The organism is Catenovulum sp. SX2, assembly GCF_052056295.1.
GTDB lineage: Bacteria > Pseudomonadota > Gammaproteobacteria > Enterobacterales > Alteromonadaceae > Catenovulum.
The window spans coordinates 3,979,331-4,094,673 of sequence record NZ_CP182493.1 but is presented as its reverse complement, the minus strand read 5'-3'; the positions used below and the strand labels follow the sequence as shown (position 1 = coordinate 4,094,673).

Genomic DNA, 115,343 nt, shown 5'->3' with positions numbered 1-115,343 from the left:
ACCACGGAAGTATTCGATATGCGCGTGATCAAGCTGACGCGTGCGCTCACCAATCCAAACCATATGTGCTGAACAGTCGTACCATAATCCTGTTAGCGTATCTTTACGCGTTAATGCTTCTTCATAGTTAAGCAATAAAGCTTCATGCGAGGTATATAATTCAGTTTCTTTAATTACCGGAGTGTTCTGTGCGTTAATGCCACAAACCTCCATAAAACCAAGGGCTTCTTGAATTCTATGTGCTAAATCGTGATATTTATCCGCCACAGGCGAATTCTGCACAAAGTCCATATTCCAGCGGTTGACTTCATGTAAATCAGCCAAACCACCTTGAGCAAAAGCACGCAATAAATTTAACGTTGCTGATGAATGGTGATAAGCGGTAAGCAAATTTTCTGGATTTGGAATACGCGCAGCTTCGGTAAATTCAAAACCGTTAATAATGTCACCACGGTAAGTAGGCAGAGTTACACCATCGCGCGTTTCTGTATCTTCCGAGCGAGGTTTTGCGTACTGCCCAGCCATACGTGCAACTTTAACAATTGGGCAGTTGCCACTAAAAGTTAATACCACTGCCATTTGCAACAAGGTTTTAAAAGTATCGCGAATTTTCGGTGCATTAAAATCGGCAAATGATTCTGCACAATCACCACCTTGCAACAAAAATGCTTGTCCGCTAGAAACTTTAGCTAGGTGATCATGTAACTGGCGTGCTTCAGCCGCAAAAACCAAAGGTGGAAAAGTTTTAAGCTGAGATTCAACTTGTTTTACTTTGGCTAAATCTGGATATGTTGGCTGCTGTAAAATTGGAAAATTGCGCCACGAACTCGGAGACCACTGTGCCATATTGATACCTACTTATTTTAGATTTAATTGAATTTAGCTTAGCTGTATTGCACGTACATGAATAATAGAAAAAACAGGTTAACTCAATCGTTTAACTTAAACGCTTGAGCAAGCCGTTGGATGCGTCTTCGACTAAGTCTAGTACATATTCAAAACCTTTGGCACCACCATAATATGGATCTGGCACTTCATCCACATCAGGGTAACTATCCGCAAAGTCTAAAAACATTTTAACTTTGTGTTGGTATTCAGCTGGGCATTCATCTAACAAATCGTGATAGTTGGCTCTGTCCATCGCTAAAATTAAATCATAGTGTTCAAAATCAGCCTGCACAACTGGACGTGCGGCTAAACCTTTAAAGTCATACCCACGGGCTTCACCAGCTTTACGTGCCCTTTGGTCTGGTTTTGCACCTTTGTGATAACCAGCAGTACCAGCCGAATCAATTTCAATTGGAAGTTTACTTTCTTTTAATTTTTGACGAAAAACCGCATGCGCCGTTGGTGAGCGGCAAATATTGCCAAGGCAGACGAATAATAAAGAACGCGCATTTAATTTGTTGTTATCAGACATGATATTTCCAAGAATGTATTAAGGTCAGTTTCAAGATCAGTTAACTGCATCCGCTATTTGTTGGCAGATTTTACTGGCATTACGCCAGCGCACTGTTTGCTCGATATCATTAAAGCTATATGGTTTAGTGTTAATTAATTCAAGCACAGCTTGTTGGTATTTTTCTGACGCTTGAGTTTGATTAGTTTTAAATTGTTGCCACGCATCTAATATGCTTACCGCGCCATCTCGGTTGTTACAAGCTAATGCAACTGTGCAACCAGCATCGAAAGCTGCTTGCGCTTTATCAACATAATTACCAGCAACATTAGCAGCTTGCATAGACAAATCATCGCTAAAGATCACGCCATTAAACCCTAGCTGTTTACGTAAAATAGTTTGTAACCAGTATTTTGAAAAACCGGCTGGTTTTTCATCGATATCTGGGTAAATTACATGCGCTGGCATTACCGCTTGTAATAGGTTTTGTTCAATTAAGTTTTTGAATGGCAATATATCTAAATTAAAAATTTCTTCTTTACTACGCTTATCAATTGCTGCTGCATGATGGGTGTCTGCTTGCACACTACCGTGCCCGGGGAAGTGTTTACCACAAGCGGCCATACCAGCTTGTTGCATGCCTATAATAAATTGCTTAGCGTTTGTTTCAACATCGCTTGGGTTGTCTGCAAAAGCTCGTTTGCCGATAACATCGGATACGCCGTTTAAATCCAACACAGGCGCAAAACTTAAATCAACACCACTGGCAGTCACTTCGCTTGCCATTAACCAACCTAGCTCTTGCAATATATTTATTTCAGAGTGTTGCTTTTCGGGTTGTAGGGCGTACTGTTTTGAATACAGCGCGGCATCGGACATAGCTGGAATTTTATTGTAGCCATTAATAAAACGTTGTACGCGCCCACCTTCTTGGTCGACTGCTATCAATATTGGCCGTTTGGCCGCTTGGCGAATAGCTTCAGTCAAAGCGCAAATTTGTTGTTTGTCGTAAAAGTTACGAGCAAATAGAATGACCGATGAAACAAACGGATGTTGTAATAATTCTTTTTCTTCAGCGTCTAATTCAAAGGCTGAAACATCTATCATTAAAGACATAGTACGTACTGTTGGCTCTTGATGTTGGCAAAGTAAAAACCGCCTTACTCTATCACTTGTTGAGTTTTAAAGTAAGGCTTGTGGTTAACCTGAAATCAGGATAACAACTTGCCTGCAAGGGGCTCTTTATCCTTATAACTGCGTTGAATTCGCTAGTCATAGCCTGCTATTACGTACGCAAATTCGCCTTGTTCTAAGAATAAATTTCTCCCTAGAAGATTAATAAATAAACATTGTTAATTACAATAAATTAGCTAACTTGTTATCCAGATTTCAGGTTAGTTGGATAAAGACTTATTAGCGTAAAACTGCCTAGCAGTGTCAATTTTATCGCACAGCACTTGCATTTCTTCGACCACGCGTGGGGTCATTCTGTGCAATTTATCGCTGTTAACAAGATAAATTTGTTTGTTTTTTACCGCTGGAATACTGCTGAACTTTTGCCAATATTCGATTTCGCCATTTGGCTCTGATACTGATGTTGGAATAATAATTACATCAGGATTCGCCACCAGCACATTTTCAATGCTGACATGCGGATAATCACCAACTAAATCAACAAAAGGATTTTGCGCTTTACACACATCGAGAATTTTTTGCGGCCAAGCTTGATTCGCAACTGTGGTTAACGGCGCGGACCATAACTGATAAAACACTGTTATTGGCTTCTTGTCAGCGTTGTCCTCTTTAATCTTTTTTAGCTTTTGCAAATAATTATCCGCTACCTGCTGCGCTTGCTGCTGGTTACCTGTGAGTTCACCAAATTTTATTAATTCTTCGGCAACGCCTTCAAGTTCACGAGGTTTGGAATACACAACTGGAATACCAAGTTTTTCAACTCGAACTAAATCTTCTGGTGGATTGCCTGTTGGCCAAGCAACTAAATAGTCTGGTTTTAATTGCAGTATTTTTTCTATTTGCAGCACAGCGTAGTTGCCAATGCGCGGTACTTGTTTGGCCGCTTCTGGATAATCTGAATGCTCAGTTGTACCAATAACCTGCTCGCCTGCCCCTACTGCAAATAAGTTTTCGATTATATGCGGAGCTAATGCAATAACTGTTGGTTTATGTTTTTGAGCTTGTGTTTGCAATTGTTTTTGTGCTTGTTTTGGCACTTGGCCAGCATCGGCTAACACAACAAAGCTAAACAAACTGGCAAACATTGAGCCCGCAGCTACAACTGAAGTCAACGACTTAGCACGCTTTGATAAGAACTTGATTGGCATTACCAATCCACTCCTTTTTGCGCTTTAACTCCAGCTTCAAATGCGTGTTTAACTGATTGCACTTCACTAACTGTATCGGCAATTTCTAACAGCTTTTTGTGTGCACCTCGACCTGTCACCACAATATGCTGGTTAATTGGTCGATTTACAATTGCGTCTAACACTTCGTCCAAGTCTAAATAGTCGTAACTCAACATATAAGTTAGCTCGTCTAATAAAACTAGGTTAATGCTTTCATCTTGCAGCAATTTTTTTGCTTCTACCCAAACCTTTTGTGCAGCAGCAATATCCGCTTCACGGTTTTGTGTTTCCCAAGTAAAACCTGTTGCCATTACGTGAAATTGGCAGCCGTGTTGTTCTAACAAATTACGCTCGCCACAAGCCCAAGTGCCTTTAATAAATTGCACAACAGCGGCAGTTAAACCATGGCCAATTGCGCGGGCAACCGTACCAAAACCTGAAGTTGATTTACCTTTACCATTACCGGTGATAACAATTACGATGCCGCGTTCTTCTGATGCAGCATTAATTTTTGCATCTACTTTATCTTTTAAACGCTGCATTCTTGCTTGGTGTCGTTCGTTTTTACGTTCTAAATCTGCCATTTTACTGCCTAAGATATGTTTATATTTTTGAATAATAATTCGAGGTCTAAATGCTGCTCACACGCATCGGCTAGTTTATCTATCGCTTGTTGCTGTAAACTTTGATAATCAAGTTGCCGAGTTAACTCTATGCCGCACCATTTAGCGAGTGCGGGAATAACTGCTGGGGTGTCAAAAATACCGTGTAAATAACAGCCAGCGACTTGTTCATCAGCATTGATAAAGCCGTTGTCCGCGCCGTTTGTGCTTAATAATTCTCGACCTTGTGTTCTATCTAACACATGTGAAATGCCACAATGAATTTCATAACCGCTAAGTTCTACCACTTCATCAGAAAACTTTAGTTGAGCTTGGGTGTGTTTAAGTTCTTTGTTGTCTGTTAGCTCTGTGCTAATCGGTAAATAACCTAAACCTTGTGATGTACCCGCAATATCTTCAATACCATTAGGGTCGTTTATTTCAGAGCCTAACATCTGGTAACCACCACAAATGCCAAATACTTTGCCGCCATAACGCAGGTGTTTTTCAATGGATTTGTCCCAGCTAACTTTTTGCATATGAGCTAAATCTGCTCGAACGTTTTTACTGCCAGGTAAAATAACTAGATCAACACTCGGAATAGCCTGCTCAGGGCCGACATAGATTAATTCTACGTTTGGATGCAAACGCAATATGTCAAAGTCGGTATGGTTACTAATGCGTGGAAAAACTGGAATGGCGACTTTAAACTTAACCTCTTCTAACACCTGCTGCGTGGTAATTGCATCTTCTGCGGCAATTTCTAAACCCCGAATATATGGCAATACACCAATAACAGGTTGGTTGGTTTTGTTTTCGAGCCAAGTTAAACCAGATTCAAGTAATTTTATATCACCACGAAATTTATTGATGATAAAACCTTTTACTCTATTTCGTTCAGACTCAGATAACAATTCTAGAGTGCCAACTAACTGGGCAAATACGCCACCTTTGTCAATATCCGCCACTAAAATAACCGGGCAATCAACAGCTTCGGCAAACCCCATATTGGCGATATCACCTTCACGCAAATTAATTTCAGCGGGAGATCCAGCGCCCTCAACCACAATTGCTTGATACTTTTGTTTAAGGCGTTGATGCGAGACTAGCACAGCATCCATAGCAACTTTTTTATAGTCGTGATATTGCTGCGCCTGCATTTGTGAAATGGCTTTACCGTGAATAATTACCTGTGCGCCGGTGTCTGAGCTTGGTTTTAATAAAATTGGATTAAAATCAACATCTAATTCGACACCGGCAGCCAAAGCTTGCACCGCTTGCGCCCGCCCAATTTCACCACCATCAGGCGTAACTGCACTATTAAGTGCCATATTTTGTGGTTTAAAAGGTGCAGTATGGACACCTCGACGTTTTAAAATTCGACAAATAGCCGCTACAACAGTGCTTTTTCCTGCGTCCGAGGCTGTGCCTTGGATCATCAAAGTTTTATTGGTTTTATCCATTTTTAATTCAATATTTTAACTAGCTTGTTATCCCGAGCTCAGGTTAAATAACAAAACTCGGATTAAAATCAGCTTTTGGTGAGCATTGTGGTTTACAACCTATGGTTTTAATTACAGGCATAGCTTTTTGATAAGCAGCCAGTTCAACTCGTGTAAAACTTGCGTAATCAATTTTTAATTGGCTAAACCAAAGTGCGTTACGCCAATCTATATCCAGCATAATGGCCAACATCATTTTTATAACGCCTGCATGGCACACCAATAAATAGTGTTGTCCTTGGTTATGTTCAGCTAATTCACCCCATAAACTTTTTACCCGTTTACCAAATTGTTTAAGGGTTTCACCTTGAGGTGGTGTATTGCGATATGGGTTTTCCCAAAAAGCTTCTAGCTTAGACCAATGGGCGCGGAGGCGGTCAAACGGAATGCCGTCCCAACGGCCAAAATCCATCTCGGATAAACGCGAATCTAAAATAATCTCTTTGCCCGTCGTTTCGGCATAATCTTCAGCAAACATAGCGCAGCGCAAAAGTGGTGATGAAACAATTTTATCAATTGGTTCACATTTATTGATGTAATCCACACTTGCTTGCATGTCGGCTAAACCTTGTTCAGACAAGGTTACATTAGAATGTCCGTACAAGGCTGGGCGTCCTGCCACTGCGCCATGACGCAATAAGGTAAATTTCGCAGCGGTTTTATTTTCAGTCATGTGTACTCCTTAATCGCTTTGCGAGTTTAGTGCAGGATTAGCATAGTTAAACATTGGCAAACCTGCTGCCATAAAAGTTACTTTATGCGCGATTTGTGCCAAGGTTTGATTTAAGCGCCCCGCCTCATCAACAAATTCACGGCAAATCGCCGTTGCGGGTACCACTCCTAATCCTACTTCGTTTGCCACTACAATAATATCTACCTTGAGTGACTGTATAGTTGCAGCTAAATGGTCGAATTCTTTCTGCCAATTAACCGGCTGTTTTTCAAACATTAGATTATTAATCCATAAGGTTAAACAATCTAGCAAAATAACATCTGCTTGTTGTTCAGCTTGCTTTAGAGCTTTAGCTAACTCAATTGGTTCTTCAACTAATGACCAATTTTTTGGTCTTCTGTCTTGATGGTGTTGAATACGGTTGTCCATTTCACCATCAAAGCGAGTTGCGGTGGCAATATAACAGACTTGGTTATAAGGCATTGCCAACTGCTCAGCAAATTTTGATTTTCCTGAACGCGCACCACCAATAACAAAATGAAAGTTAGCCAATGAAATCATCTAAAATAGGTAAGTTGTTATGCACAAATGCAACAACTACTAAATAAATTAACACTTCAGATATTTGCTGCGCGCCACCTAATGTATCGCCTGTAAATCCACCAATTTGTTTGATTAAAAAACGATGATAAACAACAAGAAAGATACCTAAAAAAATCACCAGTGCTAGCGTTAATCGCCAATGCAAAATTAAGCTGATAGGCAAGATAAAGATAAAATTAATCAGGCTTTCTTTACGAGTTTGGTTTTCAGCTAAAGGTTTAGATTTACTCCCTTCAGCTTCAACATAAGGTGTTAACGTCAGTAAAAATGCCGCGGTTGCGCGTGATAGCGCATAACTAATAGGTACAAGCCAAATTAGCCATACAGCCAAATGCGTCCATAACAACAGCTTGGCGATTAATGCGAGTATTAACGCAGCTGAGCCATAAGTACCTAAGCGGCTGTCTTTCATAATGCGGAGTTTGTCGGCTTTTGTAAAACCACCACCAAAACCGTCGGCCATATCGGCTAAACCATCTTCGTGAAAAACACCAGTTAATAACAGGCTTGATACTAACAAACACCAAACAGCAACATCTGTTGGAAACAATTGGCTCAAGCCAATAAAACCCAAAGATAAAATGCCACCAACAAACCAACCGACCAAACTAAAATATCTATTACTTTTGTTGAGGTTTTGTTGGCTATACTCCACCCAATTTGCCACCGGCAAACGGGTAAAAAAGCTCAGCGCCAGTAAAAATAAGTTTAGCTGTACACGCAAAGGATTAAACAACCTTAGTTACCTCTGCATCGGCAAAACTGGCCATATTGTTGTAAAAATGCGCAGCACTGCGAATAAGCGGAATTGACAAAGCCGCCCCCGTACCTTCGCCCAAGCGCATATTTATATCTAACAAAGGTTTAGCACTCAGTTCGGCTAACAATAACTTATGACCATATTCTTCACTCTTATGCGCAAATACCATGTAGTCGCGACAATTTTCATTAATGCGACAAGCCAATAAAGCTGCAGCAGTTGAGATAAAACCATCGACCACAATAATCTTTTTCGCTTCAGAACACGCCAGCATAGCGCCAGCCATTTGGCCTATTTCAAACCCACCTACTTCGGCTAAACAATCTAACGGTTGTAAATTTTTGTCAGCAAACTTTTGTTTAACTCGACTGACACTTTGTTTTATTAAGTTAAGCTTCAAGCGATATTGTTCGTCGCTAATGCCTGTACCGCGCCCGACTGTTAATTCAGCGCCTTGTTCGGTTAATAAACAAGTTAATGCCGATGCGCTTGAAGTATTGCCAATACCCATCTCACCAAAACCAATTACAGAATATTGGTTAAAATAAGCTTTGATTAACTCAGCGCCTTGATTGATACAAGCTTGTGCCTGCTCAGTTGTCATCGCACTAGTTTGCGAAAAGTCTTGAGTGCCGGCTGCAATACGCGATTCAATAAAACTGCCGTTTTGTAAATAAGCTGATTTATTGGGATGTTGTAGTGGCGTTAAAACACCTGTATCCACCACATGTAATTGCACTTGATTCGCAGCACAAAAACAGTTGATTGCCGCACCACCATTTAAAAAATTAGCCACCATTTGCTGAGTTACTTCGCTTGGCGCAATGCTAATACCTTGTGCCGCAATACCATGGTCGCCAGCAAAGACAAAAACTGCTGCTTTGGCTACATCTAGTTTTTGCTGAATATTTTGCTGCTGTTGAATTAATGCCATTTGAAATGCTAGGTCTTCAAGCTGGCCTAATGCGCCCAAAGGTTTGGTTTTACCATCTATTTTGTCTTTTACTTGTTCGATAAATTCTGGTGTATTAATTTGCGCCAAATTCTCAATATTAAACTGCATGGTTAAACCTTTTTATGCATTAAAGTTAAAAAGAATAAACTACCGATTATTGACGTTATCACGCCAATTGGAATTTCTTGTCCATCTACTGCTGTGCGTGCAAGCACATCGACCCACAACATAAAAATTGCGCCAACGAGCGCACTGCCGCAAACTAAAATTAAACTGGTTGAAGCAAATAAGCGCCGCACTATATGTGGGATCATCAAACCAACAAAACCTATACCACCACAATATGCCACTATGGTTGCGGTAATCGCAGCACAAACCATTAATAAAATAACCCGCACTAAAGTGACATTTATACCCAAAGTAGCGGCACTTTCATCACCTAATAAAATGGCATCAAGCTGGCGATGTAATAAAACAACTATAGCCAAACCTATTAACAGTACAGGAACAATCCAATACAAATGCGGCATTTCCACCCGCGCCAATGAGCCCATCAACCAAAACATCACGCGGTTAGCTGCAAACGGATCGCCCATATATAAAACAAATTGGCTAAGCGCACTCAACATAAAAGACACAGCGACACCAGCTAATAATAAAGACTCGATTTTACGCGCATGTTTACCGGCAACCGACACGGCCATCACAATAACAATAGCGAGAATTGCGCCTAAAAATGCTGCTATCGGCAAATAGTTCGCACTCGCCTCTTTAAACGCAACAGTAATGATAGTAGCGCCTAAACCTGCGCCGGAAACGACCCCAAATAAATAAGGCTCTGCCAATGGATTTCGAGTGGTGTTTTGTAATACCGCACCTGCAACAGCTAAACCGGCCCCACACAAAGCGCCAATAATCACTCTCGGTAAACGTATTTGCCAAACTAAGGTTTGCGTTAGCGGATCAGCGCAAGTTGCAAATAAACAGCTATACACAGAACTTAAAGTTAAATCAGCCGCGCCCATCAGAATAACAGTAAAAAAACTGACAATTAGCAGCATTGAACAAAAAGCAAACTTAAGCCAGATTTTTGAATCTGTATTGTAGTTATTCATCATGGTTAACCTGCTGCGGCCAGTGATAAAACATATGCACACTGTTATCTAACGGATTCAGCCCTTTTTGCACTGGAAGCTTAAAAATATCGCTGATAGATTCTTCATCTAAAACATCAGCAGGTTTGCCACTTTTTACAATATGTCCTTTATCCATCACCAATAAATTATCACTGTATTGCGCAGCTAAATTTAAATCGTGCACTGTCATTAACACTGTAATTCCAAGCCCCGCCAGTAACGCTAATATCTGATGTTGAAAGTGCACATCTAGATGGTTTGTTGGTTCGTCCAAAATCAACAACTGAGGTTTTTGCACTAAAGCTTTGGCAATTAACACCCGCTGCTGCTCACCACCAGATAGTTGATCAAAATATTTATTTAATAATGGAGATAAATCGAACTGCTGAATAATTTTATCTAAATGCTCTGTTTGATTTTTAGCACTAAAACCAAACCAGTTTAAATGCGGCAATAAACCAAGCTTGATTAAATCTATTACTTTTAAATGACACACAGCATCATTTTGTTGCGTAACCACAGCAATTTGTTGGGCTATTTGCCGACGATTTAATAGCGATAAACAAGTTTGGTTGAGTTTTATCTGCCCTGTTTGATTGGTAAGCCCCAGATAAATACTGCGCAGCAAAGATGTTTTGCCAGCACCATTTGGGCCAACAATAGCAGTAACCGAATTCGCCACCAACTCAAAGTTAATGTCGATTAGTATTTGCTGTTGTTCTGTTGCCCAATTTAAATTAGATACTTGTAAACTTGCTGCCATTCAAAACCTAAAGTGCATTCCGATAAACTTTCGATGAAACACTTATAGCCGATTGAGCATTAAAGCAATAATTTAGAGCAAAACCTCTTTTTCAGGGATGAAAAAGCGGAGCGTACAAGGACGTATTTACAGCGTTTTTGCGATAATTATGCTTTAGTGCTCCATCCACAGACTAGAAGGTTCACGTGCCACCCAAACTTCAGCGGAAAAACGCTCAGCAGCAAATAACAAAAGCCACGCAAAAACCTGCATGGAAGGAAGAGAAGAAATTTAGCTACTTTCGTGTTTTCCCGCACGAAACTTAAAAATTGGTATCTGACTTATTGCTTGCCAATACATAGTAAACAAACAACATACAGTTGCGGGTACAGTTGCAGACTCTCACTGCATTCCCAATAGCGGCGCATTGTAACAGTATCGAAATGGAATTCAATTTATAAAAAAACAGCCAATCGTTAAATTGGCTGTTTCAATTATTCTAAATAAACTTTTCTAAAAGTTACAAAAACTAAATTAACAATTGTCCTTCTGACGCTAATACTGCGCTACCACCAATATTCACGGTTAATTCGTTGTCTTTGTTCGATACCATATCTACATGTAAGAAACTGCGGCGGCCTTGGTGTGCGCCACGCTCTGCAACAAAGTTAGATGGTAATTCAGAATACACAGGGAACTGATTTAAATAGCCTGCAAATGCTGGGATGGACGCACCAATTGGTGGATCTTCATGAATACCAAATACAGGACCAACTAAACGACAGTGGAAGTCAGAGGTTGAAAACGCACTCTTACCGCTAAACAACAAGATCGCATTCGCGCATGTTGCTGGTGCAGCCGAACGCGCCCATGCATCATAATTAAAGCGCGCGGCTTTAAGTGACTCAAAACTATCAACTGGCACAATCAAATACGGAATATGGGTTGCCACTAATAATGGGGTAAAACCATTGACGTTAAAGTGATAACTTTCAATCGATAACATATCACCCAGCTCTTCAGCACTTGGGGTGAAACGGTCAAATTCCAGATTGGCTGTAGTCGTAAATTGATTAAATACAGGTTCACCGTTTTCCATAATCACTTTACAACTAACACAACCATGGGTTTCTTCTAAACTGAATTGATTTTCACCATCTTTTAATTCAATTTCACCTGTTTTGGCTAATGCATAAATTGCCGCGATAGTTGGATGTCCACCAAATTCGAATTCTCTTTTACCATTAAAAATGCGAATTTTCTTTTGCGCTTTGTCACTAGGTAAAATAAATACTGTGCGCCATAAGTTAAACTCAGCTGCAATTGCTAACATTTGCTCGTCTGACAATGCTTGAGCATCTGGCACGACTGCGATTTGCGCCCCTTCAAAACGTTTTTTGGTAAACACGTCAACCGTATAAAATTTAATAGCCATAGATACTCCGTCAAATTTGTGTTTGTGCGCTATTTTTTATAATAGTCTTATTAGCAGGAATTGCCTTTAAAATTAATACCTTTTTAATCAATCATCAAGTACTTATGCATTTGCACTGACAATCGCCAGTTATTTTTTATACATTCTGCAATCGCAAGTTCAGTTGCGCGCTTTTTTTGGCTGATTGGCTGCAAACAGACTTCAACAAAATTATCATGGGTCACTTGTGCAAGCAAAGCATGTAAATCTTCAATGTGTTGTTCAGTTGCGACTGGATGTTTAATCTCGTTGGCGCGGTTTAATGCCGACTCAAGCACTTTGTAGCCACCTTTCATACCCACTTTTGGTGATACAGTTACATAAGTATCTTTATGGGTATAAATTTCAAATGTACCACTGGTTTCTATTTGGGTAGTAAAACTATTGTTGTGCAATAATTCAGTTAACGGGCGCAAATCATACATACAAGGCTCACCGCCGGTGATCACTATGTGTTTGGCCGAGTAATTTTGTAAACGAGCCAACAACATCTGCTCATCTAAATCAGCCCAACAATCAGAGGTGTTTGACACATTTATAATGTTTTCAACATCCGTTAGTTTAGTTTTATCAACTTCCCATGTGTGTTTAGTATCACACCAAGAACAGCCCACAGGGCAACCTTGCAAACGCAAAAATATCGATGGCACGCCTGTTTTTGCGCCTTCACCTTGTATGGTTTCAAATATTTCATTAACCGGATAATTCATATTAGGCTTGTAACCTGCCTTTTACTGAGTACACTTATCGCCGCATTATAAGCTGAATTGAGAGGAAAGTATGTCTGAAAAAGTAGTTGTTATATATTCTGGTGGTATGGACTCATTCACTGTACTCAATTTGGCTATTCAGCAAGGCTTTGATGTATACGCCTTATCTTTTAATTATGGTCAGCGCCATGTAAAAGAATTAGAGTACGCAAAATCTGTCTGCCAAGGTTTAAATATTCCACATAAGATTGTTGATATTTCAGCAATTAATCAGCTTTTGGCAGGTAGCTCATTAACCGATGATATAGACATTCCCGAAGGCCACTACGAAGAAGAAAATATGAAATCGACTGTGGTACCAAACCGCAATATGATTTTATTATCACTCGCTGTTGGTTATGCGGTTTCGATAAAAGCCAATAAGGTATTTTATGGTGCACACGCAGGCGATCATGCCATTTACCCTGACTGCCGCCCTGAATTTGTTGAAAAGATGAAAGCGGTTTGCGCAATAGCCGATTACCAACCTATTAGCATTGAAACGCCATTTTTAAACGACAGCAAAATAGACATTTTAACCCAAGGTTTAAACATGGGTTTAGACTATAGCCAGACATGGACATGTTATAACGGCCGTGAGCAGGCTTGTGGTAAATGTGGTGCCTGCACTGAACGTTTAGAAGCATTTAAACTTAACAATGCAGTTGACCCACTCACGTACGAAAATTAATTATTAAGTTAGTCACTATAAACGTACTTAAACATTAACTTAGCGTTAATTTCTCCAACTTTAAGTTCCGCGATTGGTTGATAGTCTGCTTGTTCAAAAAAGCCTATGTAACTGTCAACCGTTACTAACACACCTGCCCCTTGGCTGTTTTTATCTTCGGCTAACATAGTGTCAATTGCATCTAACAAATAATGTCCGACACCATGGTGTTGATGATTTGGGTGTACCGCAATAAAAGCAATTAAATGGTATTGTTCTGCGGGAATGGCTTCACGTACCTTCTGTTCTTTTTCTATCATGGCTTTGGTTGATACCATTCCAGCGGTTAACATCATTTTTAACCGCCAGTGCCAAAAGCGTTTTGAGCCAAAGTTACTATTAGGCTCAATTAAACAAGCCACAGCCAACAAGTGATCATCGTCGTCATAAATGCCAATCATCGGCTGGTTTTGTTCCCAAAAGACCAACAATTCTTCACGAATAGCGGCACGGAGTTTTTGTTCGTAACCTTGCTCTTTGCTGTTAAAACAATCCATAAAAAATGGATCATCATGGTAAGCCTTATATAACAAAGAACTTGCGATATTGATGTCCTCACCCGACAGGTAAGCAGCGTTTAATATTGGCGTTGCACTTTCCATAAGTTTTATATTTATTTTGCTGAACACAAAATAAATATCGCCTATTTTGCTGTTTTTTCAACCTGCTTGGGTAATTTTTCTAGCAATTTATTTAAGGCGCGAATAAGTTGATATTTATATAGGCCTATTAGCGCTAAAACCAACACAAGCCATAAAGCGAAGTTGCTTGAAGGCTGTACTTGAGTTTTATTTATTAAATGCACAGTTAATCTATTTTCTATTAACTTTGTTTGGTCAACTATCAGAACACTTTGTTGTTTAAGCTTTTCTAATTGATTGGCAAAATCTAACCTAGCTATCAGTTTGTCCGCTAAATTAGTAACATCATCTAAGGTATCAATATTGTTCTTTTGCCAAATTTTCAGCGCCATTTTTGTTGGTATATCGGCAAAATCATGGACAACTTGTTTAAAGTGTTGTGCCGAATTTGGGTAGCTTGAAATCAATGCATTTAGCTCTTGGACAGTTTGAGCGTAAAATATAGATTCGTAATTTTGTAATAACCTATCAGCCGCGAGTTGTAAGTTTTCCAGCTTTTCTTCCGCTTGTTTGTAGTTTAGTGCATTAAATAAGTCGGTTTGATTGGCATTAGCCGTTAATTGCTCAAATTTAGCTTCATTCTTGTAACTACGCATACGCTCTAACGTCGGCTCTATTGCTCTACGATAGTTATTTTTACTCTCATCTATTTGCTTGAGTGACGACAACACAATTTCTTGGCTTTGTTTATATTGCTCAGCTTGTGCAATTAACACATCCATTTTGTTAACTAGTTCGGCAATGTCGGTTAGCACGCTTGAAAAGTTGCTTTCGGCCATAGGGTGAATCAAAGATCCGTTAATAGCCGCTTGTATAGCCAGTAAATTCTGTTTAATTTCGGTCGTTTCAACTTGTACATCTTTGCTTGTACTCGGCTGCTGTGCTGCAACTACATCTCTAATTTTTTGGCTTTGAATTAAATAATCACTGGTTTGATTATGCTGAAACAAGCCAAATATTATGGCTAAAACCGCAGTTACTATAATTGTGATAAATAAGCTTTTACTAGAACTAAAATTATATTTGTGATGTAAAGAAACTAATTTATCTTTTAGTGAAGGGCTCGCTTTTCCCTCTTCACTTAAAACTTCACTTGCAACCTCATTTACCTCGCAAGACTCAGAAGTTTGTGGTGTTTCTGTGTTTTTTGACTGCGGCTGGCTGACATCCAACTCTAAGTTTTCTTGTTTCATATCTTTTAACTTTTAATTAGCGCAGCAACAATTTAGCGTTAAAACATAGCAATTGGCAAATTTAACTTGAATATACTCGGTCTAGTACCAATATCTTGAAAAGTTATTTCAGTTCTCAAAAATTTGGTAAGCATATGAGTTTAAAAATTGGCATTGTGATGGATCCCATCCAAAGTATAAATATTAAGAAAGATTCAAGTTTTGCAATGTTGCTTGAAGCACAAGCACGTGGCTATGAAATTTATTACATGGAAATGCAAGACTTGTATTTAATCGATGGTGAAAGTTATGCCAACACCCGTAAACTAAAGGTAGAACAGAATCCCGACCAATGGTTTGAGTTTTTATCAGAAAGCGAAGCTTTACCACTTGCTGAGCTAGACGCCATTTTAATGCGTAAAGATCCACCTTTTGATACTGAATATATTTACGCAACTTATATGCTAGAGCGCGCCGAAGAAAAAGGCACTTTGATTGTAAATAAACCACAAAGTTTACGTGATGCTAACGAAAAGCTTTTTACCGCTTGGTTTAGTGATTTAACTCCAACAACTTTAGTATCGCGCGATAAAAACCAAATAAAAGCGTTTCATGCCCAACACAAAGACATCATCTTAAAACCGCTTGATGGTATGGGTGGCGCATCAATTTTTCGTGTAACTGAAAACGATAAAAACCTTGGGGTGATTATTGAAACCCTAACTGAGCATCAAACTCGTTATGCTATGGCCCAAACATATATTCGAGAGATTACCGAAGGCGATAAACGCATTTTGGTAGTAGATGGTGAACCGGTTGAATATTGTTTAGCGCGTATTCCGGCGCAAGGCGAAACCCGTGGTAACTTAGCCGCAGGTGGTCGTGGAGAAGCAAGACCACTTTCAGACAGCGATTGGCAAATAGCTAAAACTGTAGCACCTAAATTAAAAGAAAAAGGTCTGATTTTTGTTGGTTTAGACGTTATTGGTAACAAGTTAACGGAAATTAATGTAACTAGCCCAACTTGTATTCGTGAAATTGAAGCTGCATTTGGCATTAATATTTGTGCACGTTTATTTGATGCAATTGAAAAGCGCTGCCAGCAATAATACCAGTACCTGTAAATTTGTGGCTAACGCTCGTTAGCCACAAACTTTTAAAGCCAAATTGAAACTATTCTGATTATTTTGTGCTTTTTCCTTCTGCATATTTAAGCTGTAAACCCATTAAAAAACGGCGTAAAACTTGGTCTTTGCATTCGCGATAATGGCTGTGATTGTTTCTTCTAAAAAACGCACTGAGCTCATGTTTGCTTAAATCGAACTCAGCTAACTTTAAAATAGCCAATATATCTTCAGCTTGTAAATTAAGTGCAATTTTCAGCTTCATAAAAATAATATTGTTGTTTAAATGGTCTTCTGGTTTAGGTGTTGGCCCTTCACGTTTACCGCGTTTTAAATTTATAAAACCATTTAAAAAGGTAGAAAACTCTCTGTCACTGCAGCGCACGTAATAAGCGTCGTCATCTTTTTTTAACCACTGCGCAATTAAATCTGGCGCGGCTGCAGTACCAGCCGTTTCCATCATTTGTGACATTTGCGCTTCGTTCAAGTTAAAGGTGTAACGCAAGCGGCGTAGAATATCGTTATTCGTCATTAAAACTTTCTCGCTTTAGGTTTGTTGCTACTGCGTTTTTTCGGCATGGCACGTTGTTTAGCTCTGCGTTTTTCTGCAGCCCGGCTGTTTTTGCGGCTATTAGTGTTTTTAGTTGGATCAGGTTCATACCCTGCCAACCATTGTGGCGCGAGCCTTTGGTCTAACAAAGCTTCAATATCTTCTAATAGATAATTTTCATCTTCACAGACTAAAGTAATCGCTGTGCCAGTATTGCCCGCACGGCCTGTGCGACCAATGCGATGGATATAATCTTCAGCCGCATACGGCAATTCATAATTAATTACATATTGTAGTTGCTGAATGTCAATTCCGCGTGCGGCGACATCTGTTGCAACTAACGCCCTAACCTCGCCAGATTTAAAATCAGCGAGCGCAGCATCGCGCCTGCTTTGGGTTTTATCACCGTGGATCACTTGGGTTTTAATGCCATCTTTAATCATTTCTTTGGCAAGATTATCTGCACCTTGTTTGGTGCGGGTAAATATCAATACTTGCTGCCAATTTTTTGAGCCGATTAAATAAGAGGTTAATTCTCGTTTTCTATCCGCATCTACCTGATAGACAATTTGTTCAACACTGGTTGCGGCGGTATTTCTATCGTCCACCTCAATTAAAGTTGGATCCTTGAGTATACTTTTACTCAGCTTAAAAATGCTTTGGTCGAAAGTTGCTGAAAATAACATGGTCTGCCGCTGCTCAGGCACGCGTTTTAATATGCGTTCAATATCATTAATAAAACCCATATCTAGCATGCGGTCGGCTTCATCAAAGACCAAAAATTTCAAATGGCTTAAATCAACCACCCCTTTAAACATTAAATCAATTAATCGCCCTGGGGTTGCCACCAATACATCAGCCCCATCTTTTAAGCGATTAATCTGTGGGGTTAAACTGGCACCGCCATAAGCAATTTCAATTTTAAGCTCAGTGCTCTCAGCGTATTGGCAAAAATTGTTGTGCACCTGCTGCGCAAGCTCTCGGGTTGGTGTTAACACTAGAGCAGCAAGTTGTGTTGAGTCTGATGTACTAACTGGTTTTGCTAATAACTTATCAATTATCGGCAATGCAAATGCAGCGGTTTTACCCGTACCTGTTTGTGCGCCAGCCATAATGTCTTTGCCTTGCAAAACCACTGGAATAGCTTGCGCTTGAATGGGCGTTGGTTGCTCATAACCTAATTGGTTGAGCGTTTGTAAAAGCGTGGAATTTAACCCAAGGGCAGCAAAAGACATAAATCACCAGTAACATTGAAAATCGGCGGCGATTATAGCTACAATCGACAGCTGTTGCGAACCAAATAAAACAAAGGACTGTTGGAATTATTATGCATTCTCAAACACAATTACCAGCCGAAGTACAAAACACCCTAGAACAAACTTTTGGTTTTAGCCAATTGCGCAGCGGCCAAGCAGAGGTAATAAATAACCTACTTGCTGGCAATTCTTCATTAGCGGTTTTTCCTACGGGTTCAGGTAAATCTTTGTGTTACCAGTTGACTGCCCTGCACTTGCCTTATTTAACTTTAGTAGTTTCGCCACTCCTTGCATTGATGAAAGATCAATTAGATTTTTTAACTAGCAAAGGCATAGCAGCAGCAAGTTTAGATTCAAGTTTAAGTTATGAAGAATACCAACAAGTTTGCGCTGACATTAAACAAAACAAACTTAAAATACTAATGGTGTCAGTCGAGCGTTTTAAAAATGAAAGGTTTCGCCAGCTAATTGATTCTGTACCCATTTCAATCTTGGTGGTAGACGAAGCGCACTGTATATCTGAATGGGGACATAATTTTCGTCCCGATTATTTAAAGCTACCAGCCTATAAAAACGAGCTGAACATCCCACAAGTATTGTTATTAACCGCCACAGCAACCAATAAAGTAAAACTAGATATGGCAAATAAATTTGCTATAGATAAACAACATATAGTGCAAACCGGCTTCTATCGCCCCAATTTACACTTAGATATTGAAGCTGTTACTGAGCAAGCCAAAAACAACACATTGCTTAATATTGTTCAGCGCAAAGTAGCCAACCAACAAGCTGGTATTGTTTATGTAACGCTGCAAAACACCGCAGAGCAAGTTGCTGAGTTTTTAACAGCAAATAATATAAACGCTAAAGCCTATCATGCGGGTTTAGACAACCAGCTGCGCCAGACTATTCAGCTCGATTTTATGAATAATCAAGTTGACGTTGTGGTTGCTACCATAGCCTTTGGCATGGGCGTTGATAAAAATAACATTCGTTTTGTAATTCATTACGACTTACCAAAATCGATAGAAAACTACAGCCAAGAAATTGGGCGCGCTGGGCGTGACGGGCAAAATGCACACTGCATAACGCTGGCTAATTTAGACAGCTTAACCACGTTAGAAAACTTTGTTTATGGTGACACACCTGAGCTTGCTGGCATTCAGATATTACTTGAACAGATAGCAGAACAAAGTTATCAAGGGAACGCAAATTCCAACCAATGGGATTTATTAATTCACGATTTATCAAATCAAACTAATATTCGTCAACTACCGCTAAAAACCTTGTTAGTTCAACTTGAACTTATGGGCGTGCTAAAACCCATGTATAGTTATTTTGCCGAATACAAAATTAAACCACTAACCGAACAACAAAAGATTCTGGCTAAATTTGATAACCAACGTCAAAGCTTTTTACAGCAAATATTTGCAAACACAGATTTTAAACGCACTTGGGGAACAGTAAATTTTGATGCTTTGCAGCAAGCACTACCAAACGAGCGCGGACGCATTATAACCGCACTAGAGTATTTAGCGGAGCAAGGCTTAATTGAATTACAAAACAGGCTAATGACAGAGGTTTACCAAGTAAACATGCAAGTTTTAAACAATGGAAACTTAGCCAATGAGTTGCATGGTTATTTTACTGATAAAGAAAACAAAGAGATAAACCGAATAGCAACTTTGGTACGATTTTTTGAACTAAATAAATGCTTGAGCTACAACCTTGCCGCATATTTTGGTGACAAAAACGCGCCTGAACATTGTGGCCATTGTTCGGTTTGCCAAGGTAAAGTTGCCAAACTGACCTACTCCACTGCAGCTAATTGGCCAGATAGTCAGCAAATTGAGCAAGTGGTATCGAACCTTAAAACTTATCTTGAAAGTAAAGATGAAACTCCATCAAACACCACAATCACCCGCTTTTTAACTGGCATCAGCACACCTATGTTTGCAAGGCACAAAGTAAAAGCGAATGTTAAAGGCTTTGGGATATGTGAGCAGTTAAGGTATGCAGAAGTTAAGCAAAAAGCTGCGGAGCTATCAGAATAAACTTATGTGTTGCTGCTAACTATGCAACAACACATTTTTAATGTAAGACATAACCAAACATTAAGCAGTCGGAAAAGTTGCCTTCACCAACTCAACTTCATCATGTTGTTGTTTTGCGGCAATAAGTGCTGGGAAGTCGCTAAAGTCGTATAACTGGCGGAATTCAGCCCAGTCGATTAAACCGATTAAACACATGGTTGGGTAGTTTAATTGGTTAAACGCGCCAAGTTTGGCTTGTTCTTCTAACCACATTAAACAGGTTGGAACGCGGTCCATTTGCAGTGAGAAAATTAGTCGCTCATTCGATACTTCAAGTTCAGAGCGCATCCCCATAAATAAAATTACTAATGAGTCGGTTACTGCATCAATTGCGCTGATTAAATTAAGTTCACCTAAAGTCAGTGCCGGTAGTTTTTTTAATTCAAACAAATATTGGGCGATTACGTGCGAGTCGAAAATTGATTGATCGTCTACTACTAAAGTCGGTAATTTTTTAATTGGGGTAATGCTGGTATAAATTTTTCTAAATTCTGGATCGTACACATTAACGTTGTGAAAAGTGTAATCTAAACCGTCTAGTAACATGCGAATGCGACGAACATAAGGAGACGGATTTGAGCCGTATAATTCTAAAGCCATTGATATTTTCCTACTAAAGCTGAATAACTGCTTCAAATCATAAGCGCAAAGTCCATTCCTGTCAGGTGTTTAACTTATTAATTTTTAGTAAAAGTATCTATTTTTTCTGCTACTTGGCTCGCCCAAGGTTCGAACAACCAAAAGGTGTGCGGTATATTATCAAAATGGAACTCGCTTGCTCTTTTACCAAGTTTATTCAGTTTAGTTTTTGCTAATTCAAAACCAACCGAAAACCTTGCTTGACCACTACCAATTAACAACAAGTTAGCAGATTCAGAGTTAATATGTTCTACAGGCGAAACGGCTTGCCACAACCTTGGATTTTCTTCAAAAGTTAAACCGCTTAGCCAAAGAGCCATTGCCGAGTTTTTCCCTTTTTTATTTTCGTATTTGAGTGCGGCTTCATCAGTTAGGTTTAACACCCCATCCATATCAATAATATGTTTGAATTTAATGCCTGATGGATTGTTGTTTTTTAGGCCAATTAGAGCTGCTATATGGCCACCGGATGAACCACCACCTATGCTGATATTGTTTAAATCGACCAATAATTTTGGCTGTTGTTGTGCTATCCAGCTAAAGGCTAATTGTAAATCAGTTAAACTTGCTGGGTAAGGAGCTTCAGCTGATAACGTATATTCAGGTACAAATACTAAATAACCTTTTTGTACCAACAAACTAGCCAGATAATGCATATGCGATTTATTGCCAGAGCGCCAGCCACCACCGTGAATAAGTACCACACTGCTATAGTTTTTTTGAACTTTAGAAGCTGACTCCCCATTTAAGCAAGTCGGATGACTGTTAGGATAGAAAATATCTAAATGTAAACTACGCGGCCTGTCTGTTTTTTTATGCTCAAAATAAGCGATATCAAACTGTGAGCAAGCACCATGCGCTAACGCTATGGTTGGAAATTGCATGCTTGGCTGTTTTTTCGAGTAGCGTGCGTATCGCTCGTACACAGTATAACCATCATCTACCAAGTAACTATCGGCTTTTACCTTGGCCATAGTTGTCATATATGTTGCAATTAAACTCAGTCCAATAAGGGCTTTGATTATCTTATTCATGCTAATTTCTTTATTTTATCCCGCCAAAACAACGTGCCACCGGTAGCATTACTCATTTATTTAATATATCATTTACATAACAAATATAAAACAATATCGGCATAATATGAAAAAACAACTTTCAACTCTGTTTATTTCTCTAGCTTTAACTTTTAGTGCAAACATTAATGCACAAACTCTGGTTATGGCAGGTGACTCAACCATGCAAGATGTTGACCCCGAGCGCGGCCCTGATTTTGGTTGGGGGCAATTACTGCCAACCTTGAAGAATGCAGACTCTAGTTTAAAAATTTCAAACCATGCCAAAGGTGGTCGAAGCACGCGCACCTTTATTGAAGAGCAAAGATGGCAAGCCGTAATTGACGAAGCTCAAGCCGGTGACTGGGTAGTTATTCAGTTTGGTCATAACGATGCCTCATATCAGAAACAAGACAGATATACTGCGCCTGTTGACTATAAAGTTAACCTAGAGCGAATGGTGTTAGAAGTTAGGCAAAAACATGCATTTCCAGTGTTAATCACTCCGGTAATGCGCCGATACTTTGATGGTGAAAATAAACTAAAAGATGCACATGGCATCTACCCAAGCCTAGTTCGTGAAGTCTCACGTGAGCAAAACGTACCTATGATTGATTTGATGAAATCAAGTGGTGAGCTATTAACCTGTTTGGGCCCAGAACAGTCGAAATCTTTATTTATGAGTGTTGAACCGGGTGAACATCCGCGTTACCCAGAAGGCAAACAAGACAACACCCATTTTTCAAAATTTGGTGCGGTTGAAATTGGCAAATTAGTTATCCGTGAAGCGCAAGCGAAGTGGATCCAACTATTCACATACAACTTCAAACAACCTGAAGAAACTATTTCACAGCAATGCGCAAGTATTCAAAAAGCATTGAATAAAGGTTAAATACCCTTTTTATTAAACGCCCTAACCATAAATTATGCATGTCGTTAGGAATTAGTTAGGGCGTTCTTTTTTGTTACAAGTAACAGTTTAAAACTTATAACTAACACTCAACCTAGCACTAAATGGTAACGCTGGGTGATAATGAATGTCTTCAACGCCCTCGTCAGCTTCGCCGGTTAAACGCGATGGATAAAAATATTCAATATCACGTGCACTTGAATTGGTTAAGTTAATTAGATCTAAGTGATATTGCCAATGCTCTGTTTCATAACCTAAACGCATGTTTAATGTTGTGCTTGCATCCGCATTTACTTCGCCCTGCTCTTCTAACGGTCGTTTGCCAAAATAGCGCACACGCAAACTACCAAACCAACCTTGCTCAGTTTTCGCGGTTATACCCGTTTGTGCTACATGTTTAATTGCGCCCGGCACATAGTCGTTTGAAGCTTGGTAACGCGCATCTGTATAGGCATATTCGAAGTCAAACTGCCAGTTAGGATTAATTTGATAATAACTGGTTAACTCAAAACCTTGGCGCTCGCTTGCATCACTGACTTCAGTATTACCTGCATCACCAACAAACAGGAGTTCACTGTCTAACTCTAACGCCCATAACGCCGCCGACACGTGCCAGCCAGATAATTGCTCTGGTAATAAAAAGCCACTAAAGCCAGCTTCCCAACCAAGTGAACGCACCAGAGGATCGACTTTATCTATGGCTTCGCCCGATTGGGGATCAATACTTATGCTTGTGCCACGTGCATCATTTGAATGAAAACCTTGGCCTATGGCAAAGTGCCAATTTAAATGTTCAGACTGTTGGAAGTTCAAACTGGTTTTAAACGACCATAAATCATCTGAGTTTGAACCTGAGTTGGCAGATAAATCATAACCAAATCTATTCACGCCAGCTAAATCAGTTACTTCAAAATCATGGTTATCGTAACGCACAGCAAAATGGCTAGTTAGCCTATCAGTCCACGCGAGTTTGTTTTTCCAATATGCACTAATGCTTGATTGCTTAACTTTGTCACTGCGGGTTACACCCAAACGTTGACGCTGTTTGGTATGGTATAAACCAACTTCGTCGATATCATCGAATCGCCACTGTGCACCAAAGGTTTGCTCGCTCGCAAAGCCAAACAGGTTAAACTGCTCTGTGTAGGTTAAGTTACCACCGAATATATCGCGTTTATCAACCTGCTCAAATTGGTCACCATTAATTGGATCATCTAAAAAGTAAGTAAAGTTTGACCACAAATTTAGTTCAGAGCTGATCCAATATTGGTTAAAACTGATGTGATCATTTTGCCAAGCTAAATTTAAGCTCACACGCTCACTTTGGCCACCAACACTTGTATCAATTGACCCGTATTTATCAATTAAACCACTAGTTACAGCTCGGCTAGGAATTTGGTCTGCACTATTCCAACTGTTATCGTAATACATAAAACTGATATCGAGCTGGCTATCGCTTAATTGGCTGGTTAATTTGGCAAAAAAGTTAGTTTTTTGCGTATCTTCATCAACATCTGTCCAAGGACCTGTAAATTTTTGGTGCTCAGCAGCTGTTACTAAGGTTGAATCTTCGGTAACTTTGCCGCTATAAATTGCCAAAAATCTTTGATATTGATCATCGCCTAAAGTTGCTTCGACTTCTGATTTCGCTTGATTGACGGTAACAAACTCACCTGAGCCAGCGCCACTAAAATCCCCTACTTCGCCATAATAACCACCTTTTTTATAGGTCATAGTGGCAATGGTTTCAGGAATGATAAAGTTTAAGTCGGTGTAACCTTGGCCATGGCCATGCGTGACCATATTAACTGGCATACCATCGATAGAAGTCGCAAAATCAGTACCGTGATCAAGGTTAAACCCACGTAAAAAATACTGATTTGCTTTACCTGAGCCTGAATGCTGAGTTACCACCATGCCCGGGACAAACTCTAAAATATCACCGGTGCGTGATAAAGGTCGTAATTCAAACTCTTGTTGGCTGACAACACCTTGTGACGATGAGATATTGTCTGGTGACAATACAACTTGGCGACCAACAACTTCGATTGATTCAATTTTGTCTTTTTGTTCAGTGCCTTCATGGGCAAAAACAAAGTTAGGGAAACCGAGTGCAAGTGCAATTGATGCAGCTAAATAGTTCACTTATTTATTCCTGTTTTTGTATAATAAAGAACTTACAATTGACTAGTTCTTTGCTTTGTGGAGAATTGATTCAATCATTATCAATCAAATATGGAAAACCGATAAGCACTCGGTGTTAACAAATGTTTTTTACTAAAAGTTTGTCAAATTGGCTCAATCAACATAGAAGTAAACCGAGTTTACCCGCACTTGGCGCTAGAGAAATTCAAGTATTAAAGTTGTTTTGGGCGACTAAATCAGCCAATGCGCAACAAATATTCGAAGCTGTTGGCCAAGACGACACTAGCTTGTCGACTATTCAGAGTACGCTTGAGCGTTTATATCGAAAAGAGTTACTCAGCCGCGAAAAAGTTGGTCGCAGTTATTTGTACTCAGCTAAAATATCTCAGCAGCAGGTTGTTCACCAATTATTGAATGATATTTCACAAGAAATTAGCGATGGTAATTTAGCCCCTATGATTTCAGGTTTTATGGACTTTATTGCCGAACAAGAAAACCAACAAAAACCTGACGATAAATAATGCCAGCCATTGCTGTTTCAATTGGCCAAATAATTTTATTATTTTCCCTGATATTTTACGCAAGCTCAGTAATACAAGCTGTTGTCTACAATAGTGTTTTCAGCAAGCTTATCAAATTAACAAGCAATTGGCGCAACCTCTCATCAAGCATGTATTTGCTCTACGCGCTTGTGCCGGTTTTTATTGCAGCTCTTGCGACCGTTATTTTATTTAATCCGAATTTAATTCCAAATTTAATAACCCCTCACTGCCACGCACAAAATTGCCAACCGCACACAATTGTTAGCTCAAATACACACGCGCCTGTCGATTATTTAATTGTTTTTATTACTGCGATTGTTGTAACTGTAGCTGTGTTAATGCTTAGGCAAATTAAGCTGGCAAAAACTTACTTCAATACACTGGATAGCTTTGCAAAAAATAGCCAACAAGGGTACAAAATCATCCAATCGGACCAAGCTATTGCTTGGTGTGCGGGGCTGCTAAACCCACAGGTTTTTATATCTAACCAACTGTTAAATACGCTTAATCAAGAACAACTTACTTTGGTATTGGCACATGAGTTATCACATAAACTACACAAAGATAACCTCAAAAAGTGGCTAGTAAGTTGGTTAGTTAAAGTGTGGCCATCCTCTATCGCAAACAAATTTTATGTTCAATTAACCAACACTATTGAGATTGAAGCCGATATGCGTGCGTTGAAGCAGCTAGAAGCAATTGATTTTGATACATACCAACAAACGATAGAAAACTTTTGCCAGTGTTCGCATCATCAACAAAGACACTTGGCAACAAGCGCACAGTTAAAAGCATCTAACAAAGGCAAAGCTATATTTTTTAGTTCTGCCTCAGCCATAATTGTTTCCGGTTACGCCTGTATATTAGTGCTGTACTTTCCAAAAGTTCTCCACCCAATAATAGAATGGCTAAGTTAAGCTGAATCTTAAGTAATAACTAACTTTCGAAGGGCATTTTATCCCCATTAATGCGTTGAATTCGCTTGTAATAGCCAGCTATTAGGCACGCAAATTCCCCTTGTTCTAACAATAAATATCTCCTTAGAAGGGTTATAGGGAAATTATATTAATAGTTACAACCTATTTGCTAACTTACTATCCAGAGTTTAGGTTAAATAGTTAAACTTGATTAGCGAATCAGAAACAAAAAAGCTGGATATTACTTGCGTAACATCCAGCTTTTAGTAAGTAATTTAACTTAGAGTTAAATTATAAAGTACCACGTAAGCCAATTAAGAATTGACGGCCATGTACTAAGTATTCAGTTGGAACATTGTTGTCAAAGTTTGTCCACTGTTTCTTAGCTTCATTAGTCAAGTTAATTGCTTCAAACGATAAAGCCATATCTTCAGTTAAGCTATATTTAGCTGAGAATTTCCAAGTACCTTTGTCTGCATAACCACGACCGTATGTACCTTCATCTTTGTATTCGTTATCTAACTCTTTGTTATAGCCGTCACGGTAACCATAAGAGATACGAGCACTCCAATCTTCAACTTCATAGTATAAAGTCGCATTGAAAGTATTTTCTGAAGTTTCGATAGCCACTAACTCACGTACTTGATCTGTGAATGGGTCTTCGTCTTCAAACGTGTAATCAATATAGGTGTAGTTAGTTTGAACACCAAAGTTATTAAATGGTTCTGGTAAGAAAGTTAATGGTTGCTGATAGATAAACTCAGCTCCCCACATACTAGTAGCTTCTGTATTGACTAACTGTTCTACTGACCATATATAATTTGGGAATTCACTATTAATACGAGCAACTTCATCGCTTGAAAGCTTGATACTATCGGTCAAATATTCATCAGATAAAGTTGAGTCTACAGATTTCTTACGCAAATCGGTAATATCTTTCATAAAGACTGTAGCTGCCAACAAACCTTCATCCGAGAAGTACCACTCAAGACCTAAATCCATTTGTGTTGATTCATATGGTTTAAGTGATGGACCAGCACCACGCTTGATCTTGCCCGGAGTGTTGTCTTCATCAACAACATCAGGATCCGCCAATTTAGGTGTAGTAACAACAATGTTTGATCTTAAATCTGACAATTTAGGACGCGTAATTGCTTTACCAATACTAAAACGGCCAACTAAGTCATCAGTTAAATCGACTGCTAAATTTAAAGACGGTAATAAATCAGTACCTGAGCTCTGCTCGTCAGTCCAAACGTGACCGCCTTCATAATAATAATTGCCATCTTCATCAGTCGCTGGTAACAATACATCTTTATTTCGACTGTTTTCCAAAATTATACCGGCTGAGTTTTTGTTATCTAAATAACGTAAACCAATGTTACCACGTACTGGCAAACCAAGGTCTAAGTTAAAGTCTAACTGTGCGTATGCTGCGAATACATCTTCTTTAATTCTATATATACGCTCAGCATCCAGACGAGTTTGGAAATAATCTTTGTTGCCAAACGCTGCCATCATCTTGTTGTAATCCGGCGTTAACCAAGAAGCACCTGTAAGTGTTGACGTACCAGGCACATCAGCTGCATTGCCAAACTCAACACCTAAATCAGACAAAGTTGTAGCATATTGAGCGCCAGCAATTACGGAAGCATCTTCTTCAACAACGCGAGTTTCACCACTTTTACCAGTAGTATCACCACTTTTTTGTTTTACTTTTTTCTCATGTTTTGAATTTTTCCAGTCGTTTCGGTATTCCATTTTAGCGGTTTCGAACTCCCGCTTATTTACACCAAAACGTAGAGTTAATTCATCAGATAATTCATAGCTGAAATCAAGTTTAATCGAACTATTATCGCTATCGATTGTTTGAGAGCGGTTTCTGACAAGACCTACGGTATAGTTGTCACCGTCTTGCATGCGCTCCATTAATTGCTCACGAGTATAATTGCCACCAGTATATGAATTATTTTCATCTGTACCCGAAATAACATGAGGTGCAAACGCCCAAGACATCATATCTTGGTTCATTGTGCCACCAGTTTGTAAAGGTGCAGGATTATTTAACAAGTCTAATGGATCAACATTGCTATCAAAGCTATACGCAACAGCTGATCCTGTAGAATCAAGTGCAAATGTGCGTTGATGCGGAACGTCTAATTCTGATTTACCAGAACCTACTAAAAACTCCATTTTTAGTTTGTCAGTTATATACCAATCTGCGTTAAATGAAATCTGTGTAAACGTTGATTCTGATTTATCTTGTCTCGCTTCTGAGCGAATAAAGGCATTAGAAAAAGAGCCTGCGACAATTCGACCAAAGTCATCACGAACAATAGCTTCAGGGAATTGTTGTGGATTCGAACCTTTATTATCACGGAATAGAACTGAATACTGATATTCATTCATGGTAGTAGATAACGAAGCGTGTAATACATCTAAACTTAAGGTTAAATCATCTGTTGGCGCAAACTGGAATGCAGTTGTTACACCTAGACGCTCTTGATTTTGTTCAAAAATAGAATAACGAGGTATACGAGGTAAATATAACCCATCTAAATTCTCATTAGTGTAAGTACCTTTAGGGTCTAAAGTAGTTACAGGCGCAGCCGTTAAACGATCTGCTGATCCATCTTCACCAGTGCCATACAGCGGATTTAACACAGCCCAGCGAACCGTAGTTGCACCTTCAGATTGAACAACACCTTCGTTGTAAGCTACAGATGCTAACACACCAAATTTATTGTCCCAGTTATGGCTTGCCATAAAAGATACGCGAGGTGTAGTTTCACCTGCAATATCGTTGTAACGGGCATTTAAGTTATACGCTACTTTCGTGCCTTGATATTGGAATGGTCTTGCTGATTGCAAATTAACATTACCACCGATACCACCATCTTCTAGAGCTGCAGAAGTAGATTTGTCTACTTCAACTTGCGTAAACAGCTCAGAAGCGAATGTATTAAAATCGAATGCACGAGAAGTGTTAGAACCACCACCAGCATCTGTACCAGCACCAGCTGAAGCTGATTCCATATCATTGATAGTTGTTTTTACAAAACGTGAACCTAAACCACGGATAGTGATTTGACGGCCTTCACCACCATCTTCTTCAACAGAGATACCTGGAACGCGGCTTAAAGAATCTGCTACGTTTAAGTCTGGGAACTTACCAATATCTTCCGCTAAAATTACATCTTTTGAACCAACAGCGTCACGTTTTGTCATAAGCGCTGCGTTCAAACTGCTTCTGAAGCCAGTAACCTTAATTACTTCGGCTTCTTCCTCTGCCCCTGCGTCAGCTGCAATAGCGCCTAATGGCATTAAAGCGCCGGTTAATAACATGCTTGAAAAAATTTTACTGTAGCTAAATGCTTTAGTATCTCTCATAGTTTATACCTTTTAGTTAAAGTGCTTTATTTAGTTGGACAGCTTCATAACTGCTTCTTACTAAATGCTTCCTTTATAATTTTACTTCCCATTAACGTGCCACCGGTAGCATAGTAACATATCAGACAAGCTAGACAACCCTAAAAACCAACATTTTTTAAACAAATCGGTTATAAAAATAAATTTAATAATTCAACTTGTTATAAAAACAAAGATAAACAACTGATATTTATTATTTTTAATAAACGAACGGGAAGGGCAACGAAAGGAATGTGAAACAAAAGTTTAAAAATAAAAAAGCCCTTGCATGCGCAAGGGCTTTTAACACCTATTAACATTTAACGAACAATTTACTATTTAGGCGTGATAACTAAATCGTCAATTGTCACAGTTAAATTACTTTCTGTGCGTAGTTGCAAGAATGATGTAGTTGTACCAGCAGGAATATCTACCGACACTGTTTGACCAATCTGCGGCGTTAAGTCTGCTAACTTACCTATGGTAATTTTAGAGCTACCACCGTGTAACGACTTACTGCTGCTAGAAGTGTTGTTGTCTAAGTACACAAAGAAACCTTTTTCGTCACCTTGTGCGTCAACAAGTTTAAATGAAACTGTTGCGCCGTTAGACAAATCTAACGTACCTTTAGGGTCAACATTTTCAGCACTTTCTTCGGTACCAGTGTCACCTATAGTAAAGCGACCACCACTTGAACCACCCAGTACAAGTTCACCGTTAACAATTTCTACTCCACCACCAGTTCTAATGTACATAGGTGCACTAGCATCTGTTGATAGCGCTTTGTATGCTGCGCTCAAAAACTCAGCTTGGTCAGCGGCAGAAAAGTCTTCCGTAATAGATTTAGTTTTAGGTGTAATCACTAAGTCATCAATAGTTACAAGTACGTTACTTTCAGCACGTAGTTGAATAAATGATGCCGCAGTACCTAAATCAGTCTCAATTGATATAGTTTGACCTATTTGACCTACTAGCTCAGACACTTTACCAACGGTAATTTTTGAGCTACCACCATGAAGTGACTTAGAGCTACTAGAAGTATTGTTATCTACGTAAACAATAAAGGATTTGTCATCAGCCAAGGCTTGAATATCAACCAGTTTAAAGCTCACTACAACACCTGCAGACAAGTCTAGTACACCGTTTGGAGCAACTGTGTCAGCAGTATCCACACTACCAGCGTCTAAATCACCGATAGTGAAACGACCACCGCTTGAACCACCAATTACCAATTCACCATTTACAGGGTCTACACCACCACCCGTTCTAACATAAAACGGTAAGTTGCTGTCTGTTGGCATTGCTTTGTAGGTTGCACTGAAGAACTCAGCACGGTCAGCCGCTGCAAATTCTTCTATTATGCTGCCTGCTGGCGCAGTTGGTGTACCACCATTGCCGCCGTTACCACCATTTCCGCCATTGTCTACAATGTCTGGAATTGTGTCGCCCGATTGGTCAATTTTGCCAATACCTGCGTTTGCAAGAACATAATCTTTAACGTCTGCAGCATCCATTAAGTGGTCTGCATAGTCATAAGTAACTTCGTACGTTGACGTTGACTGCCCTTCAATCTCAAAGGTTGTCTCCTCAGCTAAGTTTAGGTTACCTGCTGGTGAATAAGTTACATTAATAAACTCATTCCCACGTACGTTCCATAAACCTTTCTGCGATGAATCAAGTGAAACAATTGGGTTTTTAACGTTTTCAAATACGTTATTTTCAACCAATAGTTCTGCACCCATACGCGAGTTGATTGCTGAACCCGTGATGTTGTGGAAGTAGTTATTATATAAGTGGCCAAAACCGTATCGGAACAATGGAGTACGCGACTCTACGTTAGCAATATAGTTGTGATGCCATGTAATAAAACGGTCACCCTGCTCACTTGCGTCATCACTTGAACCATTCAACATAGTTTTATAGTGATCATGAATATAGTTGTACGAGATAGTAATGTTTTTCGCATTAAATCTGGTATCAAGCAGACCATCGTAATCGTCTTTTCCGACATTTAACGAACCGTGTAATTCGTTGTGGTCAATCCAAATTCTCGAAGTATCATCTTGTCCTTGATCACTTTGAATGCCAATGGCATCGCCAAAACTTGCAGGTACATCGTGAATTTTCAAGTTACGAATAATAATGTTATTCGCTCGCTCAATTTGGATGCCTATTCCATCGAATTCACCGGCGGCGCCAACACCAATAATAGATACATCATTCATATCTTTGATGTTAATACTACGAGTTGCGTTGTCAGTATTAGCCGGAGTAATAGTACCGTTTACATATACTGTAATCGGCGTACCAGCAGACTTAGCAGCAGCTAGAGCTTCTACAAGCGCCTTACCTGTGTCGACAGTTATAACAGTACCACCTACACCGCCAGTTACATCGCCATTTTCACCGGCGAAACCACCGTCGCCTTGCGCTGTTGGTTGATCGACAATTACTGGAGCATCAATTGGTTGAGGATTCCAACCATTGCCACTATCGTAAGACGCAAATACTTCAGCACGCGTTGCATAAGGTGCATTGGCTACACTTGAATCAGCAATTGCTGTACCAGTACGACCAGTTAAATCTAATGCATTACCAGCTAAATCCATGCTGCCGTATTCACGCCAACCTGTCGCATTATCGGCCATAGTTGGATTTGGATCAGGCTGTTTGCCAGCTGAGCTTGTATTATCAGCCCAACCATCAGTATTGATATGTGCGCCCAACTTATTGTTAATAAGAACAATGTTATCGAACACATTACCGTCACCAGAGCTACGTGCTATGTAAGTTGAATCGTCAAGTACACCATTTCCTAACGGACCTGGGCCTGAAGTAAACTCATTGTTCATAAATACAAAACCTGGGTCGGTTGCATTTTGAACACGGGCTTGAAGCACATAACCGCCGCTAGAATCATTCGGTGCATTTTTAGAATCACCTATGGTTCTAATTTCACTATCTTCAAATAAGGTAGCTACGCTGTAACCCCAAATGAAGTCAACGTTACCTGCAATTAAACAGTTATAGAACCAGTTATAACCTTTCATTAATAACGTATCTTGCTCACTAATGAAGTTCATATTGTTGGCAATTAAACGATACGGGCTATTAAAATAAATAGTTTCAGCTTGGTCACCTGACCCCGTTCTAACGTGAGTATTTTTCAGAGTGAAGTTGTTCAATACTAAATTGTCTGCACTTTCAACTAAAAATACACCACGAGAACTTGAACCACCGTTAAAGCCTTCAGAGTTATCGTATTGAACGATTGTATTATCTCGGCTTTCACCTTGAATGGTTAGGTTATTTTTATTGCGAAGGTATAACAACTCATTGTAAATACCATCTCTGATGGTAATTGTCATTGCAGTGTTTTTGTCTTCCATTGCGTAGTTTAGAGCACCTTGCAATGTTCTGAAATCAGCAAAGCCGTCATCATCCACAACCAAATCAGTACCTGACGGAGCTCCAGCTTTTGTTGTAAACGACCAACCAGCTGCTTTGCCGATACCATCGAAGTCAATGCCATTGATTTGTGCACCAGTAACTACATCATTGCCAACAATTACGTAGTACTCTTTACCGTACTCTAAAATGTTGTTGTGAGGTTTTATGGTAAGCGTGTTGCCATCAATCATAAATGGACGATAGTTGACATCACGAGTACGCCCACTCAGAGCTGCTACATTGTAAGCTAGCTTATCCATATCGCCGGATACTTTAATTTCGTCAACTTGAGTATCGGTTGCCTTGTCAAAAATGCGCACAACACCGGAAGCTCCTAATGTAGGAGTAGCATCAAACTCAATGGTTAAGCTACCATCAATATATTGAGCATTGTCACCTGGTAATGGCGTAACTTTAGCAGCTAAATTGCCATAATCAGTAGTCGAGTCAGTAAATGCTGGACCAATCATGACTGGTAACTGACGAATTACTGACGAATCAGACCCAGAAGTTAGGTATATAATCGCATCACCTTCAGCCAATGGGGTAACAGTAACGACACCGCCATCCATAGTCACAGATGCAACAGCTGGATTGGATGACTCTACAGTAAAGGTATCTGCATTACCGTCTTTTTGAGTTGCGGTAACGTTAAGAACTAATTCATCACCTAAAGCACTACCTGTCCAACTAACATCTGAAAAATCAGTGCTTAACAAAACAGGTTTAACGCTCGCGTCACCAATTTTAACATCATCAAGTTCAAATGAACGGTTGTTTGTGAATAGGCCGACTAAACCTTTAGCGGTAATTTGATCAGCAGAAACTGTGTGTGAACCAATCTCTTGACCGTCAACATATTGAGTAATGGTGTCGCCAATAACTTCGAAACGAACTGTGTAGAAAGTCCCATCTTCAGTTTCATTTTTAGCGCCCATATCAAACGCATATGGTACTTGGCTAGGGCGTTCTTGCTTGCCGTTCAACATAGTCGAAATTTCAGCTTTACGAGAACTTATGGCTGTTTGCATATTTAAGCCAGCACCATACCAGTTGTTTTCGTCTTGATAACGGCCCAAAATATACAGTTGTTTGTTAGCGGTATTACTGTTATCACGTGGACGAATCTTCATTTCCACAAAATAATCAGTAGAAGGTACATTAGCCATTACGCTGTCTTTAAGCGTGGCGATTACCCCGCCTGTAGTACCAACACTAAAGCGCATTACTTTATTGCCGTTTTTAAGAGTTATAACATCAAATGTACCGTCATCAGAACCAGCGCTAGTATCCCAATCGTCCAAGCTACCGTCCGAGAAGTCACTACAGTAGTATACTTCAGAGGCTGCATCAGCACAGTCAAACACTGGAGCAACAAAGGAGTTTTGGTATTCAATTTTGAAGTTATCTACTTCAATTACTGCACCGCCCTCAGTACGCAACTGAATGAATGAATTTTCAGTACCGATATCGCCCGGTATTTTCAACTCACCTAACGGAATGCTACCAACAGCTTCATTATAGATACGCGACGAACCACCGTGCATAGAGTTACTGCTACCAGAGGTATTATTGTCGATATAAACCTGGAATTTTTTACCCGCGGTTTCTTCAAGTACACTCTTAACGTCCATTACTATGTAGTAAGGTTCGCTTAAATCAAATACACCTAAATTAACAGTATCTGATGCACTAGAGCTAAAGCTGGTATCTGAATGACCAATAGTGAAACGACCACCATCTAACTTAACACCTTTAGAGGTAAGCTCAACTGTACCACCAGTTTTGTAGAACATTGGGTCTTTCGCACCTGATGAATCAACAGTGCCGTCAATTGCTTGAGTAGCTGAGCTGAATAAATCACCGGTAAATGTACTAAATGGCGCACTAAATGGTAAGAATACGTTAAAGTCAGGCTCAACTGGACCAACTGGCTCAGTTGGAGTTTCTTCGCCGTCAAATGTTTTCGCCACTGTATCGATTTGTAAATTATCGATAACGATACGAGTGCCACCAGCTGCACGCAACTGTAAAAACGATTTTTTAGTTGCATTGAAGTCACTACCCGCATATGTATATGATACACGTTGACCAACTTCCAATTTAGGCAAAGTTGCACCTAAAGCGAATAACCCGCCTTCTGTAGTATCACCGGTCGCTAAATCAACTTGTATAAGTTTAGAAATATCACCGTGAATTGATAAACCTTGAGATGCACTGTTATTGTCGGCATAGATGTAGAAAGTACCAGAGTCGGAAGCTTCTACAACATCAAATGAAATGGTAAAACCTTCACTTAGGTTATAAATACCAGAACCAACACTATCTTGAGCAGATGTTGCTTTTTCAGGTGTGGTATTACCGATAGAAATGCGGTCACCATCTAGTACTAATTTATTATCAACGATTTCAGGTGAACCACCTGTCACGGCGTACAAAGCACCACTACCAATATCTTTAGTAAGTCGTTTGTGATTTGAAGTAAAGAAGGTTGCATTGTCGGTATTAAAATCTTCAATTAATTCAATCGCTAGGTTAGTAGCCGCTTCTGCAAGTTTAACTACTTGCACATCGTTCTGTTCTTGACTAAATGCGATTTTATTGATGTTTCGAGCATCTTCTGCATCACAATTGGCAACTAAAGTTGCAATACCTTCATCACCTGATGCGGCACATACGCTATATACATTTGCTTCTGTGTCATAGCCTAATGATACGAGGTAATTCGTTTTAGTTGTTTCCCCCTCTGTGTGACTCATAGCCAAAACACGGCGACCAAAAACAAATTCGTAACTGCCAGTTTGTACTTCAGTATCACCTTGCATAACAGAGTAAGTGCCTTTCTTGGCATTACCCTCAGTGACAGATTCTGGCGTAAATACAATTTTTTGTTCTACAACATTTGGAGCATCAACAAATGGGTTGAAAACTTCACCAGAAAACTTAGATAAATCAAATGCATTGCCCGAAATTGAGCCAAAATCGTCTTCAAGTGTTTTAACGAAATGCGCTACTGCTTGATCGTAAGATACAAGCTGCGTTAGCGAAGCATTTTCTGGAACCGCATCTTTTAACCAGGGCTCAATAGCAGCGGCAAAATCTTCTGCAGATCGGTTAAAAAAGTCTTCAACAGACTCGCCTTCCGCTTCATTTAGATCCATTTTCGCATATGCTGCAGCTTGTGAGCTAATGGTGATGCCGTTTTCTGGGTTTCCATCTGTATCAAGCGATTGCAATAAACGAGCTAAATTTGCAACTTGCGGCGCCACTGGGTTGTCTGTTTTGAAAAAACTTAACGGCGTTACAAAGTTTTTAGGAGGAATTGGTGGTAATTTAAAATCACCTATATGAAAAACAATTGAGTCTCCTCGAAAATACTCAAACTCACCATTTTCGTTAGTAACACCAGTTGTTGTTTTGCCGTTTACATCAGTTCTAATATAAGACATGCCACCAACAGCGCTATCTATAAGCTTACCTGTTAGTGCAGGAGCTGGTGGCTCAACAACATTGATTTCTTGTTCAAATCCACATCCAGACAACAGCGTTGCGCCAATGACGCTGCTAAGTGTGGTTAATTTATAATTAAATTTCATAATTCACCTCTTCGGGTGCCAACACATATGATGTGTAAGCACCTTCTTTGTGCTTAAATTCTGTACGATTAATAAAACTTGTAATTGAATCCGATTTGGAAAGTTCTACCATAACTCTCACCTTGGTATAACAATCTACCTTGAGTAAACTCCCCACCATTGAAGTATTTAAGATCCGAGTTATCAGTTAAATTAACTGCATCAAAGTAAAGTTGGAAACCATCAAACAACTTAGCTTTCGCTTTAAAATCTAACGTTGCTAAACCGTCTTCAAATTGGTCATACCAATCTTTGCAGCGTTGATGTTCAGGCTTATCGAAAATGTAGTTCCCCTCGTCATCGATGCCTACTGACGCTTCTTTGTCTGTCGGACAATTCGCGACTGTCTTGCGAACTTTACTGCGGTAATTACCAATTAAACGAGCTGAGTAATCATCATTTTCCCAGCCGACAGTTAAGTTTGCAGTAATATCAGCTTGCTCCGGAAGAGATACTGTACCTCTGCGAATGTCATCAGGTAGTTTTGACTTACTGGTTTGAATGGTTGCATTACTTTGAATGAAGAGCCCACTATCGAAGAATTGGTTATAGCTTAGCTCTAGGCCATAAACTTTCGCCCATTCCCCATTTACAGTAATGTTTACGTTGCTAAATTCTTGTTCTTGAGAAATGATAAAGTCAGTTACCTGGTTCACTGGTAAAGTGAGAGGCATTTGTTCAATAGACATCTCTCGCCCAGTAGTTTCAGCAATAAACTTATCAATGTCTTTGTAAAATAATGCAGCTTCAATAAATAAATCTTCAGATTCATACCAGCTAACAGATAAATCATAGTTAACCGAGGTCATAGGAACCAAGTTAGGATTGCCAACGTCTATCTGGTTATTACCACCCAAGGTAAAATCCTGTAGCTCAAGCACTGAAGCACCTTGTGAAGAATCATCACAGTCATTGGTTTTACCCGGCGGGCATAACTCTATGTCACTATCAAACTTAGCGTAACCCCGATTATCTTTAAAGTTAGGTCGAGTATAACTGGTCCAAACCGCAGCCCTAACCAACAAATCATCGGTTGGTTCATAACGTAAGTGGGCACTAGGGAAAAACTCACTGTATTTATTTGTCGAAACTGGCATAGGGATGAAGATGTCTAACGCATAATCAACGCCTTCAACAAATTGGAAATCATCATTTTCTAGTGACAAATAACCAGTTGAAGAAAACTCTGTTTCTACATAACGAACACCTGTTATTAAAGTCAGCCGATCAGCTAACTCCATTTCCGTCATTACATAAGCTTCTTTAATACTTTCTTCCAAGCGGTAATCATTAGCAGTGCTGTCTATAGAACTTTCGCCGGCAGTTGCTAAATATTTGGTTGGTTCTGTCAAAGAGACTAGGTCTTGTAGCACCTGCTCACTCACAAACGGGTATTGAAATTCACTATTTGCAGGAATAGCTAATGAATATTTTTCACTATCTTCTACCGTTTGATGAGTAAATTGAACTGCATCTCTACAATCCCCATTGTCACAATATTCTTCCTCTGGCTCAAAACTCCAGCGGTCTTTGTCTGTTTCATGTGTTCTTTCACTCATAGATACACCGGCTTTAACATAATAAAGCCAGTCTGAATCTAAAAAGTCATATTTGATATTTGCACTAAAAGTAGAAATCTCATCAGTGCGAACACTATCTTCAAGAAACAGGTTGTCAAATTCCCAATGAGCTTTAGTGTCGACATCACCTTCACCTGAAGTACCGAACATACCAGCAGTATATTCGACTCCCATAATTTCAGCGGCTTCTTCACCTGACAGAACTCGAGCATCAGTTATGTTTTCATAACCTCTTCCGTAAACAATTAAGTCTCTCTCTCTAAATTGAACTCGATGATCACCGACAGAGTCTTCTTCAGCTTTTGACGAAGTATAGTCGTAGTCAAAGGTCCACGCGTCACCAATAAGGTGCTTACCACCCACGTTAATGGTCAATGTGTCTTTAGTTGAACCTTGGACAAAATACTGATGGAATACATCGATATCTGAAACTATAAATGAAGCTTCCTCAGGGTTTACATAGAGAATTTCACCAGAACCCACATTCCCCGCATCCTGGTAATCATAAAATTCTCTTAACGCAACATCATGGTCAGTAAATTCAACATAGTTTGTATTGAAATAAAACTGGTTTGCATCATCAGGCCGAACCTCAATGTTAAGACCAACTGTATGTCTTTCTCTGTCGGCTAACTCTTGACGTACTTCAAACTGTCGTGGTCCTATCAACAATGGATTTTTCTCAGCTTCTGCTTTGCTGAGTCCAAAATCCATTTGATATTCTCTAGGTTCATTTGAACTGTGATGGCGTCTTTCATTTACCTGTGTTTTACGTTCTTCCGTAGATAGCACAAACCCTAAACCAACTTTTTTGTCGAAAAGAAATTGTGTACCATCGATTGATATTTTAGGTGAATGCTCTCCACGCAATTCAGAATACGCAGTTTGCGCTTTAAATTTTAGCGTGTCTTTGCCACGGTCATATGCGGAAATTGATTTAACGTTTACCGCACCACCGATTGAATTTAGGTTCATATCTGGCGTTAATGTTTTAACAACTTCGATTTGACCTAAAGAGTCGCCAGCCAATGCATCAAGACCAACTTTTCGTTGGTCACCAGATCCAGCCATAGCTGCACCATTCATATTTACAGCCACGAAATCAGGACCTAACCCACGAACTGTAACAAACTTACCCTCACCTTCAGACCGCTGCAATGTTACACCGGGCATACGTCTTAATGACTCGGCAACGTTTTGGTCAACAAAATTACCTAAATCATCTGTCGAGATAACCGTACTAAATTGTTTTTTGTCACGCTCTATTAAACGTGCTTTTTGATCACTGTATTGAACTCCAGTAACCGAAATGACTTCTGTTTCACTATCCTCTGTTGCTGAATCTGTTGTGCTCTCAGCTTCTTCAGCGTAAACAACGCCACCGTGCGCGAGCGCAAGTGCCATCATTATCGAGTTTAACCGCCATGCTTTCATAACCTTAAAACCCCAGTTTAATTTTAATATTTTCAATAAAAGTTGATGTCTAAAGTTCAACCTTATGCCACCGGTAGCATAAGACTAGCACTAGATTTTTAGTTTTGTCAAATTGTAATTAATTTGTATAAAGCTGTTATTTATAACTAACAATACTAAAACTCTTTTTAATTAAATATTACTAAACTGCCTCAGCTAAAGGCTTCGAGCTGAATTTTAGACGATAAAAAACACATTAGTATTACTTTTTGAAAAAGCTAGTGTAATTATTATTTAACAAATTATTTTTAACATAGTTTTTCGAATTTAAGTTTTTACTGAATGTATTTTGTTCAAACTACCACTTGATTATTTTAGTCGATTATTGGCAAATGTTTATTTTTTAACCTTGACGTAACATAAATATCGCTATATCATTGCCACCGGTAGCACAGTAAATAAGTTAACTTCTAGCTGCCACCGAAATTTTAGATTGTTGGCTTATTTACTGTGTACCCTAGATTAAATTGTTAATGATATTTTTGAGGAAACAGTATGGTCAGCCAGATCCAGCCGTTAGAATTGCATCCAGACCGGTTATTTAGCTCTGATCCTAAACAAAGAGAATTAAGTAGAGCCCTTTATAAAACGGTGGCAAATCTACCAATTATTAGCCCACATGGTCATACTGACCCAAGTTGGTTTGCTAATAACGAATGTTTTAAAAACGCAACTGAATTACTTATTATTCCTGATCACTATGTGTTCAGAATGTTCTACAGCCAAGGTATCAAATTAGAAGATTTAGGTATCCCACGTGTTGACGGTGGTCAAGTAGAAACTGATTATTTAAAAATTTGGCATATATTTGCGGCAAATTACCATTTATTCCATGCTACGCCTTCTCGTATGTGGATGGATTTCGTATTTAGTGAAGTATTTGGCTTTACTGAAGTATTCTGCCCTGCTAATGCTGAACAGTTTTATCATACGATTAACGAAAAGTTGAACTCAGACGAGTTCCGCCCTCGTGCTTTATTAAAAAGATTCAATATCGAACTACTTGCAACTACTGAAGGTGCTGGTGACGATTTGGTGCATCATGCAAAACTTAAAGGCACAGGTCTTGAGAAGACAGTAATCACGACTTTCCGTCCTGATGATGTAGTTGACCCTGATAACTGGAAGTTCCAAGAAACGCTAGCCAAAATGGCTGGTCAAACAGGTGAAGACGTTCATTCTTGGAATGGTTATTTAAATGCATTGCGCAAACGTCGTGAATTTTTCCGTCAACACGGTGCTACAGCAACCGATCATGGTCACCCTTCAGCGTTAACTGCTGATTTAACCACTGCTGAGTGTGAAAAATTATTTGCTACAGTATTAAGTGGTAATGCAACAGCCGAGCAAAAAGAATTGTTCCGTGCTCAAATGTTAACCGAAATGGCTGGCATGAGTTTGGAAGACGGCATGGTAATGCAAATTCACCCAGGCGCACGTCGTAATCACAATTTACAGGTTTTCCAACAATTTGGTCCTGATAAAGGTTGTGATATTCCAGGCCGTACTAACTTCGTTGAAGATTTACGTCCGTTATTAGCTAAATTCGGTACTGCATCTGATTTGCGTATTATTTTGTTTACGCTTGATGAATCAGTGTACGCTCGTGAATTAGCACCGTTAGCTGGTCACTACCCTTGCTTAAAAGTGGGTCCTGCTTGGTGGTTCCACGATAGCCCTGAGGGTATGTTGCGTTATCGTCACAACATTACTGAAACTGCTGGTTTCTATAACACTGTTGGTTTTAACGATGATACACGTGCATTCTTGTCTATCCCTTCTCGCCATGACGTAGCTAGACGTATTGACTGTCGTTTCTTAGCGCAAATGGTTGCAGAGCACAGATTAAGCGAAACTGCTGCATTTGATTTAGCTTACGATTTATCGTATCGCTTAGCTAAAGAAGCTTATCAATTAACTAAGTAAGTAAGTATTTTGCTTGTAGTTATATAAAAGGCGCTATTTAGCGCCTTTTTTGTTGCCCTCTACAACTATGTACTTATCTGAACAGTACAGTCATTACCTAGTCAGCAAACCAAAGCTCTTAACAAGCTCCAAAGCAGGGTATAATTGTTGTCAAATTCCACTTATTCAGAAACTCAGGTTCAGCAAAACTTGTTATAAACTCGCATCAAACTATATAACACAAATAATGCTATTTCATTATAAGGTTTAGATCGTTAGCTAACTTGCTATCCCGAGTTCAGGTTATATACACTCGACAAGGCTCGCCTCGGTAAACTTTCAGATAAAGTGACTCGTAGTATGCTGGGGTTAATACCTCCTGTAAGACTTTGTTTAATCTCAGCTGCGCGTAAGCTGAGTTGAAGTAAGTGTATGCCTACTCGTTTATCTTACGATCTGTTACGGATGGCTTTTTATCTAGCAAGATAAGTTAATTGGATATTCTGTGAAAGAAACTTAGCGAGAAGTAGCCAAAAAGCAGGCACAAAAAAGCCGCAATACATTTTAAAGCAGGCTAAACTAGTATTGCGGCTCGGGGAGCTATTAAATAGTTATAAAACTACTTATTTATACGTTGTAGGTAGTTGACGCTGTATCACCACCACGACCAGTCCAGTTAGTGTGGAAGAATTCACCACGTGGACGATCGATTCTTTCATAAGTATGCGCACCAAAGTAATCACGTTGTGCTTGCAATAAATTAGCAGGCAAACGCTCTGTGCGGTAACCGTCAAAATAAGTTAACGCAGCACTCAAACATGGCGCAGGAATACCATTAGCGATTGCAGAGCCAACAACACGTCTCCAACCAGCTTGTGCAGCTACAACTGTATCTTTGAAATATGGGTCTAACAATAAGTTAGATAATTCTGGATTGTTGTCGTACGCTTCTTTAATTTTGCCTAAGAAAGCAGAACGAATGATACAACCACCACGCCACATTAACGCGATACCACCATAGTTAAGATCCCAGTTAAACTCTTTCGCCGCTTCGCGCATTAATACATAACCTTGCGCGTAAGAAACCATTTTAGAAGCTAATAGAGCTTGACGTAAATCTTCAATGAAAGCTTCTTTATCACCAGTAAATGATACAGCTGGGCCTTCAATAGCTTTAGATGCAATTACACGCTCGTCTTTTTGTGCAGAAATACAACGTGCAAATACAGATTCAGCGATCAAAGTTAATGGCACACCTAAGTCTAGTGCAACAACACCAGTCCATTTACCTGTACCTTTTTGGCCAGCTGTATCTAAGATTTTTTCTACTAACGGCTCACCGTTTTCATCTTTATAAGCAAAAATGTCACGAGTGATTTCAACTAAGTAGCTATCTAGCTCAGTTTCATTCCACTTGGCAAATACTTCATGAATTTCATCAGCAGTTAAACCTAATACGTTTTTCATTAACTGATAGGCTTCACAAATTAATTGCATGTCGCCGTATTCGATACCATTGTGAACCATTTTCACGAAGTGGCCTGCACCACCGTCGCCAACCCAGTCACAACAAGGAACTGTTAATTCACCTTTTTCGTCAGCTACTTTTGCAGAAATACCTTGAAAGATATCTTTAACATATGGCCATGCTTCTTTAGCACCACCAGGCATAATTGAAGGACCTTTAAGTGCACCTTCTTCACCACCTGATACACCACTACCAATGTAGTGTAAGCCTTTGCTTGCAAGATACTCAGTACGACGATTTGAATCAGGAAAATGCGTATTACCACCATCAATGATGATGTCGCCCGCGTCTAAGTGTGGAATTAATTGTTCGATGAAGTCATCAACAACTTGACCCGCTTTAACCATCAGCATAATTTTTCGTGGTTTAGCTAGAGAGTTAACTAACTCTTCTACGCTTTTAGCGCCACGAATTGATTTGCCTTGTGCACGGCCATTTAGGAATTTTTCAACTTTGTCATAACTACGGTTGTATGCTGTAACAGTGAAACCTTTGCTAGCCATGTTCAATACTAGGTTTTCACCCATTACTGCTAAACCAACTAGTCCGATATCAGACATGTCTTTCATCAAGTTCTCCCATGTATTTCATTTTGATCTGTAATCAGATCAATTTAATTGTTGTTTGCGCACCAAGAGTGTACCACAACTTGGTGCAGCGCACTCAATAAGTGCGCTATTTTCGATTAATTAACCGAAAATTTTGCAAATATGACGTTGGTAGATATTTTCAGTTACGTTTTTGCCAACAATTTCTTTGTTGTCTTTTAACGCTTGAAGATAACGATCACCCATTTGTGCAGCTACTTTATAACCAACGTGTAATAATTGACGTAAGTTAGGGTTGTATTCTGGGTTATCTAAATCATGGCGTAATGCGTTAGTGTATTGTTCGCTTGTCCACGCATTAACTTCTTCTGCAGTTGGTAATTTAGAAGCATCGATATCAATAACTGTTGCATACGGCGCACATAAAGCTTCGTATTTATCAATTGAAGCTGCATATACTTCTTTAGCTATAACTAAACCTTCACCGCCAGCTTCAGCTAAACCAATGATTTCTTCTAACCAAGTTGTACCAGCAGTTTTTAAGTGGATACCAGCATTGTGCTTTTTAAGGTTGCGACCAATTGATTCGTAGATAGAGAATTTGTCAGAACCTGAATGAACAGATAATTTTAATGTTTCTGGTAAACCAAACTCTTTAATTGCGTATGCTACAACAGCTAAATCTTGATCAAATTCTTTGTCGAATTGAGCAACGTCACCTACGTAATCAACACCTTTGTTAAAACGACCAGTGAATTTAGGTGCGATTGTTTGAGCAGGAATACCTTCTTGGGCGATAGCACTTAAAATGAAGAATAACTCCAAAGGCGTTTGTGGATTTTCACATTCGTCCATAGAAACTTCAGTTACGAAAGCTTCTGGTTTGTTCGCGCTAATTTTTTCAAAAATTTGTTTAGCTAATTTAACCGCACCTAAAAACTCTTTTGCGATTGCACGTACTTGGTCTTCAGTAACGTTAAAAGTTTCGTCGATACCTGGAATGTTTAATTCACCAATGTATTTAGCTTGTGCTTTAACAAAAGCTTCGATGTCAGCTTCAGGTGCTGCTAAACCGATTTGCTCTGCAACGTCTAGTGTAAAAAAGTTGCTACATGCAATAAAGCTGTCTACTGTACCTAATTGGATGTGATCAGCGTCAACATAATAAGGTAAATCCCAACCTTTAACTTTTACAGCTGCATCAGCTTCATCGCGCAAGCTTTGTGGAACTGTACCAATAATTTGATGTTCGCGATTCGATTTGTTCCATACAGGGAAAATTTCAACACCTAAATTTTCTTTCGCATCTATCATTGCTTGTAACTGAGCTTCTGCCTGATGACCAAAGCGGTCGCCCACACCAATTGTAAACTTCTCTATTTTAAGCATTTTTATCACCTTTGACTTTTGCTTTTGCTGCGTATTCGTAGTTAACGGAACAGTCAGTTACGACACATTTTCCGTTCGTTCCATATAATAATAATGCCACCGGTGGCATTTATCAACATAAATACAACAATTATTAAAAAATAATCAGATCTTTTTTAGATCTGCGACATGTGGATCCAGTAGACGCCTAATAAACAGGACGCACTACCAAACGTCCCTCTCACGATTTTTTGTAATAATTGGTATTTAAACACCAATTTATTAAAAAATTTGTTCCAGAAGAATCCAAAACCTAGCATGCCAATTAAACAGCCTAGGCTAAAGACAATTAAGTAGATTGATGCAAACGCTAAACTCGTTTGCATTAAGCTTGGTAAAATAGCCACAATAGAAGCGCTTCCCGCCATACCGTGAACCATACCTACCAATACAGGGGTATGATTTACATGCGAATTGAGTTTGGATTTACTTACCCAGTGTGTATGGGTTAAACCTTTATGGCTATGCGTGTGCAGTGTTAACGATTTTTGGCGCAAGCTAAACAATGTCGCTATACCCAATACACATAACAAAACACCGGCGAACATTTCAGCGCTTTGTACCCATGCTTCTTCCATGCCCAAACCAAACCAAATAAAAACGATGCCGATAACACTTAAAATTCCACCGTGCCCTATTCCCCATTTAAGTGTTTGCCCTATGGTATTTGACCAATCCTTGCTCTTATTCTCGGACTCTTTGCACATTAGGTTAGAAACAGCCATAACATGGTCTGCATCAAAGGCATGCAACATACCCAACATACCGGCAAAAAGAATGATCAAAATGGATTCCATAAAAACCTCTAGCTATTTTGAGCTGAATGAGTAAATGCTGATATCATTTTTATCGCAGCAACTGCAGCGCCAAAAGCGTTATCTATGTTAACTGTAACTATACCAGGTGAGCAGCTTGCCAGCGCACTCGACAACGCGCTATCACCGCCAGCTGAAACGCCATAACCAACTGAGCTTGGCACTGCAATTAGCGGAGATTTTATCAAACCAGCCAACACACTAAACAAAGCGCCTTCCATTCCAGCAATACCTATTACCAACTTGTACTGGCGAATGTCGTCAATGCGATTGAGCAGGCGGTGTAAACCCGCTACTCCCACATCAGAAATTATTTGCGCTTTGTATCCGTGAAATGCCAAAGTGACTTGAGCTTCATACGCCAATGACATATCCGATGTACCCGCTGTAACAATACAGATATCTTTGTCACTTTGCTGCTGTGGATATTGGTTAAATTCAGCATTAAAAATAGCAATTTGACCACTGCTATTAAAATCTAGTGCAGCGGATAAATGATTGGGTAACTGTTCAACTTTAGCAGCCGACAAGCGAGTTAACAAAGTAGAGCTTTGTTGCTGCTGATGGTACGCCAATATATCTGCGATTTGTCCGGCAGATTTATGCAAACAATAAACGGCCTCTTGAATGCCTGTTCTTTCTAACCTTTGTTCATCCCAATTAAATTCAGCGGTATTTTTAGAAGTCATATTATAAAAGCAGAACCTTTTTTGTATTGTCTAACGCCGGAAAAGATATGACCAGCTTCAGTACAGGCGTTTTGCACTGAAGTTAAAATTGCTTTAAGCGTATCACCCTGAGGCAAAGAATCAGCTTCAACATATACACCCGCATGGGTAACACGACAACGCAAAGTAGAATTTTTCCCATTGCCAATAAAATATGGCCTGAGCATAGTTTCTACTTTATCAATAAATTGCAAATCAGCACGGGTTATTTCAATACCAGTTTCCACTCTGCTGGCTAAACAAGGTTGTGCAGGCAAATCTTTGAGCTTTTCTAAACCCAATAAAGCAGCTAGTGCATATATATCGCTTTTGCTGATATCACAGGCTACGTAAGGATGAACTACATTATTTTCTTTGGCCGCAACTAATCCTGGCCTATAGTCAGATAAATCGTCCGTATTGGTACCAGACGCTATAATGCCATTGCTAGCCGCAGCTATGCCTTTATATAAATTTGATTTACAGAAATAACATCGATTTGCTGGATTTTTGCGATAGTTTTGATCTTCTAACTCGGCAACGTCGATACACTTTAGTTGCCAATTAAATTGTTTAGCATATTCTTTTACCAAGCTGTGTGCTTGGCTTGGTACAGCTGCGGAAAACGCATGTATCGCATACACAGCTCTATTGTTTTGCGCAGCGGCTATGTACATAAGTAACATGCTATCAACACCACCACTAACGGCTATTGATAGCTCGGGATATTGCGCTAAGTATGTGCGTAACTCAGCAAGCTTTTGATTAAGCTGTTGATTCATCAAAACCACCTAGTATTACAGCTACTTATGTTCTAGTTGCGACTTAATAAAACGTCTTTTTTCTAAGGTTTCGCAACCATCCAAAGCATCACTTTCCACTTTTGTGGTTGCGTGCCCTGGTCTATCAACCACTTTAACAGGCAGGTCTTGGCCATCGTGCTCTAGGCTAGTGTGCGTCCGTTCTAAACAATGCCGGTTCACGTTTTGCCAACGCACACCAATTGTAGAAGTGTATTTAAATATTTTCGTGCGTACTGTTTCAAGTCCATCAGGTTTAATCAGCATTTTTACTTGCTCAACCAAACGGCCTTTTTTGCCACGGACACTAGCAACAACTAAATCAGCCACACTAGTATGTTGACGTAACTTATCACATGCCCAAGCAATTTCTTCGGCTGTCATATCATCTATGTCAAACTCAATTGAGATCAGCTGATGATGCTGCAAAGCAGATTGTGAAACTTTAGCAAAAGACAAAACACGTAAAATATTTGGCAAATTAGCAAATCGTTTATGGCCGCCCCCATAACCTATTTGCTTTAGTTGCCAAGCTTGCGACTGCTCGGAATAACTTAACTGCGGCTGTTGTTTGGCATTTTTGTGTTCAACCAAATAGCGAATGATAGCTGCACCAGTTGGTGTTACCCGCTCGCCTTTTATGCCATCGTCACGAAAGTTAAGTCCTTTGAGTATATCTGCAGTCGCTGGGGCTGGTACAGGTATGAGACCATGTTGAGTTTGTACCATGCCACCACCAAGTGGAATATCAGAAATATTCCATTCAACTCCATTTAGGTTGTGAATTATCACGGCTGCCGAGACAACATCCAATAACGAATCCCAATCAGCAAGCTCATGAAAATGAACTTTGTCTAAACTAGTTTGATGGATTTTTGCTTCCGACTTGCCAATTATGGTTAATATTTCTACTGCAATTTGTTGTATACCTGCCGCAATCGGAGCTTTTTCTATTTTCGCTTTTAGTGCTTTATAAGTCGTTTCTTCAGAATGATGCGAATGTTGCTGAGAGTGCTTATGCTCATGGTGATGATGCCCATGGTCGTGATTATGTTTATCGTTATGACTGTGGCCATGGTCGTGCTCGTGATGCGAGTGATTGTGCGTGTGTGCGTGGTTGTGCCCGTTAGTTAAGGCAAAACGCAAACATCCGATACCATTATTTATATCGCGCCAAATTTTAACTTGGCCTGTTTGTGCAGCCATATCTTTAGGTAATACACTTTGCACAGTTGCCAAAATACAGTCTTGCAACTCCGCATAAGCATCACAAAAAGCAGCGACAAACATATCGCCGGCAATTCCGCCAGCGATATCTAAGTCTATTCTTGCAACATTAAATTTATTTGTCATTTTGAAATAAACTTGTCTTTAACCGACCACAATCCTAATGCTGGGTTACTTACATAAAATATTTCTTCACCATTAGCTAATGTGTTCCAACCATCTTTTAATGATTCTAATGGATACTGTTTAATCATGTCATTGTAATGACAATATTTATAATTTACTGATTCAATCTCTTCTTGTGTAACACCATCACCTGGGCAATAAGTCACATTAAAGCGATTATCTGTCGTACCGTGAATTAAATGCGCTGCTGCAGATAAATTATTCGCAAGTTCAGGATTATTCTTAACCGCCTCTAATGTTTCGTCAGTCGTTTTATAACCAAACTTACGGATTAACTCGTCAATTGCCATATCTTCACCAAATCTATGTAGAGCTGGTGCTAACACAATTAACTCGCCGTCATCAGCCATAGCCATACGAGTACGGTAAATTGATTTATTGCCTAACCAAGTAGTTTTAAACTCATCCGGTTCTAAATAAACAATCGCTTTTTGAATTGGTTTATCTAGCAAGTTTAAATTGAGTTTTTGGCTCAACTTACAAGCTTCGACGTAGGTATCTTCACCATCACCGCAAAATACGCCTTGTAACGCCAACTTGTCATTTTTTGGCCCCAATACAGTCAAAATAAACTCAATTGGTAAATGACGTAAATATTGATCAAAACCTTCATTTAATGCACGACGAACAGGTGTATCAATTTGGCCCATGATACGTTCCATACCGTACACTGCCCCCAAGAAGTGAGATTTGTGAATGGTATCTGAACCGCCAGTGCCCACTAAAATATTTTTAGTGTAGTTAGCCATACCTATTACTTCATGCGGAACAATTTGACCAACAGATACAATTAAATCCCAGTTGCCTTCTTCAAGTAATTTATTTGCAGCAACGTCCATGGTGTAGTCTAGTTTGCCTTCAGATAACTCAAGCATACGCTCTGAAGATATCTCACCAAACTTTTGCACGTCTGTACGCCATTTGTGTGGCAAAAATAATTCTTTTGGAATATCTGGACCAAACATAACATCAATTTCTTTTGCTGACATTGGGTCATGTGTGCCCAAAGCGGGCAAAAAGAAAATTTCAGCTTGCTCTTTTAATGCATGGTACAAATACGCAGAAATAAAACCAGCCTTCGAATAAAAACGGGTAATATCCGGTGGCAATATCAAAATGCGTTTCGCATTTTTTGCTTTAACGTCAATAAAATCATCAAGAATTCTGCTTAAAGCTTCATCACTGATGGTTTGTTCTGTATCAACAATATGAAACGGATAACTCATTATTTTATTTCCTGTAGTATGTTTTCTACGATTTGTTGTGGGCTTTGAGAAATGTCTACTGTCAAAGCCTGAGTAGGTTCTTCTAATGTATCAAACTGGCTTTTCAATAAATCAGCATTCATAAAATGCCCTTTACGCGCACGAATACGTTGGTCAATTAATTCGAAGCTACCTTTAAGGTAGACAATTACAGCCTTTTCACCAACTTTACTGGCTAACATATCACGATATTTTTGTTTAAGAGCCGAACAAGCTAACACAGCGCCACCGTTTTCTTCCCAGCCAAGCATTAATTCAGCTAAACCTTCTAACCAAGGACGGCGATCGTCATCGTTAAGTGGATTACCTTGCGCCATTTTGTTTTTATTGTGTTCTGTGTGGTAATCATCGGCATCAAAGAATGGAATATTTAACGATTCAGCCAACATTTCACCGATTGAAGATTTGCCACAACCGCTAACACCCATAACGATGTAAATCATATTAGACCTCAATTTGCTGTTTGTGTTACAATTTGTGATTAAATTTCGTCAATATGTACTATCTTTTTAGTCATATTAACGCAATTTTTTGTGTTAACACAGTTTAGTTTTGATGTTAAAGAATACTAAATGCCACCGGTAGCATTGTCAAGTTTTAAGTGTATTCCGGCTATATATGCTTTTAAATTTTGTGTTAACAAAAATATATGTTAAATAGTGTAATAAAAAACCAATAGCGGTAAAAATCATCAATTTGTTTTGATGCGATATAGATAGATATGAATCAGCCAAAAATAACAATTAACGATATTGCTCGTTTAGCGGGTGTATCGAAACGAACGGTCTCAAGGGTTATTAACCAATCTCCAAAAGTTGGCGAATTAACCAAACAGAAAGTCGAACAAATTATTGCCGAGTACAACTATGTACCCGACAAACAAGCTAGAGGTTTAGCATCAAGCCGCTCTTACCTATTAGGTTTAGTCTATGACAATCCAGATGCTTTATATATTGATGAAGTGCAAAGAGGTGTTTTAGATATTTGTAGCCAAAAAGGCTACGAGCTTGTTGTTCACCCCTGCCGCTATAAAGCTGATGATCTGAATCAAAATGTGATGAACTTTGTCCGTCGTTCGAAATTAGACGGAATTATCGTGTTACCGCCGGCTTCCGAAGTCGATGCCCTTGGTGATGAATTGGACGAACGCGCCGTACCTTATGTACGCTTAGTTTCAGGTCATACAGAAGCGACTGATAAATTTGTGATGGCAAATGACAGACATGCTGTAAGTGAAATGGCACGATTTATCGTGTCACTCAAACATGAAAAAGTTGCGATGATCACAGGCCCACTGCACTATCGTTCTTCAAGGGAGCGTTACGAAGGTTTTACCGAAACTATGGCTTCTTTGGGTTACCCACTCTCACCTGAGTTTATTGTAGAAGGCACAAACCAATACGAAAGTGGTATCGAACTTGGGCGAAAATTACTAACAGCTGATGACAAACCAACTGCGATTTTCGCTAATAATGATGAAATGGCATCTGGTATTTTAAAAGCCGCATATGAGCTGAATATTAAAGTACCAGAGCAACTTTCGGTAGCTGGCTTCGATGACAACTTAATGGCTTCGCGTATTATTCCCGCACTTACATCAATGAAACGTTCAGTGCGACAAATGGCTAAATATGCAGCGAATAAACTTATTGCAAAAGTGGAAGGAAATAACCCACAGGCAATTATTCAAAATTGTACTGTGCATCCAGAATTAGTTATCCGCGATTCAACCGGTTTTAAACAAGATTAATTTATTTAATTTCTAACTCTGTGTAATGATGAGCCGCTTCTAACATGACGCGGCTTTCTTTTAAGAAATGCTCAGCATATTCACCAAACCAGCTGCGAACATCGGCAAACTCTTGCTTAAACAACTCTTTATCACCACTTTCTAATAACTCAATGCCTTCATTAAAACGCTCAGCAAAGCGTTTTAGCAAATCAAAGTTATTTGGGTTTGAATAAATAATGTCAGCATATAACTGCGAATCTTGGGCAAATAAACGCCCTACCATAGCCAATTCAAGTCGATAGATAGGTGAACTTAAACTAATTAGATCGGTAATTTTTGGATTTTCCTGCTGTAGGTGTAATCCATAAACAAAAGTTGAAAAGTGACGCATCACTTGAATGAAGGCCATAGATTTGTCGTGAGATTCAGCAGAAACTTTATTAAGTTTTGCACCTAATAAAGACAATGCATCAATTAACCATTGGTATTGTTCAGGTTGTCGACCATCGCAATAGGCTACAACTTGATCATGAATATCTGGTACATCCGGACCAAACATAGGGTGTAAGCCAACAACTGGGCCAGTATGATGTTTTAACATTGCCGCTAGAGGCTCTGCCTTAATACTGGTTAAATCAGCTAAAACTGTGTTTGCAGGTAAATATTTAACAAGCTGCTGAATTATTTGTGTGGTTAAATTTATCGGTACAGATACAACAACTAGATCTGCGTTTTTCAGAATATCTGCCGCATTCTGCCAATCTTGTTGTTCAAATACACTAACTGAATGGCCCAACTCAACAAATAAACGCACAAACAATGAACCTAACTTACCGCGACCACCAACTACCACAATACGTTTTTGGCATTGGCTAGTTTGTTGTGCGTGGGCTAGATTTATTTGTTTGATTTTTTGTTCAAGCTCTGTTTTTTGTTTTAACAGAGCTTCAATTTGAGTTTCTACCTGCAGTAACTGCTCAGTCAGTGTAGCCTCGGACATTAATGAACCTATTTACGAGCAGCTAATGGTGCAGCCAATTTATCAGCCATTTCGCGTAATAGCTCTTCGGTATCGTCCCAATTAATACAAGCGTCAGTAATCGACACACCGTATTTCATGTCGGCTAAGCATAAATCAGTTGATTGGTTGCCTTCGTTTAAATGGCTCTCTAACATAATACCGATAACAGATTGGTTACCATCAATGATTTGCTGCATAATATCACGTGCAACAATAGGTTGGCGGCTGTAGTCTTTATTTGAATTACCATGGCTACAATCGACCATTAGTGCGTCGTTTAAGCCGGCTTTTTTCAATTTTTCTTCACATTCAGCAACACTAGCAGCATCATAATTTGGCGTTTTACCACCACGTAAAATAACGTGTCCATCAGGGTTGCCTGAGGTAGAAATTACTGCAACTTGGCCTTGTTGATTAATGCCCATAAAATTATGCGGAGAAGCAGCTGATTTTAATGCGTTAATTGCAGTGTCTAAGCTACCATCTGTACCATTTTTAAAACCGACAGGCATTGATAAACCACTAGCCATTTCACGGTGAGTTTGTGATTCAGTAGTACGCGCACCAATAGCTGACCAGCTAAACATCTCAGCTAAATATTGAGGGCTGATAGGGTCTAAAGCCTCAGTTGCCATAGGTATTTCAAGTTCAGCCAATTCGATTAACAATTTACGCGCTTTGTGTAAACCAGCTTCTATATTAAAGCTACCATCTATGTTTGGATCGTTAATTAAACCTTTCCAACCAACTGTTGTTCTTGGTTTTTCAAAATACACACGCATCACGACATACAAACTGTCGCCCAATTCATCATGTAGCTGTTTAAGTTTTTTTGCGTAAACAATAGCCGCATCCACATCGTGAATTGAGCAAGGGCCACTAATAACAATTAATCTTTTGTCTTTGCCATGAATTATGTTTGACAATGTTTCACGCGCGTTTGCGATATAATTCAATGCTTTTTCAGAAACCGGTAAATTTTGTTTTAATTTTTCAGGGGTTATCAGTACGGTTTCGTCGTTCACATGAACGTTATTTAAACTATCTTTTAGCATTCAGTTTTATCCAATGAAATCTTGTATTAGTGCGGGGTCACACGTTATGTACCCAAGCTCGCATCTTCAACTAGCTTGGGTATAATTATCCGGGCATTGTAGCGAAAAATGTATTTTATATCAGCATAATTTGCACATTAATAGTGAAAAAAATCTAGCTTCGAAATTACTGAAAAATCGAGTATTATACGCGCTCTCGATTTTGCAGTAGTAATCAATTTAATGTTAGATTTTATAAGACAGACTTATGTAATTCGCACTATCACAGTCTGTACTTTTTTATATGCGACTTACTTATTTTTTGCACCAATAGATCCAAGCAGCGAAGGCCTGTTCCCGCACTTTGATAAATTTGCCCATTTTGTTGTTTTTGGTGCTTTAACTACACTTGGCTGTTTTAGTTATAGTCGTCAACTAACTGACAAAACTAAAACCCACCTAAAATTTAATCTAACTATGGTGATAGTGTTTTTTGCCATTTATGGGGCATCTATTGAATGTTTGCAAGGCAGTTTTTTTGACCGTGAAGCGAGTATGGCTGATTGGTTAGCCGATATGCTGGGTACGCTTACAAGCTTATTTTTATTGTTTAAAACAAGGTTAGCATGCTTACTATTTTGGGTTGCGGCGCGATAGGCTCGACTATAACCCAGCAGTGTTTTATCAATCAAATTGATTTCAACGTATTGCTGAAACCAGCTAATTTTGCACAATCGCCAAACAAGCTGTTGTATTTTACCGATATAAATAAGCAAAAATTTGCTATCCCACTCTCCCCTGCAAGCCAAACTGTCACAAACCTTATTGTCACAGTAAAAGCTTATCAAGTTGAAACAGCCATAAACCAATTACGCCAACAACAAATGATTGCAGCAGATGCCAATATTGTATTACTGCACAATGGCATGGGCACAAAAGCAATAGTAGAGGCGTTACTGCCAAAAGCTAATGTACTGTTAGCCACTACAACTTATGCAGCCTACAGCCAACAAAAGCTGGATGTTGTGCAGACAGGTATTGGACAAGTGCAAATTGAAAATCCATTTACAGATTTAAATGAATGCAGCGAAAAATTTGTAGTATTTAATCAACTTCTTAGCGTTTGGTCACAGGCGAGTTGGCAGGCAAATATTAATGAGATTTTATGGAAAAAACTCTTTATCAATTGCGTGATAAATCCGCTAACGGCAATACATCAGGTCAAAAATGGCCAACTACGCGAGAGTAGATTTTCTGCGGAGATACATGAATTATTAGCGGAGATTTATCAAATATCAGCGCATGTTTGCCCTGCCCTATCCGACGCCGAAATTAAACAAACTGTGTACGAGGTGATTGATAAAACTGCTAATAACTATTCGTCAATGAATAGAGACATAGCGAATAACAGAAAAACTGAGATTGATTTTATAAGCGGCTTTTTATTACAAACAGCAGCAGAACTATCGGTTGATTTGCCAAAACACCAAGCACTTTATCAACAAATAAAGTGCTTGGAGTCTATCAACTAGAGCTGAAATAATTTAACGTTTTTGTAACCTTGCTCTTGTAAATACAACGCTTGTAAACGGCTCATTACGCCTTTTTTACAGTAGAGCAAGTACTCTTTTGATTGGTCTAAGTTTTCGTATTGAGTAGCTAGTTTAAAGAATGGAATATGGATAACTTCAACATCATCAGCTAACTCTAGCGGCTCTAACTCTTCTTCTTCCACAGAACGAATATCAATAACCACTTGGTTAGCATTAATTTCACTAACACTGTCAACTTCTGTAACCGTTTGTTCAGTTTCTGTTCTCAGCTCTTTGATGTCATACAACTTAGCATTGTCTACTACTTGCTCAATCAAAGGCATATGGAAGTTACTTTCTGCTGCAATAACTTTATCTTCTGGCGCTGCGATATTTGGACGCTGAGAAATCACACCACAATATTCCGGCATGGTTTTGGCAAAATCTTCAGTGCCAATTTTACGCGCTAAATCGATAATATCTTGTTTGTCCATAGTGACTAATGGGCGCACCACAAGTGTATCTGTTACTTTATCTATAACAGCTAAATTGGCTAGAGTTTGGCTAGATACTTGCCCTAAAGCTTCACCTGTCACCAAGGCTTTAATGCCCATGCGTTTTGCCGCTAGACTAGCTGCGCGTAACATCATACGCTTTAACACAACGCCCATTAAACCGTTATCGATATTTTCTAATATTTCGGCGACAACAGGCTGGAAATCGACCGAAACAAACTTAACTCTGTGTGAAATACCATACTTAGCCCACAAGAAATAGGATACTTGTTTAACACCTATTTCGTGTGCAGCACCACCTAAATTGAAGAAGATAAAGTGGGTTTTAATCCCACGGCGCATGGTTTCGTAGGTTGCAACGCCTGAATCAAATCCACCTGAAATTAAACTTAAAATTTCGTCTTGCGTTGCTATTGGAAAACCACCTAACCCTTTGTATTTTTCACCCATGACAAATAACTGGTCATTAGCCACTTCTAACATAACAGTTACGTCTGGATCTTTGAGTTTAACTTTTGCTGAAGCTACTGTTTGGTTTAAAAAGCCACCGACATATTGCTCTAAATCTTTCGATTTAAAATCGTGACTACCACGGCGTTTTACCCTTACACAAAAACTTTTGTTTTCTATTAAGTGCTGGGCATGCGGCAAAACAATCGCACAGGTATCGTCAAATGAAACAAACGGATATTGCTTCACTTCAGAGAAGTTGGTTACCCCAGGTATACACTGCATACGCTCGATTATAACATCGCGTTTATCGTCGCTACCTCTGACTTCAACACAGTCCCATTGGCGTTGAACCCAAGCCTTTTCATCCACTTTACGCAAAACATTTTTGATATTGCTTTCTAATATTTTGGTAAAACGTTGGCGCACCGAACGACTTTTAATCGAAATTTCTGGGTGCATTTTAACAATAAACTTGATCATGGCTTGTTACTTGTAGCGACTAAAAGGCTGGCGATTATACAGAGTTTGTCCGGCAGATTGAATAACAAAATGCAGCCATTGATTGGCTGCACATGATAGAGACTGTTGTGCGGAGTTAAGGCGAAACTGTAATAGGATCAGATTCTTTCGCTTTGCCTTGCATAATCGCAATTTCAACACGACGGTTACGGCGACGATTCTCCAAAGTATTATTTGGCACGAGCGGACGAGTGTCAGCATGACCAACAACAATTAAACGATTAGGATCAAAACCCGGTGTTCTAACCATCTCATGCGCAACGGCTACTGCACGTTTACTCGATAGTTCCCAATTAGACGCATATAATTCTGAGGTGACGGTTTGGTTATCAGTGTGACCAGAAACGGTAATTTCGCCTGGCACTTGAGTTAATAACTTAGCGACCTGTTGAATAATAGGTTTAAATTGCGACTGTAAAAACGCAGAGCCTGACGGAAACGCGCCGTTTTCACGAATGCGGATAATAATTTGTTGGCCTAAGGATTCTAACTCAATCGCGCCATCAACAATTTGTTGTTCTAACTGTTGGGCTATTTTCTTAACGAGTTCGCTGATTTCTTCGGCACTTGACGTGGATTCAGCAGTAGAAGATTGTTGATTAGCTGTATCCGATGCCGTACCACCACGTTGGTCACCCCTTTGTTTTTGGCGACCACCAGATGAATCTTCATCGCCTGCTTCAAACTCTAAAGTTTGCTGGGTCATTTCAACGGTTTGCTGTTGTATGGTTTCAATTGGCGTTGGATCAGGTCTACCAGGGCGGAACTCCTGCGCTATAACAGAAGTACCTTTAGGAATATCTTTAATTTCAAGTTTATTTTGCACACCAAATGCAAATTTCATAGAACCTGCTATCTGCTTAAATTTAAGCACATCCATCTCTGAGAATGCTAACAGCAATACGAAGAAACACATCAACAACGACATTAAATCCGCAAAGGTGCCCATCCACGCAGGTAAACCTTCGGGAGGGCATTTCTTGCACGGAGGGCAATCATCCGCCATTAGGCTTCCTCCCCGACGGAGCGTTTAGATTCAGCGATGTAGTTTTTAAGTACCCCTTCAATTACCCTAGGGTTTTGCCCGTCTTGAATACCAAGAATGGCATCCAAAATTAATAACTGATTTAATTTTTCTTCTTCGGTTCTAAGTTGAAGTTTAGCTGCAAGCGGTAATGCTATAACGTTAGATAAAAACGCACCGTACAAAGTTGTTAATAACGCAACCGCCATTGCAGGACCTATCGCTTTCGGGTCGTCCATGTTTGATAACATAGCAACCAAACCGATAAGCGTACCTATCATACCCATAGCAGGTGCTACGTCACCTAAAGCCTTGAGTAAACTAACACCAGCTTCATGGCGCTCGGTTGTTAGTTCAATGTCTTTAGAAAGGGTTGCTTTAACCACATCGCCGTCATGGCCGTCTACCAACATATCAACCCCTTTACGCATAAAGGGATTATCAATTTGTGCTTCTTCTAATGCTAAAAAACCACCTTTACGTGCAGCATCAGCCATTTCAACTGATTTTTGGATAAGCTCTTCTGGGGTTTCAATCTTAAACATGAAAGCTTTACCCATAACTTTACCAATGCCAAAAAACTGCCCCATAGTAAAGTTAGACAAAACAACGAATAAAGATCCACAGAAAACGATTAATACAGATGGTACATCGGCAAACATGCCCAAATCGCCACCAAGCATCATCGCCATTACAATAAAGCCAACTGCTCCTACTATCCCAACGACCGTTGCTAGATCCACTATTCGCCTCCCAAACAGGTGATTTATATTTATTTTAACTCAATTATCGACAATACCAGCAAAATATTTAGTTTTTTCATTTGCTTAATATCTAAATAGTGTCACTTTGGTTAAAAATAACTCAAGCAAGCCGTAAAAACACAATTGTTGCTTTGGCATTAGCTTATTTAAGGCTAAAATTAGCGGCTTTAACAAACTAGCAACTTGAGAAACAATATGGCCGCGAAAAAACCAGAAAATATGTCGCTAGAAGAAAGTATTCAAGAATTAGAACAACTCGTCAATGTAATGGACGATGGGCAACAATCTATTGAAGATGCACTAAAACAATATGAACGTGGTGTTGCATTAATTAGAGCAAGCCAACAAAAATTGCAGCAAGCAGAACAAAAAATAAAAATATTGCAGCAAAAAGACGACCATATAGAAATGGTTGAGTGTAAACCTGAAGATTTAGAATAATGAGCCTATTCGACCAGCTGCAACAATTTCAAACTTGGTTTAATGCCGAGATAGACAAGGCATTTGCGCATATAGACCAAAACATAGCGGATAAACTTCACCAAGCGATGCAATACAGTGTTAGCAACGGCGGTAAACGTGTCCGTCCTTTCATAATGCATACTGTGGGTCGAATGCTAGATATTGACGATAAAACTTTGTTACCAGCGTCAATCGCATTAGAGTGCATACATAGTTATTCGCTTGTCCACGATGATTTACCGGCTATGGATGACGATGAGCTTCGCCGCGGCAAACCAACCTGTCATATTCAATTTGATGAAGCTACGGCCATTTTAGCCGGAGATAGCCTGCAAACTTTAGCTTTTGAATTAATCGCTAATGCAGATGTATGCGCTGAAATAAAAGTTAGCTGGATGCAAGAACTGGCGAACCGCTCAGGTTACCACGGTATGTGCGGCGGCCAAGCGTTGGACTTAGCAGGTGAAAACACACAACTAACAGTTGAGCAATTAGAAAATATTCATTTGCTGAAAACCGCTGCCTTATTACGCGCAGCTGTAAATATGGCAACGGCCTGTAAACCAGCTATGGATAAATCTGAAAAGATTAAACTGGACAATTTCGCTAAAAACATTGGTTTAGCTTTTCAAATTCAAGATGACATTTTGGATGTAACTTCTACCACTGAAATGCTTGGAAAACCGCAAGGTTCAGACGAAAAACTTAATAAAAGCACCTACCCAGGTATTTTAGGTTTGGAACAAGCGATACAAAAAGCGGATCAAGTATATCAGAATGCACTAGAGCAAATTGATAATCTTCCCTACAATACACAAACTCTATTTGAATTTGCTCAATTTATAGTACAACGCAAACACTAACGGCACTCATGACTATTAATATTAACAAATACCCTTTACTTAGGCTGATAAACGAACCAGAAGATTTACGCAGCATGCCGGTATCTGAGCTACCAGCAGTTGCTAATGAATTACGCCAATACTTGTTGGCTTGTGTCAGTCAAAGCAGTGGGCACTTTGCTTCAGGATTAGGTGCAGTTGAGTTAACCGTAGCGCTGCACTATGTTTATAACACGCCGTTTGACCAAATTATTTGGGACGTTGGTCATCAAGCTTATCCACACAAAATATTAACCGGTCGCCGTGAGCAAATTCATACTATTCGCCAGTTAAATGGCTTACATCCCTTCCCATGGCGTGAAGAAAGTGAATTCGACACTTTGAGTGTTGGTCATTCATCAACTTCAATTAGCGCCGCTTTGGGTATTGCAATAGCGGCAGAAAAAGAAAAGAAAAACCGCCAAGCTGTTGCCATTATAGGCGATGGCGCTATTACAGCAGGTATGGCATTTGAAGCCTTGAATCATGCAGGCGATTTAAAGAAAAACATGTTAGTTATTTTAAATGATAACGACATGTCTATTTCAGAAAATGTTGGTGCGCTTAATCAGCATTTAGCCAAACTATTATCAGGCTCTGTGTACACATCATTCAGAGAAAGTGGTAAAAAAATATTAAGTGGTTTACCGCCCATTAAAGAGCTGGCAAGCAAAGCTGAAGAACATTTAAAAGGCATGATAGCACCAGGTACTATCTTTGAAGAACTTGGCTTTAATTATATAGGCCCAATTGATGGGCATGATGTACAAGGTTTAGTCGAAACTTTAAAAAACATGCGTAGCCTCAAAGGCCCGCAGTTTTTACATATAGTGACCAAAAAAGGCAAAGGATATCACCCTGCAGAGCAAGACCCTATTGGTTATCACGCTGTACCTAAATTCGATTTAACTAAATCAGAATTACCGAGTAAAAAACCACAATCCCCCACCTACTCTCAAGTATTTGGTCAATGGTTGTGTGATATGGCGAAAAAAGACGACAAACTAATGGCAATCACGCCTGCAATGCGTGAAGGCTCTGGTATGGTTAAGTTTTCGCGTGAATACCCAAAACAGTATTTTGATACAGCTATAGCAGAGCAACATGCTGTGACATTAGCAGCAGGCATGGCTATTCAAGGGCTAAAACCCGTTGTTGCAATATATTCGACCTTTTTACAACGCGGCTATGACCAACTGATCCACGATGTAGCACTACAAAAATTACCTGTGTTATTTGCAGTAGATCGCGCTGGTATCGTTGGTGCAGACGGTCCAACGCATCAAGGTACATTTGATATAAGCTTTTTACGCTTTATCCCTAATTTAATTGTAATGACCCCGAGCGATGAAAATGAATGTCGCCAAATGCTCTACACAGGTCATCAAGCGAATTTACCTGCGGTTGTTCGCTACCCAAGAGGTCAAGGCCCACAAGTTGATATTAACTGTGAAATGAGCCTGCTAGAAATTGGCAAAGCGCATAAGAAACGCACAGGACAAAAAATAGCGATTCTAAACTTCGGTCACTTAGGTCAATTCGCTGAAAAAGCAGCGGAAACACTTAATGCCAGTTATTGGGATATGCGTTTTGTTAAACCAATAGACGAACAGGCAATTATCGAAGCTGCCGAGCAACATGATTTGTTAGTCACGGTAGAAGACAACTGCATTCAAGGTGGTGCAGGCTCTGCCGTATTAGAAGTATTAGCCAAACACAAAATCGCCAAACAAGTTTTACAAATAGGCGTACCTGACGAATTTGTTAAACACGGCAGCCAAGCTGAGATTTATCAATTACTTGAGTTAGACGAGCAAGGTATATTGGCGCAAATCAATCGCTACCAAGCTCAATAATATTTATAGGCAGTTGTAATGGATAAACAAATTGATATTGAAAAAACCTTAGGTTATCAAGTCCATCAACTCGCCTTTAATATGAAAAGCATGCTAAAAAGCGTGTTTAAAAACACCGGATATGACATAACCCCAGAAGCTTACTTTTTATTAAACCTAATACCAGAAACTGGCATTGAACAAGGTGAATTGGTTAAAAAAACCGGTAAAGACAAAGCCGCCATTACCCGCCTACTTGACTGGCTCAGCGGTAAAAACTGGATAATCCGCCGTGTCGTACCAGACAACAAACGCAAAGCCATAATTAAAATATCGCCACAAGGCAAAGAAGTTTTAGTTGCACTAAACAAGGCCCTGAGCAACATCAGCCAACCTATGATGAAAGGCATAAGTAAAAACGAACACATGGTTTTGATGAATGCAATTAAACAACTAGACGATAATTTGCTTAGAATTGTTGAAAAGTTAAATGGGTAGTTTGTCGAAAGTTTAGCTTAAAAACATATCTATTTTATCGATTAGAATAGTTATAGATTCTTACCTTCCACTGCTTACGCACTATTATTAAATTGTTCCGCGCAATATATTTACTACTAAGCTATTAACTTTTAAATTCGAGAAAAATTGGATTGAAAAGGTTAGAAATTGAGACGAACAAAGAAGAGCACAACTTTAAAGCGAAACCAAATTTAAGAAAGTTCTTGGGCAATAACTTAGAGCAAAATCTCTTTTTCAGGGATGAAAAAGCGAAGCTTACATGGATGTACTTGCAGCGTTTTTGCGAAAGTTATGCCCAAGGGCTTTTTATATATAGCACGGACGTTTCAGCGCAATGTTCAATACAGCCGGACCTGCAACGACTTTCAGTTAACAGATACTAGAGAATAAACTAATTTTGAACGACTAAATAATTCGGTTCTCATTTAACATTTGATCACGCTTCATTTTAGCTTTGCGTTTGTCACAAGGATCATCACAATCACAAACTTTATCAATGCCAACCGAACCTAAACCACCACAACTACCAGAAATTGATTTTCTCTGAAAAATGTAACCTACCGCCATAGCAGAAACAATAATCAAAAAAGCAGCAAAAACTAATAAAAAAGTTGTCATTTCAATACCCACTAAAATTGTACAATATACGGCTCAAATGCTTTGGTATATTTAATCTCAAAGCCATCGTTAGATTTTATCACTAAATACACAGCAAGTCCCAAATCAGACGCCAACTGATAACCTTTTTCTGGACCAAGCACATTCAATGCAGTCGCCCAACCATCGGCTAACGTACAATTTTCTGCAACTACAGACACAGAAGCCAATTTATGCGTGATTGGTTTAGCTGTAATTGGGTCAATTGTATGCGAATAACGAATGCCATCTTGCTCAAAATAATTTCGGTAATCACCAGATGTCGCCAATGCATTGTCACCAACATTCAAAACCTGTTGCACACTGCGCTCTATTGACTGAGGTTTTTCAATAGCCACCAACCAAGATTGCCCAGCAGGCTTTTGCCCTTTTAAGCGCATTTCCCCGCCAATTTCGACTAAATAGTCGGTGATCGACAAAGATTCGAGCACTTGTGCAACAACATCTACACCATAACCTTTGGCAATTGCTGACAAATCAACTTTGAGTCTTGGATCAAGTTTAGTTAGCTGATTGCCGTTCAACAATAACTTCTCAATGCCAACATAGTCTGCTATCTGACTAAGTTGCTCGTCCGAAGGTAATTGTGTCGGTTTTTTATCTGGCCCAAAGCCCCACAAATTAACGAGTGGACCAACGGTAACATCCAAAGCACCTTGGCTTAATTTAGCAAGTTTAATTGCCTGTTCAACAACATAAGCAAAACCAGCATCGATTTGCATCGGCTCGGTTGATTGAGTTTTATTAAATTGGCTTATTTGCGAGTCAGGAATATAGGTCGACATTTGCTGATTTAACTGCAGCAAACTCTGATCAATTTTATCTTGAACTAATTTGGAGTCGATAGGCTGTTTAGGATAATAACGCACATTATAAGTAGTCCCCATGGTTCTACCTTGTAAATGTACGCCTAGGTCTTTATTTTGCTCTGTACAAGAAACAAAAAAGGCCAGCCCAAAAAGGGCTAGCCATATTTTTAACATCATCTTCATTAATAATGAATCCGATTAACCACCGAAGTCGTCCAACAAGATGTTTTCGTCTTCAACACCTAAGTCTTTCAACATGCCGATTACTGCGGCATTCATCATTGGTGGACCACACATGTAGAATTCACAATCTTCTGGTGCTTCATGATCTTTCAAATAGTTTTCATAAAGAACGTTGTGAATAAAGCCTGTGTAACCAGTCCAGTTATCTTCTGGTTGTGGATCAGATAACGCAACATGCCATTGGAAGTTGTCGTTTTCATCAGCAAGCATATCGAAATCTTCTACATAGAACATTTCACGCTTAGAACGCGCACCGTACCAGAAAGACATCTTACGAGAAGATTTAATACGACGTAATTGGTCGAAGATATGTGAACGCATTGGCGCCATACCTGCACCACCACCTACGAATACCATTTCTGCATCAGTATCTTTAGCGAAGAACTCACCAAATGGACCAGAAATAGTTACTTTATCACCTTCTTTTAAGCTCCAAATGTACGAAGACATCTTACCGCAAGGTAGTGACAAGTTGTTTGGCGGCGGCGTAGCAATACGCACGTTCAACATAATAATGCCATGCTCTTCTGGGTAGTTAGCCATAGAGTATGCACGGATTGTTTCATCATCAACTTTAGATTCTAATTTGAAGAAACCAAAACGCTCCCAGTCTGCACGATACTCTTCAGGAATATCGAAATCTGCATATTTAACATGGTGAGCTGGTGCTTCAATTTGAATATAACCACCGGCACGGAAAGGTACAACCTCACCTTCAGGAATAGCAAGTTTCAATTCTTTAATGAAAGTTGCTTTGTTATCGTTAGAAATAACAGTACATTCCCACTTTTTAATACCGAAGATTTCTTCTTCAAGTTCAATTTTCATGTCATTTTTAACAGCAACCTGACATGATAAACGACAACCTTCGCGCGCTTCACCTTTAGTAATATGGTCAAGCTCAGTCGGTAGAATTTCACCACCACCTTCTTTTACGTCTACACGACACTGGCCACAAGAACCACCACCGCCACACGCAGATGATACGAAGATACCAGCATCAGCCAAAGCACCAAGTAATTTAGAACCTGGCTTAGCAGTAATCGCTTTGTCTGGGTCGTCGTTAATTAAGATAGTGACATCGCCACTACTTACTAATTTTGATTTTGCAAATAAGATTATTGCTACTAGTACAAGTACCATAACAATAAACATTGCAACGCCTAAATAAATATCTGTTAAATTCACGGTTTATTCCTCTACTTGCTCTGGATTATAGTGATACGCCAGAGAATGACATAAAGCCTAAACCAATCAGGCCTACTGTAATAAATGTAATACCTAAGCCTTTCAAACCATCAGGAATGTCAGAGTATTTCATTTTTTCACGTACAGCAGCTAATGCAGTAATAGCTAAAGCCCAACCAACACCACTACCGATACCGAATACAACACTTTCAGCAAAGTTATAGTTTTTCTCTACCATGAAAGCCACACCACCGAAGATAGCGCAGTTAACAGTAATAAGTGGTAAGAAAATACCCAATGCGTTGTATAGAGCCGGGAAGTACTTATCTAAAAGCATCTCTAGAATTTGTACTAATGCCGCGATTACGCCGATAAACGTTAAGAATTTTAAGAAGCTTAAATCTGCTTCAGGGAATCCAGCCCAAGCTAAAGCGCCTGGTGCTAACAAGTTAGCATAAATAACTTGGTTAACTGGTACTGAAATACCTAGTACTACGACTACAGCAACACCTAAGCCGAAAGCTGTTGTTACTTTCTTAGAAACCGCTAAAAAAGTACACATACCTAGGAAGAAAGCTAACGCAAGGTTTTCAATGAAAACTGCGCGAACGAATAAACTTATATAATGTTCCATCTCAGCCTCTTATTTTTCTACCTGTTCTTTACGGAAAGTACGTAAAACCCAGATGAATAAACCAATGATGAAGAAAGCGCTAGGTGGCATTAACAATAAGCCCATAGGTTGATACCAACCACCGTTTGAAACAAGTGGTAAAATTTCAACACCGAATAAGCTACCAGAACCAAATAGTTCACGGATAACACCAACAGTGATTAATACAACGCTATAACCTAAGCCGTTACCAATACCGTCTAAGAAACTCATAAACGGCGGACTCTTCATCGCATACGCTTCTGCACGACCCATTACGATACAGTTAGTGATGATCAAACCAACGAATACTGACAACTGTTTAGCGATGTCATATGCGTAAGCTTTTAATAACTGATCAACCAAGATTACCAATGAAGCGATAATGGTCATTTGCACGATAATACGTACGCTTGATGGAATATGATTACGAATAATAGATATAAACAAGCTTGAGAACGCAGTAACAAAAGTTAACGCGATACACATTACAATGGTTGTTTCCATTTTACTTGTTACAGCTAATGCAGAACAGATACCCAATACTTGCAATGCAATTGGGTTGTTCGCAAAAATCGGTCCAAATAGAACCTTTTGAGCTTCGCTACTTTTAGCCATGAATTATGCTCCTTGACGCTGTGTTTCTAGGTATTTTTTGAAACCTAGCTCGCCTAACCAGAAATCGAATGTGAATTGCACACCGTTACTTGTTAGAGTCGCACCAGATAGACCATCGATTTTGTGCTCAGTACCTTTAGGTGCTTCGCCTTTAACAATCTCGATAGACATTTCGCCTTGGTCGTTGTAAATTTTCTTACCAACCCAAATTGCTTTCCATTTAGGATTCTCAATTTCAGCACCTAAGCCAGGGGTTTCACCTTGCTCATAGTAGTTTAAGTTGATAATAGTATTTGCATCAGGTTTTACCGCAACAAATGCGTACATTGTTGACCATAAACCATAACCATGAACCGGTAATACATAGCTTAAAAACTCGCCTTGCTCGTTATTCGCTAAATAAACCACTGCATTGTTAGAACGACGTTTAATGCTTGCTACGTCTTGGTCTTGAGTCAAAGTAATAGAAGTACTAGGCTCTTTAGCAGACGCGCGTTGGTCGAAAGTATCTGCATTAATACTATCAACGTATTCGCCTGTTTCTAAGTTAACAACTTTTGCAGTAATTAAGTTTTTGTAGCGCTGTTTAATTTCCGCAGCAGTTGCGCCTGCTGGTAATAAATCAGCTGCTAATAGAATATTTTTTTGTTTATCTAATGCTTTGTTTTCTTCTTGTTGAGGGCGTAACGCAACCGCAGAACCCGCAACAATAATCGCACAGACCAAACAAAGTGAAATAACAACCGTCAGCGTTTTGCTGATTGAATCATTTCCTTTAGACATTACGTGCTAACCTCCGCTTGATGTTTGCAGATACAACGAAGTGGTCAAATAATGGCGCGAATACATTCGCAAATAAGATAGCCAACATCATACCTTCTGGGTATGCAGGGTTAACTACACGGATCATAACCACCATGAAACCAATCAAAATACCGTATGCCCATTTACCTTGGTTGGTGAATGAAGCTGATACTGGATCAGTTGCCATAAACATCATACCGAATGCAAAACCACCAATTACTAAATGCCAGTACCAAGGCATAGCAAATAATGGGTTAGTATCGCTACCAATCAAGTTAAACATGGTAGAGAAAATCGCCATACCGGCAAAAGTACCTAATACGATACGCCATGAAGCAATGCGGAAGTAAATTAACGCTAAACCACCGATTAAGATAGCTAGAGTTGAAACTTCACCCATAGAGCCTGCGATATTACCGTAGAATGCATCCCACCATTGGCCAGTTAATGCATAGTCTAATTGACCTTGCGCAGCTTGGCTCAATAAAGTAGCACCAGAAAAACCATCTGCAGCAACCCATACCGCATCACCAGAGATTTGAGCTGGGTAAGCAAAGAATAAGAATGCACGGCCCGCTAATGCAGGGTTTAAGAAGTTACGGCCAGTACCACCAAATACTTCTTTACCAATTACCACACCAAAAGTGATACCTAAAGCAACCTGCCATAAAGGAATTGTTGCTGGCAAAATCAATGCAAATAATACTGAAGTTACGAAGAAACCTTCGTTTACTTCATGTTTGCGGATTGAAGCAAATAATACTTCCCAGAAACCACCAACAGCGAAAGTAACCGCATAAATAGGTAAGAAGAACATAGCACCGTAGAACATTTTACCGCCCCACCCGCTGCCTTCTAGCGTTCCGCCTAATGCAGTGAATAAATCAACTTGCCAAGTTTGTGGTAAACCAGCACCAGCAGCAATTGCAGCTTCTGCTTGTAAACCAATGTTGTACATACCGTAAAACATTGCAGGGAAAGTCATCATCCATACAAGGATCATGATGCGCTTAAGATCGATACTGTCACGAATGTGAGTACGACCTTTAGTCACTAAGCCTGGCGTATAAAAAATAGTTGCAGCTGCTTCATACAACGCATACCACTTTTCATATTTACCGCCTTTTTCAAATAACGGCTCAATTTCTTCTAAATAGGACTTTAAACCCATCTTAGCCCTCCTTCTCGATTTGCGTTAAACGTGAACGCAAGATCGAACCATAGTCGTATTTGCCTGGACAAACGAAAGTACAAAGTGCTAAATCTTCTTCGTCTAATTCCAAACAACCCAAAGATTGAGCTGAATCAACGTCGCCAGCAACCAAATCACGCAACAATAAAGTTGGGATGATATCTAGTGGCATAACACGCTCATAGTTTCCGATTGGAACCATAGCGCGGTCAGAACCACGAGTTGTTGTTGTGAAGTTGAATAACTTGCTTGGAGATAAGTGAGAAAGATACGCACGAGTGATTGAGAACATGCTTGCACCTGGTGCAATCCAACCAAACAATTCTTTTTCACGACCTTCAGCTAATACAGAAACTTGTGTTGCGTAACGGCCTAAATAACCATGTACACCACCCGCATCGTGACCAGCTAATACTGAACCAGAAATCACACGTAATTCACCGTCTGCAACTTCACCGTCAGTTAATTGCTCTAGGCTTGCGCCAACTAGCGTTTTAACTAAACGAGGATTGTTAACCGCAGGACCTGCTAAAGCAACAACACGTGTATTTGGCAATTCACCAGTGGTAAACAATTGGCCTACAGCAACTACGTCTTGGTAGTTAATGTGCCAAACTTGCTTTTCCATGCTCACTGGGTCTAAGAAGTGGATATGAGTTCCCACTAAACCAGCTGGATGCACGCCACCAAACTCTTCTACTTGCACGCCATCAACGCTAGGAATATCTGCGCCTGAAGCTTTACATAAAAAAGTTTTTGGAGCCAATTTAGCAAGTAATGCTAAACCGTTTTTGAAGTCTTCTTCTTGGCCTTTTAATACAACCGCAGGATCAGCTGCTAATGGGTTGGTATCAATTGCCGTAACGAATAATGAAGAAGGAGTGGCATCTACTGCTGGGATTTTGCTGAATGGACGCGTTCTTAAGGCAGTCCATAAACCTGATTCAACTAAAGTATCAACAATTTGTTGACGCTCTAATGAGCCAAGTTGATCCGCAGCTGTTTTAGCGAATTCTACTTTGTCGTCGCCTTGAATCTCAATAACAACAGACTGTAAAACACGTTTAGCACCACGATTGATTTCTTTAACTACCCCTGCTGCTGGCGCAGTGAATTGTACACCGGGATTCTTTTTGTCAGCAAAAAGAACCTGTCCTTTTTTTACTACGTCGTCAACGCGGACGCTCATAGTAGGACGCATGCCAATGTATTCTTCACCAAGGATAGCAACTCTTGTGACGGCTTTGCCGTCAGATATTGCTTGTTGTGGAGTTCCTGAAACAGGAACATCCAAGCCTTTCTTGATAGTTATCATACTCATTGCACTTGTTTTTAAGGTTTAAAACGAAATTTGGAATATGGTTCGCTTTAGCGCTATCGAGCTAATTTCAAATGATTAGCTTCTTTGCTCTTGTCGCTATTTACAGCTATATATAAAACCCGCGGATTTTAACATTGTTTTACACCATGTATCCACGAAAAATACTGATTTGATTGAGATTAGGTTAAATTTTTCAAATTGACAATTTGAAAACAGAGGGAATTGCTGTTTTTTTATACTTTTTTAAATCTGCAAAAATAAAGGGCGTATAAAACGCCCTTTATTAACAAAACCAGATTTACTGATTAAAGGTCAATTATTCAAGATCTAACTCAACTAACGGGTTAACGTCAGCGTCATAATCAACATTATCGTATTCAAAACCGAATAAGTGTAAAAATTCTCGGTTATAGCTGATGTAGTCAGTCAAATCATCAATTGTTTCAGTTGTTACTGAATCCCAAATAATTTGCACTGCATCTTGTACTTTATCTTCTAATTCTTTGTAGTTTTGGCTTAAGCGACCGGCTTCGTCAAAACGCGGATTTTCACCATATAAGTTTTCAGAGAATAAAGCTTGAATTTGTTCAATAACACCTTCATAAGTACCCTGCTCTTTCATTACTTTGAATAAAGCAGAAATATATAAAGGCATAATTGGAATTGCCGAGCTCGCTTGAGTTACAACTGCATTTAGTGAAGTTACATAAGCTTCACCACTTAAACCATCAGTAGACTGCTTAATTGCAGCAGCTGCTCTGTCTAAGTCTTCTTTCGCTTTACCAATTGTTGCATGACCATAAATAGGCCAAGTTAGTTTTTTACCAATATATGTATAAGCAGTTGTTTTAAAACCTTCAGCTAATACGTCAGCTTCTTGTAATGCTTTGATCCATAATTCCCAATCAGCACCACCCATAACGTCGATTGTGCCTTGAATTTCTGCTTCATTAGCAGCTTCAACTGTAACTTCGTCGATTTCACGCTTTGAAGTATTTAAGTTTTTAGTGGTAACTGTTTGGCCGATAGGCTTTAAAGTTGAAGAATAAACTTCACCAGTGTCAGGATCTGTTCTGCGTGGTGAAGCTAAGCTATAAATAACTAAATCAATTTTGCCGAGTTCTTTTTTGATTACATCAATTGCTTTTGCTTTGATTTCGTGTGAAAACGCATCGCCATTGATGTTTTTAGCCCATAAACCCGCTTCTTTAGCGAATTTATTGAATGCCGCAGTGTTGTACCAACCCGCACTCGCACACTTTTTCTCAGTAGGCTCTTTTTCAAAAAAGATACCTAAAGTTTTAGCACCACTGCCAAATGCTGCTGTGATACGTGAAGCCAAACCATAACCAGTTGATGAACCAATAACCAACACATTTTTTGGTCCTTCAGGATTCGATTTGCTTTTTACATATTCAATTTGGCGTTTTACTGATTCTTCACAACCAACTGGGTGTGCATTTGTACAAATAAAACCACGTACTTTTGGTTTAATAACCATATGTATAATCCTATTCTATTATCTAGCTAAATTTATTTCTGCACAGCTTGAGCTTGTGCCCAATCGATGCCATTTCTATTGTGAAAATAATCTTGTTCGGTTAACGCGTGATATTCTGAGGATTGTGCTAAAAATCTTTGGTAAGAAGCAAATATTTTTTGCGCCATCTCGTCACTAGCAACCAAGTTTTTAACTGATTTAAGACTAGACGCCTTAAGCGCTTCTATAACATCAGTCGGGAATTTGCGAATTTGCACACCTTTTTCTTTTAGGCTTTGCAAAGCTTCGTTATTTTTAGCTGTGTATAGTGCAAGCATGTTTGCATTGGCCGCTTCTGTAGCAATTTCAACAATGGCTTGTAAATCAGCAGGTAACTGCTCAAAAGCCTCTTTATTTACGATAAATTCTAAAGCAGCGCCAGGCTCTTGCCAGCCAGTTACATAATAATAAGGTGCAGTTTTATATAATCCAAAAGCCAAGTCATTGTATGGGCCCACCCAATCAGCTGCGTCTAACGCACCACTTTGCATCGCACTAAATAACTCACCACCCGGCATTTGCACTGGAATCCCACCTAAATCAGCTACCACTTCACCCGCTAAACCTGGAATACGCATTTTTAAACCGTTAAAGTCAGCTAAGCTGTTGATCTCTTTTTGAAACCAACCAGCCATTTGCACACCTGTGTTACCACCAGGGAAAGGAATTAAGCCAAATGGCTCATAGGCTTCTTTCCATAATTTATTACCACCACCGTGATAAAACCAACCATTAGTTTCTTGAGCATTCATACCAAAAGGAATGGTTGTGAAAAACTGTGCAGCAGGAATTTTACCTTTCCAATAATAGGCAGCGCCATGGCCCATTTGTGCAGCACCACTTTTTACCGCGTCAAAGGTTTGCAAAGCTGGGACCATTTCACCGGCACCATATACCTTTATGCTTAATCGACCACCAGACATTTTTTCAACATTGTTGGCAAAATCTTGTGGCGTTGTGCCTAAACCCGGAAAATTCTTTGGCCAAGTTGTGACCATTTTCCACTTATATTTTTGTTGTGCCGCAGCACTCGTACCACTTGCGTCGTCTTTTGAACACGCAGATAACAAGGTTGTTAGCGCAACAACCAATCCTATGGTAATTTTTTTCATTATTTCCTACCTAACTAAACTAAAAACCATCAGCGTAAACAACAGATGGCAACCAGGTCGCTAATTCAGGCCATATCGCCAATGCAACTAGGACAAATAACTGAATAATTATAAATGGCACCACACCTTTATATATTTGTGTGGTTTTAATTGCTTTATCAGCCACGCCACGTAAATAAAATAATGCAAAGCCAAAAGGTGGTGTTAAAAACGACGTTTGCAAATTGATTGCTATCATAATGCCTAACCAAACCGGATCAAGCCCCATTGACAGTAAAACAGGTGCAACAATAGGCACTACCACAAAAGTAATTTCAATAAAGTCGAGAATAAAACCTAGTAGAAACAGAATAACCATTACCAGCAACATGGCGGTAAATACACCGCCTGGTAGGCTTTCAAATACGGATTCAATTAACTCTTCACCACCCAACCCACGAAATACCAAGGAGAAAACCGATGCGCCAATTAAAATCAAAAACACCATACAGGTACATGTTAATGTCGCTTTATTTGCCGCTGTAAGCATTTTAATATTAAGCGCACCTTTAGCTAGCGCCAAAATAAGTGCACCGAAAGCACCTATTGCAGCGGCCTCAGTTGGTGTGGCAAAACCTGCGAGTATAGAGCCTAGTACGATAATTATAAGCAATATCGGAGGTACAACGGCTTTAATTAGCTGACCTAGTTTTACTTTTTCTTTGCTATCAAAGGCAGGTAAATATTCAGGCTTAAACCAAGCTACCGCCAATAAATAAACTAAGTAGAGTACAACCAACAAAATACCAGGGACGATTGCACCGACAAATAGATCACCTACTGAAACCGTTTCTGGAGAAAAGATCCCCATATCCAGTTGAGACTGCTGAAATGCATTTGAAATAACATCACCAAGTAAAACCAGCGCAATAGATGGTGGGATGATCTGCCCTAAAGTACCTACAGCACAAATGCTGCCACAGGCAATTGAGGGGTTGTATTTTTGTTTGAGCATAGCAGGTAAAGACAACAAGCCCATAGTAACGACGGTCGCACCAACTATGCCAGTACTTGCTGCGAGCAATGCCCCAACGATAACCACAGCTATGGCTAAACCGCCACGAAAACGCGAAAATAACTGAGAAATTGAAATTAGTAGCTCTTCAGCAATTTTAGACTTTTCTAACACCACGCCCATAAATACAAATAAAGGCACAGCGAGCAAGGTTTGATTATTCATTATGCCAAATATGCGGCTTGGCAATGCGTGCATAAAAGCAGTGTCAAAGACACCGAGAAAAGACCCGAGGAAAGCAAAAATGAGTGATGTTCCAGCTAGGGCAAAAGCAACAGGATAACCCGTCAGTAAAACTAAACAGACAGCAACAAAAAGAACTAAAGACAAATATTCCATTATGCGTTGCCCTCTGTTATCGCTGCGATATTCTTAAGGATTTCACTTAGCCCTTGCACAAAGAAAAACACACAGAATGCGATAATAAAACTCTTCAATAAAAACACAAACGGTAAACCACCAGCATCCACTGAACCTTCCATTATCATCCAGCTATCTGCAACGTATTGCCAGCTGTATACCGCGATTGCAATAACCACAGGCCATAATAACAACACACTACCGCATAGATTAACCAAAGCTTTTTTCTGCGGAGTAAATTTTGTATAAAGCACATCAACCCTAACGTGCTCGTTGTGTTTAAGCGTGTAAGCTGAGCCTAATAGAAATAATGCAGAATGCAGATACAACACAAGTTCTTGAGCAGCAATTGAGCCAACTGAAAAACCATAACGAAGAAAAACAATCGCCGCCATTAACACAACAATAAGAGTTGCAAACCAAGCAACAATATTGCCGCAGGTTTCAGAAAAGGCGTCTAATTTATTGCTTATGTGCAAAAGCATTTTGATTCCATTTTATTTTTTGCGCGCATTATACCCAAGGTTGACCAAATTGCGAGTTTGCCACTACTTGTCCGACTTGCTTCCACCTAAACATTTTGGCGACAAAGGTACGTTTACTTTTCCACTTTGCCATTCTTCAACCGAATAAGTGTGGATAGATAAAGCATGGACAACACCTGCCAGCTCTTCGGCTAAACATTCGTTAACTGCACGGTGACACTGTATCAGTCTTTTACCGGCAAATTCGTCTGCAGCAATGATAACTTTATAATGTGAATCTGTCGCTGGCCCAGAGTGCATATGGCTTTCATTCTGAACATCCAACTCAATTGGATTAAATCTCTGTTTTAATTTATCGAAGATAATTTGATCTGTTGTCATTTTTTACGTCTCTAATTTTTGTCACCGGTATACACAAACTACTGGTATATGTATCTGAACGTTAAATTGATGCGCCCATCTGTAATTTTTGTCCGTTTAGGCAAACTATGAAACCAAAACTCTTGGGTGTCTCTTGCCATAATCAACAAGCTACCATGCTGCAAGGTCACTTTTTGTTGTTCACCAGATAACCTATGTTTAAACAAGAATTCTCGTTCACAACCAAAAGTAAAAGATGCAATGGTCGGTTGTTTGCCTAATTCAGCTTCATCATCAGCATGCCATCCCATAGTATCTTGGCCGTTGCGGTAATAATTGGCCAAAACACAATTAAATTTAGCACCACAAGTTTGTTCAGCTAAATCTCTTAATTGCGCCAATTCAGCAGGCCAAATATCAGCAGTGAAGGTTTCACCTGAATATTTGTATTTTAACGGTTTAGCCGCATAGAATGCTTGCAACCTTGGTATTGGATGCGTTTTTCCGTAAACAGTAATGTGCGCTTGTTGCCAAGCGAGTTTGTCTTTCAACCATTCGAACCATAAATCTGCCGCATCATGGCTAATTAAGTTTGAATAATAACTGACGTCCGCATTGCGCATTTGTAGCTTATGCGGATGTATTACTTGTTCATGCTCTTGGCCTTGATACAATAGCGTCAATTTATATATCCAGTGTTTACTTAATTCTTATATGCCGCAAGATAATCATAACTACCCAGTTGAACAATGCCCATTAACGCTCTGGCGCTATCCTAAACAGGATGTTCGCTCTTCACTTCAGGCATGGGACAGTGCTGATATTTTATTGGCAGAAACAGCTTTGCCAATTCTAACACAAACTAATGCCAGTACATTAGTTGTCAATGACCAATTTGGCGCTATAAGCTTGCATTTGCAAAGTGTAACGTCAGCACCAATTAGCTTTTATAGCGACTCAAAAATAGCCCATTTAGCTTACCAACAAAATCTACAGCTAAATTCAGATAATTCAGCAAAAACTGATTTAACAATCACCCCACTTGGCAGCAGTTTAAATGACTTAAACAAGATAACAGCAGAGCAAGTTTATCTAATCAAAATTCCCAAAAACTTAGATTTCCTTGAAGCTATTTTGGATAAAATTCATCAGGTAGCAGCTGATGATGTACAAGTTATTGCAGCGGCTAAAGCGACTGAGATAAATAACAAAGTAGTTAAGTTATTTAATCGCTACTTTAAACAAGTGGATGTGGGTTTAGCGGTAAAAAAATCCCGAACTATTAGAGCATCAGGGAAACAGCCGTCACCTTATTCATCTTACTCGTATTGGAAAACTTGGCAGTTAGATAATGGTTTAACTATTTATAACGCGCCGAATGTGTTTTCACGCAGTAGTTTAGATATGGGCGCGGCATTTTTCCTACCTCACCTTCCGGCAAAACCGCATGACTTTCAGCCAACACAAACACATGTGTTTGATTTGGCTTGCGGCAATGGTATTTTATCCGCTTACATTGCTAATTCGTTTCGGCAAAATAACTGTGCTGGCGAATTAGTTATCCATTTGTTTGACGAGTCATATATGGCGATAGAGTCAGCGGTTAAAACACTCGAAGAAAATAATCTTAACAATATCAAAATAAAAACCTGTTGGAATGACTGTTTAGCTGATGTCGAGCAAAAAGCACATTGGATTGTATGTAACCCTCCTTTCCATCAACAAAAAACCATCACCGATCATATTGCGATGCAAATGTTTAACCAGAGTAAAGTGTGTTTAGCTGAAGGCGGCAAGCTCAGTATTGTTGGCAATGCCCATTTAGGTTATGGCAAACGCTTAAATGAAATTTTTGGTTCCAGTCAACTTGTGGCACAAGATAAAAGGTTTGTCGTATTAAAAGCCAATGGTTAGCTCGGATTGACCTGAGCAAAATAAGTATAAGGTCAGAGCATATCCCTGACCTTATGAATACGGAAGTTTAAACTAAAAGGGTGAATCCGGTGCCGGATAAGGTTCAAAACGACTGTCAGGACAGTCTATCGCTTTCGCCTGTTTAGTTTGTTTATCAAAAACCTTAATATCAGCCTGCTCACGCACAGGGAAATTTACCACTGGATTCGGCCCAAAGGTATATTCAATGTGATGGTGGCTATAATGTTTATTGTCACGAATTTCAGGTTTCGTATCGTAAACCACATTATCTAAAGTAAGTTTTAACGGGTTAATTAAATGCTTAGACTGATATCCACTAACATTTACTAACGACTCATTATATTTGGCATCTGGGTAATCTACGTATCGAAAATTACGTACAACAATGTTTTCCATTTTCGGCGGTAAGTTATCCTTCTTAGTTGAGCTGTAATAAGGTGTGAAAACCATAGAATCTTTAGCTCGGCGCATACACACATTATCGTATGTTACATTAGTGATATCACCACCACGTTTTCCATCCGATTTAATCCGAATACCAACGCCATGACCACTATCCATACCATCTAACGTCAAATCCCAAATTTTGATATTGTTAACACCCGCATCAGTTTCACTGCCAATCGACATGCCATGGCCATAATAAAACTGATTGTGTGCGTATAAATGGTTTTCTGTTGCAGGTCTGTCAGTTTCTTTACCTGATTTAATCGCAACATTGTCATCACCTGTACTGATATACGAATAAGCAAGAGTAACGTTTTTACTTGCACCAGGGTCGATACCATCAGTGTTTTTCACCAATTCAGGGATAAAACAAGTACTTGGTTTATCTAACTTACCTGGTCTTGGCATATCTTCTTCAGCACATTTGTAACCCGGTACTGTATACGCCAGTGAAGGGGTTAACAATTTAATGCCCCAGAAAATTAATCCATCAGCTCTTTTTGCTGCAACGTGGAATTTACCACCATTTTGTAAACCTACTTTGTAGAAAGTAAAGTTTTTCGCATCGTCTATTTGCAACATACGCGGATTGTTTTGCTCAAGCTTAGGTTTAGCTTTGCTTTGCATCGACAGATCCCACCAAGTAGTTTGGTAAGCACGCTTGCCTGAAGTTAAAATAGCACCGCCTCGGGCATCTATTGTCCCTTCACCATAAATACCACTATTCTCTGTTTTGCTGGCGTAAATCCAAGGTTTACAGCGATTTTTAATTTTTGGTAGTGCGTCACCACAAACGCCATCACCTAAGTCATAATCGGCAGGGCTACGCGAGGCAAATAACTTAACCTCTTTTTCGATCCACAAACTGACACCAGAAGGAATTTCAATTGGCCCGGTCAAAAAACCATTATTGCCATTGTGTTTAACTAATTTAACCGCTTGACCTTTAGGGCAATTATCTAATGCCTGCTGTAAACGCTCAGAATCTGGACTTGAGTTTTTTGGATCATGATCAATTTCGTCAGGCAATACCCAATTAACATACTTGAGGTTGGCTTTTAATTCGCTACAAACTTTAGTTGGGAAACTTGGCTCTGGCGGCAATAATTTTTCGTATTCGGCGTGTAATCGAACATTCGATGCTTGGGCGCTGAAAATCGCTAGTGATAAACCAACTACCCCACCATTGAGCGCCAGTTTTAATAATTTATTCATAGACAAGAAATTACCTATATTGAATTGCATAATTTAACTGCATTCCATGCAAACCTATACCAACAACACTCTAAACATAGTTATATTTATATATTTAGCAACAATGCCACCGGTAGCACTTGGTAAGTATATACATATTTTATACAATTACCAATCTTGTTTAATAAATAACGGCTTGGTTATTTAACGATAGCGCAAAAAGAAAATAGCGAATCACACTAGAGCGACTAGGCAGGAAAATGGAGGAAATTTAATTTGATAAAAACAAGGCAAACGTATGTTTGCCTTGTTAAATTATTACAGCTATTAGTAAATTAAAGTAAATCTACTAATTTTTGTGCATCACCAATGTATTTAGCTGGCGTTAATTCTTTAAGGCGAGCTTTTTCATTCGCAGGCATAGCTAAACCATCAATAAACTCAGCCATAGCTTTTTGGTCCACACGTTTACCACGGGTTAACTCTTTAAGCTTCTCGTATGGTTTTTCAATACCATAACGACGCATTACTGTTTGAATTGGCTCAGCCAATAATTCCCAGTTTTGGTCAAGTTCAGCTAAGAAGCTAGCTTCGTTAACTTCTAACTTGCTGATACCTTTAAGCGTTGCTTGATAAGCAATAATTGTGTGTGCAACACCTACACCTAAGTTACGCAATACAGTTGAATCTGTTAAATCACGCTGCCAACGAGAAACTGGCAATTTAGCCGCTAAGTGATCAAAAATTGCGTTGGCTAAACCTAAGTTACCTTCTGAGTTTTCAAAATCAATTGGGTTAACTTTATGCGGCATAGTTGATGAACCAATTTCGCCAGCAATAGTTTTTTGTTTGAAGTGACCTAACGCAATGTAAGCCCAAATGTCGCGGTCGAAATCTAAAATGATGGTATTTGCACGTGCAACAGCATCAAACAACTCAGCGATATAATCGTGTGGCTCAATTTGAGTTGTGTACGGGTTCCAAGTTAAACCTATGCTAGTAACAAACTCTTCACTGATTTCATGCCAGTTTAATTCAGGGTATGCTGATAAATGTGCGTTGTAGTTACCTACTGCACCATTGATTTTACCTAAAATTTCTACTTTGGCGATTTGATCACGTTGACGCTTTAAACGCATATAAACGTTAGCCATTTCTTTACCCATAGTGGTAGGTGAAGCTGGCTGACCGTGAGTACGCGCCATCATAGCAACGTCACGATATTCTTTCGCCATACGGTGTAATTCAGCCAAAATTTTATCAATGTAAGGCAAAATTACTGTGTCACGCGCTTCGCGTAACATTAAACCGTGAGAAGTGTTGTTGATATCTTCTGAGGTACAAGCAAAGTGTAAAAACTCAGTAACCGCGTGTAATTCAGGAATATTCGCTACTTTTTCTTTTAAAAAGTACTCAACCGCTTTAACGTCGTGGTTAGTTGTGCGCTCGATTTCTTTTACACGAGCAGCATCTGCTTCACTGAAATATTCAACAATTTCGTCTAATGCAGTATTTGCTTCAGCTGAAAATTCAGGTACTTCTTTAATACCGGCAATTTTTGATAATTTTTGTAACCAACGCACTTCAACCGTTACGCGGTATTTAGTTAAACCGAACTCACTAAAAATTGATCTAAGTTCAGTTGTTTTACTACCGTAACGACCATCAACTGGTGAAACCGCAGTTAAGCTGGATAATTCCATCGAAATCTCCTGTTAAATATTGGATATTTGTTGAAGTGCGTGCGCCGAAAAACGCACCCATTTTTGTCTTCTAAATAAAATATTACGTCTTTTACCACCTAGCTGACGCCAAAGCACAGCTGAGCGCAACGCAGCAAGCAACAGCGCGCGTACTTTATTTTGCACTAAACGCTGTTGTAATAAATTTGGGTTGCCCATGACACGAATTTTCGGGCCGAGTGGACTGATTACATCTTTATATATACCGGCAAATCCTTCTACCACAACATCATGCAATAAATCATAATGTGCTAGTTTAGTTTCCATTGCATCTATTTGCTGGCCAAGTTTACGCAATGATTGTGGATTCTTTGCTAACTTGCGTTCAAGGGTTAATACACTTAACACATAACGGGTTAACTCAGCATCTTTCACTTGCGCTTGATGGCCTAACTGATCATGAATATTGGTTAAACCCGGCTTTAAATTAGCCAGCTCGCCGTAAACATCAACTGTATCCGCTGGGTTGGTATTTAACACACTGTTTAGCATAGTGGTTAATTGTGCGTCGTCCATTTCACCTTTACGGGCAATTTTTTGCACCAAAGCACAGGCTTGGCAAACGCCTGCTAACGCTAATGTTTGTTCGTAAGATACGTCTGACATCAAAGTTACCGAATTAGTTACCGAATTAAACTGTCAATAATTGCGCCGCCTAAACAGACTTCTTGCGCATAAAATACCGCTGACTGCCCTGGTGTAACCGCAGCAACTGGCTCATCAAACATCACTTGATAATTTTCTTCATCCAGTTTTTTAACCGAACAGGCAATATCTTGCTGGCGATAACGTGTTTTCACGGTACAGCTAAATTCTTCGCCAGGACCGACGCGATCAACCCAGTGGCTTTGATTAACAATCATGCCATTTGAGAATAATCTTGGGTGTTTACTGCCTTGTGCCACAATCAGCACGTTACGCTCTAAATCTTTATCAACTGTATACCAAGGCTCATCACCGGAGTTTTTCATACCGCCAATACCAAGCCCCTTGCGTTGGCCTAGCGTGTGGTACATTAAACCTTCATGACGACCAATAACTTCGCCATCAACAGTTTCAATATCACCCGGCTGTGCTGGTAAATATTGCTGAAGGAAATCTTTAAATTTACGCTCACCAATAAAACAAATACCGGTTGAATCTTTTTTGTTGGCTGTAACTAAGTCTTGCTCTTCAGCAATTTTGCGTACTTCTGGTTTTTCTAAACCACCAACTGGGAATAAAGTTTGCGCAACATGTTGCTCGGCTAAGGTATATAAAAAGTAGCTTTGGTCTTTGTTATTGTCTAAACCGCGTAACATTTGCCATTTGCCATTTTCATCTTGGCGGCGTTGTACATAGTGACCTGTGGCTATATAGTCAGCGCCCAAAGCATCAGCAGCAAATTCTAAAAAGGCTTTAAACTTAATTTCCTTGTTACACATGATATCTGGGTTAGGCGTTCTGCCCGCTTTGTATTCGGCTAAAAAGTATTCAAATACATTGTCCCAGTATTCTGCAGCAAAATTAACTGTGTGCAATTCAATGCCAAGTTTGTCGGCTACGGCTTGAGCGTCTTCTAAATCTTGTGCAGCTGCGCAGTATTCATCTGTGTCGTCTTCTTCCCAGTTTTTCATGAACAAACCTTCAACTTGGTATCCTTGTTGAAGTAACAAATAAGCAGATACAGATGAATCAACACCACCTGACATTCCTACAATAACTTTTTTGTTTTGATTGTCTGACATGAAATAAAAATACTCGCAGCTAAAAATGGGGCGCTATTCTATCACCCTTTATCCTTGCTATAAATAACTCTTAACAGCAGATAAGGGTATTCTTTGTCCATTTAGGTAATCATCAAAGCAAATTTGTACCATATGACTGCGATGTGGTAGCTGTTTTTGTTCAATTTGCTCAAAGCTAAACCAATGTGCGGCTAGGATATCATCATCTTGCGGTTGCAATTTTGGTAGTTGTTCAGCATCAATTTTAGCGTAATAACAAAAACGCAAATACTGAATATCTTTGCCTTTAACCTGACTTTGATAAATACCAACTAAACCTTGTGGTTCAAGTTCAATCCCCGCCTCTTCTAACAATTCACGTTTAGCGGCTTGCAATAAAGATTCATCTTTTTCTAAATGACCAGCGGGCTGGTTAATAACATTGATGCCATTTTCTATTTCTTCAACCACTAAAAACTTATTATTACACTCAACTATCCATGCAATGGTTGTATTGGGTTTAAACATTAATTAATTTGCTCCAGATATTGATTAAATTCTTCGCTTGCGAGTTCGCGCCACTCCCCCGGTTCTAACCCTTGTACCGAAAAAGAAGAAAACTGATGGCGGATTAAACGTAAAGTTGGCAAACCAACATGCGCTGTCATACGGCGAACTTGGCGGTTTTTACCTTCTTGCAAACCTATTTCCAACCAAGTTGTTGGAATATTTTTGCGCTCTCGAATAGGTGGATTACGTGGCCAAATGGCTGGTGGTTCAATCAACCTGACTTTTGCGGGCTTAGTTTTACCGTCTTTTAACTCGACCCCTTGGCGCAATTGCTGCAGTTGTTGCTGGCTTGGCTGACCTTCTACCTGCACCCAATAAGATTTTGTTTTTTCAAATTTAGGGCTAGCCAGCACATTTTGTAACTTGCCACTATTAGTTAAAACCAACAAACCTTCCGAATCTTTATCTAACCGCCCTGCGGCATATACATTTTCAATTGGAATATAGTCTTTTAAGGTTTTTCTTTGTTGATCATCGGTAAACTGGGTTAATACATCATAAGGTTTATTAAAGAGTACAATTTTTATCACAGCAGGCTCGGGCCGCTTGTTTTTATTTTTTGTAGCCGAACGTGTTTTAGCGCCGGGTTTGGCATTTTTTATGTGTTTTTTTTGTCCAAAACTTGGCTTTTTTGCTTTTTGCTGCAACATTTATTTCCACTATTCAATTTTAAAATGAGAAGTAACTATATACCCTAGCAAGCTTACTATATTGTAACGGTTCTTCAATGAGTGAAGTGGAAACTCGCTTCATCAAGCAACTTGGGGATATATCACCAAACTTTATGGTCGACATTGCACCAATGCGGTGAACATACGCTTGTAGTAATTAACAAGCTTGCTAGAATCATCGTCAGCATAATTTATATTTTTTAAGGACATAATGATGACAACTGAAAGTTCTAAAATCATTTATACCATAACTGATGAAGCTCCAGCTTTAGCAACATACAGTTTATTACCTATTATTCAAGCTTACGCTAAAACAGCTGGCGTTGATGTAGAAACGCGTGACATCTCTTTAGCTGCACGTATTTTATGTCAATTCCCAGACATTTTACCTGAAAGCCAATTCCAAGCTGACGATTTAAAAGAATTAGGTGAATTAGCTAAAACGCCTGAAGCTAATATCATCAAATTACCGAATATCAGTGCTTCAATTCCTCAGTTAAAAGCGGCAATCAAAGAATTACAAGCTAAAGGTTTCGCTTTACCTAACTACCCGGATTCACCAGCAAACGAACAAGAAGCTGATATCAAAGCGCGTTTTGACGCGGTTAAAGGTAGCGCAGTAAACCCAGTATTACGTGAAGGTAACTCAGATCGTCGTGCACCAGCTTCAGTTAAAAACTATGCGAAGAAAAATCCACATAGCATGGGCGCATGGTCTGCTGATTCTAAATCTCACGTTTCAAGCATGAGCGCTGGTGATTTTTACGGTAGCGAAAAATCTACCACTGTAGAAAAAGCTGGTTCAGTAAAAATTGAATTAACTAAAGCTTCTGGTGAAGTTGAAGTATTAAAAGCTTCAGTTCCAGTTCAAGCTGGCGAAATTATTGATTCTGCAGTAATGAGCGCAAGTGCATTACAATCTTTCTTAGCAGAGCAAGTTGAAGAAGCAAAAGCGCAAGGCGTTTTATTCTCGTTGCACATGAAAGCAACTATGATGAAAGTTTCTGATCCAATTATCTTTGGTCACGCAGTTGAAGCTTTCTACAAGCCAGTTTTAGACAAATACGCAGACAAATTTGCTGCTTTAGGCGTAAACCTTAACAATGGTTTTGGTGATGTTGAAAGCTGTATCGCTTCATTACCTGCTGACGAGCAAGCTGCAATTAAAGCTGACATTGAAGCTTGTTACGCTGCACGCCCTGCAATGGCTATGGTTAACTCAGACAAAGGCATCACTAACCTACACGTACCAAGTGACGTAATTATCGATGCTTCTATGCCTGCAGCTATTCGTTCTTCTGGCCAAATGTGGGGTCCAGATGGAAAACAAGCAGATACTAAATATGTAATTCCTGATCGTTGTTATGCAGGTGTTTACCAAGAAGTTATCGACTTCTGTAAAAAACACGGTGCATTTGACCCGTCAACTATGGGTAGCGTACCAAACGTTGGTTTGATGGCGCAAAAAGCTGAAGAATACGGTTCTCACGACAAAACTTTCGAAATTCCTGCAGCGGGTGAAGTTAAAGTTATCGACCAAGACGGTAACGTATTACTACAACACTCTGTTGAGCAAGGTGATATCTGGCGTATGTGTCAGGTTAAAGACGCGCCAATTCGTGACTGGGTTAAACTAGCTGTTAACCGTGCACGTTTAAGCGATACACCTGCGGTATTCTGGTTAGATAAAAACCGTGCACACGATGCACAACTTATCAAGAAAGTTGAAGCCTACTTACCAGAGCACGACACTAGCGGTTTAGAACTGCAAATTTTAGCGCCTGTTGAAGCAACTCGTTTCTCTTTAGAGCGTATTAAAGCAGGTCAAGATACTATCTCTGTAACTGGTAACGTATTACGTGACTACTTAACTGACTTATTCCCAATTTTAGAATTAGGTACAAGTGCGAAAATGTTATCTATCGTTCCATTAATGAACGGTGGTGGCTTATTCGAAACTGGTGCTGGTGGTTCTGCGCCTAAGCACGTTGAGCAATTAGTTAACGAAAACTACTTACGTTGGGATTCTTTAGGTGAGTTCTTAGCATTAGCAGCTTCTTTTGAGCATTTAGCAAATGTTGCTGGTAACACTCAAGCTAAAGTTTTAGCTGACGCTTTAGACGTTGCAACTGGTAAAGTATTAGACTTTAACCGTTCACCTTCACGCCGTTTAGGTGGAATCGACAACCGTGGTAGCCACTTCTACTTAGCTATGTACTGGGCACAAGCTTTAGCAGAGCAAGCTGCAGATGCAGATTTAGCAGCTAAATTTAAGCCTGTAGCTGAGCAATTAACTGCTAACGAAGATAAAATTGTTGCTGAGTTAATTGAAGTTCAAGGTAAAGCTGTTGAGATTGGCGGTTACTTCAAACCTGAAGATGACAAAGCTTCTAACGTTATGCGCGCAAGTGCAACGTTAAACGCAGTAGTTGATTCTCTATAAGCTTGTAGTTAATTAGCTAAATAGCTGCTGATAGCAATTGAAAATAAAATCCCGCGTATTCAATGAATGCGCGGGATTTTTTGTGGCTAATAATGTAACCCGAACTTTCGGTAAAACTAGGTTGTTGCGAATATGAACCAGCGCAAAAAGCTATTAAAATTCACTTTATGGCTTTCCGCCCTAATTTTTTCACTCATATATTCATTTTATGAAGAACAAAAATTCGATGAAGTTGTACTCACACCTATTGCTGATCAAGTTAAAGCGCTTTCGACGCAAGAGCATTCTTGGTCGCTACTAAATTATCGAGAATCCGACAGTAGCGCCAATTTTGAGATTCTCATAACAGGTTATGAGAATGCAAAGCAATCAGATATACAAAATGTTAAAACCCAAGCTTTACACTTAATATGCAGTAATAGCGTATTTAGAAATAAACTCAAACGTGGAAAAACAATCATTATAGATCTCAAATCTAATTCCAGCCGTCGGGTTAATTTTGCTAATTTACGTATCGATCATAGCCGTTGTGTCGAACTTGGTTAACCCTTAAATTTCCTTCTTTTAGTCACGGTATAAAGTGAACAGGGTTTGATAACGCTCACGTAAATACCCAATATCCTCAACCGATATAACTTCATCCAATACGATTCGCTTATCTTGGCTAAATAGCGGCCAGTTTGGCATATCTACCCTATTTGGATTTAAAGTTTTAATAAACTGAATAAAGTACTGCTGCATCTGCTCTGATGTTTTATAGTCTGCTGCTTGCCAGTCGTAAACTTTGTTATAACGCAAATTACCCAAAGCATATTCTATTTCTGCAGCGTGCGCTGCGCCTCTATCTGTTGATGGGTTTGGGCGAAGTCTTGCGTATAAATAATAATAAACTTGCTTAGGTTGGTTTTGGGCAACCGCATCTGCCCATAACCAAGTACTCATACTTAAAAATCTGTCACTCGCCAGTTGCTGCGCCATTTCAATTATTTGCTCGGGTGTTGAAGCTGGATATATAGCTTTCACCTTGTCAGCATTTTCTGGGTATAGTTTTTCAATCGCCGCATGCCAATCGCTTTGAGTGAGTTTTTGTTTATTGGCAACTGGCCCAAGAACAGCTTGATATGCGGATTCTTGGCTATTTACACCAGTTAATAGCGGTACTTGGTTATATTTGCCCTGTGCGTATAGTTTATGCGGATCGTCAGTAAAAAAGTTGCCATCAATCACAGGTCTAAACCAGACAAAACGTTTATCTGTAGCCTGTTTAAGTAGTTGCTCAGCAGTTATCTCGCGCATTTGTTCAAGGTTTTGCAGTTCCAAGGCTTGCTGTAGTGCTAAACCTTCACTTTCACCAGTAGAGAGGCTCCTAGAACTAAAATCTAATCCAAGCATTGAGCCACTTTGTGCCGTAACACCTTTAAGCAGGTTTTTATTCAATGAAGTCAGCATTTGTGCACTTACAGAAATTGAACCAGCTGATTCACCGCCTAAAACTATATGCTCAGGGTTACCACCAAACTGCTTAATATTGTCTTTTACCCATTGGATAGCCGCTTGTTGATCGTACAAGCCATAATTGCCAGAGCCTTTATACTGTGTTTCTTTAGATAATTCAGGGTGTGATAAAAAACCAAATACGCCTAGGCGATAGTTAACTGAAACAAACACTATGCCCTGCTTGGCAAAAGCTTCACCGTCGTATCTTGCTTCATCACCACTGCCAACAATAAATCCACCACCATGAAAATAAACATAAACAGGTGCATTTTTATTGTCAGCTTTGCTCCACACATTTAGGTACAAACAGTCTTCACTTTGCTGTTGTGAACGAAAAATAATGTCGTCAAACACGCGGTTTTGCATGCAGCGCGCAGCAAATTCATTTGCCAAGTTGAGCTGTTTTTTAGTTTGCTTACTGGTTGTTAGCGGCTGTGGTAGTTGCCAGCGCAACTCACCAATGGGAGGTTTAGCGTAAGGAATACCAAGATAACCAATTACATTTTGCTCCAAAGCAACACCTTGGTATCGCCCTTGGGCAAGCTCAACGTTTTTACTGGATAATGCAGCCCTTGTGTATAGTGGCGAGAGTATAACAAGTGACAAGAGTATAGTTTGGATAATTTTGATTGTTTTCATAGTTATATTCGTGTGTATTTTAGAGCCAGTCATAAAATAGCTTAGCAAGACTTTATTTATGACGACAGCTAGTTGGTGTGAGCTATCTTAAACTTTAGTTGGTTACACTTTGGTTAACTTTAAACACTCCGATAAAAAGTAAGCCCAAGCACACATCCTATGTACTTGAGCATTACTTTGACACACAACAAGAAAACTGTTTGTTGGATTATTTACAGGAAGCTATCTAAACCTTTTTTCGATTCAGCAACCGCTTGTAACGGGGTTAAACCATTTGGATATTCTTCTTGCTCAACCACTAACCACAAAGTGCCACCTACTTCTTTGTTGGCTTGAATCAAGCTTGGCCAATCAATGGTATCTTTACCAATAATAGGTAATTTGCCTTGTGTCCCTTCAGGTAAACGCACTTTGTAATGTGTGGTTAAAGTACGGCCTGGGTATTTGCGTACGTAAGCGACCGGATCGTTACCAGAATAGGTCGTCCAACCCACATCTTGCTGCAATACCACGTTGTCTAAGGTGTTTTGCGCTAAATAATCCCAATAAGTAGTTTGTTTGTAGGCTTCAAATTCTTGCGCATGATTGTGATAACCCACTTTCATGCCATAAGGTGCTAATTTTTTCGCTAAGCGGTTTAATTCAGCCACTACCCACTCAATCCCGTCGGCACTAAAAGCACGCTCGTCGTAAGGCACAATTAACATGTCGCAACCAAGTGTTTTATAAAAGGCGACTGTACTTAGGAAGTTTTCGTCATCCAAATATGAAAACGGAATATGTGCACCACTAGCTTGTAAATTTAACCCAGCTAAAAACTGTTTTAACCCATGCGGATCATTCGCAAATGGGCCAAAATCACGGGCAAACTCAACGCCTTGAAAACCCATTTTTGATAACTGAGTTAAAGTGCCTTTAAAGTCCTCTTTAACATCGTCTTTAACGGACCAAAGTTGCACACTAATTTTTGGCATCATATTGTTGTCATTCTCGTTGTTCGAACCAGCTTGTGAAGTTGCATTGCAACCTATTATCAAAACACTTGCAGCTGCTACGCAGGCAAGTTTTTTTATGTTATGAATAAATTTTTTCATGTTTAGCCCTATATCATTTTTAATCAGTAATTGTTTTAACTTGTTTTATAATCGGCGGTTCTTCACTTCTTTTACCGCATAATCAACTGCGCGCGCAGTTAGTGCCATAAAAGTTAATGAAGGATTTACCACTGCAGACGAGGCGAAACTCGCACCGTCAGTAACAAACAAATTAGGTATATCGTGCGACTGGTTGTAGCCGTTTAACACCGAGTCTTTAGCATCTCGTCCCATACGTGCAGTACCCACTTCGTGTATCGCTATACCTGGTGGTCGCTCTGTTGCTTGGCCTTGAATATTTTTAAAACCCGCTTTTTCAAACATTTTGCTCGCAACTTCAACCGAATTTTCCATCATACGCTTTTCGTTATCCGACCAAGAAACATCAAATTGAATTTGTGGCATGCCCCATTTATCTTTTTTCGTAGCATGCAAAGTCATTTGATTATCACGATTTGCCAGCATTTCACCTTGTGCTTGCAAACCAATTTTCCACTGACCCGGATGCATTAATTTCTCTTTAAAATTGATACCCAAACCATCGGAGTAACCATATGACTGCCAGTCTTCTCGATAAGCGCCACCCGCTAATGCATATCCTCGGATAAAGTTTTTATGATAACGAGTTGGCTCATAATGGAAATTCGGCACGTATAAGCTTGCAGGACGCCGGCCGATGTAATACTCATCTTCAAAGCCGTCTATGTCTGCGGTTGTGCGCGCATTGTAATTGTGATCCATTAGGTATTTACCTAATACACCAGAGCTATTTGCCAAACCATTTTTGAATTTGTTGGTTTTACTATTGAGGAGTATTTGGGTGCTGCCTATGGTTGAAGCACATAAGAAGACTAATTTTCCAAAATACTCGCGTTGACTGAGGTTATCGTTGTCAATCACGCGCACACCTTTAAGTCGGTTGGTCGCTTCGTCATAAATTAAACTTTCAACCACACTATTCGGCGCTATGTGTAAGTTGCCAGTTCTAGCTGCTGCTGGCAAAGTTGCGCTCTGCGTTGAAAAATATGCGCCGAACGAACAACCTTTTTGACATTCGTTACGCGCCATACATTTCATACGACCGAGCTCGACATGAATTTTCTGCGGCTCAGTTAAATGGGCGCAGCGGCTGATGATCACAGGTTTATCCGGAAAATCATTGGCCATTTTTTGGCGAAAGGCACGCTCCGGCGCATTCATTTCAAAAGGTGGTAAAAACTGACTGTTTGGCAATTGGGGTAAATTGTCGTAGTTGCCGCTAATACCAACAAATTTTTCCACATAGTCATACCAAGGTGCTAAATCTTTATAGCGAATTGGCCAGTCGTTACCGTGTCCATCCGCTTTATTTGCGGCAAAATCAAAATCGCTCAAACGATAACTTTGTCTATGCCACAACAATGATTTACCACCTAACTGATTAGCTCTTATCCAACTAAACTCAGTTCCTTTTTTGGTGTTATAAGGTAAATCTCTGTCGTTGCCAAAAAAGTGTTTAGTACCATCGTGAAAGGCATAACATTGTTTTTGTATTTTGTATTGCTCTTCAACTAATAGGTTATCCACTTTGGTCCGGTTGGGAAAATCCCACGGGCCTTTACCTTCAGCAATATAGTCTTTGCGATGTTCAACCACACGGCCGCGCTCAACCATTAGAGTTTTAAATCCTTTTTCACAAAACTCTTTAGCAGCCCAGCCTCCAGTTATACCGGAACCGATTATAATGACATCAAAAACTTCTTTTGATTCATTGATATAATTCACATTCTTCATTTTCTAGCCCAATTTTAGGTCGCACGCTATTGCTTTTGTTTTTGTGTGCAACGTTATGTAGTTGATTTGGTTTTAATAATAAGCCTTCGAACTCCAAGCTCGACCAATTTGTTGATACGGCACCGAGCCTTGATAACCACCAGGCAGATACAAATATTTTAATGCTTGAGTTGCGCCCTCTTTCGAGGTGCAATAACCAAATACAGTTAAGTTTTTAACCACTTTGAAGCTTGCTTTATCATTGTGATCAAAACCCATTTGTCCTTGTTCAACTGCAGTTAACACTTGTAATTGCTGCGCCGCAGTACACTTGGCAAAGCTGAGTTTGTATTGCTGTAAACTCACTTGCTCTACTTTATCCACTATTGCCACTGCCGCTCGTTTTTCGTAATCGCCGTGAACAGCCACTAATTGGTGGTCGATAAATCCGTGGCAGTCTACGTCTGCAGCGCCGACTGTGTCTGTCGTTGGGATAATCTGCTCAACCATGCCGCGCAAAACCATCATCTGTGATTGAGAAAATAATTTACCTTTGGCCAAGTGACTATTTTTGTTGGCTGTGTACGCAAAGGCAGACTGTATAGCCTGCTCCCCGAGCATTTGGCTTACGGCAGCTGTGCCAAGCACAGCGCCCAAACCTTTTAACAGCCGTCGTTTTTCAATTGAACTGACGGTTTCGCTCATAAAACCTCTCCAGCAGGGTTTGCTGTTGTTTGTGGTTGGTTATTGTTTTGCTGCTTTTTCATGTAGATGTATAAAGCCGCAAAAGCAATGATTAAGATAGTTGGGAATATTGCCAAATTCGACAAGGTTGCTTGGCCTGCTACAAGTTCAGCTTCAACACCAGTCAGATTTTGCGCTTCAGCTGCTGCACGCGCTGAATCAATCCAACCACCAATAATTGGGTTCCACATACTCACAGCAAACATGCCTGCGCCGCCTATTAACGACATACCCAAAGCACCGGTTTTAGGTTGATATTCAGCGATAAAACCTATCATAGTTGGCCAGAAGTAAGTGACGCCTAATGCGAATAAAATCGCAGCTACATACACCATGCCGCCAGTTGCAATACTCATAGCATAAATACCCGCAGCCGAGAGCACAGCTGACATCAATAAAATACCGACCGGATTTAACCTATGTACTAAAGGGCCAGCAAAATAACGACCAACCGCCATAACACCAGTTACCATTGCCATGATAATCATTGGTGAAACGCCCGAAGCTCCCAAAATACGTTCAATCCATTGTTGTGTGCCCAATTCGGTAGTCGCGGTTAATGTCATACATAAAACCATAAACAAGAATAACGGCGAGAATAATGCTTTGATGTTCGCTGAAGTTGAGTTTTCGATGTTAACTGCTTCAGGGAATTTCTGCGTGAACATCATAAAACCATAGATAGCGGTTGGAATAAGCATAATCGCAATTTGTAATTCCCAGCCCATACCCATGTCAGTCATAAATTTAGACACCAATGCACCAATTACAATGCCGCCTGGGAACCATACGTGGAAGCGATTAAGCATAGTGGTTTTATTTTTATGATAGATATCAGCAATTAACGGATTACAACCCGCTTCAACTGAACCATTAGCAAAACCAACACAGAAACTTGAAATAAGCAGTAACCAGAATCCATCCGCCATCATGGTTAAAACTAAACCTAATAAGTGGCCGACAAAAGCGATTAATATCAGTTTACGTGCGCCAATCCAGTTATATAACAAACCACCAAACATGGTTGCTACTGGAAAGCCTAAAAACGCCATAGCGTTTATCCAACCCAATTGGGTATCGGTAAGATTAAAACTTTCACTTAATTGCCCCAATATACCGGCGCGAATTGCAAAAGTCATTGCGGTCACTGTTAGTGCGATACAGCTCGCAATAAAGAGCCTATTGGCTTGTTGTGTATTCATTTTAGTAGCCTCATAGTCCAAGTATTTTATTATTAAATTCGCGATCTGCCGCTACGCCAGCAAAATCGTCAAACGCTTTATCTGTAGTGCGAATTAAATGCTTTGCAATAAAAGGCGCACCTTCTTTTGCACCTTGTTCAGGGTGTTTTAAACAACATTCCCACTCAAGCACAGCCCAGCCTTTGTAACCATATTGAGTTAGCTTGCTGAAAATACCGCCAAAGTCGATTTGCCCATCGCCTAATGAGCGAAAACGCCCTGGTCTGTCTTGCCAACCTTGATAACCACCATAAACACCGGCTTTACCATTAGGTAAAAATTCTGCGTCTTTCACATGGAAAGCTTTAATGCGCTCGTGGTAAAAATCAATAAACTGTAAATAGTCTAGTTGCTGTAATACGAAGTGACTTGGATCGTACAAAATATTCGCACGGGCATGATTGTTAGTTGCTTCTAAGAAACGCTCGAAAGTTACACCATCGTGTAAATCTTCACCCGGATGCAACTCGTAACAAACATCCACGCCATTTTCATCAAAGGTATTTAAAATTGGTAACCAACGCTCAGCTAAAGCTTCAAAACCTTGCTCTACTAAACCGGCTGGACGCTGCGGCCAAGGGTAAACCGTATGCCATAAAAACGAGCCTGAAAAACTCGCATGCGCAGTTAACCCTAGTTTATTACTGGCAACAGCTGCGTATTTCATTTGTTGAATTGCCCATTCAGTACGAGCAGCAGGATTACCATTAACTTCGTCCGGTGCAAAACCGTCAAACATAGCGTCATAAGCTGGATGCACAGCAACTAACTGACCTTGCAAATGGGTTGATAATTCACTAATAGCTAAACCTTGTTCAGCAGCAATGCCTTTAATTTGGTCGCAATAATCTTGGCTTTCAGCCGCTAGTTCTAAATTAAATAAACGTTTGTCCCAAGTTGGAATTTGTACTGCTTTGTAGCCCATTCCAGCTACCCATTTACAGATACTTTCAAACGAATTAAATGGCGCTTCGTTACCAGCGAATTGTGCTAAAAATATGCCAGGGCCTTTAATTTGACTCATTATGATTTGCTCCCAATTAAATTGTTATATTCTGAGGTTCAATGACAAATGTGTGCCATTTAGTGTCTGCTTGGCTTGAAACCACAGCGTTTTCAATAAAGGCCATGCCACGTACAGCTTCTTTAATACCTGGTACATCCTGCTCAGCAGCCGTTGGTTGAACGCCAGCAGCTTTTGCTCTAACTTGCCCAGCAAAATTGCGGTAGATATTGGCAAAAGCTTCGATGTAACCTTCTGGATGACCTGCTGGTACACGTAGGTTTGCGTTGGCAATGTCAGATAAAGGCCCTACACCAGAACGAACAACTTGAGTTGCTTGGTCGTTGTATTTAACGATTAAAGTATTGGGTTCTTGTTGCGACCATTCCAGCGCGGCTTTGGTGCCATACGCACGAATACGCAGGTTGTTTTCTTCACCAACAGAGATTTGGCTTGCCATTAACACACCACGGCTGCCCGATCTAAATTTCAGTAACACAGTGCCGTCGTCATCTAATTTACGCCCATCAACCACGCTACCTAAATCAGCACATATTTGTGATATTTCATCACCACAAACGTATTCAGCTAAATTGGCGGCGTGTACGCCGATATCGCCCATACAACAACTTATGCCTGCTTGTTTTGGATCTAATCGCCAGCTTGCTTGTTTGTTTTCTTCACCCGGAGCTTGTGCCAACCAGCCTTGCGGATATTCCACAACAACTTTGGTGATCTCACCTAAATCACCATTGGCTATGCGTTGGCGAGCTTCTTTAACCAGTGGGTAGCCTGTGTAGGTATGGGTTAAACCGTATAAAACATCATATTTTGCTAGCAGAGATTGTAGCTCTAGCGTTTCAGCTAAATTGAATGTGGCCGGCTTATCTGACATAACGTGAAAACCGTATTCGAATGCCATCTTAGCAACTGGAAAGTGCATATGATTCGGTGTAACTATGGCAACAAATTGCATGCGCTGCTCTGCTGGTAACTGGGCTTCTTGCTCAAACATTTGTTGATATGAAGCGTAACAACGAGTTGGCTCTAAATACAAAGCTTTACCTGACTCAACACTGCGTTGTTCGTTACTGCTAAAAGCACCACAAACAAGTTCTATTTCGCCATCTAAATTTGCTGCCATTCTATGCACAGCACCAATAAATGCCCCTTGGCCGCCGCCAACCATTCCCATTCTTACTTTTCCACTCATACAAGCCTCTCCAAGTTAACTTTATGTTAAACATGTTAGAGCAGGTTAAATAAATTGAGTTAGAATGAATTCGGTTTATACTAGGACAAATTCGGCGTGACTTTTTTGGTTATTGACAGCAGTAAGCTAAATTTATAACTGCTAGCCTAATACTTTAAACAGCCACTGATACCCAATAGAATGCGGCTTTGAGATTTTTTGTAACATTATGAGTTCTACAGATAAACTAAATCAATTACACAGTTTTCTACAACAAAGCAGCATAATGCAATTGGTTAATATGTTTGACCTAATGCCAGATATGTTATTTTGGATAAAAAACACTGACAGCGAAATTATTTATGCCAACAGAGCATTCCAACAACACATAGGCGTTAATAGTTTAGAACATGCAATTGGCTTAACTGACTACGATTTTGCCCCGCCTCATTTGGCACGCCAATATGTAGTAGATGATCAAAGAGTGATGGCAGGTCAAGCAGTTGATAACCGCTTAGAAATGAACATATTGAAAAACGGTGAGCTAAGATGGTTTACCACGTCCAAACGCATATTGCTCGATAGCAACGACCAACTTATTGGCACTTATGGGGTATCTCGCCACCTTGAAAAAACCTCATTGGCGTTAACCGGCATGCAAGCATTAAAAATACCTGTAGAATTTATTCGTGCAAACTATATGCACGACATTTGTATTGTTGAACTTGCTGAGTTGTCGCACTTGTCGATTAGTGCATTAGAAAGACGCTTTAAGAAGTTTTTACACAAAACGCCAAAACAGTTTATTAATGAAGTAAGGTTAGAAAATGCCAGGCGGCTATTAGTAGAAACCACCTTACCTATTGCGATAATTGCTGGCGAGTGCGGCTTTCCAGACCCGAGTTATTTCACTCGACAATTTACTAAATTGTTTGATGAAAAGCCGTCTGATTTTAGGTTATCTTTTAATCCAAGCTAACCTAAACTCTGGGTAACTAAGCTGGAGTTTGTGTGGGTGAATAATATATACGTAGTATGGTCGAAATATTGATACCAATAACCATAGTTTCTAACATCACACCACCAATAGAACCAACTACAAAGTTGTTGACTAACCAACAAATTGAACCAACCAACAAGGTTAGGCGCATTTTAATGCCAGTTAAACAAAATAGGCCAAAAGTACCACAGCACGCGCCCATAACAGCCAACCAGTCATACCAATGCTCAGCCCACATGGTGTTTAAACTAACCAAACTGACGATAAAAAATACTGCAACATAAATTGAGCTAGTTTTCATCGACAATGCGGTTCTAAAAACACTCAAAGCACTTGCCAAGGCAGAAGACATAGCGTTCATTAATAGGAAATGCAGCGTATGATTTAAATTTAAAATAAGCATGATTATCTTAAATTTTTTGTCGTCTTTTTGCGAAAAACAAACAACACCAAGAATAAAACTAATTATGCCGAACAATTGGGGGATAAACGACTCGCCCATTTCTTTTATTGACCTTGTAAAAACAGCTACCGATTTAGCGCGAATTATCCCATTGGCAAAGGCCATTGTCTATCGGTAGCAGGTCAATAAATAAAATAATTTTTAATGTAAAATCAATGCTTTATTTGTTGCAATTCTGTAGCTATCAACTGCATACTATCTTGGTTAACTTTTATCAAACCTCGCTTTGGTCTATCTAAATCTATGATGATAAAGACAATCATGGTTATTAAGAACATCACCATAGTTGTTGGAATAATGATCCGTTTGCTCGCCAACCCACTCGAATACCCTAAAATACAAAAAGCACTGACAAAAACTGTAAACAGCAAGTAAATAACAACTTCAGGCACGTGCATCATCAAAAGCGCATTTCGCTTGTTATACGACTCAAACACAAGTTGCAATTGTTTACTCACAGCTGACATGTCTATATCTGTGTGTTTAGCCAACTTGGCAGCAGCTTTCCAAAGTGCTTGTTGGGTTTGTTTCACTTTTGCCTGATAAGCAGCCCTTTCGTCAAAACGTGTAATATCAATTTGACCAAGCTCAAGCCGCTGCTCTACATAGTGTTGAATCATAGGTAAAAGTTGTTGCTGATGCGGCTCAGGCAAAAGCTGAACTTGCAACACCAAGTTTTGCACCTCATTTGTTTCGGCGATCATGGCTTGGTTTCTCTGGTCATACCTTTGCATCGACATGCTAAATGTAAAACCTAAAAGCAAGGCTAACAAACCTAAAGTGCTGGTTTGCACAGCATTAGTCAGTGCTTTGATGTCACCGTCATCATCACCTTTATACTTTTGCCCTAACCAATAGCCAAGCTGGTTAAATAGCAATAATAAAGCGAATAAAACCAATACGATTGAAATACTGGATAAACTATACAAGAAGTGTTCTCCCAACATACCTGCTCCGTTCAATTTAAGTTTTACCAATTAACAAAACAAGTAAAACTTTATCTGTCAATAAATCTTGTGATAAGTATAGGCAAATTCCTTGTATTTTAACTACATGCAGCTAGAGTTATTCATGACAGAAAATATTTTAGGAATAATAAATGGAAGTCGTTAATTTTAGAGTTGGTCACCGAATTGTATCTTTTAATATTCTCGATATTTTATTAACCGAAAAATTCGCTAACGATCAAACACCAGTCCCAAGCAAAGATTTATCGTTTTTAGGCGTTAAAAACTTTATGAACAATGCAACGCCTATTTATGATCTCGGTGCGGCATTAAACGGCGAAACCACTCAAGTGCATAATAAAGCACAGCTTAGATTTATTAACGAAGCGGAAGATATATTGCAGAGTGAACAACTGTCAGATAGTGCAAAAATGCACAAATGTGAAAATGCTCTGAGTCAAATTCAAAGTTATAACCATGAAGTAACCGAGGTCCTCAACCAAGTCATTGCCAATCTTCAACCCAAGAAAAAATTCGATTCGGCACGTTTAAGCCAGCAACTCACTATGGTTGAAGAGCTAATTGTATCTAGCCACAAACCTGTTACTGTGTACACAACCACCAACGGACGTTATGCAAATGCAGGCTTTGTGGTTGACAAAGTTGAAGATTCAATGCATATAGATGCACAAAATATTAGAAAATTAAACGACTTAGAATTTCACACCGGCAACATAGATAAACGTGTGCGAAACATGCTAAAAGGTTTAATATCCAACGAAAAAACGGCTAGTTTGCTACTCGATCCTGCAGCCTTCTATCAAGAGATAGCCTACGCGCCGACATAACAAATTATTGCAGTGAGTAATATGAATAGCCCAGAACTAGAAATAGAATGGATTAGTTTAGAAAATGCTTCAGACATAACCGGCGCGTCACTGGCTATCATTCAAGACACAATTCGAAAATATCAAGGTAATCCGTTAGCCTTACGCTGTCAAAGCATAGACGGCGAAATGTATGTGGATAAAAAGCAAATTATCAATTTATTTCCAGCTTCCGCGAGTGCCGTAGAAAAAGAAAAAATACCTGGCACACTGTTCCGTTGGTTTGATGATTTACGCAGAGCATATGAAACCAGTATGAACACTATGTTTAAACGTGTTGAACAAGTAAAAGATCAACATAAATTAGACGTAGAAACCCAATACAAATTGCATATTAAAATGCTCGAAAAAAAGCATCAGCAACAGCTTAAACAATTTGCTGTGCACTACAAACAAATGATGGTGCAAAACAAACAAGCCATGCAAAAATTGGAGCAAGACACAGAGTTTTACCAACAACAAATTACCGCACAGCAAGCAACCATAGCCAAGCTAAATTCGCGTTACGACGCAGTGATACTTGCTCTAAAAGAAAAAGAGCAACTCGGTGAAAAAGACATTACGCCATCACAAGTTGCTTTGGAGCAAGCACAACAGCATATGCCAGAGTCTGATATACAGCAAGTTGAAAAAGCTCCGGAGCAAGAGTCAACTGATACGCCCTTACCTACGGCGCATGAAACACATGTAACAATTGAAAAAACGGCTTCATCAAACAAGAATCAAGACATTGAAAAAATTCTTAACCAAGCTTTTGCCGCGCGTAACGATAAGGATGTTAATCTAGCAGCTGAGTTATTTACTCAAGCCGCTTATTTAGGTAATGAAAAAGCCATGGGCGCGCTTGGCAGGTGTTATTGCATTGGTGAAGGTGTTGAAAAGAGTTTAGAGCAAGGCCTTGCCTGGTTGCACCTAGCCGCTGAATTTAATTTTGAACCAGCACAAATTAAAATAAACCAAGCAAAAAGTAAAACGCCAGAAGCGTTAGAAAAAGCCATACAGTTGGCTGATGCGTTAGCCATTCAAATCAAACTTAAGCAGTCTGAACAAAATGAACTTAGCAGATAAAAAACAACTATTTGATGCATTTTTTACCTTACCTTTTAATGTAAAAATTAATTTAGAGGTTTTGGACGATAGCGCAGAGCTAACAGAAGCCAACTTAGAGGCTGAAATCCCCTACCCATTTAGATTGGCAACCGAATTAAGTCGACTAGATGCACATAACGCATTTATGAGCAAAGGCCAGCAGCTATCAAGTGATGTGGCTCGTGTGCTTGAAGTACAAAATAAAAAAATCGACTTGATGTTGTCATATTTATTGATGCAAGAAGACAAGCAAAAACATAGATATGTTACTGATAGGTTTGGCGCAGGTGGTTTAACTTTAACAACAGAACAAAACTGGCAAATAGGTGACAAATTTAAGTTAAAAATATTTATGCCGGAAGAAGCATGTGCCGTATACTGCTACGCGGAAATTATTGCTGAAAAAGATGCGGATTCAGGCAAAAATTTTGATGTGGTTTATAGCGTAATTCGCGATGAAGACAGAGAGATTTTAGTGCGTATGGCCTTGCATCAACAAAGCAAACAACTTAGGCAAATTGCGCTTGAACGCGCTAACCAACCGAACGAGAAAGAATGAATAAGTTTTACCTACCAGCAGAATGGTACGTACAAGATGCGGTTATGCTAACTTGGCCGCATGAACAAACCGATTGGCAACATATCCTTAAACAAGTTGAACCTGTTTATGTCGAAATAAGCAAACACATCACAACCAGACAACAACTAATAGTTGTTTGTGATAATGAGCAACTAAAACAGTCAGTCAGCCAACTTCTCCAACAAAACGACATTGATTTACACAAAGTACATTTTGTTGTTTGTCCAACCGATGACACTTGGGCAAGAGACCACGGGCCTATCACTTTAGTGAATGACCAAGGACAAACTCTCGCACTTGATTATGTGTTTAACGGTTGGGGCAATAAGTTTGCAGCAGCGAACGATAACCAAATCAACCAGCATGTTTTTGCCAAATTCAATGTAAATAATAAACCACAAGATTTTGTCTTAGAAGGTGGTGGCATTGAAGTTGATGGCGAAGGTTGTTTGATGGTGACGTCTGAATGTTTGTTAAACCCAAACCGCAATCCAGACTGCTCACAAGCGCAAATTGAACAACAATTGATGGAAAACTTTGGCTGCACAAAAACACTCTGGTTAGACTTCGGTGCGTTAGATGGTGATGACACAGATGCACACATAGACACACTGGCTCGATTTGCACCTAATAACAGTATAGTTTACCAAGGTTGTGATAATAGCGAAGATAGCCATTACGCTGGCTTAACTCAAATGCAATCCCAACTTAGCCAGTTTACCAATGCCCAAGGTCAAGCATATAAACTTTATCAATTGCCTTGGCCAGCTGCGCAATATAGTAAAGAAGGTGACAGGTTACCGGCAACTTATGCTAACTTTTTAATTATTAATGGCGCTGTGCTCATGCCGATTTATGGTGTTGAACAAGATCAACAAGCCATTGATGTGATGCAGCAAGCCTTTGCTGGATTCGAAATTATTCCAGTTAACTGTCGCCCTATTATCGAGCAGTTTGGTAGTTTGCACTGTATTACAATGCAATTGCCTCAAGGTTTTTTCCAACAAGCTTAAACAGACTTAAATTATGAAAAATTTAAAAGTAGCCTTAATTCAACACAGCAATAGTTCAGACGTTGCACACAATTTAGCAAAAAGCATTGAAGGCATTAAAGAAGCGGCCAGCAAAGGTGCAAAATTAGTGGTTTTACAAGAGCTGCATCGTTCTTTGTACTTTTGCCAAACTGAAGATGTTGATATGTTTGATTTGGCCGAAACAATTCCTGGGCCAACTACAAATGCACTTTCAGCTGTCGCTAAAGAATGTGGTGTAGTGATCGTCAGTTCATTATTTGAAAAGCGCGCTGCGGGTTTATATCACAATACCGCTGTGGTTTTAGAAGCTGACGGTACTATTGCAGGTAAATACCGCAAAATGCATATCCCAGACGATCCCGGTTTTTACGAAAAGTTTTACTTTACTCCTGGCGATATGGGCTTTCAACCTATCCAAACCAGTGTCGGTAAATTAGGTGTATTAGTATGTTGGGATCAATGGTTCCCTGAAGGTGCGCGTTTAATGGCCATGGCCGGAGCCGAACTGTTAATTTATCCAACTGCAATTGGTTGGGACCCGCGCGATGAGCAAGACGAACAACAACGTCAACTTGATGCTTGGGTAATTGTACAAAGAGCACATGCGGTGGCAAATGGCGTGCCTGTACTCAGTTGCAACCGCGTTGGCCATGAAGCAGATCCAAGTGACAGCAGTGAAGGTATTTTATTCTGGGGCAATAGTTTTGTTGCGGGCCCACAAGGGGAAATTCTCGCACACGCAGACAGCCAACAAGAAGAGATTTTATTCGCTGAAGTTGACTTAAATCGTAGTGAAAATGTTCGCCGTATATGGCCGTATTTACGTGATAGACGTATCGACCACTACCAAGACCTGACAAAAATTTACCGCGACTAATCCGCTAGTCACTAACAGTTCTAACGCGGAAAACAAGTGGTAAGCGCTTGTTTTCCGCATTTTTTCACAAAATTCCCTTTAATTGTCTAACTGACTTTACCTTTGTTCAATCTGGTCTAATGTTATAAGTAGATTTGCTTTCGAGAGAATTGACGGATAGCTCAAGGTATAAATTATGGCTCAGTTGCGACAATTAAATAAAAGCAAATGGTTTTGGTGTTCAATTGTTATATTTACTGCGTCAATCGGCCTGCTCCAATTTTTTGTTGAAAGTGAATTAATTAGCAATCACCAACGCCAATTACAAAAAATCGCCAAACTCAACACCACTATATTTAATCAAATATATGTTGAAGAACTTGAACCTGCTTATCGCGAAACCCAACAAACATTCTATCAAGGTAGGCAACCAGATTTACAAGTAACTATATTAAATGATCAAAATAAAGTGATAGTTCATTCCCCTGTACATTGGAGTGAACTAAGCCAGCAGCAACATGTAAGCAATACACCCGAAATCAAACGTTTAACCTTAGAAGAAACAGTTTATTTGGCTAGAAATGATCCTTTAACCAACCAAGCCAATTATTATTACGCTGAAAAATTTGATTCGCCTGACAGCAAAAGCTACATAATCCGTATTGCAGTACCCAAAAAAGCCTTTAGTGCGGTGCTAAATAACTTTCGCATGCAAATCGCTATATTTATTATAGTATTCGTTTCTTTTTATTGGTTAACGCACAACATGGAGCGCCGCAACATTTTAAAGTTGGCCAGTCAGCACAATTTAGACCTCAAACGAAAAATAGCCCAAACCGCCAATAACTATATAGAACTACAAAATGCCAGTTCCTGTCTTGCTGTTGCTAATTCAACTGACGAAGCGGTAAACATTAGCCAACAGCTGTTAAAAAATATTTTTGATGGTACTTATTCTGCAATTGAACTTTCAGACAACATTGGCCAAGGAGATTCAATTCATTGTTGGGCAATTAGAACTGGCCACAGTTACAGTGCCACCAGCCCACAAAGTTACTGCCAACATGCAGTAGAGCCATTAAAAAAGTACAAGTGTGATAATCATTTGTGTTACCCATTGTTAGCAGAAGGTAAGACTTTCGGCGTGTTAACCATAATGTTTGGTCAAGATAAAAACCAAATGGTTAAACAGGAGCATGAAACTCAATTTGAATTTATTGCGCAAAACTTGGCATTAAATTTAGCCAGAATAGAACTTAAAGATAAACTGAATAAAAAGGCCAATACAGATCCCCTCACCCATTTGTGGAACCGCCGCTACTTTTTTACCCATATGAACAACTGGCGGCAAAATCGCGATAATACTGACAAGTCAGCCGCAATATTAATGATAGATGTAGACTTATTCAAAGAAGTTAATGATACATTAGGTCATGATGCGGGTGACGAGGCACTTAAGATAATTGCACAGGCCTTAAATAAAAACACTCGTGATAACGACGTCGCTGCCAGAATTGGAGGGGAAGAATTTGCAATATTTTGTGAAAGCATTGAAGTTGAGCAAGCAACCTTAATGTTTTCTCGTATCAGTAAATATCTTGAAGAAAATCCATTAAGGGGGCAACGTACTATAACCATATCTATGGGTGTGGCCTTTTACCCCAATATACCAATTGAAGGTGATGAACTTATACGCCAAGCAGATAAAGCCTTGTACGTTGCTAAAGAGCGTGGACGTGATCAAATCTGTTTTGCCCCGTCCACTAAAGCAGTTAGAGATGTGCAAGCAACCTCAACTAGAAAAAGTTAGTAGCCTGCGCATACAATCAGATTTACGGGTGCCCTATCACTCTTGCGGGCTCAACTCTACTTGCCTTAATCGCCGGATAAATAGTTGAAACTATCGACAATAACAAAGCGACAGCAAGCGTTAAAATAACATCAGTCCAAATTAACTGCGTCGGTAAAAAGTCGATAAAATATATATCGCCGGATAAAAACTTACTACCCAACAAAGATTCGATAGCCGCGAAAATATTGCCTAAATATAAGGCTCCAAATATGCCAAACACACAACCAAACAGAGTGCCAGTCACACCCGAAATCAAACCTTGAAAGATAAAAATTTGCACTATTTTGTGGTTTGGCATGCCCATGGTTTTATAAATAGCGATGTCACCACGCTTTTCATTTACAGCCATAACTAAAGTGGAAACTATATTAAAACACGCCACTGCAATCACTAAGGTCAGTACTATATACATAACACTGCGCACTAACTGTATGTCATGATAGATATGGCCAAACTGGTGGGTCCAATCTTGGATATATACATAAACGGGCAAACTAAAACCGATTCGACGAGCCAAAGTAGGTGCATTAAACACATCGTCAATTTTTAGCCGAATACCTTGTACACCGTCTTGCCAACCAGACATATCTGCCGCTTGCGATAAATGCACATAACCCAATAAATGGTCTAATTGGCCATTCGACTTAAACACGCCAACTAAGGGTATGCGCGTTAACTTAGGTGGTTTAATCCGAGTACCTGAGTCGAGTTGTGGGACTAAAATTTCGACCCAATCACCGGTTTTAAGACCAAGTGAATCGGCCAGTGCCGAGCCTAAAATCAAACCATCTTGTTGCTGAAAAGCCAATGCAGTTTTGGCTGTAACATACTCAGTTAACGACGAAACCGTTTTTTCTGCTTGCCAGTCTATACCACGAATTTCCACCGGTTTGAGTTCTGCGCCATTTTGAATAAGCGCACCTAAGGTAATAAAAGGCGCAACAGCTTCTACCTGTTCACTGGTTTGCATGATTTGGCTTTTTAATGCCTGCCAGTCTGCAATTCCACCATTTTCAACCGCCGTGTATTCGATATGAGGGATGACTGACAACAAGCGTGTTTTTAACTCTCGTTCAAAACCGTTCATAACAGATAACACCCAAATCAGCACACATACGCCTAATGCAATACCAATAACAGATGATGCCGATATAAAACGAATAAAACCGTTTTGTTTGCGGCTACGCGCGTATCTAAACCCTATAAACTTGGCTAATGAACTAAACATTTTATTGTGTTAACCCTTGTGCAATTTCACCTTTAATCAAGCGATATTGTTTATCCATTCTTGCTGCTAGCGCTAAATCATGGGTTACAAATACAAATGAAGTCGACAAATTGGCTTTTAGCTCATCTATTAGTTTAAATATGCTTTGCGCGTTTTCAGCATCCAAATTTCCGGTAGGTTCATCTGCCAAAACAATTTTAGGTTTGTTGACGATTGCGCGTGCAATTGCCACACGCTGACGCTCACCACCAGATAAAGCCGAAGGAAAATGTTTTAATCTATGGCTTAAGCCAACAAGTTCCAGCATGTCCTGCGCTTTTTTCAGAGCCTGACTACGTTTTTCACCCGCAATTAATAATGGCATAGCCACATTCTCAACAGCGCTAAACTCAGCTAATAAATGGTGGAATTGATAAACAAAACCCAGAGACTGATTTCTAAATTCTGCTTGTTGATTAGTCGACAATTTATGAATATTTGTGCCTTGGTAAGTTACCTGACCAGAAGTTGGAAAGTCGAGTGCGCCCATAATATGCAACAAGGTGCTTTTACCTGAGCCTGATGAACCAACAATTGCGACATGTTCAGCTGAGTTAATGGTTAAATTAACGCCTTTTAACACACTGACTTTATTCTCACCGTCTATGTAGGTTTTAGTTAAATTGTCGCATTGCATTATAATTTTCGAATTAGTCATGTTTTAAAATCTCGGCTGGTTGCATTTTCGCTGCAGTTAATGCTGGATAAATAGTTGCCAAAAAACCCATTAGAATAGCTGATATAGCGGTCAGTACCACTTGCTGCGCTTGAATAACTATAGGCAAACCTGTGCTGTCGTATGCAGGATTAACCATGATATGAATACCCAGTAATTGCATAATTTGATTCAAATATAAGCACAATAACAAGCCTAAAATGGTGCCGATAATCGCACCACCTACACCTTTATACATACCTTGGAAAATAAAAATGTTCACTATATCTTGATTGGTCATGCCCATGGTTTTGAGTGAAGCAATTTCAGATTTTTTATCATTAACCAACATAACCAGAGCAGAGACGATATTGAAGGTCGCGACAGCAATAATTAACGCTAGCATCAACCACATAATGTTTTTTTCCATTTTCACCGCTTGGAATAACTGGCCTTGAGTTTGCCGCCAATCCACTATGTTCAAATCTGTTTCTAGCTGCTGTAATTGGCTAACAACTTGATCAACCGCAAAAGCATTATCTAAATAAACCCTATAAGTCGAAATTTGCCCTAGAGGTTTACGTAACATACGGTTTAAATCATGCACATTAGCTATGGCAACTGATGCATCAACATCCGAGCCTGCATCAAAAATACCAGCGACTACAAATTTACGCTGCACAGGCATGCGCCCCATGGGCGTATAGACACTTTTTTCAGCAAGCATGATACGTACTTTATCACCCACTCTAACGTTTAAGCGCGTAGCTAACTGCTGACCCAATACCAACTGATATGTTCCGGGAATAAGTGCGGTGTAATCACCAATCAGCATGCTTTTAGCAATAATTGATAGTGACTTAGCATGCTCAGGATCAATACCCTGCACACTGATAGCTTTCATATGATTGCTTGATTGAATTAACCCAGAAGTTTGGGTAAATGGTGTACTGCCAACGACATGCTCAAAAGCAGCTATAGATTGCTGAATATCTGTTGAATGCTTTTCGGTTGTTTGTTCAATCACTATATGGGGGATCACCCCTAAGATGCGATTTTTTAGTTCACTTTCAAAGCCATTCATCACTGACAACACTGTTATCAGTGCCATTACACCTAAACCAATACCAGCGACAGAAAAAAAGGTAATAAAAGATACAAAACCACTGTTGCTTTTACTTTGACTGTACCTGAGCGCAATAAAAAAACGATTAGCTTTAAACAATTGTATTTCAGCTTTTATAAGAAATTTTATGGTCAAGCACTATACTGAAACTTGCCAGAGTTTCAATTAATTATCCTACTCTTAGAGCTAAATCTATATAGAACAAATTTTTTGTTCATCCTGCTCAAGTGCATTTCCTTTTACTTAAATGTTAATTTTTTATGAAACCAAGTTTAAAAAACATATAAAAAAGTAAAATATAGAATATTTTTTCACTGAATGGTTGCTATTTAAGCCAATTTCTATTTTAATCTCGCCGCGAATTTTTATTCACCATAATGGAATATATTTTTAAATCACACACCTTCTATGAGGAATAAAGCACATGATTTACACCATGCCGCAAGCGCTGGTTAAAAACTTCTTAGGCCAAGCACCTGAGTGGTACAAATTTGCAATTATTGCTTTCTTAATCATCAATCCAATTTTATTCAGTATCTCACCTTATATAGCAGGTTGGGTATTGGTCATTGAATTTATATTCACTTTAGCAATGGCGTTAAAGTGTTACCCGCTTCAACCTGGTGGACTATTGGCAATTGAAGCAATTGCCATTGGCATGACATCTGTAGATCACGTAATGCATGAAATTCAAACCAATCTAGAGGTTTTACTCTTATTGGTATTTATGGTTGCAGGTATCTACTTTATGAAAAGCCTGTTGCTGTTAGCCTTTACCAAGCTACTACTGCGTGTTCGCTCTAAAATGCTGCTGTCGTTGGCATTTGTATTTTCATCAGCAGTTTTGTCGGCTTTTTTAGATGCTTTAACTGTAATTGCGGTAATTATTTCTGTTGCAGTAGGTTTTTACTCTATTTACCACAAAGTTGCATCCGGCAAAGACTTCTCAGCTAAACACGACCACACCAGTGACGAAAAAATTGAACCTTTGTCACACGAGCAACTTGATCAATTTCGTGCATTTTTACGAAATTTATTAATGCACGCGGCTATTGGTACGGCGCTCGGTGGTGTAACCACTATGGTTGGTGAACCACAGAATTTAATTATTGCTGACAAAGCCAGCTGGGGATTTGCTGAATTTGCCATTCGTATGTCACCTGTTACCCTGCCAGTACTCTTCTTCGGTTTATTAACCGCAGCATTAGTTGAACGTTTCAAGGTATTTGGTTATGGCGCAGAACTGCCGCAAAAAATACGTACAATTCTTACCGACTACGATAAATATCAAGATCAAAGAATGACCAAAGTCGACACAGCCAAATTTTGGGTGCAAGGCATTATTGCAATTTGGTTAATTGTCGCTTTAGGCTTTCATTTAGCTTCAGTTGGTTTGATAGGTTTAAGTGTAATCATTTTTGCCACTGCATTTTGTGGTGTCATTGAAGAACACGCAATCGGCCACGCTTTTGAAGAGGCCCTGCCTTTTACTGCACTATTGTGTGTATTTTTTGCAATTGTCGCCGTTATCATAGACCAACAATTATTTATTCCTGTCATTGAATGGGTATTAACTTTTGAGGGGCGCAATCAATTGGCGGTGTTTTATTTAGCCAATGGTGTTTTGTCTATGGTTAGTGACAATGTATTTGTTGGTTCTGTATACATTACTGAAGTTAAACAAGCTTTATTAAATGGACACATTACTCGCGACCAATTCGATTTGTTGGCTGTTTCTATTAACACAGGTACAAATTTACCAAGTGTTGCGACACCAAATGGTCAAGCTGCATTCTTGTTTTTATTAACCAGTACGCTGGCACCATTAGTGCGACTGTCATACGGACGTATGGTGTGGATGGCATTGCCATATACTTTGGTATTAACCATAGTGGGTTTAACCTTCACATGGGCATTTTTACCAGAAGCGACCGATGTACTATACGACGCGCATTTGATTGAACACCATGCTGAAGTTGAATCTGGTGATGTTGAGTCATCCACTCATCATTAAGCGGATCTAATAAGTTAAGTTTAAAAAAGCTAGTTGAGATTTCAGCTAGCTTTTTTTTTGCAACTTATTGCATAATCACCACTCTTACTGGAACTAAACATCAAGCACATCATGGAGTCTTTTTTGAAACAATTTTTCCAGCTCGGACAAAACCTTAGTCAACAACGCTTATTTTGGATATTTTTAGCCAGCAGCGTATTCGCGCTCGAAATTGCCGCATTAGTTTTTCAATATGGTTTGGGTTATGAGCCTTGCATAAAGTGTATTTATCAAAGGCTGGCTTTATGGGGTGTATTTGTTGCGTTATTACCAGCCTGTATTTTCCCACAGTCTAAGTTAGTTAAATCAGTCAGTTGTTTATCTGCCGCGTTTTTTGCTGCTTGGGGAGCAAAAATTGCCATTGAGCATGTTGGTTTGCAAAATGCGCCAAACCCACTGTTTGCTTTTTGTGAGATGGTGCCAAACTTTCCAGAATGGTTTGCACCAGATATTTGGTTTCCTGCGCTATTTGAGCCTAGAGGCGATTGTAATGCGATAGATTGGACGTTTTTGAGCCTGTCTATGCCGCAGTGGATGCAAGTGATATTTATTGGTTATGCGGCGCTTGCGGTTGTGTTGTTTGGGTTAACGCTACTTAAAACAAAGACTACTTCTTAGTTTTACGCTGCTGTTGCAGTTTTTTGATAAATTGTTTTTCTTGGTATTTGCGCCAAATGCGGCTAAATACCGAAATAACACCTGCCAGTAATACAACAAACCACAAAATTGGGCTCATAAACGGATTTTGACTATGAGCCCCATCTAACCATGATTGCCCTTCATCAAATAACCAAATAAACCCGAATGCAATAGCTAACACTAAGCCAGCCGTTAACAGACCAACCATAATCTGAGCAATAAAAGTACGCAGTTGAATTAGTTTAATAATGAGCATTCCTGTTTGTTGGCTGTTCGCTGGATTCAGGATATATGTGGGGTTATTACGAGAGAAAACAAGTGGGCTTAACCACCAGGCTAAACCCACACTATGGATCGGATAGGCTTTACGCGTGATCAGAATAGAAAGATTTACCTTGAGCTTCGTAATCTAACAAGATCTGCGCTGGTTCAAAACGGCCACCAAAACGCAGTTGATAACTTTGTAAACGCTCAACTAGGTTTTCAATGCCATAACTGTCCATATAACGGAATGGGCCACCTAAGAATGGTGGGAAGCCAATGCCAAATATAGCGCCAATATCACCGTCTTGAGGTGAAGCAATAATGCCCTCCTCTAAACAGCGTGCTGCTTCATTCAGCATTTGAATCATACAGCGTTCAACAATCTCTTCTTGATTAAGCGATTGCGCAGCGTCAATAGCCAACAAGTCGTAAATGCTTTCGTCAATGATGCTTTCTTTACGCAAAAGCTTTTTAAGTGGGTTCGATTTTTGGTAGTTGTAAAACCCTTTGCGATTTTTCTTACCTTTGCGACCATCTTCCAAAATACGCTGGAATGCTTTTGGTGCTTTAAAACGCTCACCTAAATTTTCAGTTAAAATTGGAATGATTTTAGTGCCTACATCAATGCCAACTTCATCTAACAATTTAAGTGGGCCAACCGGGAAACCAAATTTAACTAAAGCGCGATCTATGACATCAACAGGCTCGCCTTCCAATAAAATTTGAGCAGCTTCATTGATATATAAAGCCAAAATTCGGTTTACATAAAAGCCAGCGCCATCTTTTACTACAATTGGTGTTTTGCCTTGTTTACGCGCAAATTCAATTACACTTGTGATGGTTTCTTCACTGGTTTTTTCATGTGGAATAATTTCTACCAAAGGCATTTTATCTACAGGTGAAAAATAGTGTAAACCCACAACATTTTCAGGGCGCTGCGCTTTTTGAGCAATTTGCGCTATTGGTAATGACGATGTGTTAGAAGCAAAAATGGTGTTTTCATGGCAGTTATTTTCTACCGCCTCAACCATTTGTTGTTTAAGTGCTAAATCTTCAAATACAGCTTCAACAACAATGTCGCGGTTTTTAAAACCACTCCAATCAACGCTACCCGTCAGTTTATTTAAATCTTGCTGCATTTGCGCTGCAGTAATAAAACGACGTTTAACCTTTTGACTTAACAAGTCATAACTATATTTAAGTGCGTGTTGAATACCTTCTTCACGAATGTCTTTAATACGTACAGGGAAACCAGCTTTAACCGCACTAACATAAGCAATGCCGCCGCCCATTAAACCGCCGCCTAAAACACCAATTTTTTCACAACTACGGGCTTTGACCGCATTAGCTTTAAACTGTTTTTTCTGCTCAGTTGTAGTTAAAAATAAATGGCGCAATTGAAAGCTTTGCGGCGTTTGGCACAACTCGGCAAATCCACGCGCTTCAGTTTGGTAACCTTGTACTATGCCATTTTCGATACCCACTCGCACAGCTTCAATAATGCGCGCCGGTGCTGGATAGTTGCCTAATGTTTTCTTTTCAACCGCTTTTAGCGCTTGATCAAACAACACACCTCGACCAAATGAATTGGTTTCTAATGCTTTACCGACTAAATTAAGTTTAGCTTTCGTCGCAGCCGGTTTACCTGCCATTACACGCTTTTTCGCAACGTCTAATAAAATAGAGTTAGGTACAACATCATCAACTAAACCCATTTTTAAAGCTTTTTTCGCACGCACTTGTTTGCCGGTTAACATCATGTCTAATGCGTTTTGAATACCAACTAACCTAGGTAAACGCTGTGTGCCACCGCTACCAGGCAACAAACCTAATTTAACTTCTGGCAAACCCAATTGGGTTTTTTCATCGTCAGACGCTACGCGGTAATGACAAGCCAAACTAAACTCTAAACCACCACCTAAACAAACGCCGTGAATTGCTGCGGCAAAAGGCACTTGCGATTTTTCAACACGAGCAAATATCGCTTGACCACGACGCGCTAAGTCTTCAGTTTCATCTATGGTTTTACAAGCAGAAATCATGTTAATGTCAGCGCCTGCGATAAACGAATCCGCTTTGCCACTGGTTAACACAACACCTTTAAGTTCACGATTGCTTTCAATTTGGTTAAGGATGATTTCAATTTCATCCATAGTTTGGCCAGACAATACATTCATGCTTTCTTCTGGCACATTTAACGAAATTACCGCAACCTGATCTTCGTCTATGCTCATTGAGAAATGTTGAAGTTTACTCATTACACTGCCTCCACAATCATAGCTGCACCTAATCCACCCGCAGCACAAGCTGTGGTTAATCCTAAACCGCCACCTCGGCGTTTTAACTCACGTAAGGTTTGGGTAATCATACGCGCTCCTGTCGCGGCAAATGGATGGCCATAAGCGATAGAACCACCATTAACATTAAACTTGTCCATATCTATTTCACCAATTGCTTGGCTTCGATTTAATTTTTCTTCTGCAAACTTTTTACTGCCAAACATTTTCATATTCGCCAAAGTTTGTGCGGCAAAAGCTTCATGCATATCTACTAAATCTAAGTCAGATAACTGCATACCCACTTTATCCAATACTTTAGGCGTTGCATATGACGGCCCCATTAACATATCTTCCCACACGTCAATTGCAGTAAATGCATAACTGTGAATGTAACCTAAAATTTCTAATCCAAGCGCTTTAGCTTTTTCTTCATTCATAAGCAGTACTGCAGCCGCACCGTCCGTTAATGGCGTTGCATTTGCTGCGGTAACACTGCCGTACTTTCTATCGAATACAGGGCGCAATTTAGCGTAAGAATTTAGCTCCGAATTTGCTCTAACGTTATTGTCTTGTTTTAAGAAACATTTATATGGCTCTGGGTAAGCTGTCATCACTTCATCATCTAACAAACCATCAGCCCAAGCTTTCCCAGCTAAAGTATGCGATCTATGCGCAAGCTCATCTTGAGCCTGACGTGTAATGCCATGTGTTTTTGCCATTTGTTCAGCCGTTTGTCCCATACTCAAACCTGTAGAATACTCGGCAACAGCTGGCGGTACAGGCGCTAAATCTTTTAAGCGTAAGCGTTTAATAATATTTAAACGTGCGCTTAAACTGCGCGCTTTATTTAAATCAACTAACATTCGCGCTAGGTTTTTCGACACTCCAATAGGCAATACAGAAGATGAATCAGCACCACCTGCGATACCACATTCAATCGTGCCTGCCATAATAGATTCAACCACATTAGCAGCAGCTTGAAAGCTGGTTGCACAGGCGCGGGTAACACTATAAGCGTCTGTGTGCACATTCATGCCTGTACCAAGGACAATTTCACGTGCAATATTGGGTGCGGCTGGCATTTGTACAACTTGCCCAAACACAACTTGGTCAATCCATTTAGGATCAAAGTCGTTTTTAACCATCATTTCGTTTACAACCATTTTTGCTAAATCGAGTGCTGGTACGCCATGAAACTCGGTCGCTTGTTTAGCAAATGGGGTTCTTAAGCCGGAAACAACTGCAATACGTTTTCCGCTTGATGTAATGCAAGGTGATGCTTTAGACATGTCGATTGCCCTTTTAAGGTGTTGGCTATAATTTTTAGATTTAAGAGGTCAGACCTGTTAATCCATTAATCGATTCTATTTCTTTATTTACAAATTTAAAACACTTGTTTGAATTTTTCCATGACTGATTGATTAAATTGAGCATTATTTGTATTGACGCAGTGCGATAAAGCGCGAAAACCAAGTTTTAAGTGTAATTTTAGTCTAGTCAGATTAAAATGCTGCGTTTTTAAAATCTAACCAAGAGAAAAACTATGTTTGATGTAAATAGCTATTTCGACGGTAAAGTAAAATCAATTGCTTTCCAAGGCGAAAAATTACCAGCAACAGTTGGTGTTATGGCAGCTGGCGACTACGAATTTGGTACGAGCCAAAACGAAGTTATGACTGTAATCAGCGGTGCGTTGACTGTGTTATTACCAGGCTCAAGCGACTGGCAAACTTTTACTGCAGGCCAATCATTTGATGTTGCTGCAAACCAAAAATTTGGTGTTAAAGTTGCGCAAGACACTGCTTATTTGTGTACTTACGAATAACAGCTCCCAGATACCCAGGTGATTTTACTTGGGTACGCCCCTCCATAAAAGTTTCACAGTTAAACCACACAATATATCCCTTTCAACGCACTCGCCATGCAATAGCAGCTTAAGTTTGCTAAAATCACCCAGGGCCTGTTGAACTTTCGAGTACAATTTTGCAGCAGTTTGTTTGGTATTTATACAAGGCATAGCGATTGAAGTGTAGTGGGCTACATAAATGAGCTATAACGCAGAAGAAATACCAAACAAACGCTGCCTTTCAGGTTCGTCCGAAATGCTTTTTACTCTTTGCTGCAGCATTTTGACTTAATCCATTAGGCCTTCAATGCTGCGCCTTGATTAAAAAGCATTTAGTTAGAACAAAATTTGTCCACGAAAGTTCAACAGGCCCTTGTAAGCAGGAGGATACATGAAGTTATTATATTGGTTAGATGATTGGTTAACCCAAAGCCCAGAGCAACAACAAGCCAGATTACCTTATACGGGTGACGACTTACTGGGTGATGTGTTTGTTAAATACCATTTTATTGACCCCAATAAACCACTACTTTTTACCTTCTCTCCTGCTGGCACCAATTTACAAGAGCAAGATTTACACCAAGACTACAACCCATGGGGTTACAAACTCGCCCGCTCACAAAACGTCAATATAATTGCTTTTCAACATTTAGGCCGTAGTAATTGGTTTCGCAGCCGCAATTTAATCTTTTTTATAGAACAGCTGGCTGAATTACTCACGCCTTTTAAACAAAGATTAGGTTATGGATTAAGTCGAGGCGGTTTTGGCGTTGGTGCATTTGCTAACCTGTTAAAACTTGATCAAGTATTACTCTTTCATCCTGTGAGTACCAAAAACAAAGATAAAGTGCCTTGGGATCAGCGCTCTAGCACAGACATAGCCCAACAATTTGATTGGCAAGGTGATTACCACGACCTAGATTTGGGCCATGCCAAAGGTTATATAATTTACGACCCAATCAATTCAACCGACAGGCAACACGCTAAGCGCTACCCGCAACTCAATCATTTACGCGTATACGGTATGGGCCATGGAACACACGCAACTTACCTAACTAAATTTGGTTTTTATAAACAAGTAGCAATCGACTTTATTGCTAATCAACAAATAGACGTTGCTGCATTTCGCCAACAAACCCGCACACTGCGTTTTAAAGAGGACTATTACAAAAAACTCAATAAAGCCAATGCAAAGTCAGAGCATAGGCTTGGCTTATTAAGTAAAGCCCATCAAATTCTGTTAGATGAAAAAGAAGAGCATATTCA

At 39.6% G+C, this 115,343-nt stretch carries 100 protein-coding genes and 1 riboswitch (2 of these 101 running past the window's edge); of the genes, 28 read left to right on the top strand and 72 right to left on the bottom strand.

Going from position 1 to position 115,343, the window contains the following annotated elements:
- The 14 genes from ACMZOO_RS17340 to queE all read right to left on the bottom strand — a co-directional run.
- Positions 1 to 846 carry the 5' portion of a class II 3-deoxy-7-phosphoheptulonate synthase gene (locus tag ACMZOO_RS17340; protein ID WP_440904566.1) on the bottom strand. The gene continues 525 nt to the left of window position 1, outside the view, so only the first 846 of its 1,371 coding nucleotides appear in the window; the start codon lies at positions 844 to 846; its stop codon lies beyond the left edge, outside the window.
- Positions 847 to 937: 91 nt separating this feature from the next.
- Positions 938 to 1,420: a low molecular weight protein-tyrosine-phosphatase gene (locus ACMZOO_RS17335; protein WP_440904565.1), complete on the bottom strand. Its 483-nt coding sequence runs from the start codon at positions 1,418 to 1,420 to the stop codon at positions 938 to 940.
- Positions 1,421 to 1,456: 36 nt separating this feature from the next.
- A complete protein-coding gene (nagZ, locus tag ACMZOO_RS17330; RefSeq protein WP_440904564.1) occupies positions 1,457 to 2,515 on the bottom strand; it encodes a beta-N-acetylhexosaminidase in 1,059 nt (352 codons plus the stop codon).
- A 278-nt stretch (positions 2,516 to 2,793) separates the two neighbouring features.
- A complete protein-coding gene (locus ACMZOO_RS17325) occupies positions 2,794 to 3,741 on the bottom strand; it encodes a cobalamin-binding protein (protein WP_440904562.1) in 948 nt (315 codons plus the stop codon).
- A complete protein-coding gene (cobO, locus tag ACMZOO_RS17320) occupies positions 3,741 to 4,346 on the bottom strand; it encodes a cob(I)yrinic acid a,c-diamide adenosyltransferase (RefSeq protein WP_440904560.1) in 606 nt (201 codons plus the stop codon). The genes ACMZOO_RS17325 and cobO overlap by 1 nt, the downstream gene beginning before the upstream one ends.
- 8 nt (positions 4,347 to 4,354) lie before the next feature.
- On the bottom strand, positions 4,355 to 5,827 hold the full coding sequence (locus ACMZOO_RS17315) for a cobyric acid synthase (protein WP_440904558.1): 1,473 nt from the start codon (positions 5,825 to 5,827) through the stop codon (positions 4,355 to 4,357).
- A gap of 43 nt (positions 5,828 to 5,870) precedes the next feature.
- The gene (locus tag ACMZOO_RS17310; RefSeq protein ID WP_440904557.1) at positions 5,871 to 6,539 is read right to left on the bottom strand and encodes a histidine phosphatase family protein; all 669 of its coding nucleotides are present in this window, start codon (positions 6,537 to 6,539) and stop codon (positions 5,871 to 5,873) included.
- A gap of 9 nt (positions 6,540 to 6,548) precedes the next feature.
- On the bottom strand, positions 6,549 to 7,100 hold the full coding sequence (gene cobU, locus ACMZOO_RS17305; protein WP_440904556.1) for a bifunctional adenosylcobinamide kinase/adenosylcobinamide-phosphate guanylyltransferase: 552 nt from the start codon (positions 7,098 to 7,100) through the stop codon (positions 6,549 to 6,551).
- Positions 7,084 to 7,878, bottom strand: a complete 795-nt coding sequence (locus ACMZOO_RS17300; protein ID WP_440904554.1) for an adenosylcobinamide-GDP ribazoletransferase — start codon at positions 7,876 to 7,878, stop codon at positions 7,084 to 7,086. The genes cobU and ACMZOO_RS17300 overlap by 17 nt, the downstream gene beginning before the upstream one ends.
- Positions 7,871 to 8,965: a nicotinate-nucleotide--dimethylbenzimidazole phosphoribosyltransferase gene (gene cobT, locus ACMZOO_RS17295; protein WP_440904553.1), complete on the bottom strand. Its 1,095-nt coding sequence runs from the start codon at positions 8,963 to 8,965 to the stop codon at positions 7,871 to 7,873. The genes ACMZOO_RS17300 and cobT overlap by 8 nt, the downstream gene beginning before the upstream one ends.
- A gap of 2 nt (positions 8,966 to 8,967) precedes the next feature.
- Complete coding sequence (locus tag ACMZOO_RS17290; protein WP_440906318.1) at positions 8,968 to 9,972, bottom strand: FecCD family ABC transporter permease; 1,005 nt, start codon at positions 9,970 to 9,972, stop codon at positions 8,968 to 8,970.
- A complete protein-coding gene (locus ACMZOO_RS17285) occupies positions 9,965 to 10,756 on the bottom strand; it encodes an ABC transporter ATP-binding protein (RefSeq protein ID WP_440904551.1) in 792 nt (263 codons plus the stop codon). The genes ACMZOO_RS17290 and ACMZOO_RS17285 overlap by 8 nt, the downstream gene beginning before the upstream one ends.
- Before the next feature lie 309 nt (positions 10,757 to 11,065).
- Positions 11,066 to 11,151, bottom strand: a riboswitch (cobalamin riboswitch).
- A 113-nt stretch (positions 11,152 to 11,264) separates the two neighbouring features.
- The gene (locus ACMZOO_RS17280) at positions 11,265 to 12,170 is read right to left on the bottom strand and encodes a PhzF family phenazine biosynthesis protein (RefSeq protein ID WP_016955824.1); all 906 of its coding nucleotides are present in this window, start codon (positions 12,168 to 12,170) and stop codon (positions 11,265 to 11,267) included.
- A gap of 83 nt (positions 12,171 to 12,253) precedes the next feature.
- The gene (gene queE, locus ACMZOO_RS17275; RefSeq protein WP_440904549.1) at positions 12,254 to 12,919 is read right to left on the bottom strand and encodes a 7-carboxy-7-deazaguanine synthase QueE; all 666 of its coding nucleotides are present in this window, start codon (positions 12,917 to 12,919) and stop codon (positions 12,254 to 12,256) included.
- A 70-nt stretch (positions 12,920 to 12,989) separates the two neighbouring features.
- Between queE and queC the strand changes: the two genes are divergently transcribed.
- The gene (queC, locus tag ACMZOO_RS17270) at positions 12,990 to 13,649 is read left to right on the top strand and encodes a 7-cyano-7-deazaguanine synthase QueC (RefSeq protein ID WP_440904548.1); all 660 of its coding nucleotides are present in this window, start codon (positions 12,990 to 12,992) and stop codon (positions 13,647 to 13,649) included.
- A gap of 8 nt (positions 13,650 to 13,657) precedes the next feature.
- On the opposite strand, the gene ACMZOO_RS17265 is transcribed toward queC, so the two are convergent.
- Positions 13,658 to 14,317 (bottom strand): GNAT family N-acetyltransferase, encoded by a 660-nt coding sequence (locus ACMZOO_RS17265; RefSeq protein ID WP_440904546.1) that lies wholly within the window; start codon positions 14,315 to 14,317, stop codon positions 13,658 to 13,660.
- 14 nt (positions 14,318 to 14,331) lie between these two features.
- A complete protein-coding gene (locus ACMZOO_RS17260) occupies positions 14,332 to 15,522 on the bottom strand; it encodes a hypothetical protein (RefSeq protein ID WP_440904545.1) in 1,191 nt (396 codons plus the stop codon).
- A 134-nt stretch (positions 15,523 to 15,656) separates the two neighbouring features.
- On the opposite strand from ACMZOO_RS17260, the gene gshB reads away from it, so the two are divergent.
- Positions 15,657 to 16,610 (top strand): glutathione synthase, encoded by a 954-nt coding sequence (gene gshB / locus ACMZOO_RS17255; protein ID WP_440904544.1) that lies wholly within the window; start codon positions 15,657 to 15,659, stop codon positions 16,608 to 16,610.
- 73 nt (positions 16,611 to 16,683) lie between these two features.
- On the opposite strand, the gene ACMZOO_RS17250 is transcribed toward gshB, so the two are convergent.
- Positions 16,684 to 17,157 carry a DUF1456 family protein gene (locus tag ACMZOO_RS17250; RefSeq protein WP_440904542.1) on the bottom strand — a complete coding sequence of 158 codons (474 nt, stop codon included), beginning with the start codon at positions 17,155 to 17,157 and terminating at the stop codon, positions 16,684 to 16,686.
- Complete coding sequence (locus tag ACMZOO_RS17245) at positions 17,157 to 18,410, bottom strand: DEAD/DEAH box helicase (RefSeq protein ID WP_440904540.1); 1,254 nt, start codon at positions 18,408 to 18,410, stop codon at positions 17,157 to 17,159. Before ACMZOO_RS17245 ends, ACMZOO_RS17250 begins: the two co-directional genes overlap by 1 nt.
- 92 nt (positions 18,411 to 18,502) lie before the next feature.
- Here ACMZOO_RS17245 and ACMZOO_RS17240 point away from each other — a divergent pair, with 92 nt between their 5' ends.
- On the top strand, positions 18,503 to 20,485 hold the full coding sequence (locus tag ACMZOO_RS17240) for a RecQ family ATP-dependent DNA helicase (RefSeq protein ID WP_440904538.1): 1,983 nt from the start codon (positions 18,503 to 18,505) through the stop codon (positions 20,483 to 20,485).
- 60 nt (positions 20,486 to 20,545) lie between these two features.
- Here the strand turns inward: ACMZOO_RS17240 and ACMZOO_RS17235 are convergent, their stop codons facing one another.
- A complete protein-coding gene (locus ACMZOO_RS17235) occupies positions 20,546 to 21,124 on the bottom strand; it encodes a glutathione S-transferase family protein (protein WP_440904537.1) in 579 nt (192 codons plus the stop codon).
- 77 nt (positions 21,125 to 21,201) lie between these two features.
- Positions 21,202 to 22,197 carry an alpha/beta hydrolase fold domain-containing protein gene (locus tag ACMZOO_RS17230; RefSeq protein WP_440904536.1) on the bottom strand — a complete coding sequence of 332 codons (996 nt, stop codon included), beginning with the start codon at positions 22,195 to 22,197 and terminating at the stop codon, positions 21,202 to 21,204.
- A gap of 106 nt (positions 22,198 to 22,303) precedes the next feature.
- Here ACMZOO_RS17230 and ACMZOO_RS17225 point away from each other — a divergent pair, with 106 nt between their 5' ends.
- On the top strand, positions 22,304 to 23,107 hold the full coding sequence (locus tag ACMZOO_RS17225; protein ID WP_440904534.1) for a rhamnogalacturonan acetylesterase: 804 nt from the start codon (positions 22,304 to 22,306) through the stop codon (positions 23,105 to 23,107).
- Positions 23,108 to 23,194: 87 nt separating this feature from the next.
- On the opposite strand, the gene ACMZOO_RS17220 is transcribed toward ACMZOO_RS17225, so the two are convergent.
- Positions 23,195 to 25,270 (bottom strand): TonB-dependent receptor, encoded by a 2,076-nt coding sequence (locus ACMZOO_RS17220; RefSeq protein ID WP_440904532.1) that lies wholly within the window; start codon positions 25,268 to 25,270, stop codon positions 23,195 to 23,197.
- Between the two features lie 122 nt (positions 25,271 to 25,392).
- On the opposite strand from ACMZOO_RS17220, the gene ACMZOO_RS17215 reads away from it, so the two are divergent.
- Both ACMZOO_RS17215 and ACMZOO_RS17210 read left to right on the top strand, forming a co-directional pair.
- Positions 25,393 to 25,791 carry a BlaI/MecI/CopY family transcriptional regulator gene (locus ACMZOO_RS17215; protein ID WP_016955811.1) on the top strand — a complete coding sequence of 133 codons (399 nt, stop codon included), beginning with the start codon at positions 25,393 to 25,395 and terminating at the stop codon, positions 25,789 to 25,791.
- A gap of 170 nt (positions 25,792 to 25,961) precedes the next feature.
- Positions 25,962 to 26,729 carry a M48 family metalloprotease gene (locus ACMZOO_RS17210; protein WP_440904531.1) on the top strand — a complete coding sequence of 256 codons (768 nt, stop codon included), beginning with the start codon at positions 25,962 to 25,964 and terminating at the stop codon, positions 26,727 to 26,729.
- Positions 26,730 to 27,020: 291 nt separating this feature from the next.
- Here ACMZOO_RS17210 and ACMZOO_RS17205 read toward each other — a convergent pair whose 3' ends face one another.
- The 3 genes from ACMZOO_RS17205 to ACMZOO_RS17195 form a co-directional block, all read right to left on the bottom strand.
- A complete protein-coding gene (locus ACMZOO_RS17205; protein WP_440904529.1) occupies positions 27,021 to 30,119 on the bottom strand; it encodes a TonB-dependent receptor in 3,099 nt (1,032 codons plus the stop codon).
- A 353-nt stretch (positions 30,120 to 30,472) separates the two neighbouring features.
- Positions 30,473 to 37,183, bottom strand: coding sequence for a pectinesterase family protein (locus ACMZOO_RS17200; protein WP_440904527.1), 6,711 nt, complete (start codon positions 37,181 to 37,183; stop codon positions 30,473 to 30,475).
- A 68-nt stretch (positions 37,184 to 37,251) separates the two neighbouring features.
- Complete coding sequence (locus ACMZOO_RS17195; RefSeq protein ID WP_440904525.1) at positions 37,252 to 40,236, bottom strand: TonB-dependent receptor; 2,985 nt, start codon at positions 40,234 to 40,236, stop codon at positions 37,252 to 37,254.
- A gap of 534 nt (positions 40,237 to 40,770) precedes the next feature.
- Between ACMZOO_RS17195 and uxaC the strand changes: the two genes are divergently transcribed.
- Entirely contained in the window at positions 40,771 to 42,201 is a 1,431-nt protein-coding gene (uxaC, locus tag ACMZOO_RS17190; RefSeq protein WP_440904524.1) for a glucuronate isomerase, read from the top strand.
- Positions 42,202 to 42,807: 606 nt separating this feature from the next.
- Here the strand turns inward: uxaC and gnd are convergent.
- From gnd to ACMZOO_RS17150, 8 genes are all read right to left on the bottom strand, one after another.
- A complete protein-coding gene (gene gnd, locus ACMZOO_RS17185; RefSeq protein WP_440904523.1) occupies positions 42,808 to 44,277 on the bottom strand; it encodes a decarboxylating NADP(+)-dependent phosphogluconate dehydrogenase in 1,470 nt (489 codons plus the stop codon).
- A gap of 120 nt (positions 44,278 to 44,397) precedes the next feature.
- Entirely contained in the window at positions 44,398 to 45,645 is a 1,248-nt protein-coding gene (locus tag ACMZOO_RS17180) for a tagaturonate epimerase family protein (RefSeq protein ID WP_016957831.1), read from the bottom strand.
- Positions 45,646 to 45,800: 155 nt separating this feature from the next.
- On the bottom strand, positions 45,801 to 46,469 hold the full coding sequence (locus ACMZOO_RS17175) for a hypothetical protein (RefSeq protein ID WP_440904522.1): 669 nt from the start codon (positions 46,467 to 46,469) through the stop codon (positions 45,801 to 45,803).
- A 20-nt stretch (positions 46,470 to 46,489) separates the two neighbouring features.
- A complete protein-coding gene (larB, locus tag ACMZOO_RS17170) occupies positions 46,490 to 47,188 on the bottom strand; it encodes a nickel pincer cofactor biosynthesis protein LarB (protein ID WP_016957829.1) in 699 nt (232 codons plus the stop codon).
- Complete coding sequence (locus ACMZOO_RS17165) at positions 47,185 to 47,988, bottom strand: hypothetical protein (protein ID WP_440904520.1); 804 nt, start codon at positions 47,986 to 47,988, stop codon at positions 47,185 to 47,187. The genes larB and ACMZOO_RS17165 overlap by 4 nt, the downstream gene beginning before the upstream one ends.
- A 21-nt stretch (positions 47,989 to 48,009) precedes the next feature.
- Positions 48,010 to 49,359: a LarC family nickel insertion protein gene (locus ACMZOO_RS17160; RefSeq protein WP_440904518.1), complete on the bottom strand. Its 1,350-nt coding sequence runs from the start codon at positions 49,357 to 49,359 to the stop codon at positions 48,010 to 48,012.
- A complete protein-coding gene (locus ACMZOO_RS17155) occupies positions 49,356 to 50,645 on the bottom strand; it encodes a lactate racemase domain-containing protein (RefSeq protein WP_440904517.1) in 1,290 nt (429 codons plus the stop codon). Before ACMZOO_RS17155 ends, ACMZOO_RS17160 begins: the two co-directional genes overlap by 4 nt.
- Entirely contained in the window at positions 50,645 to 51,127 is a 483-nt protein-coding gene (locus ACMZOO_RS17150; protein WP_440904515.1) for a gluconokinase, read from the bottom strand. Before ACMZOO_RS17150 ends, ACMZOO_RS17155 begins: the two co-directional genes overlap by 1 nt.
- A 278-nt stretch (positions 51,128 to 51,405) precedes the next feature.
- On the opposite strand from ACMZOO_RS17150, the gene ACMZOO_RS17145 reads away from it, so the two are divergent.
- The gene (locus tag ACMZOO_RS17145; RefSeq protein ID WP_440904514.1) at positions 51,406 to 52,434 is read left to right on the top strand and encodes a LacI family DNA-binding transcriptional regulator; all 1,029 of its coding nucleotides are present in this window, start codon (positions 51,406 to 51,408) and stop codon (positions 52,432 to 52,434) included.
- Between the two features lies 1 nt (position 52,435).
- On the opposite strand, the gene tyrA is transcribed toward ACMZOO_RS17145, so the two are convergent.
- Positions 52,436 to 53,416 carry a bifunctional chorismate mutase/prephenate dehydrogenase gene (tyrA, locus tag ACMZOO_RS17140; RefSeq protein ID WP_440904512.1) on the bottom strand — a complete coding sequence of 327 codons (981 nt, stop codon included), beginning with the start codon at positions 53,414 to 53,416 and terminating at the stop codon, positions 52,436 to 52,438.
- 8 nt (positions 53,417 to 53,424) lie between these two features.
- The gene (locus ACMZOO_RS17135; protein ID WP_440904511.1) at positions 53,425 to 54,492 is read right to left on the bottom strand and encodes a 3-deoxy-7-phosphoheptulonate synthase; all 1,068 of its coding nucleotides are present in this window, start codon (positions 54,490 to 54,492) and stop codon (positions 53,425 to 53,427) included.
- A gap of 222 nt (positions 54,493 to 54,714) precedes the next feature.
- Here ACMZOO_RS17135 and ACMZOO_RS17130 point away from each other — a divergent pair, with 222 nt between their 5' ends.
- Both ACMZOO_RS17130 and ACMZOO_RS17125 read left to right on the top strand, forming a co-directional pair.
- Positions 54,715 to 55,128: a VanZ family protein gene (locus tag ACMZOO_RS17130; RefSeq protein ID WP_016957821.1), complete on the top strand. Its 414-nt coding sequence runs from the start codon at positions 54,715 to 54,717 to the stop codon at positions 55,126 to 55,128.
- A complete protein-coding gene (locus ACMZOO_RS17125; RefSeq protein WP_440904509.1) occupies positions 55,098 to 56,003 on the top strand; it encodes a ketopantoate reductase family protein in 906 nt (301 codons plus the stop codon). Before ACMZOO_RS17130 ends, ACMZOO_RS17125 begins: the two co-directional genes overlap by 31 nt.
- On the opposite strand, the gene thiI is transcribed toward ACMZOO_RS17125, so the two are convergent.
- From thiI to pomA, 3 genes are all read right to left on the bottom strand, one after another.
- Positions 56,000 to 57,448, bottom strand: coding sequence for a tRNA uracil 4-sulfurtransferase ThiI (gene thiI / locus ACMZOO_RS17120; protein WP_440906317.1), 1,449 nt, complete (start codon positions 57,446 to 57,448; stop codon positions 56,000 to 56,002). The genes ACMZOO_RS17125 and thiI overlap by 4 nt on opposite strands.
- 118 nt (positions 57,449 to 57,566) lie before the next feature.
- Positions 57,567 to 58,496, bottom strand: a complete 930-nt coding sequence (locus tag ACMZOO_RS17115) for a flagellar motor protein MotB (protein ID WP_440904507.1) — start codon at positions 58,494 to 58,496, stop codon at positions 57,567 to 57,569.
- Positions 58,496 to 59,257 (bottom strand): flagellar motor protein PomA, encoded by a 762-nt coding sequence (pomA, locus tag ACMZOO_RS17110; RefSeq protein ID WP_016957817.1) that lies wholly within the window; start codon positions 59,255 to 59,257, stop codon positions 58,496 to 58,498. Before pomA ends, ACMZOO_RS17115 begins: the two co-directional genes overlap by 1 nt.
- Positions 59,258 to 59,473: 216 nt before the next feature.
- On the opposite strand from pomA, the gene ACMZOO_RS17105 reads away from it, so the two are divergent.
- From ACMZOO_RS17105 to ACMZOO_RS17090, 4 genes are read left to right on the top strand one after another with little or no spacing between them, the layout of a single operon-like run.
- Positions 59,474 to 59,719 carry an exodeoxyribonuclease VII small subunit gene (locus ACMZOO_RS17105; RefSeq protein WP_440904506.1) on the top strand — a complete coding sequence of 82 codons (246 nt, stop codon included), beginning with the start codon at positions 59,474 to 59,476 and terminating at the stop codon, positions 59,717 to 59,719.
- Positions 59,719 to 60,603 carry a polyprenyl synthetase family protein gene (locus tag ACMZOO_RS17100; RefSeq protein ID WP_440904505.1) on the top strand — a complete coding sequence of 295 codons (885 nt, stop codon included), beginning with the start codon at positions 59,719 to 59,721 and terminating at the stop codon, positions 60,601 to 60,603. Before ACMZOO_RS17105 ends, ACMZOO_RS17100 begins: the two co-directional genes overlap by 1 nt.
- 8 nt (positions 60,604 to 60,611) lie before the next feature.
- A complete protein-coding gene (gene dxs, locus ACMZOO_RS17095; RefSeq protein ID WP_440904504.1) occupies positions 60,612 to 62,477 on the top strand; it encodes a 1-deoxy-D-xylulose-5-phosphate synthase in 1,866 nt (621 codons plus the stop codon).
- An 18-nt stretch (positions 62,478 to 62,495) separates the two neighbouring features.
- Complete coding sequence (locus ACMZOO_RS17090) at positions 62,496 to 62,954, top strand: MarR family winged helix-turn-helix transcriptional regulator (protein ID WP_440904503.1); 459 nt, start codon at positions 62,496 to 62,498, stop codon at positions 62,952 to 62,954.
- Between the two features lie 426 nt (positions 62,955 to 63,380).
- Here ACMZOO_RS17090 and nqrM read toward each other — a convergent pair whose 3' ends face one another.
- The 14 genes from nqrM to ACMZOO_RS17020 form a co-directional block, all read right to left on the bottom strand.
- Positions 63,381 to 63,593 (bottom strand): (Na+)-NQR maturation NqrM, encoded by a 213-nt coding sequence (gene nqrM, locus ACMZOO_RS17085; protein ID WP_440904501.1) that lies wholly within the window; start codon positions 63,591 to 63,593, stop codon positions 63,381 to 63,383.
- Between the two features lie 11 nt (positions 63,594 to 63,604).
- Entirely contained in the window at positions 63,605 to 64,624 is a 1,020-nt protein-coding gene (locus ACMZOO_RS17080) for an FAD:protein FMN transferase (protein ID WP_440904500.1), read from the bottom strand.
- 15 nt (positions 64,625 to 64,639) lie between these two features.
- On the bottom strand, positions 64,640 to 65,872 hold the full coding sequence (gene nqrF / locus ACMZOO_RS17075; protein ID WP_016957809.1) for an NADH:ubiquinone reductase (Na(+)-transporting) subunit F: 1,233 nt from the start codon (positions 65,870 to 65,872) through the stop codon (positions 64,640 to 64,642).
- 25 nt (positions 65,873 to 65,897) lie between these two features.
- Complete coding sequence (gene nqrE, locus ACMZOO_RS17070) at positions 65,898 to 66,506, bottom strand: NADH:ubiquinone reductase (Na(+)-transporting) subunit E (protein ID WP_440904498.1); 609 nt, start codon at positions 66,504 to 66,506, stop codon at positions 65,898 to 65,900.
- Positions 66,507 to 66,515: 9 nt separating this feature from the next.
- The gene (locus ACMZOO_RS17065) at positions 66,516 to 67,142 is read right to left on the bottom strand and encodes an NADH:ubiquinone reductase (Na(+)-transporting) subunit D (protein WP_016957807.1); all 627 of its coding nucleotides are present in this window, start codon (positions 67,140 to 67,142) and stop codon (positions 66,516 to 66,518) included.
- 3 nt (positions 67,143 to 67,145) lie between these two features.
- Positions 67,146 to 67,925, bottom strand: coding sequence for a Na(+)-translocating NADH-quinone reductase subunit C (locus ACMZOO_RS17060; protein ID WP_440904497.1), 780 nt, complete (start codon positions 67,923 to 67,925; stop codon positions 67,146 to 67,148).
- Entirely contained in the window at positions 67,918 to 69,117 is a 1,200-nt protein-coding gene (locus ACMZOO_RS17055; protein ID WP_440904495.1) for an NADH:ubiquinone reductase (Na(+)-transporting) subunit B, read from the bottom strand. Before ACMZOO_RS17055 ends, ACMZOO_RS17060 begins: the two co-directional genes overlap by 8 nt.
- 1 nt (position 69,118) lies before the next feature.
- Positions 69,119 to 70,453, bottom strand: a complete 1,335-nt coding sequence (locus tag ACMZOO_RS17050; protein ID WP_440904494.1) for a Na(+)-translocating NADH-quinone reductase subunit A — start codon at positions 70,451 to 70,453, stop codon at positions 69,119 to 69,121.
- 322 nt (positions 70,454 to 70,775) lie between these two features.
- Positions 70,776 to 71,960 (bottom strand): enoyl-ACP reductase FabV, encoded by a 1,185-nt coding sequence (gene fabV / locus ACMZOO_RS17045; protein WP_440904492.1) that lies wholly within the window; start codon positions 71,958 to 71,960, stop codon positions 70,776 to 70,778.
- Positions 71,961 to 71,992: 32 nt separating this feature from the next.
- The gene (locus tag ACMZOO_RS17040) at positions 71,993 to 73,111 is read right to left on the bottom strand and encodes a TRAP transporter substrate-binding protein (RefSeq protein ID WP_440904490.1); all 1,119 of its coding nucleotides are present in this window, start codon (positions 73,109 to 73,111) and stop codon (positions 71,993 to 71,995) included.
- A 19-nt stretch (positions 73,112 to 73,130) separates the two neighbouring features.
- Positions 73,131 to 74,504 carry a TRAP transporter large permease gene (locus ACMZOO_RS17035; protein WP_440904488.1) on the bottom strand — a complete coding sequence of 458 codons (1,374 nt, stop codon included), beginning with the start codon at positions 74,502 to 74,504 and terminating at the stop codon, positions 73,131 to 73,133.
- Positions 74,504 to 75,010: a TRAP transporter small permease subunit gene (locus ACMZOO_RS17030; protein ID WP_440904486.1), complete on the bottom strand. Its 507-nt coding sequence runs from the start codon at positions 75,008 to 75,010 to the stop codon at positions 74,504 to 74,506. Before ACMZOO_RS17030 ends, ACMZOO_RS17035 begins: the two co-directional genes overlap by 1 nt.
- A 63-nt stretch (positions 75,011 to 75,073) precedes the next feature.
- Positions 75,074 to 75,391 carry a BolA family protein gene (locus ACMZOO_RS17025; protein ID WP_440904485.1) on the bottom strand — a complete coding sequence of 106 codons (318 nt, stop codon included), beginning with the start codon at positions 75,389 to 75,391 and terminating at the stop codon, positions 75,074 to 75,076.
- 38 nt (positions 75,392 to 75,429) lie between these two features.
- A complete protein-coding gene (locus tag ACMZOO_RS17020; RefSeq protein ID WP_440904484.1) occupies positions 75,430 to 76,053 on the bottom strand; it encodes an alpha-ketoglutarate-dependent dioxygenase AlkB family protein in 624 nt (207 codons plus the stop codon).
- A gap of 31 nt (positions 76,054 to 76,084) precedes the next feature.
- On the opposite strand from ACMZOO_RS17020, the gene ACMZOO_RS17015 reads away from it, so the two are divergent.
- The gene (locus ACMZOO_RS17015; protein WP_440904483.1) at positions 76,085 to 77,284 is read left to right on the top strand and encodes a methyltransferase; all 1,200 of its coding nucleotides are present in this window, start codon (positions 76,085 to 76,087) and stop codon (positions 77,282 to 77,284) included.
- Positions 77,285 to 77,356: 72 nt separating this feature from the next.
- Here ACMZOO_RS17015 and ACMZOO_RS17010 read toward each other — a convergent pair whose 3' ends face one another.
- From ACMZOO_RS17010 to ACMZOO_RS16985, 6 genes are all read right to left on the bottom strand, one after another.
- Complete coding sequence (locus tag ACMZOO_RS17010) at positions 77,357 to 78,997, bottom strand: glycoside hydrolase family 28 protein (protein ID WP_440904482.1); 1,641 nt, start codon at positions 78,995 to 78,997, stop codon at positions 77,357 to 77,359.
- Between the two features lie 284 nt (positions 78,998 to 79,281).
- Positions 79,282 to 80,649 (bottom strand): adenylosuccinate lyase, encoded by a 1,368-nt coding sequence (gene purB / locus ACMZOO_RS17005; protein WP_440904481.1) that lies wholly within the window; start codon positions 80,647 to 80,649, stop codon positions 79,282 to 79,284.
- Positions 80,650 to 80,661: 12 nt separating this feature from the next.
- Entirely contained in the window at positions 80,662 to 81,294 is a 633-nt protein-coding gene (hflD, locus tag ACMZOO_RS17000; protein WP_016957794.1) for a high frequency lysogenization protein HflD, read from the bottom strand.
- A 17-nt stretch (positions 81,295 to 81,311) separates the two neighbouring features.
- The gene (gene mnmA, locus ACMZOO_RS16995; protein ID WP_016957793.1) at positions 81,312 to 82,415 is read right to left on the bottom strand and encodes a tRNA 2-thiouridine(34) synthase MnmA; all 1,104 of its coding nucleotides are present in this window, start codon (positions 82,413 to 82,415) and stop codon (positions 81,312 to 81,314) included.
- Positions 82,416 to 82,472: 57 nt separating this feature from the next.
- On the bottom strand, positions 82,473 to 82,922 hold the full coding sequence (locus ACMZOO_RS16990) for an NUDIX hydrolase (protein ID WP_440904480.1): 450 nt from the start codon (positions 82,920 to 82,922) through the stop codon (positions 82,473 to 82,475).
- The gene (locus ACMZOO_RS16985) at positions 82,922 to 83,614 is read right to left on the bottom strand and encodes a pseudouridine synthase (protein ID WP_440904479.1); all 693 of its coding nucleotides are present in this window, start codon (positions 83,612 to 83,614) and stop codon (positions 82,922 to 82,924) included. Before ACMZOO_RS16985 ends, ACMZOO_RS16990 begins: the two co-directional genes overlap by 1 nt.
- Positions 83,615 to 83,849: 235 nt before the next feature.
- Between ACMZOO_RS16985 and ACMZOO_RS16980 the strand changes: the two genes are divergently transcribed.
- Positions 83,850 to 86,078: an NADP-dependent isocitrate dehydrogenase gene (locus ACMZOO_RS16980; RefSeq protein ID WP_440906316.1), complete on the top strand. Its 2,229-nt coding sequence runs from the start codon at positions 83,850 to 83,852 to the stop codon at positions 86,076 to 86,078.
- Between the two features lie 132 nt (positions 86,079 to 86,210).
- Positions 86,211 to 86,624, top strand: coding sequence for a hypothetical protein (locus ACMZOO_RS16975; protein ID WP_440904478.1), 414 nt, complete (start codon positions 86,211 to 86,213; stop codon positions 86,622 to 86,624).
- 18 nt (positions 86,625 to 86,642) lie between these two features.
- Here ACMZOO_RS16975 and ACMZOO_RS16970 read toward each other — a convergent pair whose 3' ends face one another.
- The 7 genes from ACMZOO_RS16970 to ACMZOO_RS16940 form a co-directional block, all read right to left on the bottom strand.
- A complete protein-coding gene (locus ACMZOO_RS16970; protein ID WP_440904477.1) occupies positions 86,643 to 88,214 on the bottom strand; it encodes a carboxylesterase/lipase family protein in 1,572 nt (523 codons plus the stop codon).
- Positions 88,215 to 88,426: 212 nt separating this feature from the next.
- Positions 88,427 to 89,308, bottom strand: coding sequence for a sugar phosphate isomerase/epimerase family protein (locus ACMZOO_RS16965; RefSeq protein ID WP_440904476.1), 882 nt, complete (start codon positions 89,306 to 89,308; stop codon positions 88,427 to 88,429).
- Positions 89,309 to 89,353: 45 nt separating this feature from the next.
- Positions 89,354 to 91,081, bottom strand: coding sequence for a GMC oxidoreductase (locus ACMZOO_RS16960; RefSeq protein WP_440904475.1), 1,728 nt, complete (start codon positions 91,079 to 91,081; stop codon positions 89,354 to 89,356).
- 72 nt (positions 91,082 to 91,153) lie between these two features.
- Positions 91,154 to 91,765 (bottom strand): gluconate 2-dehydrogenase subunit 3 family protein, encoded by a 612-nt coding sequence (locus ACMZOO_RS16955; protein WP_440904474.1) that lies wholly within the window; start codon positions 91,763 to 91,765, stop codon positions 91,154 to 91,156.
- On the bottom strand, positions 91,762 to 93,006 hold the full coding sequence (locus ACMZOO_RS16950) for an MFS transporter (RefSeq protein ID WP_440904473.1): 1,245 nt from the start codon (positions 93,004 to 93,006) through the stop codon (positions 91,762 to 91,764). The genes ACMZOO_RS16955 and ACMZOO_RS16950 overlap by 4 nt, the downstream gene beginning before the upstream one ends.
- A gap of 10 nt (positions 93,007 to 93,016) precedes the next feature.
- The gene (locus ACMZOO_RS16945; RefSeq protein WP_440904472.1) at positions 93,017 to 94,069 is read right to left on the bottom strand and encodes a sugar phosphate isomerase/epimerase family protein; all 1,053 of its coding nucleotides are present in this window, start codon (positions 94,067 to 94,069) and stop codon (positions 93,017 to 93,019) included.
- A gap of 16 nt (positions 94,070 to 94,085) precedes the next feature.
- Entirely contained in the window at positions 94,086 to 95,261 is a 1,176-nt protein-coding gene (locus tag ACMZOO_RS16940) for a Gfo/Idh/MocA family protein (RefSeq protein WP_440904471.1), read from the bottom strand.
- A gap of 208 nt (positions 95,262 to 95,469) precedes the next feature.
- On the opposite strand from ACMZOO_RS16940, the gene ACMZOO_RS16935 reads away from it, so the two are divergent.
- Entirely contained in the window at positions 95,470 to 96,219 is a 750-nt protein-coding gene (locus tag ACMZOO_RS16935; RefSeq protein ID WP_440904470.1) for a helix-turn-helix domain-containing protein, read from the top strand.
- 16 nt (positions 96,220 to 96,235) lie between these two features.
- Here ACMZOO_RS16935 and ACMZOO_RS16930 read toward each other — a convergent pair whose 3' ends face one another.
- Both ACMZOO_RS16930 and ACMZOO_RS16925 read right to left on the bottom strand, forming a co-directional pair.
- Entirely contained in the window at positions 96,236 to 96,742 is a 507-nt protein-coding gene (locus ACMZOO_RS16930) for a YgjV family protein (protein WP_440904469.1), read from the bottom strand.
- A 113-nt stretch (positions 96,743 to 96,855) separates the two neighbouring features.
- Positions 96,856 to 97,650, bottom strand: coding sequence for a hypothetical protein (locus ACMZOO_RS16925; RefSeq protein ID WP_440904468.1), 795 nt, complete (start codon positions 97,648 to 97,650; stop codon positions 96,856 to 96,858).
- Positions 97,651 to 97,802: 152 nt separating this feature from the next.
- On the opposite strand from ACMZOO_RS16925, the gene ACMZOO_RS16920 reads away from it, so the two are divergent.
- The 6 genes from ACMZOO_RS16920 (at position 97,803) to ACMZOO_RS16895 (ending at position 103,906) form a co-directional block, all read left to right on the top strand.
- On the top strand, positions 97,803 to 98,498 hold the full coding sequence (locus ACMZOO_RS16920; RefSeq protein ID WP_440904467.1) for a hypothetical protein: 696 nt from the start codon (positions 97,803 to 97,805) through the stop codon (positions 98,496 to 98,498).
- Positions 98,499 to 98,519: 21 nt separating this feature from the next.
- Complete coding sequence (locus ACMZOO_RS16915; RefSeq protein ID WP_440904466.1) at positions 98,520 to 99,605, top strand: tetratricopeptide repeat protein; 1,086 nt, start codon at positions 98,520 to 98,522, stop codon at positions 99,603 to 99,605.
- On the top strand, positions 99,589 to 100,185 hold the full coding sequence (locus ACMZOO_RS16910) for a PilZ domain-containing protein (RefSeq protein ID WP_440904465.1): 597 nt from the start codon (positions 99,589 to 99,591) through the stop codon (positions 100,183 to 100,185). Before ACMZOO_RS16915 ends, ACMZOO_RS16910 begins: the two co-directional genes overlap by 17 nt.
- Complete coding sequence (locus ACMZOO_RS16905; protein WP_440904464.1) at positions 100,182 to 101,219, top strand: agmatine deiminase family protein; 1,038 nt, start codon at positions 100,182 to 100,184, stop codon at positions 101,217 to 101,219. The genes ACMZOO_RS16910 and ACMZOO_RS16905 overlap by 4 nt, the downstream gene beginning before the upstream one ends.
- 13 nt (positions 101,220 to 101,232) lie before the next feature.
- Positions 101,233 to 102,117, top strand: a complete 885-nt coding sequence (locus ACMZOO_RS16900; RefSeq protein ID WP_440904463.1) for a carbon-nitrogen hydrolase — start codon at positions 101,233 to 101,235, stop codon at positions 102,115 to 102,117.
- Between the two features lie 175 nt (positions 102,118 to 102,292).
- On the top strand, positions 102,293 to 103,906 hold the full coding sequence (locus ACMZOO_RS16895) for a sensor domain-containing diguanylate cyclase (RefSeq protein ID WP_440904462.1): 1,614 nt from the start codon (positions 102,293 to 102,295) through the stop codon (positions 103,904 to 103,906).
- A gap of 22 nt (positions 103,907 to 103,928) precedes the next feature.
- On the opposite strand, the gene lolE is transcribed toward ACMZOO_RS16895, so the two are convergent.
- Genes lolE through ACMZOO_RS16880 form a run of 3 tightly spaced genes read right to left on the bottom strand, consistent with a single transcriptional unit; the run spans position 103,929 to position 107,095 of the window.
- The gene (gene lolE, locus ACMZOO_RS16890) at positions 103,929 to 105,176 is read right to left on the bottom strand and encodes a lipoprotein-releasing ABC transporter permease subunit LolE (RefSeq protein WP_440904461.1); all 1,248 of its coding nucleotides are present in this window, start codon (positions 105,174 to 105,176) and stop codon (positions 103,929 to 103,931) included.
- Between the two features lies 1 nt (position 105,177).
- A complete protein-coding gene (gene lolD / locus ACMZOO_RS16885; RefSeq protein WP_440904460.1) occupies positions 105,178 to 105,873 on the bottom strand; it encodes a lipoprotein-releasing ABC transporter ATP-binding protein LolD in 696 nt (231 codons plus the stop codon).
- Positions 105,866 to 107,095 (bottom strand): lipoprotein-releasing ABC transporter permease subunit, encoded by a 1,230-nt coding sequence (locus ACMZOO_RS16880; protein ID WP_440904459.1) that lies wholly within the window; start codon positions 107,093 to 107,095, stop codon positions 105,866 to 105,868. Before ACMZOO_RS16880 ends, lolD begins: the two co-directional genes overlap by 8 nt.
- Positions 107,096 to 107,420: 325 nt before the next feature.
- Between ACMZOO_RS16880 and nhaB the strand changes: the two genes are divergently transcribed.
- Positions 107,421 to 109,010, top strand: coding sequence for a sodium/proton antiporter NhaB (gene nhaB, locus ACMZOO_RS16875; RefSeq protein WP_440904458.1), 1,590 nt, complete (start codon positions 107,421 to 107,423; stop codon positions 109,008 to 109,010).
- A gap of 123 nt (positions 109,011 to 109,133) precedes the next feature.
- Positions 109,134 to 109,667 carry a disulfide bond formation protein DsbB gene (dsbB, locus tag ACMZOO_RS16870; RefSeq protein ID WP_440904457.1) on the top strand — a complete coding sequence of 178 codons (534 nt, stop codon included), beginning with the start codon at positions 109,134 to 109,136 and terminating at the stop codon, positions 109,665 to 109,667.
- On the opposite strand, the gene ACMZOO_RS16865 is transcribed toward dsbB, so the two are convergent.
- The 3 genes from ACMZOO_RS16865 to fadI all read right to left on the bottom strand — a co-directional run bounded on the left by ACMZOO_RS16865 (position 109,657) and on the right by fadI (position 113,520).
- Positions 109,657 to 109,944 carry a hypothetical protein gene (locus ACMZOO_RS16865; RefSeq protein ID WP_440904456.1) on the bottom strand — a complete coding sequence of 96 codons (288 nt, stop codon included), beginning with the start codon at positions 109,942 to 109,944 and terminating at the stop codon, positions 109,657 to 109,659. The genes dsbB and ACMZOO_RS16865 overlap by 11 nt on opposite strands.
- Positions 109,945 to 110,053: 109 nt before the next feature.
- Positions 110,054 to 112,210 (bottom strand): fatty acid oxidation complex subunit alpha FadJ, encoded by a 2,157-nt coding sequence (gene fadJ, locus ACMZOO_RS16860; RefSeq protein WP_440904455.1) that lies wholly within the window; start codon positions 112,208 to 112,210, stop codon positions 110,054 to 110,056.
- Positions 112,210 to 113,520, bottom strand: a complete 1,311-nt coding sequence (gene fadI / locus ACMZOO_RS16855; RefSeq protein ID WP_016957610.1) for an acetyl-CoA C-acyltransferase FadI — start codon at positions 113,518 to 113,520, stop codon at positions 112,210 to 112,212. Before fadI ends, fadJ begins: the two co-directional genes overlap by 1 nt.
- A gap of 254 nt (positions 113,521 to 113,774) precedes the next feature.
- Between fadI and ACMZOO_RS16850 the strand changes: the two genes are divergently transcribed.
- Both ACMZOO_RS16850 and ACMZOO_RS16845 read left to right on the top strand, forming a co-directional pair.
- Entirely contained in the window at positions 113,775 to 114,056 is a 282-nt protein-coding gene (locus ACMZOO_RS16850) for a pyrimidine/purine nucleoside phosphorylase (protein ID WP_016957611.1), read from the top strand.
- Between the two features lie 412 nt (positions 114,057 to 114,468).
- On the top strand, positions 114,469 to 115,343 hold the 5' portion of the coding sequence (locus tag ACMZOO_RS16845; protein ID WP_440904454.1) for a cytosolic protein. It continues 157 nt past the right edge of the window; 875 of the gene's 1,032 nt are visible here — the first part of the coding sequence; its start codon is at positions 114,469 to 114,471; its stop codon lies beyond the right edge, outside the window.

Bases quoted from the DNA above. Each gene is read 5' to 3' on its own strand.
- ACMZOO_RS16935 (WP_440904470.1), top strand. From the start codon at position 95,470: ATGAGTTCTACAGATAAACTAAATCAATTACACAGTTTTCTACAACAA.
- ACMZOO_RS17165 (WP_440904520.1), bottom strand. From the start codon at position 47,988: ATGAATCAACAGCTTAATCAAAAGCTTGCTGAGTTACGCACATACTTA.
- queC (WP_440904548.1), top strand. From the start codon at position 12,990: ATGTCTGAAAAAGTAGTTGTTATATATTCTGGTGGTATGGACTCATTC.
- ACMZOO_RS17335 (WP_440904565.1), bottom strand. From the start codon at position 1,420: ATGTCTGATAACAACAAATTAAATGCGCGTTCTTTATTATTCGTCTGC.
- ACMZOO_RS17200 (WP_440904527.1), bottom strand. From the start codon at position 37,183: ATGAAATTTAATTATAAATTAACCACACTTAGCAGCGTCATTGGCGCA.
- ACMZOO_RS17235 (WP_440904537.1), bottom strand. From the start codon at position 21,124: ATGGCTTTAGAATTATACGGCTCAAATCCGTCTCCTTATGTTCGTCGC.
- purB (WP_440904481.1), bottom strand. From the start codon at position 80,649: ATGGAATTATCCAGCTTAACTGCGGTTTCACCAGTTGATGGTCGTTAC.
- lolD (WP_440904460.1), bottom strand. From the start codon at position 105,873: ATGACTAATTCGAAAATTATAATGCAATGCGACAATTTAACTAAAACC.
- ACMZOO_RS16970 (WP_440904477.1), bottom strand. From the start codon at position 88,214: ATGAAAACAATCAAAATTATCCAAACTATACTCTTGTCACTTGTTATA.
- queE (WP_440904549.1), bottom strand. From the start codon at position 12,919: ATGAATTATCCGGTTAATGAAATATTTGAAACCATACAAGGTGAAGGC.
- ACMZOO_RS17280 (WP_016955824.1), bottom strand. From the start codon at position 12,170: ATGGCTATTAAATTTTATACGGTTGACGTGTTTACCAAAAAACGTTTT.
- ACMZOO_RS16945 (WP_440904472.1), bottom strand. From the start codon at position 94,069: ATGAGTCAAATTAAAGGCCCTGGCATATTTTTAGCACAATTCGCTGGT.
- gnd (WP_440904523.1), bottom strand. From the start codon at position 44,277: ATGAAAGACATGTCTGATATCGGACTAGTTGGTTTAGCAGTAATGGGT.
- hflD (WP_016957794.1), bottom strand. From the start codon at position 81,294: ATGTCAGACGTATCTTACGAACAAACATTAGCGTTAGCAGGCGTTTGC.
- ACMZOO_RS16985 (WP_440904479.1), bottom strand. From the start codon at position 83,614: ATGTTGCAGCAAAAAGCAAAAAAGCCAAGTTTTGGACAAAAAAAACAC.
- mnmA (WP_016957793.1), bottom strand. From the start codon at position 82,415: ATGTCAGACAATCAAAACAAAAAAGTTATTGTAGGAATGTCAGGTGGT.
- ACMZOO_RS17035 (WP_440904488.1), bottom strand. From the start codon at position 74,504: ATGGAATATTTGTCTTTAGTTCTTTTTGTTGCTGTCTGTTTAGTTTTA.
- ACMZOO_RS16915 (WP_440904466.1), top strand. From the start codon at position 98,520: ATGAATAGCCCAGAACTAGAAATAGAATGGATTAGTTTAGAAAATGCT.
- ACMZOO_RS17205 (WP_440904529.1), bottom strand. From the start codon at position 30,119: ATGAGAGATACTAAAGCATTTAGCTACAGTAAAATTTTTTCAAGCATG.
- lolE (WP_440904461.1), bottom strand. From the start codon at position 105,176: ATGTTTAGTTCATTAGCCAAGTTTATAGGGTTTAGATACGCGCGTAGC.
- ACMZOO_RS17230 (WP_440904536.1), bottom strand. From the start codon at position 22,197: ATGAATAAGATAATCAAAGCCCTTATTGGACTGAGTTTAATTGCAACA.
- ACMZOO_RS17155 (WP_440904517.1), bottom strand. From the start codon at position 50,645: ATGAGTTATCCGTTTCATATTGTTGATACAGAACAAACCATCAGTGAT.
- ACMZOO_RS17055 (WP_440904495.1), bottom strand. From the start codon at position 69,117: ATGGGTTTAAAGTCCTATTTAGAAGAAATTGAGCCGTTATTTGAAAAA.
- tyrA (WP_440904512.1), bottom strand. From the start codon at position 53,416: ATGTCCGAGGCTACACTGACTGAGCAGTTACTGCAGGTAGAAACTCAA.
- ACMZOO_RS17150 (WP_440904515.1), bottom strand. From the start codon at position 51,127: ATGATTTACATCGTTATGGGTGTTAGCGGTTGTGGCAAATCTTCAATC.
- ACMZOO_RS17015 (WP_440904483.1), top strand. From the start codon at position 76,085: ATGCCGCAAGATAATCATAACTACCCAGTTGAACAATGCCCATTAACG.
- nagZ (WP_440904564.1), bottom strand. From the start codon at position 2,515: ATGTCTTTAATGATAGATGTTTCAGCCTTTGAATTAGACGCTGAAGAA.
- ACMZOO_RS17115 (WP_440904507.1), bottom strand. From the start codon at position 58,496: ATGGCGGATGATTGCCCTCCGTGCAAGAAATGCCCTCCCGAAGGTTTA.
- ACMZOO_RS17125 (WP_440904509.1), top strand. From the start codon at position 55,098: ATGCTTACTATTTTGGGTTGCGGCGCGATAGGCTCGACTATAACCCAG.
- ACMZOO_RS17310 (WP_440904557.1), bottom strand. From the start codon at position 6,539: ATGACTGAAAATAAAACCGCTGCGAAATTTACCTTATTGCGTCATGGC.
- nhaB (WP_440904458.1), top strand. From the start codon at position 107,421: ATGATTTACACCATGCCGCAAGCGCTGGTTAAAAACTTCTTAGGCCAA.
- ACMZOO_RS17245 (WP_440904540.1), bottom strand. From the start codon at position 18,410: ATGTCTTTTGCTGCCCTTGGGTTAAATTCCACGCTTTTACAAACGCTC.
- ACMZOO_RS16905 (WP_440904464.1), top strand. From the start codon at position 100,182: ATGAATAAGTTTTACCTACCAGCAGAATGGTACGTACAAGATGCGGTT.
- ACMZOO_RS17060 (WP_440904497.1), bottom strand. From the start codon at position 67,925: ATGTCTAAAGGAAATGATTCAATCAGCAAAACGCTGACGGTTGTTATT.
- ACMZOO_RS16975 (WP_440904478.1), top strand. From the start codon at position 86,211: ATGAACCAGCGCAAAAAGCTATTAAAATTCACTTTATGGCTTTCCGCC.
- ACMZOO_RS17050 (WP_440904494.1), bottom strand. From the start codon at position 70,453: ATGATAACTATCAAGAAAGGCTTGGATGTTCCTGTTTCAGGAACTCCA.
- ACMZOO_RS16920 (WP_440904467.1), top strand. From the start codon at position 97,803: ATGGAAGTCGTTAATTTTAGAGTTGGTCACCGAATTGTATCTTTTAAT.
- ACMZOO_RS17290 (WP_440906318.1), bottom strand. From the start codon at position 9,972: ATGAATAACTACAATACAGATTCAAAAATCTGGCTTAAGTTTGCTTTT.
- uxaC (WP_440904524.1), top strand. From the start codon at position 40,771: ATGGTCAGCCAGATCCAGCCGTTAGAATTGCATCCAGACCGGTTATTT.
- ACMZOO_RS17090 (WP_440904503.1), top strand. From the start codon at position 62,496: ATGGATAAACAAATTGATATTGAAAAAACCTTAGGTTATCAAGTCCAT.
- ACMZOO_RS16925 (WP_440904468.1), bottom strand. From the start codon at position 97,650: ATGTTGGGAGAACACTTCTTGTATAGTTTATCCAGTATTTCAATCGTA.
- ACMZOO_RS17080 (WP_440904500.1), bottom strand. From the start codon at position 64,624: ATGAAGATGATGTTAAAAATATGGCTAGCCCTTTTTGGGCTGGCCTTT.
- ACMZOO_RS17030 (WP_440904486.1), bottom strand. From the start codon at position 75,010: ATGCTTTTGCACATAAGCAATAAATTAGACGCCTTTTCTGAAACCTGC.
- ACMZOO_RS17025 (WP_440904485.1), bottom strand. From the start codon at position 75,391: ATGACAACAGATCAAATTATCTTCGATAAATTAAAACAGAGATTTAAT.
- larB (WP_016957829.1), bottom strand. From the start codon at position 47,188: ATGACTTCTAAAAATACCGCTGAATTTAATTGGGATGAACAAAGGTTA.
- ACMZOO_RS17010 (WP_440904482.1), bottom strand. From the start codon at position 78,997: ATGCAATTCAATATAGGTAATTTCTTGTCTATGAATAAATTATTAAAA.
- ACMZOO_RS17160 (WP_440904518.1), bottom strand. From the start codon at position 49,359: ATGACAAATAAATTTAATGTTGCAAGAATAGACTTAGATATCGCTGGC.
- ACMZOO_RS16990 (WP_440904480.1), bottom strand. From the start codon at position 82,922: ATGTTTAAACCCAATACAACCATTGCATGGATAGTTGAGTGTAATAAT.
- ACMZOO_RS17215 (WP_016955811.1), top strand. From the start codon at position 25,393: ATGTTTTTTACTAAAAGTTTGTCAAATTGGCTCAATCAACATAGAAGT.
- ACMZOO_RS17285 (WP_440904551.1), bottom strand. From the start codon at position 10,756: ATGGCAGCAAGTTTACAAGTATCTAATTTAAATTGGGCAACAGAACAA.
- cobO (WP_440904560.1), bottom strand. From the start codon at position 4,346: ATGGCAGATTTAGAACGTAAAAACGAACGACACCAAGCAAGAATGCAG.
- ACMZOO_RS16940 (WP_440904471.1), bottom strand. From the start codon at position 95,261: ATGAGTGGAAAAGTAAGAATGGGAATGGTTGGCGGCGGCCAAGGGGCA.
- gshB (WP_440904544.1), top strand. From the start codon at position 15,657: ATGAGTTTAAAAATTGGCATTGTGATGGATCCCATCCAAAGTATAAAT.
- ACMZOO_RS16955 (WP_440904474.1), bottom strand. From the start codon at position 91,765: ATGAGCGAAACCGTCAGTTCAATTGAAAAACGACGGCTGTTAAAAGGT.
- ACMZOO_RS17065 (WP_016957807.1), bottom strand. From the start codon at position 67,142: ATGGCTAAAAGTAGCGAAGCTCAAAAGGTTCTATTTGGACCGATTTTT.
- fadI (WP_016957610.1), bottom strand. From the start codon at position 113,520: ATGTCTAAAGCATCACCTTGCATTACATCAAGCGGAAAACGTATTGCA.
- ACMZOO_RS17315 (WP_440904558.1), bottom strand. From the start codon at position 5,827: ATGGATAAAACCAATAAAACTTTGATGATCCAAGGCACAGCCTCGGAC.
- ACMZOO_RS17325 (WP_440904562.1), bottom strand. From the start codon at position 3,741: ATGCCAATCAAGTTCTTATCAAAGCGTGCTAAGTCGTTGACTTCAGTT.
- ACMZOO_RS16960 (WP_440904475.1), bottom strand. From the start codon at position 91,081: ATGAAGAATGTGAATTATATCAATGAATCAAAAGAAGTTTTTGATGTC.
- ACMZOO_RS16865 (WP_440904456.1), bottom strand. From the start codon at position 109,944: ATGCTCATTATTAAACTAATTCAACTGCGTACTTTTATTGCTCAGATT.
- ACMZOO_RS17250 (WP_440904542.1), bottom strand. From the start codon at position 17,157: ATGACGAATAACGATATTCTACGCCGCTTGCGTTACACCTTTAACTTG.
- ACMZOO_RS17195 (WP_440904525.1), bottom strand. From the start codon at position 40,236: ATGAAAGCATGGCGGTTAAACTCGATAATGATGGCACTTGCGCTCGCG.
- dxs (WP_440904504.1), top strand. From the start codon at position 60,612: ATGACTATTAATATTAACAAATACCCTTTACTTAGGCTGATAAACGAA.
- cobT (WP_440904553.1), bottom strand. From the start codon at position 8,965: ATGCAGTTTAATATTGAGAATTTGGCGCAAATTAATACACCAGAATTT.
- ACMZOO_RS16900 (WP_440904463.1), top strand. From the start codon at position 101,233: ATGAAAAATTTAAAAGTAGCCTTAATTCAACACAGCAATAGTTCAGAC.
- ACMZOO_RS16910 (WP_440904465.1), top strand. From the start codon at position 99,589: ATGAACTTAGCAGATAAAAAACAACTATTTGATGCATTTTTTACCTTA.
- ACMZOO_RS16850 (WP_016957611.1), top strand. From the start codon at position 113,775: ATGTTTGATGTAAATAGCTATTTCGACGGTAAAGTAAAATCAATTGCT.
- fabV (WP_440904492.1), bottom strand. From the start codon at position 71,960: ATGGTTATTAAACCAAAAGTACGTGGTTTTATTTGTACAAATGCACAC.
- nqrE (WP_440904498.1), bottom strand. From the start codon at position 66,506: ATGGAACATTATATAAGTTTATTCGTTCGCGCAGTTTTCATTGAAAAC.
- ACMZOO_RS17260 (WP_440904545.1), bottom strand. From the start codon at position 15,522: ATGAAACAAGAAAACTTAGAGTTGGATGTCAGCCAGCCGCAGTCAAAA.
- ACMZOO_RS17180 (WP_016957831.1), bottom strand. From the start codon at position 45,645: ATGCTTAAAATAGAGAAGTTTACAATTGGTGTGGGCGACCGCTTTGGT.
- cobU (WP_440904556.1), bottom strand. From the start codon at position 7,100: ATGATTTCATTGGCTAACTTTCATTTTGTTATTGGTGGTGCGCGTTCA.
- fadJ (WP_440904455.1), bottom strand. From the start codon at position 112,210: ATGAGTAAACTTCAACATTTCTCAATGAGCATAGACGAAGATCAGGTT.
- ACMZOO_RS16930 (WP_440904469.1), bottom strand. From the start codon at position 96,742: ATGGGCGAGTCGTTTATCCCCCAATTGTTCGGCATAATTAGTTTTATT.
- ACMZOO_RS17040 (WP_440904490.1), bottom strand. From the start codon at position 73,111: ATGAAAAAAATTACCATAGGATTGGTTGTTGCGCTAACAACCTTGTTA.
- ACMZOO_RS17145 (WP_440904514.1), top strand. From the start codon at position 51,406: ATGAATCAGCCAAAAATAACAATTAACGATATTGCTCGTTTAGCGGGT.
- ACMZOO_RS16950 (WP_440904473.1), bottom strand. From the start codon at position 93,006: ATGAATACACAACAAGCCAATAGGCTCTTTATTGCGAGCTGTATCGCA.
- ACMZOO_RS16895 (WP_440904462.1), top strand. From the start codon at position 102,293: ATGGCTCAGTTGCGACAATTAAATAAAAGCAAATGGTTTTGGTGTTCA.
- ACMZOO_RS17225 (WP_440904534.1), top strand. From the start codon at position 22,304: ATGAAAAAACAACTTTCAACTCTGTTTATTTCTCTAGCTTTAACTTTT.
- nqrM (WP_440904501.1), bottom strand. From the start codon at position 63,593: ATGACAACTTTTTTATTAGTTTTTGCTGCTTTTTTGATTATTGTTTCT.
- ACMZOO_RS17135 (WP_440904511.1), bottom strand. From the start codon at position 54,492: ATGCTAAAAGATAGTTTAAATAACGTTCATGTGAACGACGAAACCGTA.
- ACMZOO_RS17240 (WP_440904538.1), top strand. From the start codon at position 18,503: ATGCATTCTCAAACACAATTACCAGCCGAAGTACAAAACACCCTAGAA.
- ACMZOO_RS17130 (WP_016957821.1), top strand. From the start codon at position 54,715: ATGTTAGATTTTATAAGACAGACTTATGTAATTCGCACTATCACAGTC.
- ACMZOO_RS17105 (WP_440904506.1), top strand. From the start codon at position 59,474: ATGGCCGCGAAAAAACCAGAAAATATGTCGCTAGAAGAAAGTATTCAA.
- ACMZOO_RS16965 (WP_440904476.1), bottom strand. From the start codon at position 89,308: ATGAAAAAATTTATTCATAACATAAAAAAACTTGCCTGCGTAGCAGCT.
- ACMZOO_RS16980 (WP_440906316.1), top strand. From the start codon at position 83,850: ATGACAACTGAAAGTTCTAAAATCATTTATACCATAACTGATGAAGCT.
- ACMZOO_RS17100 (WP_440904505.1), top strand. From the start codon at position 59,719: ATGAGCCTATTCGACCAGCTGCAACAATTTCAAACTTGGTTTAATGCC.